The 113448-nt window shown below is 67.8% G+C and carries 111 protein-coding genes, 2 tRNA genes, 1 pseudogene and 1 riboswitch (2 of these 115 running past the window's edge); of the genes and pseudogenes, 88 read left to right on the plus strand and 26 right to left on the minus strand.

Annotation, left to right across the window (positions count from 1 at the left end):
- The 11 genes from BLV49_RS15975 to BLV49_RS16025 all read left to right on the plus strand — a co-directional run.
- Positions 1 to 652, plus strand: partial view of an ABC transporter substrate-binding protein gene (locus tag BLV49_RS15975; RefSeq protein WP_434061474.1) — the 3' portion only. 968 nt of this gene lie to the left of the window's left edge; only the last 652 of its 1620 coding nucleotides appear in the window; its start codon lies off the left edge, out of view; it ends in the stop codon at positions 650 to 652.
- A gap of 82 nt (positions 653 to 734) precedes the next feature.
- Complete coding sequence (locus BLV49_RS15980; protein ID WP_218132675.1) at positions 735 to 1823, plus strand: ABC transporter permease; 1089 nt, start codon at positions 735 to 737, stop codon at positions 1821 to 1823.
- 1 nt (position 1824) lies between these two features.
- Entirely contained in the window at positions 1825 to 2865 is a 1041-nt protein-coding gene (locus tag BLV49_RS15985; RefSeq protein ID WP_091187765.1) for an ABC transporter permease, read from the plus strand.
- The gene (locus BLV49_RS15990; protein WP_091187767.1) at positions 2862 to 4562 is read left to right on the plus strand and encodes a dipeptide ABC transporter ATP-binding protein; all 1701 of its coding nucleotides are present in this window, start codon (positions 2862 to 2864) and stop codon (positions 4560 to 4562) included. Before BLV49_RS15985 ends, BLV49_RS15990 begins: the two co-directional genes overlap by 4 nt.
- A gap of 160 nt (positions 4563 to 4722) precedes the next feature.
- Positions 4723 to 5724: a TerC family protein gene (locus BLV49_RS15995; protein WP_091187769.1), complete on the plus strand. Its 1002-nt coding sequence runs from the start codon at positions 4723 to 4725 to the stop codon at positions 5722 to 5724.
- Positions 5725 to 5846: 122 nt separating this feature from the next.
- Positions 5847 to 7280: a 3-isopropylmalate dehydratase large subunit gene (gene leuC / locus BLV49_RS16000; protein ID WP_091187771.1), complete on the plus strand. Its 1434-nt coding sequence runs from the start codon at positions 5847 to 5849 to the stop codon at positions 7278 to 7280.
- Between the two features lie 5 nt (positions 7281 to 7285).
- Positions 7286 to 7882, plus strand: coding sequence for a 3-isopropylmalate dehydratase small subunit (gene leuD / locus BLV49_RS16005; RefSeq protein ID WP_091187773.1), 597 nt, complete (start codon positions 7286 to 7288; stop codon positions 7880 to 7882).
- A gap of 62 nt (positions 7883 to 7944) precedes the next feature.
- Positions 7945 to 9273, plus strand: coding sequence for a UDP-N-acetylglucosamine 1-carboxyvinyltransferase (murA, locus tag BLV49_RS16010; RefSeq protein ID WP_091187775.1), 1329 nt, complete (start codon positions 7945 to 7947; stop codon positions 9271 to 9273).
- 7 nt (positions 9274 to 9280) lie between these two features.
- Positions 9281 to 10063, plus strand: coding sequence for a lysophospholipid acyltransferase family protein (locus tag BLV49_RS16015; protein WP_245723743.1), 783 nt, complete (start codon positions 9281 to 9283; stop codon positions 10061 to 10063).
- On the plus strand, positions 10053 to 11183 hold the full coding sequence (locus BLV49_RS16020) for an NAD(P)H-dependent glycerol-3-phosphate dehydrogenase (protein ID WP_091187779.1): 1131 nt from the start codon (positions 10053 to 10055) through the stop codon (positions 11181 to 11183). The genes BLV49_RS16015 and BLV49_RS16020 overlap by 11 nt, the downstream gene beginning before the upstream one ends.
- Complete coding sequence (locus tag BLV49_RS16025) at positions 11086 to 12183, plus strand: D-alanine--D-alanine ligase family protein (protein WP_091187781.1); 1098 nt, start codon at positions 11086 to 11088, stop codon at positions 12181 to 12183. Before BLV49_RS16020 ends, BLV49_RS16025 begins: the two co-directional genes overlap by 98 nt.
- A gap of 3 nt (positions 12184 to 12186) precedes the next feature.
- Here the strand turns inward: BLV49_RS16025 and BLV49_RS16030 are convergent, their stop codons facing one another.
- Positions 12187 to 12705: a DUF3515 family protein gene (locus BLV49_RS16030; protein WP_091187783.1), complete on the minus strand. Its 519-nt coding sequence runs from the start codon at positions 12703 to 12705 to the stop codon at positions 12187 to 12189.
- A gap of 24 nt (positions 12706 to 12729) precedes the next feature.
- Between BLV49_RS16030 and thiL the strand changes: the two genes are divergently transcribed.
- On the plus strand, positions 12730 to 13731 hold the full coding sequence (thiL, locus tag BLV49_RS16035) for a thiamine-phosphate kinase (protein ID WP_091187785.1): 1002 nt from the start codon (positions 12730 to 12732) through the stop codon (positions 13729 to 13731).
- A 4-nt stretch (positions 13732 to 13735) separates the two neighbouring features.
- Here thiL and BLV49_RS16040 read toward each other — a convergent pair whose 3' ends face one another.
- Positions 13736 to 14299 carry an RsmD family RNA methyltransferase gene (locus tag BLV49_RS16040; protein WP_091187788.1) on the minus strand — a complete coding sequence of 188 codons (564 nt, stop codon included), beginning with the start codon at positions 14297 to 14299 and terminating at the stop codon, positions 13736 to 13738.
- A 48-nt stretch (positions 14300 to 14347) separates the two neighbouring features.
- On the opposite strand from BLV49_RS16040, the gene BLV49_RS16045 reads away from it, so the two are divergent.
- The 13 genes from BLV49_RS16045 (at position 14348) to BLV49_RS17485 (ending at position 25412) form a co-directional block, all read left to right on the plus strand.
- On the plus strand, positions 14348 to 16528 hold the full coding sequence (locus BLV49_RS16045) for an ATP-dependent DNA helicase RecG (RefSeq protein WP_091187791.1): 2181 nt from the start codon (positions 14348 to 14350) through the stop codon (positions 16526 to 16528).
- A gap of 53 nt (positions 16529 to 16581) precedes the next feature.
- Positions 16582 to 17064, plus strand: coding sequence for a pantetheine-phosphate adenylyltransferase (coaD, locus tag BLV49_RS16050; protein ID WP_091187794.1), 483 nt, complete (start codon positions 16582 to 16584; stop codon positions 17062 to 17064).
- Positions 17061 to 18077 (plus strand): AAA family ATPase, encoded by a 1017-nt coding sequence (locus BLV49_RS16055; RefSeq protein ID WP_091187796.1) that lies wholly within the window; start codon positions 17061 to 17063, stop codon positions 18075 to 18077. Before coaD ends, BLV49_RS16055 begins: the two co-directional genes overlap by 4 nt.
- Before the next feature lie 4 nt (positions 18078 to 18081).
- Positions 18082 to 19287 carry a DUF58 domain-containing protein gene (locus BLV49_RS16060; RefSeq protein ID WP_176980909.1) on the plus strand — a complete coding sequence of 402 codons (1206 nt, stop codon included), beginning with the start codon at positions 18082 to 18084 and terminating at the stop codon, positions 19285 to 19287.
- The gene (locus BLV49_RS16065; protein WP_091187801.1) at positions 19274 to 21529 is read left to right on the plus strand and encodes a transglutaminase TgpA family protein; all 2256 of its coding nucleotides are present in this window, start codon (positions 19274 to 19276) and stop codon (positions 21527 to 21529) included. The genes BLV49_RS16060 and BLV49_RS16065 overlap by 14 nt, the downstream gene beginning before the upstream one ends.
- Positions 21530 to 21606: 77 nt before the next feature.
- On the plus strand, positions 21607 to 22101 hold the full coding sequence (locus tag BLV49_RS16070; RefSeq protein WP_091188064.1) for a YceD family protein: 495 nt from the start codon (positions 21607 to 21609) through the stop codon (positions 22099 to 22101).
- A 3-nt stretch (positions 22102 to 22104) separates the two neighbouring features.
- A complete protein-coding gene (rpmF, locus tag BLV49_RS16075; protein WP_091187803.1) occupies positions 22105 to 22308 on the plus strand; it encodes a 50S ribosomal protein L32 in 204 nt (67 codons plus the stop codon).
- Position 22309: 1 nt separating this feature from the next.
- Positions 22310 to 23035: a ribonuclease III gene (gene rnc, locus BLV49_RS16080; protein ID WP_434061475.1), complete on the plus strand. Its 726-nt coding sequence runs from the start codon at positions 22310 to 22312 to the stop codon at positions 23033 to 23035.
- The gene (mutM, locus tag BLV49_RS16085; protein WP_091187805.1) at positions 23019 to 23915 is read left to right on the plus strand and encodes a bifunctional DNA-formamidopyrimidine glycosylase/DNA-(apurinic or apyrimidinic site) lyase; all 897 of its coding nucleotides are present in this window, start codon (positions 23019 to 23021) and stop codon (positions 23913 to 23915) included. The genes rnc and mutM overlap by 17 nt, the downstream gene beginning before the upstream one ends.
- Positions 23916 to 24051: 136 nt before the next feature.
- Positions 24052 to 24570: a DUF2798 domain-containing protein gene (locus BLV49_RS16090; protein ID WP_091187807.1), complete on the plus strand. Its 519-nt coding sequence runs from the start codon at positions 24052 to 24054 to the stop codon at positions 24568 to 24570.
- Between the two features lie 148 nt (positions 24571 to 24718).
- Positions 24719 to 24952: a type II toxin-antitoxin system ParD family antitoxin gene (locus BLV49_RS16095; RefSeq protein ID WP_091187809.1), complete on the plus strand. Its 234-nt coding sequence runs from the start codon at positions 24719 to 24721 to the stop codon at positions 24950 to 24952.
- Positions 24949 to 25239, plus strand: coding sequence for a type II toxin-antitoxin system RelE/ParE family toxin (locus BLV49_RS16100; protein ID WP_091187811.1), 291 nt, complete (start codon positions 24949 to 24951; stop codon positions 25237 to 25239). The genes BLV49_RS16095 and BLV49_RS16100 overlap by 4 nt, the downstream gene beginning before the upstream one ends.
- 110 nt (positions 25240 to 25349) lie before the next feature.
- Positions 25350 to 25412 (plus strand): hypothetical protein, encoded by a 63-nt coding sequence (locus BLV49_RS17485; RefSeq protein ID WP_434061476.1) that lies wholly within the window; start codon positions 25350 to 25352, stop codon positions 25410 to 25412.
- Positions 25413 to 26103: 691 nt separating this feature from the next.
- Here the strand turns inward: BLV49_RS17485 and BLV49_RS17490 are convergent.
- Positions 26104 to 26475: pseudogene (locus BLV49_RS17490) on the minus strand (GNAT family N-acetyltransferase); the annotation flags it as partial.
- A 123-nt stretch (positions 26476 to 26598) separates the two neighbouring features.
- Here BLV49_RS17490 and smc point away from each other — a divergent pair.
- From smc to ffh, 4 genes are all read left to right on the plus strand, one after another.
- Positions 26599 to 30228 (plus strand): chromosome segregation protein SMC, encoded by a 3630-nt coding sequence (smc, locus tag BLV49_RS16115; protein WP_091187820.1) that lies wholly within the window; start codon positions 26599 to 26601, stop codon positions 30226 to 30228.
- Positions 30229 to 30255: 27 nt separating this feature from the next.
- Positions 30256 to 31134, plus strand: coding sequence for a signal recognition particle-docking protein FtsY (gene ftsY / locus BLV49_RS16120; RefSeq protein ID WP_091187822.1), 879 nt, complete (start codon positions 30256 to 30258; stop codon positions 31132 to 31134).
- The gene (locus BLV49_RS16125; protein ID WP_091187825.1) at positions 31134 to 31634 is read left to right on the plus strand and encodes a DUF2004 domain-containing protein; all 501 of its coding nucleotides are present in this window, start codon (positions 31134 to 31136) and stop codon (positions 31632 to 31634) included. Before ftsY ends, BLV49_RS16125 begins: the two co-directional genes overlap by 1 nt.
- 92 nt (positions 31635 to 31726) lie before the next feature.
- Complete coding sequence (gene ffh, locus BLV49_RS16130) at positions 31727 to 33286, plus strand: signal recognition particle protein (RefSeq protein ID WP_091187829.1); 1560 nt, start codon at positions 31727 to 31729, stop codon at positions 33284 to 33286.
- Here the strand turns inward: ffh and BLV49_RS16135 are convergent.
- Positions 33283 to 33963, minus strand: a complete 681-nt coding sequence (locus tag BLV49_RS16135; RefSeq protein ID WP_091187831.1) for a response regulator — start codon at positions 33961 to 33963, stop codon at positions 33283 to 33285. The two genes, ffh and BLV49_RS16135, sit on opposite strands and share 4 nt — an antisense overlap.
- On the minus strand, positions 33960 to 35135 hold the full coding sequence (locus BLV49_RS16140) for a sensor histidine kinase (protein WP_143034077.1): 1176 nt from the start codon (positions 35133 to 35135) through the stop codon (positions 33960 to 33962). The genes BLV49_RS16135 and BLV49_RS16140 overlap by 4 nt, the downstream gene beginning before the upstream one ends.
- A 205-nt stretch (positions 35136 to 35340) precedes the next feature.
- Here BLV49_RS16140 and BLV49_RS16145 point away from each other — a divergent pair, with 205 nt between their 5' ends.
- On the plus strand, positions 35341 to 36042 hold the full coding sequence (locus BLV49_RS16145) for a hypothetical protein (RefSeq protein WP_091187835.1): 702 nt from the start codon (positions 35341 to 35343) through the stop codon (positions 36040 to 36042).
- On the opposite strand, the gene BLV49_RS16150 is transcribed toward BLV49_RS16145, so the two are convergent.
- Positions 36039 to 37178: a glutamate--cysteine ligase gene (locus BLV49_RS16150; RefSeq protein ID WP_091187837.1), complete on the minus strand. Its 1140-nt coding sequence runs from the start codon at positions 37176 to 37178 to the stop codon at positions 36039 to 36041. The genes BLV49_RS16145 and BLV49_RS16150 overlap by 4 nt on opposite strands.
- 246 nt (positions 37179 to 37424) lie before the next feature.
- On the opposite strand from BLV49_RS16150, the gene rpsP reads away from it, so the two are divergent.
- The 5 genes from rpsP (at position 37425) to BLV49_RS16175 (ending at position 40162) form a co-directional block, all read left to right on the plus strand.
- On the plus strand, positions 37425 to 37835 hold the full coding sequence (rpsP, locus tag BLV49_RS16155) for a 30S ribosomal protein S16 (protein WP_091187840.1): 411 nt from the start codon (positions 37425 to 37427) through the stop codon (positions 37833 to 37835).
- A 2-nt stretch (positions 37836 to 37837) separates the two neighbouring features.
- On the plus strand, positions 37838 to 38074 hold the full coding sequence (locus BLV49_RS16160) for an RNA-binding protein (protein WP_091187842.1): 237 nt from the start codon (positions 37838 to 37840) through the stop codon (positions 38072 to 38074).
- A gap of 1 nt (position 38075) precedes the next feature.
- Positions 38076 to 38669, plus strand: coding sequence for a ribosome maturation factor RimM (gene rimM / locus BLV49_RS16165; protein ID WP_091187845.1), 594 nt, complete (start codon positions 38076 to 38078; stop codon positions 38667 to 38669).
- A 108-nt stretch (positions 38670 to 38777) separates the two neighbouring features.
- Positions 38778 to 39473: a tRNA (guanosine(37)-N1)-methyltransferase TrmD gene (gene trmD, locus BLV49_RS16170; protein ID WP_091187847.1), complete on the plus strand. Its 696-nt coding sequence runs from the start codon at positions 38778 to 38780 to the stop codon at positions 39471 to 39473.
- Positions 39474 to 39523: 50 nt separating this feature from the next.
- Positions 39524 to 40162: a UdgX family uracil-DNA binding protein gene (locus BLV49_RS16175; protein ID WP_091187849.1), complete on the plus strand. Its 639-nt coding sequence runs from the start codon at positions 39524 to 39526 to the stop codon at positions 40160 to 40162.
- Here BLV49_RS16175 and map read toward each other — a convergent pair.
- Positions 40149 to 40913 carry a type I methionyl aminopeptidase gene (map, locus tag BLV49_RS16180; protein ID WP_091187852.1) on the minus strand — a complete coding sequence of 255 codons (765 nt, stop codon included), beginning with the start codon at positions 40911 to 40913 and terminating at the stop codon, positions 40149 to 40151. The genes BLV49_RS16175 and map overlap by 14 nt on opposite strands.
- An 85-nt stretch (positions 40914 to 40998) precedes the next feature.
- Here map and BLV49_RS16185 point away from each other — a divergent pair, with 85 nt between their 5' ends.
- The 9 genes from BLV49_RS16185 (at position 40999) to BLV49_RS16225 (ending at position 47996) form a co-directional block, all read left to right on the plus strand.
- Positions 40999 to 41493, plus strand: coding sequence for a hypothetical protein (locus tag BLV49_RS16185; protein ID WP_091187854.1), 495 nt, complete (start codon positions 40999 to 41001; stop codon positions 41491 to 41493).
- Positions 41494 to 41660: 167 nt separating this feature from the next.
- Positions 41661 to 42008, plus strand: coding sequence for a 50S ribosomal protein L19 (gene rplS / locus BLV49_RS16190; RefSeq protein WP_091187856.1), 348 nt, complete (start codon positions 41661 to 41663; stop codon positions 42006 to 42008).
- 64 nt (positions 42009 to 42072) lie between these two features.
- Positions 42073 to 42801, plus strand: coding sequence for a signal peptidase I (lepB, locus tag BLV49_RS16195; RefSeq protein ID WP_091187860.1), 729 nt, complete (start codon positions 42073 to 42075; stop codon positions 42799 to 42801).
- A 44-nt stretch (positions 42802 to 42845) separates the two neighbouring features.
- A complete protein-coding gene (gene rnhB / locus BLV49_RS16200; protein ID WP_176980910.1) occupies positions 42846 to 43493 on the plus strand; it encodes a ribonuclease HII in 648 nt (215 codons plus the stop codon).
- A 7-nt stretch (positions 43494 to 43500) separates the two neighbouring features.
- Positions 43501 to 43824 carry a DUF2469 family protein gene (locus BLV49_RS16205; protein ID WP_091187867.1) on the plus strand — a complete coding sequence of 108 codons (324 nt, stop codon included), beginning with the start codon at positions 43501 to 43503 and terminating at the stop codon, positions 43822 to 43824.
- Between the two features lie 112 nt (positions 43825 to 43936).
- Positions 43937 to 44302, plus strand: coding sequence for a YraN family protein (locus BLV49_RS16210; RefSeq protein WP_091187870.1), 366 nt, complete (start codon positions 43937 to 43939; stop codon positions 44300 to 44302).
- Positions 44302 to 45834 carry a YifB family Mg chelatase-like AAA ATPase gene (locus tag BLV49_RS16215; RefSeq protein ID WP_091187872.1) on the plus strand — a complete coding sequence of 511 codons (1533 nt, stop codon included), beginning with the start codon at positions 44302 to 44304 and terminating at the stop codon, positions 45832 to 45834. The genes BLV49_RS16210 and BLV49_RS16215 overlap by 1 nt, the downstream gene beginning before the upstream one ends.
- Positions 45828 to 47027, plus strand: a complete 1200-nt coding sequence (gene dprA / locus BLV49_RS16220) for a DNA-processing protein DprA (RefSeq protein ID WP_091187874.1) — start codon at positions 45828 to 45830, stop codon at positions 47025 to 47027. Before BLV49_RS16215 ends, dprA begins: the two co-directional genes overlap by 7 nt.
- A gap of 51 nt (positions 47028 to 47078) precedes the next feature.
- Positions 47079 to 47996, plus strand: a complete 918-nt coding sequence (locus BLV49_RS16225; RefSeq protein WP_091187876.1) for a tyrosine recombinase XerC — start codon at positions 47079 to 47081, stop codon at positions 47994 to 47996.
- A 37-nt stretch (positions 47997 to 48033) separates the two neighbouring features.
- Here BLV49_RS16225 and BLV49_RS16230 read toward each other — a convergent pair whose 3' ends face one another.
- On the minus strand, positions 48034 to 48513 hold the full coding sequence (locus tag BLV49_RS16230) for a murein hydrolase activator EnvC family protein (RefSeq protein ID WP_245723744.1): 480 nt from the start codon (positions 48511 to 48513) through the stop codon (positions 48034 to 48036).
- Positions 48514 to 48868: 355 nt separating this feature from the next.
- Between BLV49_RS16230 and rpsB the strand changes: the two genes are divergently transcribed.
- The 9 genes from rpsB (at position 48869) to BLV49_RS16275 (ending at position 55393) form a co-directional block, all read left to right on the plus strand.
- Positions 48869 to 49744 carry a 30S ribosomal protein S2 gene (rpsB, locus tag BLV49_RS16235; RefSeq protein WP_091187879.1) on the plus strand — a complete coding sequence of 292 codons (876 nt, stop codon included), beginning with the start codon at positions 48869 to 48871 and terminating at the stop codon, positions 49742 to 49744.
- A gap of 26 nt (positions 49745 to 49770) precedes the next feature.
- On the plus strand, positions 49771 to 50598 hold the full coding sequence (tsf, locus tag BLV49_RS16240) for a translation elongation factor Ts (protein WP_091187882.1): 828 nt from the start codon (positions 49771 to 49773) through the stop codon (positions 50596 to 50598).
- A gap of 113 nt (positions 50599 to 50711) precedes the next feature.
- A complete protein-coding gene (gene pyrH / locus BLV49_RS16245) occupies positions 50712 to 51422 on the plus strand; it encodes a UMP kinase (RefSeq protein ID WP_091187885.1) in 711 nt (236 codons plus the stop codon).
- A 35-nt stretch (positions 51423 to 51457) separates the two neighbouring features.
- The gene (frr, locus tag BLV49_RS16250) at positions 51458 to 52012 is read left to right on the plus strand and encodes a ribosome recycling factor (RefSeq protein ID WP_091188073.1); all 555 of its coding nucleotides are present in this window, start codon (positions 51458 to 51460) and stop codon (positions 52010 to 52012) included.
- A 42-nt stretch (positions 52013 to 52054) separates the two neighbouring features.
- Positions 52055 to 53035, plus strand: a complete 981-nt coding sequence (locus tag BLV49_RS16255) for a phosphatidate cytidylyltransferase (RefSeq protein WP_245723745.1) — start codon at positions 52055 to 52057, stop codon at positions 53033 to 53035.
- A gap of 36 nt (positions 53036 to 53071) precedes the next feature.
- A complete protein-coding gene (locus BLV49_RS16260) occupies positions 53072 to 53614 on the plus strand; it encodes a DivIVA domain-containing protein (RefSeq protein ID WP_091187889.1) in 543 nt (180 codons plus the stop codon).
- A gap of 56 nt (positions 53615 to 53670) precedes the next feature.
- Positions 53671 to 54339, plus strand: coding sequence for an aggregation-promoting factor C-terminal-like domain-containing protein (locus BLV49_RS16265; RefSeq protein WP_245723746.1), 669 nt, complete (start codon positions 53671 to 53673; stop codon positions 54337 to 54339).
- Between the two features lie 29 nt (positions 54340 to 54368).
- Positions 54369 to 54665, plus strand: a complete 297-nt coding sequence (locus BLV49_RS16270) for an Rv1322 family protein (RefSeq protein ID WP_091187891.1) — start codon at positions 54369 to 54371, stop codon at positions 54663 to 54665.
- Entirely contained in the window at positions 54662 to 55393 is a 732-nt protein-coding gene (locus tag BLV49_RS16275; protein WP_091187893.1) for an alpha/beta hydrolase, read from the plus strand. The genes BLV49_RS16270 and BLV49_RS16275 overlap by 4 nt, the downstream gene beginning before the upstream one ends.
- Here BLV49_RS16275 and BLV49_RS16280 read toward each other — a convergent pair.
- Positions 55390 to 56442, minus strand: coding sequence for an AI-2E family transporter (locus BLV49_RS16280; RefSeq protein ID WP_091187895.1), 1053 nt, complete (start codon positions 56440 to 56442; stop codon positions 55390 to 55392). The two genes, BLV49_RS16275 and BLV49_RS16280, sit on opposite strands and share 4 nt — an antisense overlap.
- 193 nt (positions 56443 to 56635) lie before the next feature.
- Here BLV49_RS16280 and BLV49_RS16285 point away from each other — a divergent pair, with 193 nt between their 5' ends.
- Entirely contained in the window at positions 56636 to 58471 is a 1836-nt protein-coding gene (locus BLV49_RS16285; RefSeq protein WP_091187897.1) for a DUF8094 domain-containing protein, read from the plus strand.
- Entirely contained in the window at positions 58468 to 59427 is a 960-nt protein-coding gene (locus tag BLV49_RS16290; protein WP_091187899.1) for a tetratricopeptide repeat protein, read from the plus strand. Before BLV49_RS16285 ends, BLV49_RS16290 begins: the two co-directional genes overlap by 4 nt.
- 4 nt (positions 59428 to 59431) lie before the next feature.
- Here the strand turns inward: BLV49_RS16290 and glgB are convergent, their stop codons facing one another.
- The 4 genes from glgB to glgX form a co-directional block, all read right to left on the minus strand.
- Entirely contained in the window at positions 59432 to 61654 is a 2223-nt protein-coding gene (gene glgB, locus BLV49_RS16295) for a 1,4-alpha-glucan branching protein GlgB (RefSeq protein ID WP_091187901.1), read from the minus strand.
- Positions 61644 to 63611 (minus strand): alpha-1,4-glucan--maltose-1-phosphate maltosyltransferase, encoded by a 1968-nt coding sequence (locus BLV49_RS16300; protein WP_245723759.1) that lies wholly within the window; start codon positions 63609 to 63611, stop codon positions 61644 to 61646. The genes glgB and BLV49_RS16300 overlap by 11 nt, the downstream gene beginning before the upstream one ends.
- A gap of 85 nt (positions 63612 to 63696) precedes the next feature.
- Positions 63697 to 64191, minus strand: coding sequence for a Cys-tRNA(Pro) deacylase (ybaK, locus tag BLV49_RS16305; RefSeq protein ID WP_091187905.1), 495 nt, complete (start codon positions 64189 to 64191; stop codon positions 63697 to 63699).
- Complete coding sequence (glgX, locus tag BLV49_RS16310; RefSeq protein ID WP_091187908.1) at positions 64188 to 66236, minus strand: glycogen debranching protein GlgX; 2049 nt, start codon at positions 66234 to 66236, stop codon at positions 64188 to 64190. The genes ybaK and glgX overlap by 4 nt, the downstream gene beginning before the upstream one ends.
- Before the next feature lie 66 nt (positions 66237 to 66302).
- Between glgX and BLV49_RS16315 the strand changes: the two genes are divergently transcribed.
- Together BLV49_RS16315 and mnmA are read left to right on the plus strand one after the other, a co-directional pair.
- Positions 66303 to 67520 (plus strand): cysteine desulfurase family protein, encoded by a 1218-nt coding sequence (locus tag BLV49_RS16315; protein WP_091188078.1) that lies wholly within the window; start codon positions 66303 to 66305, stop codon positions 67518 to 67520.
- A 30-nt stretch (positions 67521 to 67550) separates the two neighbouring features.
- Positions 67551 to 68672 (plus strand): tRNA 2-thiouridine(34) synthase MnmA, encoded by a 1122-nt coding sequence (gene mnmA, locus BLV49_RS16320; protein WP_091187911.1) that lies wholly within the window; start codon positions 67551 to 67553, stop codon positions 68670 to 68672.
- 6 nt (positions 68673 to 68678) lie between these two features.
- Here mnmA and BLV49_RS16325 read toward each other — a convergent pair whose 3' ends face one another.
- The gene (locus BLV49_RS16325) at positions 68679 to 69425 is read right to left on the minus strand and encodes an IclR family transcriptional regulator (RefSeq protein ID WP_143034078.1); all 747 of its coding nucleotides are present in this window, start codon (positions 69423 to 69425) and stop codon (positions 68679 to 68681) included.
- A 103-nt stretch (positions 69426 to 69528) separates the two neighbouring features.
- On the opposite strand from BLV49_RS16325, the gene ligA reads away from it, so the two are divergent.
- Entirely contained in the window at positions 69529 to 71784 is a 2256-nt protein-coding gene (gene ligA, locus BLV49_RS16330) for an NAD-dependent DNA ligase LigA (RefSeq protein ID WP_091187917.1), read from the plus strand.
- A 9-nt stretch (positions 71785 to 71793) separates the two neighbouring features.
- On the opposite strand, the gene BLV49_RS16335 is transcribed toward ligA, so the two are convergent.
- On the minus strand, positions 71794 to 73482 hold the full coding sequence (locus BLV49_RS16335) for a long-chain-fatty-acid--CoA ligase (RefSeq protein ID WP_245723747.1): 1689 nt from the start codon (positions 73480 to 73482) through the stop codon (positions 71794 to 71796).
- A gap of 100 nt (positions 73483 to 73582) precedes the next feature.
- Here BLV49_RS16335 and gatC point away from each other — a divergent pair, with 100 nt between their 5' ends.
- The 10 genes from gatC to BLV49_RS16385 all read left to right on the plus strand — a co-directional run bounded on the left by gatC (position 73583) and on the right by BLV49_RS16385 (position 82867).
- A complete protein-coding gene (gatC, locus tag BLV49_RS16340; protein WP_091187921.1) occupies positions 73583 to 73882 on the plus strand; it encodes an Asp-tRNA(Asn)/Glu-tRNA(Gln) amidotransferase subunit GatC in 300 nt (99 codons plus the stop codon).
- Entirely contained in the window at positions 73883 to 75397 is a 1515-nt protein-coding gene (gatA, locus tag BLV49_RS16345) for an Asp-tRNA(Asn)/Glu-tRNA(Gln) amidotransferase subunit GatA (RefSeq protein ID WP_091187923.1), read from the plus strand.
- Positions 75397 to 76893 carry an Asp-tRNA(Asn)/Glu-tRNA(Gln) amidotransferase subunit GatB gene (gene gatB, locus BLV49_RS16350; protein WP_091187925.1) on the plus strand — a complete coding sequence of 499 codons (1497 nt, stop codon included), beginning with the start codon at positions 75397 to 75399 and terminating at the stop codon, positions 76891 to 76893. Before gatA ends, gatB begins: the two co-directional genes overlap by 1 nt.
- A 76-nt stretch (positions 76894 to 76969) precedes the next feature.
- Positions 76970 to 77563 (plus strand): hypothetical protein, encoded by a 594-nt coding sequence (locus BLV49_RS16355; RefSeq protein ID WP_091187927.1) that lies wholly within the window; start codon positions 76970 to 76972, stop codon positions 77561 to 77563.
- 44 nt (positions 77564 to 77607) lie between these two features.
- A complete protein-coding gene (dinB, locus tag BLV49_RS16360; RefSeq protein ID WP_091187930.1) occupies positions 77608 to 78864 on the plus strand; it encodes a DNA polymerase IV in 1257 nt (418 codons plus the stop codon).
- A 53-nt stretch (positions 78865 to 78917) separates the two neighbouring features.
- Positions 78918 to 79268 (plus strand): spore germination protein GerW family protein, encoded by a 351-nt coding sequence (locus tag BLV49_RS16365; RefSeq protein ID WP_091187933.1) that lies wholly within the window; start codon positions 78918 to 78920, stop codon positions 79266 to 79268.
- 13 nt (positions 79269 to 79281) lie between these two features.
- Positions 79282 to 79391, plus strand: a riboswitch (TPP riboswitch).
- Between the two features lie 35 nt (positions 79392 to 79426).
- Complete coding sequence (locus BLV49_RS16370) at positions 79427 to 80044, plus strand: ECF transporter S component (protein WP_091187936.1); 618 nt, start codon at positions 79427 to 79429, stop codon at positions 80042 to 80044.
- Entirely contained in the window at positions 80045 to 81526 is a 1482-nt protein-coding gene (locus tag BLV49_RS16375; RefSeq protein ID WP_091187938.1) for an ABC transporter ATP-binding protein, read from the plus strand.
- Positions 81523 to 82305, plus strand: coding sequence for an energy-coupling factor transporter transmembrane component T family protein (locus tag BLV49_RS16380; protein ID WP_091187940.1), 783 nt, complete (start codon positions 81523 to 81525; stop codon positions 82303 to 82305). The genes BLV49_RS16375 and BLV49_RS16380 overlap by 4 nt, the downstream gene beginning before the upstream one ends.
- Positions 82298 to 82867, plus strand: coding sequence for a nucleoside/nucleotide kinase family protein (locus tag BLV49_RS16385; RefSeq protein WP_091187942.1), 570 nt, complete (start codon positions 82298 to 82300; stop codon positions 82865 to 82867). The genes BLV49_RS16380 and BLV49_RS16385 overlap by 8 nt, the downstream gene beginning before the upstream one ends.
- A gap of 5 nt (positions 82868 to 82872) precedes the next feature.
- Here the strand turns inward: BLV49_RS16385 and BLV49_RS16390 are convergent, their stop codons facing one another.
- Positions 82873 to 84108, minus strand: a complete 1236-nt coding sequence (locus BLV49_RS16390) for a D-alanyl-D-alanine carboxypeptidase family protein (protein WP_091187944.1) — start codon at positions 84106 to 84108, stop codon at positions 82873 to 82875.
- 55 nt (positions 84109 to 84163) lie between these two features.
- A complete protein-coding gene (locus BLV49_RS16395; protein ID WP_091187946.1) occupies positions 84164 to 84514 on the minus strand; it encodes a metallopeptidase family protein in 351 nt (116 codons plus the stop codon).
- Positions 84515 to 84589: 75 nt separating this feature from the next.
- Between BLV49_RS16395 and orn the strand changes: the two genes are divergently transcribed.
- The 3 genes from orn (at position 84590) to BLV49_RS16410 (ending at position 86467) form a co-directional block, all read left to right on the plus strand.
- Positions 84590 to 85210 carry an oligoribonuclease gene (gene orn / locus BLV49_RS16400; protein ID WP_091187947.1) on the plus strand — a complete coding sequence of 207 codons (621 nt, stop codon included), beginning with the start codon at positions 84590 to 84592 and terminating at the stop codon, positions 85208 to 85210.
- Between the two features lie 51 nt (positions 85211 to 85261).
- Positions 85262 to 85334: transfer RNA gene (locus BLV49_RS16405), tRNA-His, on the plus strand.
- 470 nt (positions 85335 to 85804) lie between these two features.
- A complete protein-coding gene (locus BLV49_RS16410; RefSeq protein WP_091187949.1) occupies positions 85805 to 86467 on the plus strand; it encodes a Type 1 glutamine amidotransferase-like domain-containing protein in 663 nt (220 codons plus the stop codon).
- Between the two features lie 54 nt (positions 86468 to 86521).
- On the opposite strand, the gene BLV49_RS16415 is transcribed toward BLV49_RS16410, so the two are convergent.
- A tRNA-Arg gene (locus tag BLV49_RS16415) sits at positions 86522 to 86594 on the minus strand.
- Between the two features lie 176 nt (positions 86595 to 86770).
- Between BLV49_RS16415 and BLV49_RS16420 the strand changes: the two genes are divergently transcribed.
- Together BLV49_RS16420 and BLV49_RS16425 are read left to right on the plus strand one after the other, a co-directional pair.
- Positions 86771 to 87565 (plus strand): YggS family pyridoxal phosphate-dependent enzyme, encoded by a 795-nt coding sequence (locus BLV49_RS16420; protein ID WP_091187951.1) that lies wholly within the window; start codon positions 86771 to 86773, stop codon positions 87563 to 87565.
- Positions 87562 to 88377, plus strand: a complete 816-nt coding sequence (locus BLV49_RS16425) for a PfkB family carbohydrate kinase (RefSeq protein WP_091187955.1) — start codon at positions 87562 to 87564, stop codon at positions 88375 to 88377. Before BLV49_RS16420 ends, BLV49_RS16425 begins: the two co-directional genes overlap by 4 nt.
- Before the next feature lie 4 nt (positions 88378 to 88381).
- On the opposite strand, the gene BLV49_RS16430 is transcribed toward BLV49_RS16425, so the two are convergent.
- The 3 genes from BLV49_RS16430 to BLV49_RS16440 form a co-directional block, all read right to left on the minus strand.
- Positions 88382 to 89623, minus strand: a complete 1242-nt coding sequence (locus tag BLV49_RS16430; RefSeq protein WP_091187957.1) for an NAD(P)/FAD-dependent oxidoreductase — start codon at positions 89621 to 89623, stop codon at positions 88382 to 88384.
- Between the two features lie 89 nt (positions 89624 to 89712).
- Positions 89713 to 90090 carry an RNA-binding S4 domain-containing protein gene (locus BLV49_RS16435; protein WP_091187958.1) on the minus strand — a complete coding sequence of 126 codons (378 nt, stop codon included), beginning with the start codon at positions 90088 to 90090 and terminating at the stop codon, positions 89713 to 89715.
- Between the two features lie 9 nt (positions 90091 to 90099).
- Complete coding sequence (locus tag BLV49_RS16440) at positions 90100 to 90972, minus strand: SGNH/GDSL hydrolase family protein (RefSeq protein ID WP_091187960.1); 873 nt, start codon at positions 90970 to 90972, stop codon at positions 90100 to 90102.
- Between the two features lie 113 nt (positions 90973 to 91085).
- Between BLV49_RS16440 and BLV49_RS16445 the strand changes: the two genes are divergently transcribed.
- From BLV49_RS16445 to BLV49_RS16460, 4 genes are all read left to right on the plus strand, one after another.
- On the plus strand, positions 91086 to 91703 hold the full coding sequence (locus tag BLV49_RS16445; RefSeq protein WP_245723748.1) for a CDP-alcohol phosphatidyltransferase family protein: 618 nt from the start codon (positions 91086 to 91088) through the stop codon (positions 91701 to 91703).
- Positions 91704 to 91756: 53 nt separating this feature from the next.
- Entirely contained in the window at positions 91757 to 92221 is a 465-nt protein-coding gene (locus BLV49_RS16450; RefSeq protein WP_091188082.1) for an FHA domain-containing protein, read from the plus strand.
- Complete coding sequence (gene ftsR / locus BLV49_RS16455; RefSeq protein WP_091187962.1) at positions 92221 to 92922, plus strand: transcriptional regulator FtsR; 702 nt, start codon at positions 92221 to 92223, stop codon at positions 92920 to 92922. The genes BLV49_RS16450 and ftsR overlap by 1 nt, the downstream gene beginning before the upstream one ends.
- A 144-nt stretch (positions 92923 to 93066) precedes the next feature.
- Positions 93067 to 93612, plus strand: a complete 546-nt coding sequence (locus BLV49_RS16460) for a MerR family transcriptional regulator (protein ID WP_091187965.1) — start codon at positions 93067 to 93069, stop codon at positions 93610 to 93612.
- 66 nt (positions 93613 to 93678) lie between these two features.
- Here BLV49_RS16460 and BLV49_RS16465 read toward each other — a convergent pair whose 3' ends face one another.
- Entirely contained in the window at positions 93679 to 94521 is an 843-nt protein-coding gene (locus BLV49_RS16465) for a ParA family protein (RefSeq protein ID WP_091188085.1), read from the minus strand.
- Between the two features lie 78 nt (positions 94522 to 94599).
- On the opposite strand from BLV49_RS16465, the gene BLV49_RS16470 reads away from it, so the two are divergent.
- The 3 genes from BLV49_RS16470 (at position 94600) to def (ending at position 100047) form a co-directional block, all read left to right on the plus strand.
- Positions 94600 to 98007: a pyruvate carboxylase gene (locus BLV49_RS16470; protein WP_091187966.1), complete on the plus strand. Its 3408-nt coding sequence runs from the start codon at positions 94600 to 94602 to the stop codon at positions 98005 to 98007.
- An 86-nt stretch (positions 98008 to 98093) separates the two neighbouring features.
- Complete coding sequence (locus tag BLV49_RS16475) at positions 98094 to 99542, plus strand: MinD/ParA family ATP-binding protein (RefSeq protein ID WP_245723749.1); 1449 nt, start codon at positions 98094 to 98096, stop codon at positions 99540 to 99542.
- Positions 99543 to 99555: 13 nt separating this feature from the next.
- Positions 99556 to 100047, plus strand: a complete 492-nt coding sequence (gene def / locus BLV49_RS16480) for a peptide deformylase (RefSeq protein ID WP_091187968.1) — start codon at positions 99556 to 99558, stop codon at positions 100045 to 100047.
- A 75-nt stretch (positions 100048 to 100122) separates the two neighbouring features.
- Here the strand turns inward: def and BLV49_RS16485 are convergent, their stop codons facing one another.
- On the minus strand, positions 100123 to 101943 hold the full coding sequence (locus tag BLV49_RS16485) for an AMP-dependent synthetase/ligase (protein WP_091187969.1): 1821 nt from the start codon (positions 101941 to 101943) through the stop codon (positions 100123 to 100125).
- Between the two features lie 178 nt (positions 101944 to 102121).
- Between BLV49_RS16485 and BLV49_RS16490 the strand changes: the two genes are divergently transcribed.
- The 3 genes from BLV49_RS16490 (at position 102122) to BLV49_RS16500 (ending at position 105218) form a co-directional block, all read left to right on the plus strand.
- Positions 102122 to 103072: an ROK family glucokinase gene (locus BLV49_RS16490; RefSeq protein WP_091188087.1), complete on the plus strand. Its 951-nt coding sequence runs from the start codon at positions 102122 to 102124 to the stop codon at positions 103070 to 103072.
- A 28-nt stretch (positions 103073 to 103100) separates the two neighbouring features.
- A complete protein-coding gene (locus BLV49_RS16495) occupies positions 103101 to 103790 on the plus strand; it encodes a lysophospholipid acyltransferase family protein (protein ID WP_091187970.1) in 690 nt (229 codons plus the stop codon).
- A 99-nt stretch (positions 103791 to 103889) separates the two neighbouring features.
- On the plus strand, positions 103890 to 105218 hold the full coding sequence (locus BLV49_RS16500; RefSeq protein ID WP_245723760.1) for a class II 3-deoxy-7-phosphoheptulonate synthase: 1329 nt from the start codon (positions 103890 to 103892) through the stop codon (positions 105216 to 105218).
- 59 nt (positions 105219 to 105277) lie between these two features.
- Here the strand turns inward: BLV49_RS16500 and pknB are convergent, their stop codons facing one another.
- The gene (gene pknB, locus BLV49_RS16505; protein WP_091187973.1) at positions 105278 to 107221 is read right to left on the minus strand and encodes a Stk1 family PASTA domain-containing Ser/Thr kinase; all 1944 of its coding nucleotides are present in this window, start codon (positions 107219 to 107221) and stop codon (positions 105278 to 105280) included.
- Between the two features lie 104 nt (positions 107222 to 107325).
- Positions 107326 to 109038, minus strand: coding sequence for a LysM peptidoglycan-binding domain-containing protein (locus BLV49_RS16510; protein WP_091187974.1), 1713 nt, complete (start codon positions 109036 to 109038; stop codon positions 107326 to 107328).
- Between the two features lie 220 nt (positions 109039 to 109258).
- Here BLV49_RS16510 and BLV49_RS16515 point away from each other — a divergent pair, with 220 nt between their 5' ends.
- Positions 109259 to 109600 carry an Rv2175c family DNA-binding protein gene (locus BLV49_RS16515; protein ID WP_091187977.1) on the plus strand — a complete coding sequence of 114 codons (342 nt, stop codon included), beginning with the start codon at positions 109259 to 109261 and terminating at the stop codon, positions 109598 to 109600.
- 3 nt (positions 109601 to 109603) lie between these two features.
- Here BLV49_RS16515 and BLV49_RS16520 read toward each other — a convergent pair whose 3' ends face one another.
- On the minus strand, positions 109604 to 110692 hold the full coding sequence (locus BLV49_RS16520) for a polyprenyl synthetase family protein (RefSeq protein ID WP_091187979.1): 1089 nt from the start codon (positions 110690 to 110692) through the stop codon (positions 109604 to 109606).
- Between the two features lie 83 nt (positions 110693 to 110775).
- Between BLV49_RS16520 and BLV49_RS16525 the strand changes: the two genes are divergently transcribed.
- From BLV49_RS16525 to ftsL, 4 genes are all read left to right on the plus strand, one after another.
- On the plus strand, positions 110776 to 111159 hold the full coding sequence (locus BLV49_RS16525; protein WP_091187981.1) for an SCO2097 family morphological protein: 384 nt from the start codon (positions 110776 to 110778) through the stop codon (positions 111157 to 111159).
- Positions 111160 to 111549: 390 nt separating this feature from the next.
- Positions 111550 to 111981, plus strand: coding sequence for a division/cell wall cluster transcriptional repressor MraZ (gene mraZ / locus BLV49_RS16530; RefSeq protein WP_091187984.1), 432 nt, complete (start codon positions 111550 to 111552; stop codon positions 111979 to 111981).
- 100 nt (positions 111982 to 112081) lie between these two features.
- The gene (rsmH, locus tag BLV49_RS16535) at positions 112082 to 113038 is read left to right on the plus strand and encodes a 16S rRNA (cytosine(1402)-N(4))-methyltransferase RsmH (RefSeq protein WP_091187987.1); all 957 of its coding nucleotides are present in this window, start codon (positions 112082 to 112084) and stop codon (positions 113036 to 113038) included.
- Positions 113035 to 113448, plus strand: the 5' portion of a protein-coding gene (ftsL, locus tag BLV49_RS16540; protein ID WP_091187989.1) for a cell division protein FtsL. The gene runs 168 nt beyond the window's last position; 414 of the gene's 582 nt are visible here — the first part of the coding sequence; the start codon lies at positions 113035 to 113037; the stop codon falls past the right edge of the window. The genes rsmH and ftsL overlap by 4 nt, the downstream gene beginning before the upstream one ends.

The following is a 113448-nucleotide window of genomic DNA, read 5'->3' on the forward strand; positions in this document are numbered from 1 at the left end:
CGACCAGATCGCCGAGCAGGTGTACAAGGGCACCTACACGCCGCTGTACTCCTACGTTCCCGACGGCCTGACCGGCGCCAACGAGTCCCTCAAGGGTCTCTACGGCGACGGAAACGGCGGACCGGATGCCGACAAGGCGGCGAAGACGCTCAAGGACGCCGGCATCGATACGCCGGTCACCCTCAGCATCCAGTACTCGAACGACCACTACGGCCCGTCGTCGGCCGACGAGTACGCGCTCATTAAGTCGCAGCTCGAGGAGACCGGCCTCTTCAAGGTCGACCTGCAGACCACCGAGTGGGTGCAGTACTCCAAGGACCGCGTCGCCGACGTGTACCCGATGTACCAGCTCGGCTGGTTCCCTGACTACTCGGACGCCGACAACTACCTGTCGCCGTTCTTCGTCAAGGACAACTTCATCGGCAACCACTACGACAACGCCGATGTGCAGAGCCTCATCGAGAAGCAGCGCACGACGACCGACCCCGACGCCCGTGCGGACGTGATCGGCCAGATCCAGGATGCCGTGGCCAAGGACCTGTCGACCCTGCCGTACCTGCAGGGCGCGCAGATCGCGGTCGCCGGCGCCGACGTGAAGGGCGTCACGCTCGACGCGTCGTTCAAGTTCCGGTACGCGCCGCTCTCGAAGTAGCCGCCGCTCGAGGGGGCGGGCGCACGACGCGCCCGCCCCTCACAGCCCGGCCGACTCGTCCCCTCCAAAGGCAGGTAGAACGCTGACTTCCCCCAGCTCACCCCCAGAGCTCGCGGCTCGCCAGGCCGCGACGAAGCGCCAGTCGGGAGGCAACAGCCTCCTGCGCTACGTCATCGTGCGCTTCCTCTTGATCATCCCCACCATCTTCATCCTCGTGACGCTCGTGTTCGTGCTCATGCGATCCACCGGCGACCCGATCACGGCCGCCCTCGGCGGCCGGCTCACGCACGAGCAGCTCGCCGAGCGCATTCACGCCGCCGGCTATGACCGGCCCATCATCGTTCAGTACGTCGAATACCTCGGGAACGTGTTCCGCGGCGACTTCGGCACGACGCTGAGCGATCACCGCCCGGTCACCCAGATCCTGCTCACCTACGGCTCCGCGACCCTCGAGCTCGCCGTCTACGCGATCATCGTCGCGCTCATCATCGGCATCCCGTTCGGCATGTGGGCCGCCTACCGTCGCGACAAGGCCTCCGACGCGGTGCTGCGCGTCCTCGCGATCCTCTTCTACGCGACGCCCGTCTTCTTCGCGGGCATGCTGCTCAAGCTCATCTTCTCCGTGGGACTCGGCTGGTTCCCCGTCTCCGGCCGTGCGAACACGCGCACGGAGCTGGCCATCCAGCTGATGGGCGACCCGAGCGGCATCCACATCATCGACGCCATCCGGCTCGGCGACGCCGACGCGATCGGCGACGTGCTCAGCCACGCGGTGCTGCCCGCGCTCGCGCTCGGCCTGCTGACCGCCGGCGTCTTCCTGCGGCTCGTGCGCACGAACATGATCGGCACGCTCTCGCGCGACTACGTCGACGCGGCCCGGTCACGCGGTGTGAGCGAGTTCCGACTCGTCTCCAAGCACGCCTACCGACCTGCGCTCATCCCGATCATCACCGTCATGGGCATGCAGATCGCACTCCTGCTCGCGGGCGCCGTGCTGACCGAGACGACGTTCGAGTGGAAGGGACTCGGCTTCATGCTCGCCCAGTACCTGCAGGCGCGCGACTTCGTCGCCGTGCAGGGCATCGTCGTGCTGCTTGCCGTGATCGTGGCCGTGACGAACTTCATCGTCGACATCGTCGCAGCCCTCATCGACCCGAGGGTGAGGTACTGACATGACCGTGGAGACAACCCCTCGCAAGCCGCGACTCGTCGACCGGCTGCCCATCATCCGGCAGCTGCGCCAGAGCGTCGGCATTCAGCGCGGCATGCTCGTCGCGGGCCTCGCCATCACCGTCGTCTTCGTGCTCGTCGCGATCTTCGCGCCGCTGCTCGCGCCGTACGGCTACAGCCAGCTGCGCGACGAGAACGGCGGCTTCGGCGCGCAGCAGCCGCCGAGCGCCAAGCACCTGCTCGGCACGACGGTCAGCGGATTCGACGTGCTCTCCCGCGTCATCTGGGGCGCGCAGACGGGTGCGCTCGTCATCATCGTCGCTGTCATCCTCTCGATCTTCGCCGGCGTGATCCTCGGCCTCGTCTCCGGGTACTTCGGCGGCTGGCTCGACCGCGTGCTCGTCGTGATCTGCGACGCGATCTACGCGTTCCCGTCGCTCCTGCTCGCGATCGTGATGTCGATAGCGATCTCGGGCGGCCGCTCCGACATGTGGGCCGGCATCTTCGCGGCATCCATCTCGATCACCGTCGTGTTCATCCCGCAGTACTTCCGGGTGATCCGCGCCGAGACGGTCCGCATCAAGGCGGAGGCGTTCGTCGAGTCGGCGAAGGTCATCGGCGCGGGGAACGTGCGCATCATGTACCGCCATGTGTTCCGCAACGCGACGCGCACGCTGCCGCTGATCTTCACCCTCAACGCGTCCGAGGCGATCCTCACCCTCGCCGGGCTCGGCTTCCTCGGCTTCGGCATCGAGCCGACCGCCGCCAGCGAGTGGGGCTACGACCTCAACAAGGCCCTCAGCGACGTCTCGAGCGGCATCTGGTGGACCTCGATCCCGCCGGGACTCGCGATCGTCCTCACGGTGCTCGGCGTCACCCTCGTCGGCGAGAGCCTCAACGACCTCGCCGATCCGCGACTGCGCGGCCGCCGGGCCGTGTCCGCCGACGCCGGTGAGATCGCCGAGACCTCCGTGGTCCCCGGCGGCAGCCTTGACGACGCCGGCCAGCTCGCCGGAACCGACACGACGGGAGAGCGCCCATGAGCGATGTGCTCCAGATCCGCGACCTCAACGTCGCCTTCTCGTCCGACGCCGGCGCGGTGCGCGCCGTCGACGGGGTCTCCCTCGAGGTGCGTCCGAGAGAAGTGCTCGCCATCGTCGGCGAGTCCGGCAGCGGCAAGACAGTCACCGCGAAGACGATCCTCGGACTGCTGCCCGAGACCGCGACGAGCTCCGGCGCCGTGCTGCTGCGCAGCAAGGACGGCGCGCACGAGAACGACGTCATCTCCGTGCCGAAGCACTCGTTGCGCCGGCTGCGCGGCGAAGACGTCTCGATGGTCTTCCAGGAGCCGTCAACGGCCCTCAACCCCGTGTACACGGTGGGCTGGCAGATCGCGGAGGGCCTGCGCGCGCACGACTCGAAGCTCGGCCGCAAGAAGGCAAGAGAGATGGCGATCGACGTGCTGCGCAAGGTCGGAATCCCCGACCCGGAGTCGCGCGTCGACTACTACCCGCACCAGTTCTCGGGCGGCCAGAAGCAGCGAGTCGTCATCGCCATGGCGCTCGTGCTCGACCCGGGCCTGATCGTCGCGGATGAGCCGACGACCGCTCTCGACGTGACCGTGCAGGCTGAGATCCTCGACCTGCTGCGACGCTGCCGCGACGAGTTCGGCGCGTCGATCGTGCTCATCACCCACAACATGGGCGTGGTCGCCGACCTCGCCGACCGCGTCGTCGTGATGTACCAGGGCAAGATCGTCGAGGAGAACGACGCGCGAACGCTCTTCGCCGCTCCCACGCACGAGTACACGAAGAAGCTGCTCGGCGCGGTGCCGCGCATCGGGCAGGCGATCGCGACGAGCCGCGAGCGTCAGGTGACATCGGATGCCGCTCCCGTCGTGCGCGCGACCGACCTGCGCATCCAGTACCCGGGTCGCTTCGGCCGCCCCGGCTTCCTCGCCGTCGACGGCGTCTCGTTCTCGATCGCGCCGGGGGAGGTCGTGGGTCTCGTCGGCGAGTCCGGCTCGGGCAAGACCACGATCGGCCGCGCCATCGCCGGGCTCACGAAAGTGACCGGCGGCTCCCTCCAGGTGCTCGGCACCGAGATGAACGGCGTGAAGGAGCGACAGTTCCGCAAGCTGCGTCAGCGCATCGGATTCGTCTTCCAGGACCCCGCGTCGAGCTTCAACCCGCTCCTGACGATCGAGGAGTGCGTCGCCGAACCGCTGCGCATCCACCGCCGCGAGATGAGCGACGCCGACGTCACGCGACGCGTCGACGAGCTGCTCGAGGCCGTGCAGCTGCCGCGCTCGTACGGCAGGAGATTCCCGCACGAGCTCTCGGGCGGCCAGCGGCAGCGAGCGAGCCTCGCGCGCGGTCTCGCCCTCGACCCGGAACTGCTCATCGCTGACGAGCCGACGAGCGCGCTCGACGTGTCGGTGCAAGAGCGCGTGCTCGAGCTGTTCGCCGAGCTGCAGGCCGAGCTCGGCTTCGCCTCGCTGTTCATCAGTCACGACCTCGCGGTCGTCGACATCCTCTCCGACCGCATCGCCGTGCTCTACCACGGCCGACTCGTCGAGGAGGGAACAGGAGCGCAAGTGCTCGGAGCGCCGAAGGATCCGTACACGCAGCGACTGCTCGCGTCGCTTCCGGTTCCCGACCCCGTCGAGCAGGCTCAACGGCGGCAGGATCTCGCGCAGATCGTCGCGGCGGAGAAATCCGCCGACGCGCAGCGCGGCTGACGCGGCATCCGTTAGAGTGGTTTGAGCGAAGGGGAGTATCCCACTACGCGGCACCCGTCAGTACGGGCCCCGATGTCGAGGTTCCGGATGCCGCGCCGAACGACTCGGGGGAGAGACTTTCGACGTCCGTCGAACCCTCCCGCCTGAAAGGCACCGCCGCATGCATCCTCAGCTGCCGCTGCTGTTCGAGATCGGCTCATACGTCGTCCTCGTCCTGATCCTGATCTTCGACCTGCTGCTCGTGGTCAAGAGGCCGCACATTCCGTCGATGAAGGAGTCCGCCCTCTGGGTGGCGTTCTACGTGAGCCTCGCGCTCGTGTTCGCGGGGCTCATGTTCCTGTTCGCGGGAGGCGACTTCGCGGGCGAGTTCCTCGCCGGCTGGCTCACCGAGTACAGCCTGTCGGTAGACAACCTCTTCGTGTTCGTGATCATCATGACGCGCTTCGCCGTGCCCAAGCGGTACCAGCAGGAAGTGCTCATGGTTGGCATCATCATCGCGCTCGTCTTCCGCGGCATCTTCATCCTCGCGGGAGCGGCGATCATCGAGCACTTCAGCGCCGTGTTCTACATCTTCGGCGCGTTCCTGCTCTGGACGGCATGGAAGCAGGCCTTCGGCGAGAACGAGGATGCCGAGGACGGCGAGACGCGCTTCACGAGCTTCATGCGCCGCAAGCTCAACGTGTCGCCGGAGTTCCACGGCTCGAAGCTGCGCACCGTCGTCGACGGACGCAAGGTGTGGACGCCGATGGTCGTCGTGTTCCTCGCCATCGGCACAACCGACGTGATGTTCGCGATCGACTCGATCCCGGCGATCTTCGGCATCACGCAGAGCCCGTTCATCGTCTTCACCGCGAACATCTTCGCGCTCATGGGCCTGCGGCAGCTGTACTTCATGCTCGGCGGCCTGCTCGAGAAGCTCGAGTACCTCAAGTACGGCATCGCGTTCATCCTCGCGTTCATCGGCGTGAAGCTCGTGTTCCACGCCCTGCACGTCAACGAGGTTCCGTTCATCAACGGCGGCAAGTCGATCGAGTGGATCCCCGAGATCAGCACGTGGCTCTCGCTCGCGGTCATCGTCGCGTCGATGGCGGTCGCGACGATCGCGAGCCTCGTGAAGGCCCGCCGGGACGACCGAAACGCGCAACAGCTCTCCGGCGAGTGATATTCTGATCTACGTGCTGCACGGTCTGCTTCTTAGCTGCCGCGCCGAGGCCTAGCCCACAGGCCGTCCTCGTCGCGGAGTCTGATGGTGCCTGATCCCATTAATCGCAAGGAAGCACTGTGATGCCGCAGAATACTGAATCCGTCCGCACGCCACGCACCCTGGCCGAGAAGGTCTGGGACGATCACCTCGTCGTCAAGGGCGAGGACGGCAATCCCGATCTGATCTACATCGACCTGCACTTGGTGCACGAGGTCACGAGCCCGCAGGCCTTCGACGGCCTGCGCATGGCGGGGCGCACGCTGCGTCGCCCCGACCTGACGATCGCGACCGAGGACCACAACACGCCGACGCTCGCCATCGACAAGCCGATCGCCGACCGCACGAGTCGCACGCAGATCCACACGCTGCGCAACAACGCCGAGGAGTTCGGCGTGCGCCTGCACTCCCTCGGCGACGTCGAGCAGGGCATTGTTCACGTTGTCGGCCCCCAGCTCGGCCTCACGATGCCCGGCATCACTGTCGTCTGCGGCGACAGCCACACGTCGACCCACGGCGCGTTCGGCGCGATGGCGTTCGGCATCGGCACGAGCGAGGTCGAACACGTCATGGCGACGCAGACCCTGCCGCTCAAGCCGTTCAAGACCATGGCGATCAACGTCGAGGGCACGCTGCGGCCCGGAGTCACGGCGAAGGACATCATCCTCGCCGTCATCGCCAAGATCGGCACGGGCGGCGGACAGGGCTACGTGCTCGAGTACCGCGGCAGCGCCATCCGCTCCCTCTCCATGGAGGGACGCATGACGATCTGCAACATGTCGATCGAGGCCGGCGCCCGCGCCGGCATGGTCGCGCCCGACCAGACGACCTACGACTACCTGAAGGGCCGTCCGCACGCCCCGCAGGGCGGCGACTGGGACGAGGCCGTCGCCTACTGGAACACGCTCGCCACCGACGAGGGCGCCGTCTTCGACGCCGAGGTGTTCCTCGACGCCGACGAACTCGAGCCGTTCGTGACGTGGGGCACCAACCCCGGGCAGGGCGTGTCGTTGAGCGCCAGCATCCCGGAGCCCAGCTCGTTCGACGACGCCTCCGCGCGAGCCGCCGCCGAACGCGCCCTCGAGTACATGGACCTCGCACCAGGGACGAAACTCAAGGACATCGCTGTCGACGCCGTGTTCATGGGCTCGTGCACGAACAGCCGCATCGAAGACCTGCGCTCGTTCGCGAGCATCATCAGGGGGAAGAAGAAGGCTGACGGCGTTCGCGTCATGGTCGTCCCCGGCTCCGCTCGCGTGCGGCTCGAGGCGGAAGCGGAGGGGATCGACAAGATCGTCACCGACTTCGGCGCCGAATGGCGATTCGCCGGCTGCTCGATGTGCCTCGGCATGAATCCCGACCAGCTCGCTCCGGGTGAGCGCTGCGCGTCCACGAGCAACCGGAACTTCGAGGGACGCCAGGGCAAGGGTGGGCGCACCCACCTCGTCTCGCCCGTCGTCGCCGCGGCGACGGCGATCCGCGGAACCCTGTCGAGCCCGTCCGACCTGGAGGCCTGAGACCCATGGACAAGTTCACGACCGTCACCGGCATCGCCGCGCCGCTCAAGCGCTCGAACGTCGACACCGACCAGATCATCCCGGCCGTGTACCTCAAGCGCGTCACGAAGACCGGCTTCGAGGACGCTCTCTTCGCCGGCTGGCGCCAGGATCCCGAGTTCGTCCTCAACCAGCCCGAGTTCGCGGGAGCCTCCGTGCTCGTCGCCGGCCCTGACTTCGGCACGGGATCGAGCCGCGAGCACGCCGTGTGGGCATTGCGCGACTTCGGCTTCAAAGTCGTCATCAGCGCCCGATTCGGCGACATCTTCCGTGGAAACTCAGGCAAGCAGGGGCTGCTCACGGCGCAAGTTCCCGAAGCCGACGTCGAACGGCTCTGGGCCGCTATCGACGCGGACCCGAGCGCCGAGTTCACCGTCGATCTGGAGAGCAAGACGATCACGGTCGGCGACCTTCAGGTGGCTTTCGATATCGATGATTACACTAGGTGGCGCCTGCTCGAGGGACTCGACGACATCGCTCTCACGCTTCGGAACGAAGCCGAGATCACCGCGTTCGAAGCGACTCGTGCCGGGTGGCGGCCAAAGACATTGCCTGCCAGATAGCCAAGCATCGGGGACATCTTTTGACCACTCTTCTTGAGGACGCCAACCGGGCGGGAGCGAGCGTGGGACTGCACTCAGACACGATCACGATCAGAGGCGGGCGCCCGCTCACCGGTCGCATCGAGCTCAAAGGAGCGAAGAACCTCGTCACCAAGGCCATGGTCGCGTCGCTGCTCGGCGAGACCCCGAGCATCCTGAAGGACGTTCCCGACATCAGCGACGTCCGCGTCGTGCGAGGACTTCTCGAGGTTCACGGAGTCAAGATCAGCGACGGCGAGGAAGAGGGCGAACTGCACCTCGATCCCTCCGCCGTCGAGACGGCCCACATGGCCGACATCGACGCGCACGCGGGTTCGAGCCGCATCCCGATCCTGTTCTGCGGTCCGCTGCTGCACCGCCTCGGCGAGGCGTTCATCCCCGATCTCGGCGGATGCCGCATCGGCGACCGCCCGATCGACTTCCACCTCGATGTGCTGCGCACGTTCGGCGCCGTCGTCGAGAAGCTGCCGAGCGGCATCCGCATGTCGGCGCCGGGCGGGCTGAAGGGCGCGAAGATCGAGCTGCCGTACCCGAGCGTCGGCGCTACCGAGCAAGTGCTGCTCACGGCCGTTCGCGCGGCGGGCATCACGGAGCTGCGCGGGTCCGCGATCGAGCCTGAGATCATGGATCTCATCAACATCCTGCAGAAGATGGGCGCCGTCATCTCGGTCGACACAGACCGCGTGATCCGCATCGAGGGTGTTCCCGAGCTCAAGGGCTACGACCACCGCGCGCTCTTCGACCGCAACGAGGCGGCGAGCTGGGCCGCCGCCGCGCTCGCGACGGAGGGCGACATCTTCGTCGGCGGCGCACGCCAGTCCGAGATGCTCACGTTCCTCAACGTCTACCGGAAGGTCGGCGGCGGTTTCGACATCCACGAGGACGGCATCCGGTTCTTCCACCCGGGCAAGCCGCTCAACCCCGTGATCATCGAGACCGACGTGCACCCGGGCTTCATGACCGACTGGCAGCAGCCGCTCGTCGTGGCACTCACGAAGGCCGAGGGCGTGTCGATCGTGCACGAGACGGTGTACGAGAACCGGTTCGGCTTCGTCGACGCGCTCGTGGAGATGGGGGCCACCATCCAGATCCACCGCGAATGCCTCGGCGGGCAGGCGTGCCGATTCGGACAGCGCAACTTCAACCACTCGGCCGTGATCTCCGGTCCGAGCAAGCTGCACGGCGCCGACATCGTCGTTCCCGACCTGCGCGGGGGATTCTCGCACCTGATCGCCGCGCTCAGCGCCGAGGGAACCTCGCGCGTGTCGAACGTCGGAATCATCAGCCGCGGCTACGAGAAGTTCCTTTCCAAGCTCGAGACGCTCGGAGCAGACTTCACGCTCGAAGGATAATGGGGGAGTGCCACACACTCCTGACGACGCATCGCCGGTGCCGCCGACGCGCAACACCGAGAAGAGCCGACCCTCGGTCTACTGGTTCCTCGCCGCGGTGATCCTGCCGCTTGCGCGGCTGCTCATGACGATCAAGATCATCGACGGGCAGAAGCTGCCGAAGACCGGTGCGTTCATCCTCGCCCCCAACCACTACAGCGAGATCGATCCCATCGTGATCGGCATCGCGACGTGGAAGATGGGGAGAATTCCGCGCTTCATGGCGAAGGCGTCGCTCTTCCGCATCCCGTTCGTGGGCTGGCTGCTCACGAAGGCAGGTCAGATCCCCGTCGAGCGCGAGGGCTCCACGCGCGGCAACGGCCCGATCGAAGCCGCCGGAAAGCTCGTCGACACGGGACGCGGCGTCATCGTCTACCCGGAAGGCACGCTCACCCGCGACCCCGACATGTGGCCCATGCGCGGAAAGACCGGCGCCGCACGCATGGCGCTCACCCACGGGCTCCCCGTCATCCCCGTCGCGCACTGGGGAACCCAGAAGGTCATGGCGCGCTACGCCAAGAAGATCAGCCTCTTCCCGCCGAAGAAGGTGACGATCAAGGTCGGCGACCCGATCGACTTGTCCGCCTACCGGGATCGACCCATCGATTCGTCTACGCTCAATGAGGTGACGACCGTCATCATGAACGGCATCACCGCCCAGCTCGAGGACATCCGCGGCGAGAAGGCTCCCGCGGAGCGCTGGGACCCGGCCAAGCACAACCAGAGGGAGACGGGACGTTTTGAGTCGTAAGGCAGCAGCCGGCGCCCGCGTGTCCGTCGTCGGCTCCGGCAGCTGGGGAACGACGTTCGGCAAGATCCTCGCCGACGGCGGCGCTGACGTCACGATGTGGTCGCGGCGCGCGGAGGTCGCTCGGAGCATCACGAAGTCCCACCGCAACCAGGACTACCTGCCCGGTATCACGCTTCCTCCGTCGCTGACCGCGACGCACGATCTCGCCGATGCCGTCGCCGGGGCCTCGCAAGTGTTCGTGGCGGTGCCGAGCCAGACCCTGCGCGACAACCTCGTCGCGCTTCGCCCGATGCTCGCTCCCGGGACGATCGTCATCTCGCTCATGAAGGGCGTCGAACGCACCTCGGGGCTGCGCATGAGCCAAGTGATGCAGCAGACGCTTGACTGGGATCCGACGCTCATCGCAGCGGCATCCGGTCCCAACCTCGCGCTCGAGATCGCGAAGGAGCAGCCGACGGCGGCCGTCGTGTCATCGCAGAGTCTCGAGACGGCGCAGGCCGTCGCTCTTCTCGCGCGGAACCGCTACTTCCGCACCTTCGTGAACACGGACGTGATCGGCACCGAGTTCGGCGGTGTGCTCAAGAACCTCATCGCCGTCGCGATCGGCATCGTCGACGGCGTCGGATACGGCGAGAACACGAAGGCGTCGATCGTGACGCGCGGCCTCGTCGAGATGACGGACTTCGCCGTAGCCCTCGGCGCGCAGCCCGAGACGCTCTCGGGACTCGCCGGCCTCGGCGACCTGATCGCGACGTGTCAGTCGCCGCTGTCGCGCAACAACACGGCGGGGCGGCTGCTCGGGCAAGGCTATAGCTTCGCCGCCGTCGTCAAGCAGATGCAGCAGACGGCGGAGGGGCTCGCCTCCGTCGCGCCCGTGCTCGAGATCGCCGACAGCGTCGGCGTGAGCATGCCGATCGTCCAGCAGGTCAAGCAAGTGCTCGACGGCACGCTCGACCCGAAGGACATCGCGCCGCATCTGACAACAACCGATACGGACGAACCGCAGGGGGAGAGGACGACCGATGACGCAAAGACTGCGGGTGGCGGTGCTGTTTGGGGGGCGCTCAAGCGAGCATTCGATCAGCTGCGCAACGGCGGCGGGAGTGCTGGGAGCGATTGACCGCTCCCGTTTCGAGGTGATCCCGCTCGGGTTCACGCGCGACGGCGCCCTCGTGCTCGAAGACGACGACCCGCAGAAGTTCGCCCTCGGCGGCGCCGAGCTGCCGGAGGTCGTCGACAACGGCACGCGCGTGCACTGGCCCGAGAACGCTCACAGCCGCGAGCTCACGGTCGAGCGTGACGGGCAGCGCTCCTCGCTCGGCGTCATCGACGTCGTGTTCCCGATCCTGCACGGCAGCTACGGCGAGGACGGCACCGTGCAGGGCCTGTTCGAGCTCGCCGGGCTGCCCTACGTCGGCTCGGGCGTGCTCGCCTCGGCGCTCGCGATGGACAAGCACTTCACGAAGACGGTGCTGCAGCACGCGGGCATCGCCGTCGCGCCGTGGCACACGCTGTCCCGTCACGATTGGCAGAGCGATCCGGATGCCGCGACGGCGGCTCTTCGCGACCTCGCCCTTCCCGTGTTCGTCAAGCCCGCACGGGCCGGGTCGAGCGTCGGGGTCAGCAAGGTGAGCGACCCGACGGAAATGGACGCCGCGCTGCGCATCGCCTTCGACGAGGACGACACGGTGCTCATCGAGCAGGGCGTCGTCGGCCGCGAGGTCGAGATCGCTGTGCTCGGGGCGCGCCCCGGCCAGAAGCCGCGCACGTCCGACCACGCAGGTGAGATCGTCGTCTCGGGTCGGGACTTCTACGACTTCGACGCGAAGTACCTCGGAGCGGACGGCATCGAACTCGTCTGCCCCGCGCCGATGGGTTCCGAGCGACTTGCCGAGATGAAGTCGATCGCGCTCACGGCCTTCGACGCGGTCGGCGCTGAGGGGCTCGCCCGCGTCGACTTCTTCCTCACCGACGACGGCTTCGTCCTCAACGAGGTCAACACCCTCCCCGGGTTCACCCCGATCTCGATGTTCCCGACGTGCTGGATCGCCTCCGGGCTCAGCTACGCCGACCTCATCACCGAGCTCATCGACGTCGCCGTGGAGCGCGGAGCGCGCTGAGCCTCAGCCGTTCTCGGACGGCGTCGCCGTGGGCGCCGGCGTCGAGCCGTCGCCCGTGACGTCTTCAGCGTTCAGGCACTTCGAGGTCTGCGGGATCACGCTCACCGCCCCCGAGAGATCGAGAAGCGCGGAGCCTGACGCCTTGTCGTTGTCGATGACGACCTCGACGGCCGGTGTCCGGCCGAACGTCGTGAAGCGGTACAGCGGGGCCTCGCTCGAGTCGCGCACCCAGTCGACCCCGTTCACTTGGAAGCACGGCAGCGTCGTCGGCCCGATCGGGGTGACCCCGCAGTGCAACAGCACGGCCGCCGGGTCGCCCCACGCCCCGGTCGCCTGCGCCGTCGTCTCCCGCTTCTGCAGGCTGTCGACCGCGTCGGGAAGCCGCACGGTCACAGCGGCGCAGTCCGGGTTGTTCGCATCCGGCGCCGGCTTGAGCGACACGGCGCCGGCGCATCCGGCGAGGCTGACGGCGGTGAGTGAGAGGAGGGCGACCGAGACGAGGCGGCGGGCACGAACGGACATCCCCTTCAGGCTACCGTTGAACGCATGGTGTTCTCTGACAAGCAGCCGTCGCCGACCGTAAGGGAGCTTGCGGAAGCGCGCGTGCTCGAGCGCATCTTCCCGCGGCTTCCGCACGCGGAGGCGGCGCTTCTCGGCCCGGGCGACGATTGCGCCGTGCTCGCGACGCCCGACGGGCGCACTGTCGTCACGACGGACATGATGGTGCACGGACCCGACTTCCGGCTGGCCTGGTCGACCGCCCACGACTTGGGCTGGAAGGCGGCGGCGAGCAACCTCTCCGACGTCGCGGCGATAGGGGCGCGGCCGACGGCGCTCCTCATCGCGCTCGCCGTTCCCGACAGCATGCCGGTCGCCTTTCTCGAGGAGTTCTGCGACGGCCTCCGCGACGGCTGCGCGGCTCTCGCTCCCGGGTGCGGCGTCATCGGCGGCGACCTTTCCGTGTCGGCGACGTTCACGATCGCGGTCACGGCGTTCGGCGACCTCGCCGGGCGCCGCCCGGTGCTGCGCTCCGGCGCCTCTCCCGGAGACGTTGTCGCTGTCTCGGGCGATCTCGGCCGCTCCGCCGAGGGGCTTCGGCTGCTGTTCGCGGAAGGCGTGGACGAGAACGGCGAACCCGACCGGCAGCGCGCTGCCGCGCTCCGTTCGGCTCATCCTCATGCGATCGCGGGTCACCTCGCTCCGGCCCCGCCGATCGCCGACGGTGTTCGCGCCGCCGACGCGGGGGCGACCGCCATGATGGACATCTCCGACGGCCTCGCTCTCGACGCGAGCCGGCTGGCCAGGGCAAGCGGCGTCACCATCGATCTGGAACGCGCGGCGCTCGGCGACGACGTCGCAGCCGCCCTGCACGGGGGAGAGGACCACGGGCTGCTCGCGAGCTTCCCCGAGGGGACGGCGCTTCCCGGCGGCTTTCGCCACGTCGGGACCGTCGTTTCGCGCTCCGCCGACGCTGTTCTCGTCGACGGTGAACCCGTGACGCCGGAAGGCTGGGACCCCTACCGCGCGTGGGACGGGCAGTCCGGCTGAGCAGTCAGCCGAGCTCTGCCCACCAGAGCACCGTCTCGCCGTACGCGCGCCGCTTGTCCGAGACGAGGGCGGCGGGCCAGCGCGGCTCCGCAGATCGCGAACTCCGCTCCACGACCACGATCGCCCCCGGGGACAGCAGCGGTGCGAGCGAGTCGAGGTTTCGCGCGAGTTCCTCGTCGGACAGGTCGTATGGCGGGTCGAGGAAGACGAGGTCGAGATCCGGGCCGCCGCCGCGTTCGAGCCACGACTGCACGGACGAGACGACAGTGTCGACAGAGAGGGAGCGCTCCGCCGCTCGCGTGACAGTAGACGCGTTCGCGCGACAGATCGCCGCGGCTCGCGGCGAGCTCTCGACGAGCACGACGGACGCCGCGCCACGGCTGGCGGCCTCGAGCCCGAGCGCGCCCGAGCCCGCATACAGATCGGCGACGCGCGAGCCGCGCACGAGATCGCGCGCATCCAGGGCGGAGAAGAGCGCTTCGCGCACACGGTCGCTCGTCGGCCGGGTGCCCTTCGGGGGAACCTTCAACGGGAGCGAACCGGCGTCTCCGCCGATGATTCTGGTCATCGCCTCCGACGATACCGTCTGTCAGAGCCGCCGCGTACACTCGAACACATGAACGAATCGGCGCTGCAGGGGAAACTGAAGAACCTTCTCGGTGACCGCACGGCCAAAGCGCTCGAGCGCGCATTCGGCTACATCACCGTCGGCGATCTTCTGTCCCACTACCCGCGTCGATACGTCGAGCACGGCGATGTCACGGCGCTCGGGAGCCTCCCGCTCGGTGAACAGGTCACCCTCATCGCCGACGTCGTGGGCGTCTCGCAGCGGAGCATGGCGTCACGGAAAGGCGCGATCCTCGAAGTGCGCATCTCCGACGGCCGCGGCATCCTGAGCCTCACGTTCTTCAACCAGCTGTGGCGCAAGAATGAGCTCGTTCCCGGCGCGCGCGGCGTCTTCGCCGGCAAGATCACGCAGTACAAGGGGAGCATGCAGCTCACACACCCCGACTACAAGCTCTTCGAGCGCGACGATGACGCGGCGATGCGCGACGCGGAGGCCTGGGCCGAGCAGCCGATCCCGCTGTACCCGGCCACCGCGTCGGTTCCCAGCTGGACCATGCAGCGCTCCATAGGACTCGCGCTCGATCACCTCGAGGGTGAGATCGACGACCCGCTGCCGGCGAACGTGCGCGTGGCCGAGGGACTTCTCGACTTCGGCACCGCGCTCGAGCTCATCCACCGCCCGCGCACGGAGGCGGACACCTGGCGCGCCAAGCACACGCTGCGCTTCCACGAGGCGTTTCTCCTCCAAGCCGCGCTTCTGCAGAACCGCGCCATAGCCAAGGAGGCGATGGCGATGCCGCGCGTCGCGGGGAAGGGCGGGCCGCTTGAGAGGTTCGACGCGCGCCTGCCGTTCACACTCACGCAGGATCAGGTGAGCGTGGGCGAGGAGATCGTCGAAGACCTGGCCAAGAACTCGCCGATGAATCGCCTCGTCCAAGGCGAGGTCGGCTCGGGAAAGACGCTCGTCGCCCTCCGCGCGATGCTCACCGTTGCCGAGGACGGCGGACAGACGGCGCTTCTTGCGCCGACCGAGGTGCTCGCTGCCCAGCACCTGCGCTCCATCGTCGCCTCGCTCGGCCCCGATCTCGCTGCCGAGATGATGCCCGTGCTGCTCACGGGCCAGATGCCGGCGGCCGAACGCAAGCGCGCGCTGCTGCGCATCGTGAGCGGCCAGGCAAAGATCGTCGTCGGCACGCACGCGCTGCTCGGGGAGATCGTCGAGTTCTACGACCTCGGGCTCATCGTCATCGACGAACAGCATCGCTTCGGCGTTGACCAGCGCGACGCGCTTCGGCGAAAGAGCGCCGCGCACCCGCACACCCTCGTCCTCACGGCCACGCCCATCCCGCGCACGGTGGCGATGACGGTGTTCGGCGACCTCGACGTCAGCACCATCCGGCAGCTTCCCGCTGGGCGTCAGGGAATCTCATCGTTCGTGGTGCCGCTCGCCGTGAAGCCCGACTGGATGCCGCGGGTCTGGGAGCGCATGCGCGAAGAGGTGGACAAGGGACGCCAGGCCTTTGTCGTCTGCCCCGCCATCGACGCGGGCGCCGACCTCGCCGATGAAGACGGCGCCGACGCGGCGGATCCCGCCGAGACCGAGAACACCCGAGCTCGGGCGGCGACTGTCTTCGAGACGACCGAGCAGTTGCGGCGCGACCCGAGCCTGGCCGGTCTGACGATCGAGTCCCTGCACGGCCGGCTTCCGAGCGACGAGAAGGATGCCGTCATGCAGCGGTTCTCGAACGGCGACATCGACATCCTCGTCACCACGACCGTCATCGAGGTCGGCGTCGACGTGCCCAACGCGTCGACGATGGTCGTGCTCGACGCCGACCGCTTCGGCGTCTCGCAGCTGCATCAGCTGCGCGGTCGGGTCGGCCGCGGGTCCGTCCCGGGGCTGTGTCTTCTCGTGACGACGGCCGAGCCCGGCTCGAGCGCCCTCGAGCGCGTCGAGGCCGTCGCCGCGACGATCGACGGATTCGAGCTGGCGCAGCGCGACCTGGAGCTGCGCCGCGAGGGTGACGTTCTCGGCGAAGCCCAATCGGGCACGCGTTCGTCGTTGCGCATTCTTCGCGTCTCGATCGACGGCAAGGTGATATCGCGGGCGAGGGAGTGGGCAGAGAAGGTCTTCGACGACGATCCTCGACTTGCCTCGCACCCGTACCTGTGGGAGGCGATCGAGGGACGTCTCAAGGAATCAGAACGTCAGGCGCTGACGAAATCCTGAACGAGCGTCGCCTCGCGTCCTCAGCGGCGGCACGCGCCCGGTAGGCTTGACCCATGAGCAGGATCGCCGTCGTTCCCGGGTCATTCGACCCCATCACGCTCGGCCACCTCGACGTGATCGAGCGGGCCGCGCCACTCTATGACGAACTGCACGTCGTCGTCGTGCACAACCCCGACAAGGCGGCTCTCCTGCCGATCGCCCAGCGGGTCTCACTGCTCGAGTCGTCCGTGAGAGACGCGGGCCTCGGCGACAACATCGTCGTCGCATCGTGGAGCGTCGGCCTGCTCGTGGACTACTGCACGGACGTCGGAGCTTCCGTGCTGATCAAGGGCATCCGCTCCCAGATCGACGTCGCCTACGAGACTCCCATGGCGATCGTCAATCGTGATCTCGCCGACGTCGAAACCGTGTTCATGCTCCCGAATCCCGCGCACGCCCACGTCTCAAGCTCGCTTGTGCGGCAGGTCGCGGCGCTCGGCGGCGACGTCGGACCTTACGTCCCGCCCGCCGTCGGACGGTACTTGAGGTCATCATGACCAACATGCGAGCCGTCACCGCCGACGAGGCGCAGCCGTCCGCGACGCGGACGATCCCTCTCGACGAGCTCGGCTCGCGCGCCGCGCAGATCATCGCGAACATCGAGACCGTCATCGACGGCAAGCACGATGCCGTGCGCACGGCGCTCACGGTCCTTCTCGCGGAGGGCCACCTGCTGATCGAAGATGTTCCCGGCGTGGGTAAGACCGTGCTCGCCCGGGCGCTGGCGGCATCCGTCGGAGGAAGCGTCAGCCGCATCCAATTCACTCCCGACCTGCTGCCAAGCGATGTGACGGGAGTCGCTGTCTACGATCAGGGAGAGCGCCGCTTCGAGTTCAAGCCCGGTCCGGTCTTCGCCAATATCGTGATCGGGGACGAGATCAACAGGGCGTCGCCGAAGACCCAGTCGGCTCTGCTCGAGTGCATGGAAGAGCGGCAGGTCACCGCAGACGGCACGACCTACGAGCTCGGCCGGCCGTTCACCGTGTTCGCCACTCAGAATCCCGTGGAGATGGAGGGCACGTATGCGCTCCCCGAGGCGCAGCGCGACCGCTTCACGGCACGGTTGTCTCTCGGCTATCCCGATGCGGATGCCGAGACGGCCATGCTCAACCGGCGTGACCTCGTGAACCCGCTCAGCAGTCTCTCGGCGGTCGTGTCCTTGCGCGAACTCGTCGAGATGATCGACGGAGCGCGTGCGGTGTACGTCTCGCCGGCGGTCAAGGCGTATATCGTGCAGATCGCGCGGGCGACGCGAGAGCACCCGGACATCCGGCTCGGCGCGAGCCCTCGAGCGACGCTGCAGCTCATGGCGGCGTCGAAGGCGGTCGCCGCGATCGACGGACACGAGTTCGTGCTTCCCGACCACGTCGCGGCGCTCGCGGACCCGGTACTCGCGCATCGGCTGGTCCCGACATCGCGCGCGCTCGCTCGTCGACAAGATCATTCCGGGGTGGTCTCGGATGCGATCGACAGCATCATCGAGTCCACCTCGGTGCCGAACGTGCGGTGAGAAGATGCCTCGGCGCGCTCGGGCCCTTCGCCTCACCTCCCGCGGGTGGACGTTGCTGGCGGGCGCCATCGTCATCCTGACGATCGCAACCTTCGCGAACCGGCGCGAAGGGCTCTACGTCGCAGCCTTCCTGACGCTCGTCGTGATTGCCTCAGCAATCGCGGTGCGGCTGCAACGGCCGAGCGTCGAGATCGAACGGCGCTTTCCGACCGAGACGCCCGCGGGCGAGGAGATCGAGGTCACCGACATCATCCGAGCGATCTCCCACACGACGAGCATCGTGGGGTGGCGCGAGCGGGTTCCCGTCGGCTGGGGGGAGCAGCCGCAGGGGCTGCTCCCTGTCACGCTCGCGGCGCCAGGGCGACGCGCCGGAATACGCTACACCGTGCGGCCCCGAAAACGAGGCGTCTACGAACTCGGTCCGCTGCGCCTTCGCGTACGCGACCCGCTCGGGCTGGCAGAAGCGGAGCGCACGGTGGGCGCCCCAGCCGAGGTCACTGTATTGCCGCGGGTCTCGAACCTCCATGACGTCGGTCTGTCCGGCGCGGACGGCGACGGGAAGCTGCGGGAGCGCAACTATCTCGCGGCGCCGCGCGTCGACGAGCTGATCGCTCGCGAATATCGAGCGGGCGACCCGATCCGCCGCGTGCATTGGCGTGCGACGGCGCGTCACGGCGAGCTCATGGTGCGCCAGGAGGAGCCGCAGGGAGACCCGGAGGCCGTGCTCGTGCTCATGCTTGCGCCGGGCTCCGACGCTCTCGTCGTCGAAGCCGTCGTCGAGCTGTGCGCGTCGGTCGCGGCGCACATGACCGAGCGCGGCTACCGTGTAACGCTCGTGGAACCCGGCGAATCACGTCTCACCAGCGTCATGCCGACCGAACTGGCTGCCTTGCTCACCCGGCTCGCTGTCTGCGGCCCCGTCGCCGGCGGCGCGGACGCTGTCGAGTTCACGAGAGCCGCGTTCGACGGGGTCGCGGCTCCGATCCCGCTCGTCGTGTTCTCAACGTCGGCCGAGCATGCGGCGACCTGGTCGCCGCTGGTGACCCTCGGGCGCCCCGCCGCCGCATTCGTCGCGGCGGATGCGTCGGCAGAGCACGCACTCGCAGACGAGGGCTGGCGTGTCGCAGGCGTGTACGGCTCCGACCGTCCCATGGACGTGTGGGAGCGCATCGCGCTCTCGAGCAGCGAGGTGCCCGATGCCGCCACGTGATGCTCGACGCACGAAACGCGATGAGGGCCGGCGGCTCATCGTACTCAGCATCGCCGTTCTCGTGCTCGTCGGATCCTCACTGTCCGCGCTGCTGCCGCTCATCAGCGAAAGCGGCTGGTGGTTCCGCGGCATCGCCGCCGCCGCGTTCGTCCTTCTGGCCGCTGTCGCGGTGCGAGCATTCCGCGGACCGGCGCTGCTCGCGACCTTCGCGGCTCTCGCCGCCGCCGTTGTCGTCGTCACCATCGGATTCGCGTCCGATTCTGCGGTCGCCGGGATCATCCCCACCCCGGCGACCATCGACGCTTTCGTCGGCTTCGCCTCCGACGGCGGGCGCGCGATCTACCTGCAGTCCATTCCCGCGACGCCCGACCAGGGGATGCTCTTCCTGCTGATCGCGGGGTGCTGTCTCGCCGCGGTCGTCCTCGACGCGCTGATCGTCACGGCCCGAATGCCTCTCGTGGGCGGCGTCATCGCTCTGGGCATCGCGCTGCCGTCCTCGCTCATGACCGGTGTCGTCGCCGTGGCCCCGCTCGCCGCGACGGGCGGTGCGTTCCTGCTCGTGCTGTGGGTCGACGGCATGTCCCGGCGCCGCGTGACCATGCGCGATGGCGTACGGGTCGTCGCGGTCGGCGCGGTCGCCGTTACGGGGGCCGGCCTTCTGACGGTCTCCGTTCCCGGGTTCTACGGTGGGAGCCTGCTCACGTCAGCGTCCTCCCGCTCCATCGGGGTCGGAGTGAGTCCGCTTATCGACCTGGGGAAGGACCTGCAGTCGGTCGGGGGAATCGAGCAGTTCCGCTACACCACGACCGCGCAGAAGGGACCCTACTTCCGCCTGATGACTCTCGAGAGCTTCGACGGCACGACGTGGGTGTCCTCCGACGAGGACGCGGAGCCGGAAGAGTTCGGGCCCGGAGCGCCGCTTCGTCCTCTCGGTGCCAGGGAGGAGGGAACGCCGACGGCGCAGTCGACGATCGTCATCGACCAGATGCGCGATCGCGTGCTTCCCATCCCGCGTGACACGGTGCAGATCGACGGACTGCACGGCACCTGGCTGTGGGACCGCACCGACATGACCGTGCGCAGCCGATCCTCGAGCACGGTCGATCAGCACTACACCGTCACGAGCCTCGAGACAGAACCCACTCGCGAACAGCTCCGAGCGGCAACGGGCGCAGCGCCCGAAAGACTCTCCGATGAGCTCGATCTCGGCGACGACGTGCCCGACATCATCACCCGCACTCTCGAGAGAGTCACGGCAAGCGCCGACACAGCCTATGACAAGGCGTACGCGATCCAGAGCTACTTGCGCGGCACCGACTTCAGCTATTCCCTTTCGACGCCGGTGCAGCAGGGCTACGACGGCGACAGCCTCGGCGTCGTCGCGACGTTCCTGGAACGAAAGTCGGGCTATTGCGTGCATTTCGCCTCGACGATGGCGGTTATGTCCCGGCTCGCGGGGATTCCTTCACGCATCGTGCTCGGCTTCCTGCCGGGAGATCGCATGTACACGGCACCCGGACAGGCATCTCAGTACTCGGTCGAGTCGGACGATCTGCACGCGTGGCCCGAACTGTACTTCGACGGTATCGGCTGGGTCGCGTTCGAGCCGACGCCGAGCCGCGGTTCCGCTCCGGACTATGCTCCGGCCCCCGAGGGGCCCGCACCCGCCCCCATCGAATCGGAGCTGCCGCGCGCAAACGTGGACACGAGCCCGACGCCGACCGCGAGCGTTCCCCAGTCGGACACGCGCAACGACGCCCAGAGCGCGGCGAAGACCGAGGCGCCCGTCGGCACGGGCATCATCGTCCTAGGTGTCCTGCTGCTGCTCGCGGCTCCCGCGCTCGGGCGAACCCTCCGTTCCCACCGGCGTCGCGCGCTGTTGCGGGCCGGGCGTGCGGGAGCAGCGCTCGCCTGGAACGAGCTCGAAGACGCCGCCCTCGATCTCGGTCACAGCATCCCCGAGAATGTGACTCCTCGCTCCTTCGGCGATCAGCTCGCAACCGTCGCTAGCTTGGGGAGTGCGCAGCGATCAAGCCTCGCACGGCTCGTGAGGGCTGTCGAACGCGACCTGTTCGGTCCCTCAGCCGGACACGTCGACGGCGGAGCGCTCGTCGATGACCTCGACGTCGTCACCACAGCGCTGCACGATGGCGCATCGCCCCGACGACGACTCGCGGCCTCTCTCGCGCCCCGCTCCGTGCTCCGGCCTCGCACTCAGCTGTCGCCAATCGCCCAGCGGTAAACTCTTCTGCCGTGACCGCATTCAAGAAGACTCCATACACGGTGGGCGTTCGCGACCTCATCGGCCGTCCCGGCGAGATGCGCGAGCACGACTACGACTTCCCGCTGCCGGAAACCCTCGGCGAAGGTCTCATCTCCGTGAAGGAAGGCACGCCCGTTCACGAATACGTGCGCCTCGAGTCGGTGCACGAGGGGATCCTCGCAAGCGGCGAGGTCTCGACGACGGCGACGGGACAGTGCGGACGCTGCCTGACCGACATCGCGCAGAGCGTCCAAGTCGAGTTTCAGGAACTTTTCGCGTATCCTACTCAGGAAGCTTCTGAGCATGAGGTTCACGATGACCACGTGGATCTTGAACCTCTCGTCAGAGATGCAGTGGTTCTATCACTGCCGTTTCAGCCGGTATGCCGACCTGATTGCCCCGGACTCGACCCCGAGACCGGCGAGCGTCTGGCCGATCACCCGGAACGAGAACCTCGCGAGATCACGGATCCCCGGTGGGATGCGCTCGCACAGTTCTCCTCACGCCCAGGCACCGAAGACTCGAGTGCGTCAGACAGAGAAGAGAGATAACCCATGGCTGTTCCCAAGCGGAAAATGTCGCGTGCCAACACCCGCGCTCGCCGTTCGCAGTGGAAGGCCGACGCGCCTGCCCTCGTGAAGACGGTCGAGAACGGCAAGGTGACGTACAGCCTCCCGCACCGCGCGAAGGTCGTCACCGACTCCGCCGGCACCGAGCTGTTCCTTGAGTACAAGGGCCGCAAGGTAGCCGACATCTGAGGTGCCGCGCACCCCGAATTCTCGGCACACGGCCGAGACGTCGATCGACCGAGGACCGCTGCTGGCGGTCCTCGGCGTTTCGCTTGATCCGGAGCTTCTCCAGCTCGCGCTGACGCACCGCTCCTACGCGTACGAGCACGGGGGGCTTCCGCACAACGAGCGCCTTGAATTCCTGGGCGACTCGGTGCTCGGGCTCGCGATCACGACCAAGCTGTACCGCGACAACCCGACGCTTCCTGAAGGGGACCTCGCGCGCATGCGCGCGGCCGTCGTGTCGACCGTCGCCCTCGCCGAGGTCGCCGAACGCATCTCGCTCGGCCCGTACCTGCTGCTCGGCCGCGGCGAAGAGCTGACGGGCGGGCGCCAGAAGGCATCGATCCTCGCCGACACGATGGAGGCGCTGTTCGGCGCCGTCTACCTCGACAACGGGCAGGATGCCGCAACGGCGCTCGTGCTGCGCCTGGTCGGTCCGCTGCTGAACGACAGCGCGCGCTTCGGCGCGGCAATGGACCCGAAGACGAGCCTGCAGGAGGCGGCGGCCGCGCACGGCGGGGAAAGCCCCGTGTACGAGGTCACAAGCTCCGGGCCCGACCACGATCGCCGTTTCAGTGCGACGGTCACGGTCGTGGGCCTCGTGAGCGCGACGGGAACCGGCACGAGCAAGAAGCAGGCCGAGATGGCCGCCGCGCTCAGCGCATGGACCGACCTGAATGCCCGAACTTCCTGAGGTCGAGGTCGTCCGCCACGGCCTCGAACCCGCCGTCACCGGCGCCGTCATCACCTCCGTCGAGGTTCTCGACCAGCGCTCACTCAAACGGCACGACGCCGGCCGCGGCGACTTCGCCGGCCTTCTCACAGGCGCTTGCCTGACCAGCGCGGTTCGGCGCGGCAAATTCCTCTGGTTCCCGCTCGAAAGCGGCGACGCGCTCGTGGCGCACCTCGGCATGAGCGGGCAGCTGCTCCTGCGCGAACCCGGCGTCACCGACCGGCAGACCCGCATCCGGCTCACGCTCGAGCATCCCGAACACGGTGAGCTCGTCATCAACTTCGCAGACCAGCGCATCTTCGGCGCCATGGCCGTCGACAGGATGCTGCCGACGGCAGACGCGGCTCCGGCTGGCTACGCCGGGTCGCTCCTGGCCACACCGGCCATTCCGTCCCAGGTCGCCCACATCGCACGGGACCCGCTGGACCCCCACTTCGACGACGCCGGCTTCACCGATCGACTGCGGCGCCGTCGCACAGGAGTGAAGCGGGCGCTGCTCGACCAGACGCTCGTGAGCGGCATCGGGAACATCTACGCCGACGAGGCTTTGTGGGCGGCGGGCATGCACTACGAGCAGCTCACGTCACGACTGTCGCGCGCACGCGTGACCGAGCTTCTCGAGGAAGTGCGCCTCGTGCTGCGGAAGGCCCTCGCCGAGGGCGGCACGAGCTTCGACGCGCAGTATGTCAACGTCAACGGGCAGGCCGGGTACTTCGCCCACAGCCTCAACGCCTACGGTCGGGGCGGTCAGCCGTGCCCGCGCTGCGGCGAGCCGATCGCGCGGACCGCGTTCATGAACCGCTCGTCGCACTACTGCCCGAAGTGCCAGAAAAAACGCTGATCGCGGTCCCCACGCGTCGTCGCTCGCTCAGCAGCACGCGATATAATGGGGTTCTCACAACGCGTACAACCGTTAGATCCAGCGTCCGTCCCGAATCATCGGGAAGGACGCTTTTTCATTTTCATAGCGAGATTTCATGAGCGACCACCACAAGTTCGGCACCCACCTTCCGCGCTCGGGACGAGAGTCACTGCTCTTCGTGCTCGTCATCTCGCTGATCTCGGTGAACATCATCCCCGTGGTCATCTCGGGGCTGACGATCGGCTTCACTCTCGACATGTGGCTGGGGGTGCTGCGGGTGCTCCCGCTGCTGTGGATCGTCGTCGTCGCGGTCGTGATGCTGACCCGCAAACCCGCGATGTGGCTCACCGGTCTCGTGGTCCGCAAGGGGGACAGCTTCCGTGCGCACATCTTCGCGGACACGCTGTGCAGCGTCCTGCTGATCTCCATCATCCTGACCGTCGTCGGGGCGTGGATCGGGACCTGGAGCTTCGCCACGGACCCCGTGGTGCACTTCTTCGAGAACTGGCCGCGAAACTTCATGATCGCGTTCGTCATCGAGGCGCTCCTCGCGCAGCCCGTCGCCCGGCTGGTGATGCGGGGCCACCACCGCCGCGTCGATCGTCGAGGCGGCGGTACAGTACGCACGGCGTGAGCGCGAGATCGTTCAACACTCGTGCCTCGTGGTGATTCATCTGCGGGTGAATGAGCGTGGACGTGCCCTGCCTCTGCTGCTCTCCCTTGGGGCGCAAAGCGGATAGGCGGCCTCGTCCCGTGATACCAATATTTGGTATTATGGCGGCATGGCGCAGAACACCTCGATCAGCCTCGATGCCCACTTCTCGGACTTCCTCTCTCGAGAGGTCTCATCGGGTCGCTATCGGTCCGCGAGCGAGGTCGTTCGCGCAGGCCTGCGTCTGCTGGAGGATCAGGAGGCGCAGATGGCCGCGCTTCGAGCTGCCCTCGTTGCCGGCGAAGAGAGTGGCACGCCGGAGGCCTTCGACTTCGATGCTTTCATTGCGGCGAAGAAGTCGTGAGCAGGTATCGACTCACACCCGCTGCGCAGCGCGACCTGTCGTCGATCTGGGACTTCACCGAGGAGCGCTGGGACGCTCGTCAGGCTGAGACCTACATCTCGGAAATCAGATTTGCGATCGAGCGCGTTGCGGAGCGCCCGAATCGGGGACGAGGTTGTGATGAGATTCGTGAGGGTTACAGACGTTACTCCATCGGCAGCCATCTGATCTTCTATGTTGAACGCGACAACGGTATCGATGTGATTCGTATCCTGCATCAACGAATGGATCCGACGCGGCACATGTAGGTGAGCAGCGCTGATTCGGACCACTTCGGACCGGTGAACGCTGGTTGCTGAAGCGGCCAGCTTCGCCTACAGCCGGCGGTCAGCCGTGCCCGCGCTGCGGCGAGCCCATCGTGCCGGCCGCGTTCATGAACCGCTCGTCGCACCGCTGTCCGAGCTGCCAGAAGGGGCGCTGAGCGGCTTCTTCCACGCGCCTTCCGTGCCGATCGGCGTGAACCCGATGGCCTCGTTGACCGAGAGCATGGGGCGGTTCTCCTCCGCATTGAAGGTCGCGACGGCCGCGGTGCGAGGACTCAGCTCCTCCAGCTGAAGCAGGTTCGCGATCTTGAGCAGCATCCCGAGTCGGTGCCCGCGATGCTCGACGAGGACGAGCGTGTCCTCTTGCGTCGCCGCGCGGTCGGTGTCGAGCGGGACGGCGAGGTCGCTGTAGCCGACGAGCCTGCCGCTCGCCTCGTGCACGGCCGCCGTGCTCACGAGTCGCTCGCCCGCCCTCTCATACTGCTCGCGGTAGGCGCGCAGCCGCTCAGCGCTCCACTGCTCCTCGCCGACGTCGATTCCGGCGCTCGGCGCGTCCGTCGCCATGCGCTCGTGCAGCGCGGCGGCATCCGCGACCCACTCGTCGGGGACGGCGCCGACCCACTGCACGATGCGATATCCGGTCGCGTGACCGGCGGCATCCGCTCGCATGTCCTCGAGCCCACTTGCGGGAAGGGCGAGCCGGGAGATGCGCTCCACTTGCTCGAGCGTGTACTCGTTCGCGAGAAGGAAGCGCACTTCAGGGCGACTCTCGTCGACGCGGCCGAAGCCTGTCGGCGGAGTGAGCGACCCGGCTGGCGGCCCGTGCATGGCCCAGCACTCGAGCACCCGTCGGCCATCTCGCCGTGCCTCGCCCTCGATGGTCTGCAGCAGAGCGGAGCCGATTCCGCGTGACCGCCAGTCCGGGTGCACCTCGACGCTCAGCTCGGCGATGTGCGCTCCGTCCGCCTCCGCCGGCCACATGTACAGGGCGCGGCCGATGACCTCGCGCCCCACGCGGGCGAGGAACATGCGCTGCGGGTCGAACTGCTGGTTGTTCCACCGCTGCAGCAGCAGCTCGGCGCTCGGTTCGAGCTCGGTCGTGCCCGCGCTCTGGCTCTCGATGAGGTTCCGCAAGCGAACCATGGCGCGGAAGTCGTCTCCGCCGGGACCGTCGAGCGTGGCGGGAATGACCAGCTCGTCGATGGAGTAGCGCGTCAGCATCGTGTCCTCCCGCGAACCGCTCCGCGCGTCGCGGCAGCCGACCAGCCTAGCGCGCTCCCGGGATTTGAGCCAGACTCCGCTACCGTAGACCTGAAAGATCCGGGTCACGGAAGGGCCGACGCGTTGTATTTGAAAAGCCTCACGCTCAAGGGCTTCAAGTCGTTCGCGCAGCCGACAACATTCGCGTTCGAGCCCGGCGTCACGTGCGTGGTCGGACCCAACGGCTCGGGAAAGTCGAACGTCGTCGACGCGCTCGCCTGGGTGATGGGGGAGCAGGGGGTCAAGAACCTCCGCGGCGGGAAGATGGAAGACGTCATCTTCGCGGGCACATCGACGCGCGGGCCCCTCGGCCGCGCCGAGGTCACGCTCACGATCGACAACAGCGACGGCGCGCTGCCGATCGAGTACAGCGAGGTCACGATCAGCCGCACGCTGTTCCGCAACGGCGGCAGCGAGTACGCCATCAACGGCGAGGGATGCCGCCTTCTCGACGTTCAGGAGCTGCTGAGCGACTCGGGGCTCGGTCGCGAGATGCACGTCATCGTCGGCCAGGGGCGCCTCGACTCGGTGCTGCACGCGAGCCCGGAGGAGCGCCGCGGCTTCATCGAGGAGGCCGCCGGCATCCTCAAGCACCGCCGTCGCAAAGAGAAGACGGTGCGCAAGCTCGAGGCCATGCAGACGAACCTGACCCGGCTCAGCGACCTCGCGGGGGAGATCCGCCGGCAGCTCAAGCCGCTCGGTCGCCAGGCCGAGATCGCGCGTGAGGCGCAGACGATCGCCGCTGTCGTGCGCGATGCGCGCGCTCGGCTGCTCGCCGACGACGTCGTCACGCTGCGCACGACGCTCGACGCGTTCGGTCGGACGGAGAGCGAGCGGCACACCGAGCGGATCGTGCTGCAAGAGCAGCTCGAGCAGAAGCAGCTGCGCATCGGGCGCATCGAGCAGGCACAGGTCGGCGACGCCGTCGACGATGCGCGCCGTGTCGCGTTCGGACTCGAGTCCGCGCAGCAGCGCCTGCGCAACCTGCAGGCGCTCACAGGCCAGCGCATCGCCCTGCTCGAGGCGCAGTCGGAACAGACGGAGACGAGCCAGACGGTGACCCCGCAGATGCTCGACGACGCCGCGGCGGAACTCGAGCGGCTGCGCGGGGAGATCACTGCGGCGGAGTCCGCGTTCACCACGGCGAAGGCGGCGACGGTCACCGCGCGCGAGCGCCTCGACGCTGTCGACCGCGAGATCCAGGCGCAGAGCGAGCTCGTCTCGAAGCACGACCTCGAGATCTCGAAGCTCACAGGTCAGACGGAGGCCGCCTCCTCGAAGCTCGCGGCCGTGCGCGGTGAGCGACTGCGTCAGCAGAACGCGCTGGATGCCGCGACGCTGCGCCGCGACGAGGCGAGGCAGCGCCACGCCGAGCTTGAGGACGCCGCGAGCGAGAGCACCGAGAGCGAGAGCGGCCTCGACGAGGCGTACGAGCTCGCGCAGAACCGCGTGTTCGAGGCCGAAGGCGAGATGGAACGGCTGCGCGAGCTGCTGCACGGGCACGAACGCGAGCGGGACGCGCTCGCCGCGAAGACGAGCGCCCTCTCGCGCGCCCTCGACATCCGCGACGGCGCCGCCGACCTCGCGGCCGCCGGCCTGCCCGGGCTGCGCGGAATCGTCGCCGACAACGTGCACGTGCATCCGGGCTTCGAAGCGGCGATCGCCGCCGCTCTCGGCACGCTCGCCGACGCCGTGCTCGCCGATGACGCGGCCGCCGCACACGCCGCGATCGACTACGCGGCCGAGCACGACCTCGGCCGCGTCGAGATCGTGCTCGCCGACGGCTCCCGCGGCGACGCGCCCTCCGCGCCGAGCGTCACGGCAGCGGCATCCGTCGTCGAATCCGCGCCGGGCGTGCTCGGCATCCTCGACCACGTCGGCATCGTCGACGATCTCGACGCGGCCCGCGCCGCCCTGCCCGCGCTCGCGGCTTCACGCCACGGTCTCACGCTCGTCACACGCGATGGGGAGGTGCTCTCGGAGCACGTGCTCCGCGGCGGATCCGGAGGCAAGCAGGGCCGCATCGAGCTCCTCGCCGAGCGCGATGCCGCCGCCGAGCGACTCACCGAGGTCGAGCGCCTCATCGAGACAGCGCGCTTCGAGCTCGCCGAGCACAGGGAAGCGCACAAGGCGGCGAAGGAGCAGTCGCAACTCGCGCTGCAGACGCTGCGCGAATTCGACGCGCAGCTCGCAGCCGCGACGGAGCAGCTCAACCGGGCGAAAGTGCAGCACGAAGCCGCGGCGTCGGAGTGCGAGCGGCTCACCGCCTCGCTTGCGCAGTCGTCCGAGGCCGTCGCCGACGCGGAAGCCGCCGCCGACAAGGCGAAAGCCGCCCTCGAGACGGCGAAGAGCCGGCCCCGGCCCATCCTCGACGTCTCCTCACGCGACGTGCTCGCGGCCGATCGGGAGAAGGCGAGCGAGACCGAGATCGAGGCGCGACTGCGTGTCGAGACGGCGCGTGAACGCGTTCGCGCGGAGGAGGAGCGCATCCGGGCCCTGAAGCAGCGGCGCGAGCAGGAGCGGCAGGCGGCGGAAGCGGCCGCGCGCCGCGCCGTCATCCGGCGACGTCAGCTCGACGCCGCGACGCGCGTCGCCGAAGCGCTGCCGGAGGTGCTCGCGTCCGTCGACCGCTCGGTGAGAGAAGCCGCGCTCGTTCTCGCGAAGGCCGAGGAGCAGCGGGCGAGCCAGAACGAGGAACTCACGAGCCTTCGCCGGGAGGAGTCGACGCTGCGCGAACGACTGCAGACCGTCACCGACAACGTGCACGGGCTCGAGCTGCAGATCTACGAGAAGAAGCTGCAGCTCTCGAGCCTGCTCGAACGTGCGGGAAGCGAACTGGGCCTTGTCGAGGATGTGCTCGTCGCCGAGTACGGGCCCGATGTGCCCGTGCCGGTTGACGTCGCCGACGCTCCCGCGCTGCCGGAGCCTGCCGAGGCGGAGGCCGATGACGACGCCGAAGGCGAGGCCGGGCTCGGCCCGGCGGCCGACGAGAGCACGGGAGCGGCATCCGATCCCGCCGACGATTTCGAGACGGTTCCCTACGACCGCGCCGAGCAGAAGCGCCGCCTCGAGAAGGCCGAGCGCCAGCTGCAGCGCCTCGGCCGCGTCAACCCGCTCGCTCTCGAGGAGTTCGCGGCGCTCGAGCAGCGGCACAAGTTCCTCACCGAGCAGCTGACGGACCTCACGAACACGCGCAAGGATCTGCTCACGATCATCGACGAGCTCGACGAGAAGATGCAGGTCATCTTCCAGGCCGCGTTCGAGGACACCCGGCAGGCGTTCACCGAGGTGTTCCCGATCCTGTTCCCGGGCGGCACCGGCAGCATCCGCCTCACCGACCCCGACGACATGCTCACGACCGGCATCGACGTCGCGGTGCGTCCCGCCGGGAAGAAGATCGAACGGCTCTCGCTGCTGTCCGGCGGCGAACGCTCGCTCGCGGCCGTCGCGCTGCTCATCGCGATCTTCAAGGCCCGTCCCAGCCCGTTCTACATCATGGACGAGGTGGAGGCCGCGCTCGACGACGCGAATCTCGGCCGGCTGCTCACGATCTTCGAGACGCTGCGCGAGAACTCCCAGCTGATCGTCATCACGCACCAGAAGCGCACGATGGAGATCGCCGACGCCCTCTACGGCGTATCGATGCGTCAGGACGGCGTCTCCGCCGTCGTCGGGCAGCGCGTCGCCGCCGAAGACGAGCGCGTGAGCGCGTAGTCCGCCGCGCATCGCTACGCTGGGACCATGGCAGAACGCAGTTCCTGGTCGCTGTCCGGCGCCCTCCGCGGCATGTTCCAGCGTCCGACGATCGACGAGTCGACGTGGGACGACCTCGAATACGCGCTCATCACGGCGGACTTCGGCGCTGACGTCGCCGAAGCGATAATCGAGGAGCTCCACGCGAAGGTCGACCGCTACCACACGACCGACCCGCGGGATCTCAAGCGGATGCTGAGAGAGACGATCGAGGAGCGGCTGAGCAACTTCGACACGACGCTCAAGCTCAGCGAGCGGCCGGCCGTCGTTCTCGTCGTCGGCGTGAACGGGGTCGGCAAGACCACGACGATCGGGAAGTTCGCGAAGTTCATCGGCAACTTCGGACGCACCGTCGTCGTCGGCGCGGCCGACACGTTCCGAGCGGCAGCCGTCGACCAGCTCGCCACGTGGGCCGAGCGCGCCGGGGCCGCGATCGTGCGCCCCCAGCACCCGGGTCAGGACCCGGCATCCGTCGCCTATCAGACCGTCGAGTACGCGCAGAGGACGGGCACCGAGATCGTCATCATCGACACCGCCGGCCGCCTGCACACAAAGGGCGGACTCATGGACGAGCTGTCGAAGATCAAGCGCGTCGTCGAGAAGCAGGCGCCCATCGCCGAAGTCCTCCTCGTGCTCGACGCGACGACGGGGCAGAACGGGGTGCAGCAGGCGAACGCGTTCATCGAGCACGCGGGGGTGACCGGCCTCGTGCTGACGAAGCTCGACGGCTCGGCGAAGGGCGGCTTCGTGCTCGCCGTGCAGGAGCGCACGGGACTGCCGATCAAGCTTGTCGGACAGGGCGAGGGGATCGGCGATCTCACCGGATTCACGCCGCACGTCTTCGCCGAGAAGCTCGTGGGGGCCTGATGGGCATCGAACACGACTATTTCGGCGTGATCGAGTCGGATGCCGCCGGCGGACTGTACTGGTCGGAATCGGTCGAGGCCGGCGACCAGGAGGTCGACGTCTCTCTCTCGGCTCCCGGCGGCGCCCAGGTCACGGATGACGCGCTCGAGGCCGCTCAGGCCTTCATCGGCGCGCTCGAAGACATCGACGTGCGCGCTCGCGAGGCCATGATCGGTGAGATCAGCACGGCCTCCTCCGACGTGGCCGCCTACCTCCTCGAGCTCGATGACGTGCTCGGTTCCGACGTGGAGGAGTACATCTCGCGCGATTCGGGAGATCGGGCGATCGACGTGCTGCGCTCGCTCGAACTGCTCCGCGTCGCGCTTCACCCGCACCAGGCCGGCGAGGGGGAGGCGTTCGCAACGCTCGAGTACGCTCTCGCTCCCGATGAGACCGAGCTCTCGCTGCTCGTGCACTTGAGCCAGCGCGGCGAATCGGTGGGTATCGAACTGCTCAGCTGAGCGTCAATAGCCGCTGCGCCGTCGCTTGCGGGCGCGAAGCTGCGAGCCGCAGTCGGAATCCTCAGCGGGAACCGTCTAAAATCGATGTCCAAATGGCTACTTTCGGAAATCTCTCAGACCGTCTCTCAGAGACCTTCAAGAACCTGCGCAAGAAGGGGACCCTGTCGGCGTCGGATGTCGACGGCACGGTACGGGAGATCCGTCGCGCCCTCATCGACGCCGACGTCGCCTTCGACGTCGTCAAGGAGTTCACGGGCCGCGTGCGCGAGCGCGCTCTCGGCGACGAGGTGAACAAGGCTCTCAACCCCGCTCAGCAGGTCGTCAAGATCGTCAACGACGAGCTCGTCGGCATCCTCGGCGGACAGCAGCGCCGCCTCGAGTTCGCGAAGACGCCGCCGACCGTGATCATGCTCGCCGGCCTGCAGGGCGCAGGAAAGACCACGCTCGCCGGCAAGCTCGCGAAGTGGCTCACGAAAGACGGCCACACCCCGCTCCTCGTCGCCGCCGACCTGCAGCGCCCGAACGCCGTCACCCAGCTCGGCGTCGTCGCCGAGCAGGCCGGCGCCACCCTGTTCGCGCCCGAACCCGGCAACGGCGTCGGCGATCCCGTGCGCGTCGCGAAGGACTCGATAAAGTTCGCGCGCGACAAGCAATACGACACCGTCATCATCGACACCGCCGGTCGCCTCGGCGTGGACGCCGAGCTCATGAAGCAGGCCGCGAACATCCGCAAGGCGGTCGATCCCGACGAAGTCCTCTTCGTCATCGACGCCATGATCGGTCAAGACGCCGTCGCGACCGCGAAGGCGTTCCAGGAGGGTGTGGACTTCACGGGAGTCGTGCTCTCGAAGCTCGACGGCGACGCCCGCGGCGGCGCTGCGCTCTCCGTGGCATCCGTCACGGGCCGCCCGATCATCTTCGCGTCGACCGGTGAGACCCTCGACGAGTTCGAGCCGTTCCACCCGGACCGCATGGCCAGCCGCATCCTCGACCTCGGTGACATCCTCACCCTCATCGAGCAGGCGCAGGAGGCCTTCGACGAGGAGGAAGCGCGTAAGGTCGCCGAGAAGTTCGCGACCGACACGTTCACGCTCGACGACTTCCTCAAGCAGATGCAGCAGCTGCGCAATATGGGCTCCATCAAGAAGATGATGGGGATGCTGCCCGGCATGGGGCAGATGCGCGACCAGCTCGACAACTTCGACGAGCGCGAGATCGTCCGCACGGAGGCGATCATCCAGTCGATGACGAAGGCCGAGCGCACGAACCCGAAGCTGCTCAACGGCTCGCGACGCCTGCGCATCGCGCGCGGCTCCGGCATGACCGTCACCGACGTCAACCAGCTCGTCCAGCGGTTCGAGCAGGCGGCGAAGATGATGAAGACCGTGGCGAAGGGCGGCGTCCCGCAGGTACCCGGCATGGGACCGGTGCCCGGCGGGCACGGCGGCGGAGCGCGCAAGGCCAAGAAGGGCAAGAAGAAGGCCGGCTCTCGCTCCGGCAACCCCGCCAAGCGCGCGGCCGAGAACGCGGGGGTCAGCGCTGCAGCTCCCTCCACGCCTGCAGGAGGAGGGTTCGGCCTCGGCACGGCAGCCGGCAGCGCGCCGCCGAGCGAGGAAGAGCTCGCAGCGCTGCAGAAGTTCCTCGGCCGTTAGGCTTCGTCGCGCGTCTCCGACGCTCGACCCGGGCGGACGAAACCGGATTCGTAGGCGAGCACGATGGCTTGCACGCGATCTCGCGCGCCCAGCTTCGTGAGCAGTCGCGCGACGTGCGTCTTCACTGTCGCGTCGCCGACGAAGAGCCGCGAAGCGATCTCGGCGTTCGAGAGGCCCGTGGACAGCAGCCGCAGCACCTCGCGCTCACGCGCGCTGAGCGATTCCAAGCGGGCGACGAGGTCGGCGTCCGGCGCCGGAGTTCGAACGAAACGTTCGATGAGCCGTCGTGTGACCGAGGGGGCGAGCGGAGCGTTGCCCGAGACCACGGTGCGGATCGCGGCGATGAGCTGCTCGCGCGGGGCGTCCTTCAGCAGGAAGCCGCTCGCGCCGGCGCGAAGCGCCTCATAGACGTACTTGTCGAGATCGAACGTCGTGAGAACGAGAATGCGCGCCGGCGAGTTCGCCGCCTGCAGACGCCGCGTCGCCTCGAGTCCGTCGACGCTCGGCATCCGCACGTCCATGAGCACGACGTCGGGATGCGTCCGCGCCACGAGTTCCACGCACGCGGCGCCGTCCGCCGCCTCGCCGACGACGCTCAGATCGGGCTCGAGGTCGAGGATGAGACGAAAGCCCGTGCGCACGAGCTCCTGATCGTCCGCGATCACCACTGTCGTCATGCGCGCTCCCTTCGGGGGTCGAGCGGGATCTCCACGTTGAGAGCGAAGCCGCCGTCCGCCGTCGGCCCCGCGTTCAGCGAACCGCCGAGGGCGGTGACGCGCTCTCGCATTCCGACGAGCCCGAGCCCCGTCCGCTCCACTCCCGGCGGGTTCGAATGAGTCGTGCGAGGCTCCCGAGGCGGGCCGGACGCCTCGTTCTCGACGCGGATGCTCAACCGAGAAGCCGACTGCTCGACGGTCACCGTGGCCGGGGCGCGAGCCCCGTGCGTGATGATGTTCGTCAGGCCCTCCTGCACCGTGCGATACGCCGTGAGGTCGACAGCGGGGGAGAGTGGAGCGTCAGTGATGCTCGCCGTGTACCGGACGCGAACCCCGGCCGAGCGCGCTGCCTCGACGAGACCGCCGATGGCCGAGATGCCGGGCGAGTCGGTGGCCGGCCGATCATCGTCGTCGGCGCGCAGGAGATCGAGCATCTGGCGGATCTCACCTAGGGCGCCGCGAGCCGTCGCGCCGATGGCGGCGACGGGCTGAGCGGCGAGTCGCGGCTCCCGTTCCAGCGCTGCCTGAGCGGCGTCCGACTGCACGGCGATCACGCTCAGACTGTGGGCGACGATGTCGTGCAGCTCTCGCGCGAGGCGCACTCGCTCCTCGGCGACCGCGAGCCGCGCTGCCGCGCGCTGACGCTGCTCGGCCGCCGTGACACGTCCGCGCCAGTTCTGGCTCGCTCGGCCGAGCAGCCAGATGCCGCCGAACATCAGGAGGATGAACAGGTAGTCGACGCCATTGTCGATGCGCTCCTGAATGAGCAGCACGGCGACGAGGCCCGCGCCTAACGCCGCTGCTCGTCCTTCGCGGTATGTCGCCGCGACCGAGTACATCACAATCGCGTACACGACGAGCGACCAGAGGGAGCCCGGAGAGACGGACAGCGCCGTCTGCGCGAGACCGGCGACTGCCACAAGCGCGGCCGCGAGAGCGCCGTTGCGCGCGCGCCAGGCGACAGCCCCCGTCATCACGAAGGCGACGGGCACCGTCAGCCATGCGGGACCCTCGTTCGGATTGCCGGTTGCGACGCTTACGACGGCGATGATGCAGAGCGCGGCCGCGAGCAGGAGGTCGATGAGCGGAAAACCCCAGACCAGCCTGCGCGTCCACCGCATCGCGCCGCGCATGAGCACACTCTATTGCTGCCGCCTCACGCGCGGAATCCTCCGTACGGGCGACACGGTCGACGCCGCGTGGCGGACAACCGCCTCGGCGGAATCAGCACCGTGCAGCGAAGATTCCGCTCTCACGGCGACGCCGGCGACGTGTGAGCTCGGCAACCCTCGAAAGGAGGCGCACAACGGGTGCGCCCCGACGAACGAAGGACATCCCATGCACGCGACACCTGTAGCGCTCTCTCCAGCACGAAGCCGAGCCGAGAAGATTCTCGCGGTCATCGCCATCGCGGTAGGAACGACGAGCCTCATCATCACGTCAATCCTGCAGTGGATGCTGCAGCCCGCCGGTCCACGGCCGACCGCCGTCGACGCGGCCGAGCAGTTCCCTGCGGCATGGCTTCTCGTGGCCCTCCTCTCGGTCTGCGGCACGCTGTGCTGGATCGGCGGCATCCCCTCTGCCATCCGCCTCGCCCCGAATCGCGGCGGCGTTCTGGCCCTCATCGGCGGGACGATCACCGGCGCGGGCCTCGCCGCGGGAATCGGACACCTCGCCCTGTACTTCGGCTTCTCCAGTGCGGTCGCCGCAAGCGGCGTGAACGATGACGCACGTGAGGCGCTCTCGACAGCCGGAGACGGCGACGCCCTCGGAAATCTCCTGCTTGTGGTCTTCCTCGTGGCGTTCTCGCTCGGCCCCGTGATCCTCACGATCGGCCTACGGATCGCGGGCGCCGTCCCGGTGTGGGTTCCGGTCGCGGCGCTCGTGACGGCGGGCGCCTCGTTCTTCGGCGGCCCGGTCGCGGGCATCGTGCAACTCGTCTCGCTCGTGCTCGTCTGGGCGCCGATGGCGGTCGCCATTCTCAGGCCGCAGCCGGCCGCGCTCGGCGTGAGCAAGGCGGGCGCGGCGGCGATGTCCTAACGCGCGGGGCCCGTGCGCAGCTCACGCGCGAGATGGGAGACCACCGGTGCGAGGTCGCCGCCAGCCGCGGCTGCGACCTCGCGCTGGCGCTGGTAGCTCGCACCCGTTTCGAGGATCTCGAGAACGGACCGGAGCTCCGCCGCGCAGCCGAGTCTTTCCGCGACGGGCGCCAATCGCGCGACCTCGTCGCGGATGTCCTCGACGACGGGCCGCTGCGTTCCCGCGCGATCGACGATGACCGTGGCCTCGAGGCCGTACCGCGCGGCGCGCCACTTGTTCTCGCGCACGAACCATGGCTGGAGCGGGACTATCGTCTCACCGTCGTCGAGCCGTTGCGAGAGGTCATCCACGAGACAGTGAATCAGTGCGGCGACAGCCGCGAGCTCTGCCGGGGAGGATGTGCAGTCGCAGAATCGGACCTCGACGGTTCCCCACGTCGGGGAAGGACGCACATCCCACCGCACTTCCGTGTGATCCTCGACGATGCCGGTCGTGACTTCGTCCGCCACATAGCGCTCGTAGTCCTGCCACGTCCGCAGCTGCTCGTACGGAAGCCCGGCGGTCGGAAGCTGCTGGAACATGAGCGAGCGGTTCGAGGCGTAGCCGGTGTCGACGCCGGCCCAGAACGGGCTCGACGCCGAGAGCGCGAGCAGGTGCGGATAGTAGGCCAGCATTCCACCGACGATGGGCATCGCCTTGTCGACGCTGTCGACGCCGACGTGCACGTGGACGCCCCAGATGAGCATGTTGCGTCCCCACCAGCGGGTGCGCTCGATGAGCTTGTGGTAGCGCTCCTTGTTCGTGACCGGCTGGTCGAACCACTGCGCGAACGGGTGAGAGCCCGCGGCGACAGGCTCGATTCCTCGCGGCTCGGTCACGCGCCGCACCATGTCGACGAGCGCGGTGAGCTCCGCGACCGCGTCGGGAACGCTGCGGTGCACGGAGCTGACAAGCTCGACGGTGTTCTGCAGGAGCTCGCTGACGATCTGCGGGTGCTCCGACTCGCCTTCTGCGGAGAGCTCGTCGAGAATCTCCGTCGCGGCGTTCACGAGATCGCCCGACGCCTGGTCGACGAGCGCCAGTTCCCATTCGATGCCGACGGATGAGCGTTCGGACTTCGCGAATTCGATCGACATCGCCTGCCATTTCTGCTCGAGGACGGGGCACCATCCTCACACGCCACCGGGCCGCTGCGCACCGGGTCGTGCGGCCTGCGCGGCAGATTAGCGCGCCGGCTTCGATTCTGGCAGAATAGACAGCTGAAGCTGTGGCCGCTCGACCCTCTATCCAGCGATCACAGCCATCCACCAGTTTTCGTGCCGGTCTGTGTTACCCCACCTGTCGGCGCTGAGCATCAATCACCAGACAAATTCAGGAGAATTGTGGCTGTCAAGATCCGTTTGAAGCGCCTCGGCAAGATCCGCGCGCCGTACTACCGCATCGTCGTCGCGGACTCGCGCACGAAGCGCGACGGTCGTGTCATCGAAGAGATCGGCAAGTACCACCCGACGGAGGAGCCCTCGTTCATCGAGGTCGACTCCGAGCGCGCACAGTACTGGCTGTCCGTGGGCGCGCAGCCCACCGAGCAGGTTGCCGCCATCCTCAAGCTCACGGGCGACTGGGGCAAGTTCAAGGGCGACAAGGACGCTGTTTCTATCGTCAAGACGGCGGAGCCGAAGGCCGCGTTCGTCGCCGACGAGAAGAAGAAGCCCGTGCTCAAGCCGAAGTCGGAGAAGCCGGCTGAGAAGCCCGCCGACGAGCAGCCCGAGGCCGCGGCTGAGGAGCAGGCCTAGTCTTGCTCGCTCCCGCACTCGAACATCTCGTCAAGGGAATCGTCAACAACCCTGACGACGTGAACGTCGTGGCAAAGGACACCGCTCGCGGAGAGGTCCTCGAGGTTCGTGTGAACCCCGAGGACCTCGGCCGCGTCATCGGTCGCTCCGGCCGCACCGCGAAGGCCCTTCGCACCGTCATCGGCGCGCTCGCCGACGGCAAGCGCGTTCGCGTCGACGTCGTCGACACCGACGCCTGACGTGTCGGACTCGAAGCCCCAGCCCACGCGGCTGCGCGTCGGTCGTCTGACGAAGGCCCACGGCCTCAAGGGCGCCGTCAAAGTCGAGCTGTACACCGATGACCCGGAGCACCGCTTCGTTCCCGGGGCGCAGTTCAGCCTTCAGGTTCCCGATTCATCGCCGTGGCACGGCAAAAGCATCACGCTCAGCGAGCTGCGCTGGTACAACGGAGCGCCTGTGGCGTTCTTCGAATCCGTCGCCGACCGCACAGCCGCGGAGTCTCTCGTCAAGGCGATCCTCTGGGTCGAGCAGAGCGAAGACGCGCAACCCGAGGAGGACGACGCCTGGTACGACCACCAGCTCGTCGGCCTCCGCGTGCTGCGAGACGGCACCCAAGTGGGCACCGTCGCTCGCGTCGATCACCTGCCGGCGCAGGACCTGCTCATCGTCGACACCCCCAACGGGGAGGTCATGGTGCCGTTCGTCGGCGCGATCGTCCCCACGGTCGACATCGCGGCGGGCACGCTGACGGTGACACCGCCTGGCGGGCTGTTCGAGGACCTGCCGGGCGAAGCCGACGCAGAGCCGCCGCCCGCGGCATCCGACACCGAGTAACCGACTCACCGAAGCCCCGTGACCTCCCGCAACTGCGGAAGCTCACGGGGCTTCGTCGTTGTCGGCGACAGGACACGGCGGCATTCTCACCGTGGGAGGATTGCACTCATGCGGCTCGACATCGTCACGATCTTCCCCGAGTTCTTCGACATCCTCGACATCTCCCTGCTCGGGAAGGCGCGGCGCAGCGGCCTCATCGATCTGGCGGTGCACGACCTGCGCGACTACACGCACGATCGCCACCGGACGGTCGACGACACGCCGTACGGCGGAGGAGCCGGCATGGTCATGAAGCCGGAGCCGTGGGGAGAGGCGCTCGACGAGGTGCTCCCGCAGGATCCCGCGGGGCAGCAGCCGCTCGTCATCTTCCCGTCTCCCGCCGGGGACGTCTTCACGCAGGCCATGGCCCGCGAGCTGTCCACCGAAGCGCACCTCGTGTTCGGCTGCGGCCGCTACGAGGGAATCGACCAGCGCGTGTTCGAGCACACCGCGACGCGCGCGCGAGTGCGGCTCGTCAGTCTGGGCGACTACGTGCTCAACGGGGGAGAGGTTGCCGTGATGGCCATGATCGAGGCCATCGGGCGACTCGTACCCGGTGTCGTGGGCAACCCCGAGAGCCTCGTCCAGGAGTCCCACGAGAACGGACTGCTGGAATACCCGAGCTACACGAAGCCCGCGAGCTGGCGTGGTCTCGACGTGCCGCCCATCCTGCTGAGCGGCAACCACGGCGCGATCGCCCAGTGGCGGCACGAGCAGCAAGTCGAGCGCACGCGGCGGGTCCGACCGGATCTGCTCGAGAGCTGAGCCACTGTCAAGGCGTCGACGTCGGATGCCGCCGGGCCTACAGTCGCGGTATGACTGATCCGGAGCGCCCGGGAGCCGAGCAGTGGGTTCCGCATACCGTCGACCTGGGCCGGCTGCGATCGGCCGCGGCCGAGTGCCGAGGGTGCGAGCTGTGGCGGGATGCGACGCAGACGGTGTTCTCGTCCGGATCGCGAAAGTCGCGATTCATGCTCGTCGGCGAGCAGCCGGGCGACAAGGAGGACCTTGCCGGCGAGCCGTTCATCGGGCCAGCGGGCCAGCTGCTTGACCGTGCCCTCGAGGAGGCCGGAATCGCGCGTGAGGAGGCGTACGTCACGAACGCGGTCAAGCACTTCCGGTTCGAGCGGCGCGGCATGCGCCGCATCCACCAGAAGCCCGCTGTCGGCAACATCGTGGCGTGCCGCCCCTGGCTCGACGCCGAGATGCGATCGGTGAAGCCCGACGTCATCGTGTGCCTCGGGGCGACAGCTGGCCGCGCCGTTCTCGGCCGGCCGACGCGCGTGACGGCCGAGCGCGGGCATCCGCTGAGCGCCGAGGGGATCGACCAGGGCATCGTCGTGACGACGCATCCCTCCGCCGTGTTGCGGGTGCGCGACGCCGACGAGCGCGAGGCCGCGTTCGCCGCCTTCGTCGACAACCTCGTGGTCGCGCGGGAGATCAGCGCGCCGTGAGCACGACGGGCTCAGCGTCGGTGATGGCGATGGTGTGCTCGACGTGCGCGCCACGGGAGCCGTCGGCGCTGCGCAGAGTCCAGCCGTCGGGGTCGGTCACGAGCCGGTCGGTCGTCTGCAGGAACCACGGCTCGATCGCGATGACGAGCCCGGGTCGAAGCGGATAGCCGCGCCCGGCGCGACCGTCGTTCGGCACGTGCGGATCGCCGTGCATGGTGCGGCCGACGCCGTGGCCGCCGAAGTCGGTGTTGACGCTGTAGCCGTCGGCGTGCGCGACCGCGCCGATCGCTGCCGAGATGTCACCGATGCGGTTGCCGCTTCTCGCGGCCGCGATTCCCGCGACGAGAGCGCGTTCGCACGTGCCGATGAGTCGCGCGTCCTCGTCGCGCGGCGCGCCGACGATGACGCTCACGGCCGAGTCGGCTACCCAGCCGTCGACGGATGCCGCGAAGTCGAGGCTCACCAGGTCGCCGTCCTTGAGTCGGTAGTCATGCGGGAGACCGTGGAGGACGGCGTCGTTGACAGAGGTGCAGAGCACCTTCCCGAACGGCATCGCTCCGAACGAGGGGTGGTAGTCGATGTAGCACGACTCGGCGCCGCGCTTGCGAATCAGCTCATGGGCGAGCGCGTCGAGATCCTTCAGATTCACGCCGACGTCGGCGGCATCCGCGAGCGCCGTCAGCGTCTCGGCGACGAAGCGGCCCGCCGGGCGCATCTGCTCGATCTCGTTCGGTGTTCTCAATTCGATCATGTCGACCTCCGCCGCCTATTCTTTCAGCAGGCGACGTGCAGTGTGCGTCGGTTGTTCTCTCAGGCTCCCCGCCTAGCATGAGGCCATGTTTCTTCGCCGAGCCGTGTACTACTGGCAGCTGATTGCGGCTCTGCTCCTTCCCCTCTGGCTCTTCGTCGGCTGGGGAATCTGGGGCGGCGGAGCCTGGACCTTCGTCGGCGTCGTCGTCGCTGCCCCCGTGCTGTTCATCGCGATCCTCGTGGTCACCCTCATCATCTACGGTCGCAGCGAAGTGCGCGCGGCGAACGCGGTCTCGTGGCTCGATGTCGCGCTGCTCGCGCTCTGGCACCTCAGCATCATCGGCCTCGGCTGCTTCGGGGCGACCGGCTCGCTCTTCGCAATGCTGACCGTCGTCACGGGCCTCGCGGCATTCTGGGGCACGCTCTGGCAGCTCGTGCGCGGGTTCACGCGCCGCGCACGCCAGACCCTCCGGGAGTTCGAGCAGCTGGCCGGACAGACGCCGCCGCGAGGGCACGTCTCCTCCCCAGAACAGGGCGACGTGTACGTCGTCTACGAGTCGCGGGACCAGCGCAGAGCGTAGACGTTTTGCCACAAGGCGTGCGGTCGTGGCAGAATGAGGGGTCGTGCCATAGCAGGGTTCTGCCATAGGGGAATCTCCGCACACCCGCATCGCGGGGACCGGCACGGACCTCCCACATCCTTATGAATTCGTGCTCGACCTATGGCGGGTACAGAGAGTGAAGCACCATGCACATCCTCGACAGCGTCGATGCAGCATCCCTTAAGTCAGACATCCCCGAGTTCCGCGCCGGCGACACCGTCAAGGTGCACGTGAACATCATCGAGGGAAACCGTTCTCGCGTGCAGGTGTTCCAGGGCGTCGTCATCGGCCGTTCGGGCCACGGCGTGCGCGAGACGTTCACGGTCCGCAAGGTCAGCTTCCAGGTCGGCGTCGAGCGCACGTTCCCCGTGCACTCGCCGGTCATCGAGAAGATCGAGGTCGTCACCCGCGGTGACGTCCGTCGGGCGAAGCTGTACTACCTGCGCGAGCTGCGCGGCAAGAAGGCGAAGATCCGCGAGAAGCGCAGCAACTGAGTCGCGTCGATTCGCAGAGCACCCGAGCTCCCCACCTAGAATGGTGGGGAGCTCGGGCGGTTAAATGACAGAAGAATCAGTGGCGGCAGACCAGCCCGCCGCACAGCGGCGGCGCAGCACCGTATCGTTTCTCCGCGACCTGCTCATCATCATCGTCGTTGCGCTTCTCGTCTCCTTTCTGGTCAAGACGTTCCTGATCCGCTCGTTCTACATCCCCTCGGGCTCCATGGAGAACACGCTGCAGATCGACGACCGCATCATCGTGAATGAGCTCGTTCCCGGCATGGTCGACATCAACCGCGGCGACGTCGTCGTGTTCACCGACCCGGGCGGCTGGCTCGACAACCCGCCGGCGCCGGCTCAACCGTGGCTCGTGCAGGTCTGGGACGGGCTGCTCAACGCGGTCGGCCTGTCCGTGAGCGACAGCAACGACCACCTCATCAAGCGTGTGATCGGCCTTCCCGGCGACCGAGTGGAGTGCTGCAATGCGCTCGGCCAGATGAGCGTGAACGGCGTGCCGCTCAACGAGCCGTACCTTCTGCTCCCGCAGGGCGCGCAAGCGGTGTCCGCGAAGTCGTTCGACATCACGGTGCCGAAGAACTCGCTCTGGGTGATGGGTGACAACCGCTACAACTCCAAGGACTCCCGGTACAACGGGAACACGCCGGGCAAGGGATTCGTGCCCATCGACAACGTCGTGGGAAGGGCCTTCGTCATCAGCTGGCCGATCGACCGCTGGGGCTGGCTGAGCGACTACCCTCAGACATTCGACGGAATTCCCGCCGCAGGGTGAGCGCGCGGACCAGCATGACGTCGACCCCGAGAAAGCAACCCGCAGTGACCGTGATAGACCCGACTCTCGAGTATGAGCAGACCCTGTTCGACGCGGGCGCTCCCGTCGTGATCGGCTGCGATGAGGTCGGGAGGGGAGCCGTGGCCGGCCCCGTCGCCGTCGGCATGGCCGTCATCGACAGCGAATGCCGGGAGATCCCGCTAGGCCTGCGCGACTCGAAGCTGCTGAGCGAGAAGAAGCGCGTCGCCCTCGCCCCCGTCGTATCCGCATGGGTGCTGCACTCGGCGGTGGGTCTCGCCGGCCCCGAGGAAGTCGACGAGATCGGCATCATCAAGGCGCTCGGCCTCGCGGGAAAACGCGCGCTCGCGATTCTGCACGCGCAGGGCGTCGAGGTGGCCTCGAGTGTTCTCGTGCTCGACGGTAACCACGACTACCTGTCGCCCGCCCTGCGGCATCCACTCGACGTGCGCACGCGCGTGAAGGGAGACCGCGACTGCGCGTCGGTCTCTGCGGCATCCGTCATCGCCAAAGTGCACAGGGACACGCTCATGATCACCGCGCACGAGCGATTCCCGCGCTACGGCTGGCAGGGGAACAAGGGCTACGGATCGGTCGAGCACATGAGCGCGATCCGAGAGCTCGGGCCGTGCGCGTTCCACCGGCGTACCTGGCTCACAGAGCACGTAGGATGAAGAGACGATGGATGACGACGATTTCGAGGACTACGACCGCGAGGTCGAGCTGGCGCTGTACCGCGAGTACCGCGACGTGGTGTCCCAGTTCGCCTACGTGATCGAGACTGAGCGGCGCTTCTACCTCGCCAACGAGGTGGAGCTCGTGCGCCGCGACACCGAGCATGACTTCTACTTCGAGATAACGATGAAGGACGTCTGGGTCTGGGACGTGTACCGGTCCGACCGCTTCGTCAAATCGGTGCGGGTGCTGACCTTCAAGGACGTCAACATCGAAGAGCTGCAGAGCCGGGAGTTCGAACTGCCGAAGGACCTCGCGCTCGACGAGTAGCCGCTGAGCCGCGCGGGCCGACTCTCCGTCCCCATGCCGCGCTCCGCAGGACGACTCCACCGACTCGCCGCCCCGCCGTCGATGCCGCCTTCGCGCCGCCCAGTATGGGGGCATGCAGGCTAGCACAAGCACACGCGAATTCGGCGCCCGCGGGGAGCAGCTCGCCGCCGACTATCTGACCGGCTCGGGCTATGAGATCGTCGAGCGCAACTGGCGCTGCCCGCACGGAGAGATCGACATCATCGCCCGGCGCGGCGACACTGTCGTGTTCGTCGAGGTGAAGACCCGCTCCGGGATCGGCTTCGGCCATCCCTTCGAAGCCGTCACCCGTGACAAAGTGCGCCGCCTCCGTCGTCTCGTCGGCGCCTGGTGCGCCCAGACCGCCCCGCGCCCTCGCCGCATGCGCATCGACGTCATCGGCATCCTCTGGCCACCGGACGGCGAACCCGCTCTCGAGCACTTGAAGCAGGTCGGCTGATGGCCGTCGGACGCACGTGGTCGATCGCGCTCATCGGGCTCGAGGGCTCACTCATCGAGGTGGAGGCCGACATCTCCGCCCAGCTGCCCGCGTTCGTGATCATCGGACTCGGCGATCGTTCGCTTCGCGAGGCGGAGGGACGCGTCAAGCAGGCGGCGACGAATTCCGGATGCCGCCTGTCGCCGCATCACATCACCGTCAACCTCTCGCCGGCGAGCCTGCCGAAATACGGCTCGTCGTTCGACCTGTCGATCGCGCTCGCCTGCCTCGCCGCCGACGGGGTCGTAGATCGCGCGAGCGTCGACCGCGTCGTGCACCTGGGCGAGCTCGGCCTCGACGGGCGGCTGCGCCCCACGCCGGGCATTCTCCCCGCCGTGCTCGCCGCGGCCCGAGCGGGTCGCACGGTCGTCATGGTTCCGAGCGGAAACGTCGAAGAGGCTTCTCTCGTTCCCGGTATTCGTGTGATCGGCGTCGCCTCACTGCGGGACGCCGCGATTCACCACGGTGCGAGCCTCGAGGCGCGAGACGTCACCGCGATCGCGTTGCCGCACGAGTCGTCGCCCGACGTGGACACACTCGACGTCGGCGACATCGTCGGCCAAGCCGATGCCGTCAGCGCGCTGCAGGTCGCAGCGGCCGGCGGCCATCACCTGATGATGCTCGGCCCGCCGGGCGCCGGCAAGACGATGCTCGCCGAACGGCTGCCCGGTCTGCTTCCCGATCTGACCATCGAGGAGGCCCTCGAAGCGACAAGCGTCCGTTCCCTCGCCGGGGAGGCGATCGGCGGCGCGCTGCGGATCAGGCCGTCCTTCGAAGCGCCCCACCACACGGCGACCGCCGCTGCGATCATCGGCGGAGGGAGTGGGACGATCCGCCCCGGAGCGGCGGCCCGTTCCGCGCACGGCGTGTTGTTCCTCGACGAGGCGCCGGAGTTTCCGCGCACGGTGCTCGACGCGTTGCGCCAGCCTCTCGAAGACAGGACGATCACGATCCATCGAGCGAACGCCGTCGCGCGCTTCCCGGGCCGCTTCCAGCTGGTACTCGCGGCGAATCCGTGCCCATGCGGGCACTACGGCTCGCTCGATGGCACGTGCACGTGTCCGCCGACAGCGATCCGACGCTACTTCGGCCGGCTGTCGGGCCCCCTTCTCGACCGCGTCGACATCCAGCTGTCCATCCCTCGAGTGTCCACGGCTCAGCTGCGCTCCTCAGCGCGCGACTCCCGTCCGACGAGCACCGAACTGCGAGAGCAGGTCATCAACGCTCGAGACCGGGCGCGAGAGAGGCTGCAGGGAACACCGTGGACCAGAAACGCGGACGTCCCCGGCTCCTGGCTGCGCTCCGCCGGAGCCCCGGCGTCCGGCGCGACGACCGTTATCGACCGTGCTCTTGAACGCGGTGGGCTGACCATGCGCGGCTACGACCGGGTGCTCCGTCTCGCGTGGACCGTCAGTGACCTCGACGGAGCCGCCCGCCCCGACGCCGGCCACGTTGGCCGGGCGCTGTTTCTGAGAAAGGGAATGACATGGTGAACACTCCGCTCTCCACCGATTGGGCCCAACCGAGCGATATCCGCCAGCGCGAGGCCGATCGGGACGCGCGAGCATTCTGGCTCTGCGTCGCCGAGCCAGGCGATTCAGCGGCGTACGGGCTCATCGCTGCGCTCGGCCCGCAGCACGCTCTGGAGCTCATCTGCTCCGGTACCTCGGCTGAGAAGATCGTCGAGGAGGTTCTCGCGACGGTGGACGCCGACGCGATCTACGTTTCCGACCTCACCCGGACGATCGGGGCGGCGCTTGACCGCTGGAGCCCTCGAGCGAACGAGACCGCATACGAGCGAGCAGCGCTCGCCGCGAAGCGCGCGGGAGCGCGCCTCGTGATCCCCGGTGACGACGAATGGCCCGCGGCCGTCGACGATCTCGGCGAACATGCTCCGCTCGGACTGTGGATGCTGGGGGAGAACTCCGCGCTGACCGCACCGGCAGTCGCCGTGGTCGGTTCGCGAGCTGCCACCGGCTACGGGGAACACGTGACGATGGAGATCGCGGGAGGCCTTGCCGGTCGCGGCTTCACGGTCGTCTCCGGCGCGGCGTACGGAATCGACGGCGCGGCGCATCGGGCCGCCTTGGGGGTCGGCGGCTCGACCGTCGCTTTCCTCGCCGGAGGAGTCGATCGTCCTTATCCGCAAGGTCATTCGGAACTTCTCGACGCGATTCGCCGTACGGGAACTGTGGTGAGTGAGATGCCGTGCGGTGGTCAGCCGACAAAATGGCGGTTCCTCCAGCGGAATCGACTGATCGCCGCGGTCGCGAGCGCGACGATCGTCGTCGAGGCCGGCTGGCGGAGCGGCTCGCTCAACACGGCGGCGCATGCTTCGAGCCTCGGACGCGCGCTCGGCGCCGTTCCCGGTCCCGTCACAAGCCCCGCGTCGGTGGGATGCCACCGACTGATCCGCGAATACGATGCGATCTGCGTCACAGACGCAGACGACGTCGCGGAGCTCGCCGGTTTCGCGGCGCACGAGCACAGCAGCGCGGCGCTTCGCGACCCCGACGAGACGCGAGTGCTTGACGCGCTCAGCTCTCGACGCGCACGCGCGACCAGCGACATCGCCCAACGCAGCGGCCTGCCGATCGAACGCGTCAGGGGAGTGCTCGGCATCCTCGACGTGCTCGGGGAGGCGCGCGAATCGCCCGAGGGGTGGATGTCGGTTCCGATCCGCTGATCGTCGGAGCGCCGTGGCGTCCCCGCGCACGGCGCACGGGAAGCTGGGTTCATGGAATTGCGGGCGTCGATCGATGACTTCATCGACATGCTGCGAGTCGAGCGACAGTACTCTCCGGAGACCATTCGCGCCTACGCAGCGGACTTGCGCGCGTTCGAACAGTGGGCGCGGACCCGCGACGTCGACGACACGCGCTCCCTCGATCTTGAGTGCTTTCGCGATTGGCTCTGGCAGCAGTCGAAGGATGGACTCGCGCAAGCCACCCTGGCGCGGCGCTCCGCGACAGCGCGCAGCTGGTCGACCTGGCTGCAGCGCGAGGGCATGACGGAAGCGGACTCTGCGGCCAGGCTGCGCTCGCCGAAGACGAAGCGGCACCTGCCGAAGGTCGTGGCACAGCAGGCAATGACGGAGCTGCTTGACCGCATGCACGAGCACGCCGCGAGCGGCGACCCGATCGCCGTGCGCGACGTCGCCATCGTGGAGCTGCTGTATGCCGCGGGCCTGCGCGTCTCCGAACTGTGCGGGCTCGACCTCGACGACATCGATCTCGACCGGCTCACCGCCCGCGTCACGGGGAAGGGATCGAAGCAGCGCGTCGTGCCATTCGGAGTGCCTGCTCACGCGGCGATCGTGGACTACGTGCGAGATGCACGGCCGGTCCTCCTCGCCCGAAGCGCGGTGCCGAGTGACCATTCCGCGGTATTCTTCGGCGCTCGCGGACGACGCCTCGGCAGCCGATCCGCGTATGCCGTCATCTCGCGCGCCCTATCGACGGTGCCGGCCGCGGGCGGCCAGGGACCCCACACCCTGCGGCATTCCGCCGCGACGCACTTGCTCGATGGCGGCGCGGACCTGCGGGCCGTCCAGGAGATGCTCGGACACGCGAGCCTCGGCACGACGCAGATCTACACGCACGTGTCGACCGAGAGGCTGCGCGAGAGCTATCGTCTCGCCCATCCGCGCGCCTAGCCTGACCCGCCCGTCGTCGCTTCCCGGGAGGGAACAGTCAGCCCATCGGGAGGAGCACAGCCCGCGGGACCCCGCCTAAGAAGAGCAGCGGGTTCACATACGCGCCATCAATGCGGACGCCGACGTGCACGCAGCCGGCTCCGCAATGGGGACCATCGACAACTGTCCCGACAACCTCACCCCGTTCCACAGGGTCGCCCACTGCGACCGTCGCATCGACGGCCTCGTAGCTGCTCAGCACGCCGTTGGCGTGCTCGATCGTGAGGACCGGCCGATTCACGACGATGCCCGCGAAGCGAACGACGCCGTTCGCCGGCGCCTTCAGCTCGTCCCCGGATCGCGCGCGCACGTCGATCCCGCGGTGGCCCGGCCCGTACGGGGACGCGGGCGCCTCAAAATCTCGATCGATCGCACGAGCATGCTCGACGGGCCACGCCCAGGAACCGTACGCGTCATCGCTCGCTGCGCGCGCGGCGGCCGCGGGCGCATCCGCGAGAATGAGGGTGACGGCGAGCACAAGGGCGAATAACGCCGCGCACGCACGCGCGCCTCTCGCCCTCCCGCGGAACCGACTGCTCGCCCTCATGCCGATATCGTCGCCCACCTCCGTCGCGGTCGTCGCCCGTTCGGCCGATCGGTGGAGGGCGCTGAGCGGGCGAGGGGTGTGGGGGAGAAGCCCTGAATCGGAATGCTAAGATATCCGGAGCATCCCGTGTGTCGGGATGACTACGCGTGCCCATTCGGCCTCCACACCCACCGGTCTTCGCTCGCCAGAGCGTCGCAGGCGTGCGCCGGGCACCAGGAGCGTCGATCAGATGATCGACGCTGATAACCGCGGGTGTCTCGCGACACCAGAAAAGGAGAAACGGCTCATGGCCGTCGTTACCATCCGCCAGCTGCTCGACAGCGGCGTGCACTTCGGGCACCAGACCCGCCGTTGGAACCCGAAGATGAAGCGCTTCATCTTCACCGAGCGTTCCGGCATCTACATCATCGACCTGCAGCAGTCGCTCGCGTACATCGACCGCGCGTACGACTTCGTCAAGGAGACGGTCGCCCACGGCGGCACCATCCTCTTCGTCGGCACCAAGAAGCAGGCTCAGGAGTCCATCGCCGAGCAGGCGACGCGTGTCGGCCAGCCGTACGTGAACGAGCGCTGGCTCGGCGGTCTGCTGACCAACTTCCAGACGGTCTCGAAGCGCCTCGCTCGCATGAAGGAGCTCGAGGAGCTGGACTTCGAGGACTCCTCGAAGTCGGGCTTCACCAAGAAGGAGCTCCTGATCAAGAAGCGCGAGCTCGACAAGCTGCACAAGTCGCTCGGCGGCATCCGCAACCTGACGAAGACTCCGTCGGCGCTCTGGGTCGTCGACACCAAGAAGGAGCACCTCGCGATCGACGAGGCCAAGAAGCTCGGCATCCCCGTCGTCGCGATCCTCGACACCAACTGCGACCCCGACGAGGTCACGTACCCGATCCCGGGCAACGACGACGCCATCCGCTCCGTGAGCCTGCTCACGCGCATCGTCGCGGACGCCGCTGCTGAGGGCCTCATCCAGCGTCACCAGAAGCCTGAGGAAGGCGCCGAGCAGGCCGAGCCGCTCGCCGAGTGGGAGCAGGAGCTCCTCGCAGCCGGCGAGAAGGACGACGCTTCGGCTGAGAAGGCACCGGCTCCCGCCGAGGCCGAGACGACGGATGCTGCCGAGACCGAGGCCCCGGCCGAGGCACCCGCAGCAGACGACGCCAAGTAATCTTCGACCCAAGGAGTTCCACAACAATGGCAAACTTCAGCATTGCCGACCTGAAGGCGCTGCGTGAGCAGCTCGGCACGGGCATGGCCGACACCAAGGCCGCCCTCGTCGAGGCTGACGGCGACGTCGAGAAGGCAACAGAGATTCTGCGTCTCAAGGGCGCGAAGGGCAACGCCAAGCGCGCTGACCGCTCCACGAGCGAGGGCCTCGTGGTCTCTCGCGAGGGCGACGGCCGCGCCGTGCTCATCGAGCTCGCGTGCGAGACCGACTTCGTCGCGAAGAACGAGAAGTTCATCGCTCTCGCCGACAAGGTCGCCGACGCGGCGTTCGCTGCGAGCGCCGGCAGCGTCGAGGAGGCCCTCGCGGCATCCGTCGGCGACGAGACGGTCGGCGACGCGATCAGCAACCAGGCTGCGACCATCGGTGAGAAGCTCGAGCTGCGCCGCGTCGCAAAGCTCGAGGGCGAGAACTTCGCCATCTACCTGCACCGCACGTCGAAGGACCTGCCGCCGCAGATCGGCGTCGTCGTCGCCTACACGGGTGACGACGCCGAGACGGCGCGTGCGATCGCCCAGCACATCGCCATGTTCGACCCGTCGTACCTGAACGTCGAGGACGTTCCGGAGGACATCGTGCAGAAGGAGCGTGACATCGTCACCGAGATCTCGCGCAACGAGGGCAAGCCCGAGGCTGCTCTGCCGAAGATCATCGAAGGCCGTGTCGGCGCGTTCCTCAAGCAGGTCGTGCTCGTTGAGCAGTCCTACGCTCGCGACAACAAGGTTCAGGTCAAGAAGGTCCTTGCGGACGCTGGCCTCACCGTCACCGGCTTCGCCCGGATCAAGGTCGGCGCGTAGCCACGTGCATGAGCCCGGGTCGCGGTTTCCGTGACCCGGGCTCTGCTGTGTGCGCGAGATGCGCGCACCCGCTAGTTTGAATGAGGAAGTCGACCGGAAGGATGCCACGAGACATGTCGGAGAAGAAGCGCAGGGTCCTGCTCAAGCTGTCGGGAGAGGCCTTCGGCGGCGGCCAGCTCGGCGTCAACCCTGACGTCGTGAGCAACATCGCCCGCGAGATCGCGGCAGCCGCGGCGGACGTCGAGATCGCGATCGTCGTCGGCGGCGGCAACTTCTTCCGTGGAGCCCAGCTCTCTGAACGCGGAATGGAGCGCGGCCGCGCCGACTACATGGGCATGCTCGGCACGGTCATGAACGCTCTCGCCCTCCAGGACTTCCTCGAGCAGGCCGGCGCGACCACGCGCGTGCAGTCCGCCATCGAGATGACCCAGGTCGCCGAGCCGTACATCCCGCGGCGCGCCGAGCGACACCTCGAGAAGGGACGCGTCGTCATCTTCGGCGCCGGCGCGGGACTGCCGTACTTCTCCACCGACACGGTGTCCGCCCAGCGTGCTCTCGAGATCGAGGCGGATGTCGTCCTCGTCGCGAAGAACGGCGTCGACGGCGTCTACACCGCGGATCCGCGCCTTGACCCCACGGCGACCCGGATCGACCGGATCACCTATCAGGACGCGCTCCAGCGCGGACTGAAAGTCGTCGATTCGACGGCGTTCAGCCTGTGCATGGACAACCACATGCCCATGCAGGTCTTCGGAATGGAGCCGGCGGGAAACGTCACGAAGGCGCTCCGCGGCAGTGAAATCGGAACGTACGTCAGCAACTAGACTGGGTGAAGCCCACCGACCAGAAGGAGCAAGGCGTGATCGCGGAAGTGTTGAGCGAGACTTCGACGAAGATGGACAAGGCCGTTGACGTGGCGAAGGAGGACTTCGCATCCGTGAGGACGGGACGGGCGAACCCGCAGCTGTTCCAGCGCATTCTCGTGGACTACTACGGAACGCCGACTCCGCTCGCGCAGCTTGCCTCTCTCAACAACACCGAGGCGCGTTCGATCGTGATCACGCCCTACGACAAGTCCGCGCTCAAGGACATCGAGCAGGCGATCCGCGATACCCCGAACCTCGGTGCGAACCCCACGAACGACGGGAACCTCATCCGTGTGACGATGCCCGAACTCACTCAGGAACGCCGCAAGGAATACGTCAAGCTCGTTCGAACGAAGGGTGAGGACGCGAAGGTCGCCATCCGGAACATCCGACGCCGTGCGAAGGATGACCTCGACGCGCTCAAGAGCGAAGTGGGCGACGACGAGGTCTCGCGCGCGGAAAAGGAACTCGAGCAAGTGACGAAGGCGCACACCGACGCTGTCGATGACGCGCTGAAGCGCAAAGAGGCAGAACTCCTCGAGGTGTGATCGTCGTGCCTGTGAATGCCGCTGTCGTGTCAGGGGGCGCGCGTGGCACGAGATGACGCTCCGCAACCGAAGCGCAGCGCCGCCCGACGCAAGCGCGAGGAGCTGCACGCGCAGATCCGCTCGACGCGCGAGGACATCGAACGGCAAGTGCGAGACCAGCGCGAGCGCATCGACCAGGTAAACGAGCGCATCACGGCGCGAACAGGACGCAATCTCGTCCTCGCGATCGGGATCGGCGTCTTCCTCGGCGTCGTGCTCGTCGTGAGCCTCATCTTCGTCAAGATCCTGTTCGCGCTGTTCGCGACGATCCTCGTCGGCTTCACCGCGTTCGAGCTCGTGAGCGCGCTCCGGCGCGTCGGCCGCGTCGTCGACGTGATTCCCGCGGTGGTCTCGGCCGTCGCGATCGTCGGCACGTCGTACTTCTTCGACGCCCCGACCCGAGGCGTCGTCCTCATCGCCGGCGTCGTGCTCGTCGTCGTGTGGCGGCTCATCACCGAGATGGCGTCGCACGCGAAACGCGGCCTCCGCGAGGTCATCAGCGATCTCGCGACAGTCGTGTTCATCCAGCTGTATGTCGCCTGGTTCGCGAGCTTCGCCGTCGTTCTCGTCGCGCAGCCGCAGGGGGAGTGGTGGGCCCTCGCCTTCATCATCCTCGTGGCGAGCGCCGACGTGGGCGCGTATGCGCTCGGGCTGAGTTTCGGGAAGCACCCGATGGCACCGCTCATCAGCCCCAACAAGACGTGGGAGGGCTTCATCGGCGCGGCCGCGTGCAGCGTCATCGCCGGCGTGCTCCTCGCCCTCTTCATGATCCACCAGCCGTGGTGGCTCGGAGTCATCATCGGTCTGCTCATCCTCGGCAGCGCGACCGTGGGCGACCTCACCGAGTCGATGATCAAGCGCGATATGGGGATCAAGGACATGAGCTCATGGCTCCCCGGCCACGGAGGCTTCCTCGACCGGCTCGATTCGATCCTGCCGTCGGCCGTCGTCATGTTCGCCGTGTACTCCATCGTCGTCCCCTGAGTCGCGATTCCCCGTCCGCTGGGACACAATAGGACGGTGGCAAGCCAATTCCCCCTCGTGAAGCACGGCAAGGGCTACGACCGCGACGAGGTCGACGCCTTCCTCGACCGCGCACGCGTCGCGTATGACGGCGACGACTCCGCGGGCATCGACGCGCACAGCATCCGCATGACGGCCTTCGGAATGAAGCGCGGCGGCTATTCACCGAGCCATGTGGATGCTGCGCTCGAACGTCTCGAAGACGCATTCTTCGCGCGCGAGCGCAGCAGGACGCTCGCGAAGGGCGAGCGCTCCACCTGGCTCGCCGAGGCCACCGAGACCGCGCAGGTCATCCTCAACCGGCTGGCGAGGCCAAAGGGCGAGCGCTTCCGCCGCGTGCCATTCCTCGCGCAGGGCTACAAGCGCTCCGACGTCGACGCTTTCGCCGACAAGGCGACCCGCTACTTCACCGAGGGCAAGTCGCTGAGCATCGAGCGCGTGCGGACGACGACGTTCGCGAGCGAGCGCGGGGGATACGACGAGGCGCAGGTCGACGTCGTCCTCGACAGCATCGTCGACGTCATGCTCGCCGTCCGGTGACCCGCCCATCGAAGACTGGAACTGTTTGTCGAACGTAAGGTAACATCGTCGTTATCGTGGGAAAGCATGTCGCCAAAATCACGCCCGCAATCCGAGAGGAACGGGGGCCCCGCCAGCGACCCCGAACCCGCCGCACGCTCGTGCTCGGACTCTTCTCCTTCCTCGCCGCATTCGGCTTCATCGCCGTGAACGTCGTCGACCCGTACTCGGGCGCGACGGCGTCGCCGTACTTCCAGATGGCCACGACCGAGCAGGGTGCCGCGCAGAGCATGGTCGTCGCGGGGTCGTACGAGACCGCGGTCGCCCGCGACGGGTACGACGCCTACGTCAAGGAGAAGCCGAAGCCCAAGCCCAAGCCGGTCGAGAAGACGACAACGCGCAGCTCCGGCTCTTCGGCCGCACCGGTGGCGGGAACTCCGGATCCCGGCTCCGCCAAGGCGATCGCTTACGACATGGTCATGGCCCGCGGTTGGGGAACCGACCAGTACAACTGCCTCGTCTCCTTGTGGCAGCGCGAGTCGGGCTGGAACGTGTACGCCCACAACGGGGGCTCCGGCGCCTACGGCATCCCCCAAGCGCTCCCCGGGAGCAAGATGGCGTCGGCGGGCCCGGACTGGCAGTCCAATCCGGCGACCCAGATCAGCTGGGGCCTCGGCTACATCAGCGGCCGCTACGGCTCGCCGTGCGGCGCATGGAGCCACTCGCAGGCCACGGGCTGGTACTGACCCCCGCGTGCAGCGCGGAGTGGACTCGTATGCCGCGAAGCAACAGGCCCAGGGGGCGACGACGTGCGCCCGCAGCCGAGCCCGATGACCTGAGCCGGCTGCTCTCCGGCTGGAAGCGCACCGAGACCCGTCGCGGGATCGCGTGGAACGTCCAGCCCATCTCCGCCGACCGGGCGCTCAAGGACTACGTCTGTCCCGGCTGCGGCGGCGCTGTCAGCATCGGAACCGCCCACCTCGTCACCTGGCGCGCCGACGGCGTCCTCGGCGAAGCCGCGGACCTGGCCGCTCGCCGACACTGGCACACGCACTGCTGGAGCATCTCATGAGCACCCCGATCCGCGGCGGCATCGTCCTGCCCGCTCACCGTGAAGACATCACTCTGCGCACCGAAGACGGCCTGACCCTCGTCGGGGAACTCGCCCTCCCGGCCGAGACCGAACCGGTGGCGACGCTGCTCACGCTTCACCCGCTGCCGCCCGGCGGCGGGTTCATGGACTCGCACATTCTCAAGAAGGCGGCGGCGCGCCTTCCCGCTCTCGCCGATCTCGCCGTGCTGCGGTTCAACACGCGCGGCACGACCTCGCCGCGCGGCACGAGCGAGGGCAGCTTCGGCGATGGAATCGACGAAGAGGCCGACCTCGCCGCCGCCGTTGATTTCGTCTCCTCTCGCGGCCTGCCGAACGTCTGGCTGCTCGGCTGGTCCTTCGGCACCGAGATCGCGCTGAAGTACGGTCGGCAGCATCCGATCGAGGGCGCCATTCTGCTCTCTCCTCCGCTGCACCGCACGTCCGACGACGAGGTGGCCGCGTGGGCCGGCGACCGCCGACGCCTCGTCATCGTCGTTCCTGAACTCGACGACTATCTGAGACCGGACGAGGCCCGTGAGCGATTCTCCGCCGTGCCCGACGCCACGCTCATTCCCGTGGAGAACGGTCGCCACCTCTGGGTGGGGGAGAACCAGACCCGGCGCGTGCTGACCGAGGTGCTGAACGTCGTGAACCCGGACGCGCTGCCGATGCCGACCGAATGGGACGGCCCCGTGGAGAACGGCTAGAGCTCGTTCTGCCGCGGCACGACCACCTGTTTGATGATCAGCAGGATGGACGCGGCCGTCGGGATGGCGATGAGCGCGCCGAGCAGCCCGAGGAGCGCACCGCCCGCGAGCGCGGCGATGACGACGACGGAGCCGGGAACAGAGACCGCTCGCCGCATGATGTTCGGGCTGATCAGGTACGCCTCGATCTGCATGTAGACCAGGTAGTAGATGCCCGCGACAAGAGCGGTGAACGGCGTCCCGAGGCCGGGGATCAGACACACGAGCGTGATGATGATCGAACCGGACAGCGTGCCGACGAGCGGGATCATCGACGCGATGAACGCGATGACGGCGAGCACGGGCGGGAACGGCGCCTGGATTATCGACAGGAAGATGAACGAAAGGATCCCGTTGCACGCGGCGATGCTCGTCTGTCCGATGACGTAGTGGCCGATCGAGTCCGTGATCTGCTCGCTCAGATCCGCGAAGCGCGCCCGCTTCGTGGCCGGAACCAAGAGGTACATGGCTCGACGCATCGACGGCAGCGACGCCGTGAAGTACAGCGTGAGGATCAGGATGATGAGGGCGCCGAACAGGAACGTTCCGATCGAGATCGCCACATTGAGGATGCCGCTGGAGAGGTTCGACACGTTTCCGGCATCCGTCAGCCACGTCGCCGCGCTGTTGATGATGTCGTCGAACGGGATGAAGGGGAACTGCTGCTCGAGGTACTGGAGCAGCGTCAGGTCACCGATCTGCCGCTGAATCTGCGGAATCAGGGCGACGAGCTTGCCGACCTGGTCGACGATTATCGGCACCACCATCCAGATGATCCCCGCAAACAGCGCAAGAACGCACACCATGACGGTGAGAAGCGCGGCCCAGCGCGGAAAGCTCTTCTTCTCAAGCCAGGACACGATGGGATCGAGTCCGAGAGCGATGAACAGGGCGGCGCCGATGTAGACGAGGATCGTCGAGAGGGACACGACGGAAGTGATGATCAGCAGGCCGACTCCGACGCCGAGTGTGCCGATGAGCCCGACTCGGAACGCGTTCTGGATCTTCACCGAACTCCCCTCATAACCGTGTCCCTCATCTTAGACAGTGCGGGCCGCGATTCCCGGCACTGGCTCGCTGCGCCGCTTAGCGCGTTTTCAGGGTCGTCCGCTAACCTGAATCGTCTGTATCCGTCATCGCCACGCCCAGGACCACGAATGATCGGGCGCCTTGCCCGCCGGCTGTGACGCAGGAGGAAATGTAGTGCGATTCGTTCTGGCCATTGCCGCGTTCGTCGTGGCAGCCGCCATGATCGTCCTCGGTATCGCGCAGCGGACGGTGTTCCTGCCTCCGGCCGCGGTCTCGTACGAGGTCACCGTCAAGGGAGACCTGCCGTACACCGTCATCGACGGTTCGACAATGACGGCGCTTCCCGGGAAACAGTCCGTCACGGCGACCGGGAGCGACACCGTGTTCGTCGGATACGGGCGCACGGCCGACGTGAAGGCCTGGCTCGGCGACGACTCCTACGCCACAGTCAGCTTCAACGCCGACAAGAGCCGGCTCGTGAGCAAGGAGCACGCGGCGAAGGCGGACAAGGATGCCGCCGAGCCGACGCCGAGCGAGACGCCCGCCGCGAACGACGAGGACGGCGGCGACACGTCCCAGAAGGCGGCCGCCGAGGCGGCGAATCCCGCCGGTTCCGACCTGTGGCTCATGGAGAACGTCGAAGACGACGCCGTCATCGCTCCCATGAACATTCCCGACGGCGTGAGCGTGCTCATCGCCTCGGACGGCGCGCACCCCGCGCCCGCCACCCTCAAGCTCACCTGGCCGAGCGACAACTCGACGCCGTGGGCGGGGCCGCTCATCGTCGGCGGCATCCTCATGCTGCTCGTGGGGCTGTGGCTGTACCTGCTCGGCATCAACCATCTGCGGCGCTCGCGCGGTCCACGCCGCAAGGGGATCGAGAGCGGCCCGAAGCGGCGCCGGCTCGGTCGGGGTCGCCCGCAGCCCGCTGCGATAACCGGTTCAAAGCGACGATCTCTCGGGCGGCTCCGCGTCGCCGTGATTCCCGCGCTGCTCGTCGGGGCGATGGGGCTGTCCGGATGTTCGCAAGCGTTCTGGCCCGACCTCACCCCCGACGAGTCGGTGAGCGCCACGCCCACTCCGACGGCGACGGCCGCGGGGGAGCCCGCACCGCAGCCTGCTGTGACCGTGCCGCAGCTCGAGCGGATCATGGCGCGCATCTCCTCAGTCACGACAGAGGCGGACAGTGCTCGCGACAGCGATCTCATCAAGACGCGCTTCGCGGGCGCGGCGCTCGAGGAGCGCCTCGCGAACTACAGCATCCGTGACAAGATCTCCGACTACGGGGCGCCCGCGCCCATCCCACCGGGCCCGTTGTCCATCACGCTGCCCAAGGCGACGGACGCGTGGCCCCGCACGGTCATCGCAATGGTGAAGAGCGATGATGCGGCCGTCGCGCCGACCGTGGTCGTGCTCAAGCAGGCGACGCCGCGGGAGAACTACAAGGTCGAGTACACCCAACGCCTCGAGGCCGACGCGGTCGTTCCTGAGCTCGCGCCCGCGAGCGTCGGCGCGGCGTTCATCCAGCCCGATTCCGCATGGCTGACGATCGCGCCGGACAAGGTCGCAGGCGCGTACGCCGACATCGTCGCGCATGGCGCCGACAGCGAGTTCGCACCGCTGTTCGACACGAGCAACGACACGCTGCTCGCCGCGATCACCGCCGACCGGGAGAAGAAGAAGAAGGACCTGCCCGACACGGCATCGATCAGCTTCGAGGCGAAGGCGGGCTCCGCCGAGCCGCTCTCGCTCGCGACGCTCAATTCGGGCGCGCTCGTCGCCGTCGACATGAACGAGGTCGAGACGGTGAAGCCCAGTCAGAACGGCGCCGTCGTGAAGTTCCCCGGCACCGCGATGGCGGCCCTCGTGGGACTCGACGAGACAGCGAAGGGCGTGCAGACCAGCTATTCTGATCAATTGTTGTTCTACGTCCCGCCGGCGGGATCTGACGAGAAGGCCACTCTTCTCGGGTTCAGCCAGGGACTTGTGAGTGCATCGGAGTTGAAGTGAGCGACATCACACCGGGCGCCGGAATGCGCGGCGCCGTCGACCTGTCCAGCCTGACGACGCCCGCGGCGCAGAACCCCCAGCCTGGTGCAGCCCAGCCCGGCGGCGTTCAGCCCGATGCGCAGGCGCTGACGGTGCCGGCTCTCGTTCTCGACGGCACCGACCAGTCGATCGAGCAGTTCGTCGAACTCTCGATGCAGGTTCCCGTGCTCGTCGACTTGTGGGCCGAGTGGTGCGGTCCGTGCAAGCAGCTCACGCCGATTCTCGAAAAGGTCGTCGGCGAGTTCGGCGGCCGCATCGTTCTCATGAAGGTCGACGTCGACACGAACCCGCAACTGGCCCGCGTGTTCCAGGCCCAGTCGATCCCGACCGTCGGCATGCTTCTCGCCGGCCGACCCATGCAGGTGTTCCAGGGGGCGGTGCCCGAGGCGCAAGTGCGTCAGGTGCTCGAGCAGGTGCTTGAGATCGCCAAGCAGAATGGTGTGACCGGCACGGTGCAGGTCGAAGGCGCCCCGGAAGCCGCGACGGAGGCTCCCGCCGAGCCGCCGCTTCCGCCGCTGCATCAGGAGGCGCTCGAAGCGATCGAGCGTGGTGACTACGACGCCGCCGTGCACGCCTACGACACGGCCATCGCTCAAAACCCGAAAGACGACGAGGCGCGCGCCGGACGCGCGCAGGTGCGACTGCTCGTACGCCTCGGCGGTCAGACCCTCGACGAGATCCGCTCCCGTGCGGCGGCGGAGCCCGGCGACGTTGACGCGCAGCTCGCCGTCGCCGACCTTGACGTGTCCGGCGGTCACATTGACGACGGCTTCGACCGGCTGCTCACGCTGTACCCCTCGCTCGACGACGACGCGCAGAACCGCGTGCGGGAACGGCTCCTCGAACTGTTCCAGGTGGTGGGGGAGGATCCGCGTGTGACGAAGGCACGGGGACGCCTCGCGAATCTGCTCTTCTAGAGCGTCACGATCGGCGACGCAGCCACAGCGCGCCGAGGGGCGGCAGAGTCAGCTCCGCCGACGCCGGGCGGCCCGCCCACGGGCGGTCTTCGGCGCGCACGACGCCAAGATTGCCCACGCCAGAGCCGCCGAAGTCGGCGGCATCCGTATTGAGGATCTCGTCCCACTCGCCCGCGTGAGGGAGCCCGACGCGATACGGCCCGACCGGTATTCCCGAGAAGTTGACGAGAATGGCGATCTCGCCGCCTGCGCTGTCGCGCCGGAGGAACGCGACGACGCTGTGCTCGGAGTCGCCGCCGTCGATCCACTCGAAGCCGGCCGGGTCGTTGTCGAGTTCCCAGAGCGCCGGATTGCCGCGGTACACGCGGTTCAATTGCACGACGATGTCGAAGAGCCCCTTGTGCGCCGGCTGGTCGAGGATCCACCAGTCGAGCCCGCGAGCCTCTGACCACTCCGATGGCTGCCCGAACTCCTGTCCCATGAACAGCAGCTGCTTGCCCGGATGCGACCACATGAACGCCAGGTACGCGCGCATGTTCGCGAGCTTCTGCCAATGGTCTCCGGGCATCTTCTGCAGCAGTGAGCCCTTGCCGTGAACCACTTCGTCATGGCTGATGGGCAGGAGATAGTTCTCGCTGAACGCGTAGAGGAACGAGAACGTGATCTCGTTGTGGTGATACGAGCGGTACATGGGGTCCTCGTGCATGTACTGCAGCGAGTCGTGCATCCAGCCCATGTTCCACTTGAGCCCGAACCCGAGGCCGCCTGCCGAGGTCGGGGCGGTGACGCCGCTCCAGTTCGTCGACTCCTCGGCGATCATGACGATGCCCGGGTTGCGGCGGTACGCCGTCGCGTTTGCCTCCTGCAGGAAGCTGATCGCCTCGAGGTTCTCGTTTCCGCCGTGCTGATTCGGCAGCCACTGCCCGGGTTCGCGGGAGTAGTCGAGATACAGCATCGACGCGACGGCGTCCACGCGCAGCCCGTCGACGTGGAACTCCTCGAGCCAGTACAGCGCGTTGGCGACGAGGAAGTTCCGCACTTCGGGGCGGCCGAAGTCGAAGATGTACGTTCCCCAGTCCTTGTGCTCGCCGCGCCGCGGATCGGGATGCTCGTACAGCGGCTCGCCGTCGAAGCGAGCGAGCGCCCACTCGTCGGTCGCGAAATGCCCGGGCACCCAGTCCATGATCACGCCGATGCCGGCGCGGTGCAGCCGGTCGATGAGATAGCGCAGGTCGTCGGGCGCGCCGAAGCGGCTCGTCGGCGCATAGTATCCCGTCACCTGGTAGCCCCACGAGCCGCCGAAGGGGTGTTCGGCAAGGGGAAGGAACTCGACGTGCGTGAAGCCGAGCTCGCCGACGTACTCGATGAGATGGTCGGCGAGCTCCCGATAGCCGAACCCCGGCCGCCAGGAGCCGAGGTGCACTTCGTACACGCTCAACGGCCCCGTGTGCGGGTCTGCTGAGGCGCGACGCTGCAGCCACGCGCCGTCGCCCCACTCATGACCGCTCGTCGTCACTATCGACGCGGTGCTGCCCTCGGTCTCTGCGAACCGCGCCATCGGGTCGGCCCGGCGGACCCAGCCGCCGACGCCGAGAATCTCGAACTTGTACAGGGCACCGTCGCCCACACCGGGCACGAACAGCTCCCACACCCCTGAAGAGCCGAGCCGGCGCATGGGGTACGCCGCGCCGTCCCATGAATTGAACGTGCCGACAACGCGCACTCCGCGCGCATTCGGCGCCCACACCGTGAAGGCGGTACCGGCGACGTCGCGTTCGAAACCCACGACGGTGCGCGTGTGGGCGCCGAGCGCGCGCCACAGCTCCTCGTGCCGCCCTTCGCCGATCAGGTGCAGGTCGAGCTCCCCGATCGTCGGCAGGAACCGGTACGGGTCATCGGCGATCCAGCGGCCGCCGTCCTCGTAGGCGGCCTCGATGCGGTAGTCGCAGAGGCCAGCGACGTGGAAGCCCTCCCAGATGCCGCCGTAGACGTGGTGCAGTTCCACGCGCGCCGTGTTGTCGAGCACCGCGACGACGCGCTTCGCGAGCGGGCGGAACGCGCGCACGACCGTGAGCGGATCGCCGACTTCGCTGCCGCCGACCGGATGCTGGCCGAGCACGGCGTGCGGATCGGTGTGCGTGCCCGCGACGACGGCCGCGAGCGCCGCTTCGTCGGCCCGCGGCAGATCGATGCGGTCGCCGACCGAGTGCGGAGCATCAGACGTCATCGGGGGCCTCCACGATCTCGAGAATGTGCACCGGTGTTGTGAACGCGTCGAGCTTCACGTACTGGTGCTCGGTCCAGGTCCATTCGGCGCCGGTGATGAGCTCGCGCACGTGGAACGCGGCCCCGGGAGCGAGGCCGAGCGCGGCGGCATCCAAGTGAATCGTCGTCTCCCTCACGGAGTGCGGATCCACATTCGCGACGACGATGACGGTGTCGGGCCGTCCTGTGGTCGTGAACTCGCCCGCGAGGTGCTTCGAGTAGACGAGGATCGCGTCGTCCTCGCTGTGGTGCAGCACGAGGTTGCGCAGCTGGCCGAGAGCGGGGTGCGAGCGACGGATGCCGTTGAGGATGCCGAGCAACAGCGCGAGCGAGCGATCTTCCGCTTCGGCGGCCGCGAAATCGCGCGGCTTGTACTCGTACTTCTCGTTGTCGATGTTCTCTTCCGAGCCGGGCCGTGCGACGTTCTCGAACAGCTCGAAGCCGGAGTACACGCCCCACAGCGGTGCCGCGGTCGCGGCGATAGCGGCGCGGATCGTGTACGCGGCCGGGCCGCCGAACTGCAGGTACTCGGTCAGGATATCGGGAGTGTTCACAAACAGGTTCGGGCGCAGGTAGTCGGCCGTCTCCGCGCTGATCGAGGTGAGGAACTCCTCGAGCTCCTGCTTGGTGTTGCGCCACGTGAAGTAGCTGTAGCTCTGCTGGAACCCGACTTTCGCGAGCGTGCGCATCATCGCGGGCCTCGTGAACGCTTCGGCGAGGAACACGACGTCGGGGTCCGTCGCCGTCACCTCCGCGATGAGCCACTCCCAGAACGCCACGGGCTTCGTGTGCGGATTGTCGACGCGGAAGATGCGCACTCCGAACGAGATCCAGTGCCGCACGATGCGCAGCACCTCCGCGCGAATGCCGTCGGGGTCGTTGTCGAAGTTGACGGGGTAGATGTCCTGGTACTTCTTCGGCGGGTTCTCGGCGTACGCGATCGTGCCGTCGGGAAGCGTCGTGAACCACTCCGGGTGCTCCGTCACCCACGGGTGATCGGGCGAGGCCTGCAGGGCGAGGTCGAGGGCGATCTCGAGCCCGAGCGACCTCGCCCTGGCCAGGAACGCGGCGAAGTCCTTCTTGGTGCCGAGATCGGGGTGGATGCTGTCGTGCCCGCCCTCCGCGGAGCCGATCGCCCACGGCGAGCCCGGGTCGTTCGGCCCCGCGTCGAGCGTGTTGTTCGGGCCCTTGCGGAACGCGCGCCCGATCGGGTGGATCGGCGGAAGGTACACGACGTCGAAGCCCATCGCGGCCACGGCCGGCAGCCGCTTCGCCGCCGTGCGGAAGGTTCCGGAACTCCACGAGCCGTCGCGACGCTTCTTCGCTCCCTCGCTGCGCGGGAAGAACTCGTACCAGGAGCCGACGCCCGCGCGGGAGCGCTCAACTCGCAGCGGCATCGTCTCGGTCTCGGCGTGCAGCGTGAACATCGGGCGCTCCGCCGCGATCTGCGCGAGCCGGGCGTCATCGACGAGCGCGCGCCGGTCGGCGTCGGGCCTCGCGAGCTCGGTCGCGCACGCGGTGAGATAGCGACGCTCGGCCGCCGGCCGCGAACGATCGGATGCCGCTGCCGTGAGCAGCTCACGGCCCATCGCGTACATGAGCTCAACGTCGACGCCCGCGTCGATCTTCGTCGCGGCATTGTGCGCCCACGTCGCGAACTCGTCGCCGTATCCCTCGAAGCGGAACGACCACGAGCCCGCGCGATCGGGCTGGGCGAGGACGCGCCAGCGGTCGGTTCCGGGCGCCGCCTCCGCGAGAGGCAGAACACGGCTCTCCCCGTCAGGGTCCGTCAGCACGAGCCGCACGCCGATCGCGTCGTGACCCTCCCGGAACGCCGTCACCTCGAACGGGACGACCTCCCCGGCGAACGCCTTCGCGGGCCACCTCCCGCAGTCGACGACGGGAGAAGCTCCGAGCAGAGGAATGCGTCCGATCTGTTCCACATCTTGACCGTACCGGCTCGAGCCGCCATCGACCAGAGCGGCGACGCGGGCGGCGTGCTTCTCAGCCGGCGATGGGCGCGACGCGCGCTCGCGTCAGCGCGACGAGCTGCTGCGGGTCGAGCTCGATGTCCAATCCGCGGCGTCCCCCGGAGACGAGGATCGTCTCGTGCTCGATCGCCGAGGCGTCGAGCACCGTCGGAAGCGCGGTCTTCTGCCCGATGGGGCTGATCCCGCCGACGACATATCCGGTCTTGCGCTCGGCCTCCCGCGGGTCGGCCAACACCGCGCGCTTGCCTCCGACGGCCGCCGCGAGGGCTTTGAGCGAGAGCTTGCCCGCGACCGGCACGATGCCGACGACGAGGCGCGCGTCCACGTCGCACAGCAGCGTCTTGAAGACGCGCTCGGCCTCGATTCCGAGCTTGTCCGCCGCTTCGAGCCCGAACGAGCCCGCCGACGGGTCGTGTTCGTAGCCGCGCAGCGTGAACGGGATGCCCGCCTTCGTCAGCGCGGCAGTCGCCGGTGTTCCGGTCGACGCTCGCGCTCGCTTCGGGCTCACGACTCGACGGCGCCGGCGGAGCGGTGCACGCGGAACAGCGACATCGACGCGGGAGCGATTCCGATGACATCGCCCGGCGTGCGCGTCTCCGGGTCGGCTCTCGGCCGGTCGTCGGCGCTGCTCCAGAGGTGCTCGTACCGGTTGATGCGGTCAAGGCGCGGCAGCGTGACGACGCCGGGGATCTCGTTGCCGTGCACGACGAGCAGCACGCTGTTGACCTTCTCCTCGCCGTACGGCGTCGACGTCGCGAGGTACTGCAGGGTGCGCTGCCGGCCGTCCTGCCAGTCCTCTTCGCTCATCGTGTTGCCGAGACTGTCGAACCACGTCATGGTGCTCGAGCCGGGGACCTTCTCGTCCGCACGCGCGAACTTCTGCGGCCGCAGCGCGAGGTTCTCGTGCCGAAGGGTGATGAGGCGGCGCGCGTGCGCAAGCAGGTCGTCCTGCCACTGATCGCGCTGGTACGGCAGCCAGGTGAGCGGGGAATCGTGGCAGTACGGGTTATTGTTTCCCTCTTGTGAGCGGCCGAACTCGTCGCCCGCCGTGATCATCGGCACTCCGGACGACAGCAGCAGTGTCGCGAGCAGGTTGCGCATCGCCTTACGACGCACCCACTGGATCTCGCGATCGCCCGTCGGGCCTTCGACGCCGTGGTTGAACGAGAGGTTGTTGTCGGTGCCGTCCGCGCCGTCTTCCTTGTTGGCCTCGTTGTGCTTGACGTCATACGAGACGAGATCGGCGAGGGTGAAGCCGTCGTGGGCGCTGATGAAGTTGACGGATGCCAGCGGGCCGCGCTCCGCCGAGAACGTGTTCGACGAGCCGGCCAACCGCGTCGCGAAGCCGCCGATGCCGACGGGCGCGCGGCCCGTCTGCCGGGCGTAGGCGATATCGGTGAGCCAGAACGACCGCGCCCGGTTGCGGAACTTGTCGTTCCACTCCGACCAGCCGTCGGGGAAGTTTCCGGTCTGCCAGCCACCGACGCCGACATCCCACGGTTCGGCGATGAGCTTCGAGGCGCTGAGCACCGGGTCCGCGCTGATCGCGGCGAGCAGCGGGTGCTCCCGAGAGTACTCGTGATGCTCACCGCGCCCGAGCGCCGTCGCGAGATCGAAGCGGAAGCCGTCGACCTGCAGCTCCGTCGCCCAGTAGCGCAGCGAGTCCAGCACGAGTTGCGCCGCAGCAGGGGTCGACGTGTTGAGCGTGTTGCCGACACCCGTCGTGTCGATGTACTCGCAGTCCTCGCCCTGGCGGTAGTAGGAGGCGTCGTCGATGCCCCGCAGGCTCAGCGTGGGCCCCTTGGGCCCTTCCTCCGCCGTGTGGTTGTAGACGACGTCGAGAATGACCTCGAGCTCTGCCTCATGCAGCCGCCGCACCATCTGCTTGAACTCGCGCAGCACCGCCGAGGGGCCTTCGGCGCGCGCGGACTCGCTCGCATACGCCGGGTGGGGGGCGAAGAACGCGAGAGTGTTGTACCCCCAGTAGTTCGCCAGCTCGTTCTCGAGCAGGCGTTGCTCCGAGCGGAACGCCTGAACGGGCAGCAGCTCGATGCTCGTCACGCCAAGGTTCTTCAGTCTCGCTATGGACTCGTCGTGGGCGAGGCCAGCGTAGGTTCCCCGCAGCTCCTCCGGAATGGCGCGGTTCTGCTTCGAGTACCCCTTGACGTGCGTCTCGTAGATGATGGTGTCCTGGAGTGCGATGCGCGGTTTCGGGATCTCGCCCCAGTCGAAGGACTCGTCGACGGCGACGGAGCGGTACCCGCCGTCGCCGTCCGAGACGACGCCTTTCGCGTACGGGTCAAGCAGGACGACGCTGGGGTCGAAACGCCCGTTCTCGCCGGCGACGCGGAAGCCGTAGCCGGTCCCGGGGCGCAGCGCGCTCGAGTGCGCCATCCACACGTCGCCGTCGCCGCGCTCCATCGGCACCCGTTGCTCGTCGTCGCCGAAGACCACGAGCTCGATGCTCGTCGCGTTGTGCGACCACACGCTCACGGCGCCGCCGTCGTCCGTCAGCTGAAGCCCGAGGGGGAGAAGGGTTTCGGCTGTCATCATGGGCTCTAGAGTAGTGGGAGAAGGTTGAGGAGACGGCGCGTGCGCCGTGCAGCGGGAGGAACGATCGTGAGCGTGTATCTCGACCACGCTGCGACGACGCCGATGCGCGCTGAAGCGCTGACAGCATACACCGACGCGCTCCGGCTCGTCGGGAATCCCGCCTCCATCCACTCGAGCGGACAGCGCGCCAAGCAGCTGCTCGAGGAATCCCGCGAGGTCATCGCCGCCTCCCTCGGCTGCGACTCCATCGAGGCGATCCTCACGTCGGGCGGGACGGAGTCGATAAATCTGGCGCTCAAGGGACTGTACTGGAAGCGGAACGCCGCCGGCGACCGTCCCGTCGTGCTCGCGCCGGGCGGAGAGCATCACGCGACGATCGACACTCTCGAGTGGCTCGCCGCGCACGACGGCGCCGACATGCGCTGGATGCCGCTCGACGCCGACGGCGCGCTGCGTCCCGAGGTCTTCGAGGCCGCGCTCGCCGAGGCCGGCGACCGCGCGGCGCTTGCGACGGTCATTCTCGCGAACAACGAGGTGGGCACGATCCAACCCGTCGCGGCGCTCAGCCGCGTCGCGGCCGCTCACGGGGTTCCCCTCCACGTCGACGCCGTCGCCGCCTACGGGCACGTGCCGATCGACGTCGCTCGGCTGCGGGCCGAGAGCAGATCGGCGGGCGAGGCCGGTCTCGTCGCCCTGAGCGTCTCGGCGCACAAGATCGGAGGACCGGTCGGCGTCGGCGCGCTCTACCTCGCGCGCACGGCGGTCATCGAGCCGCTCCTGCACGGCGGAGGGCAGCAGCGGCAAGTGCGCTCGGGCACGCAAGACGTCGCGGGCGGCATCGCCTTCGCCGCGGCGGCGCGCGTCGCGACAGCGGAACTCGACGCAGAGTCGCGGCGGCTCCGCGCGCTGCGGAACAGGCTCGTCGAGGGCGTGCGGCAGCGGGTCCCGGATGCCGTCCTCAACGGCCCCGCCGACGATGCGCGGCTGCCGGGCAACGCGCACTTCAGCTTCCCCGGCTGCGAGGGGGACTCGCTCCTGTTCCTGCTCGACATGGCCGGAGTCGCCGTATCGACCGGGTCGGCGTGCCAGGCCGGCATCCCCGAGCCCTCGCACGTGCTGCGCGCCATGGGCAGAAGCGAGACCGAGGCGAGGGGAGCGCTCCGCATCACGATGGGGCACACGACAACGGACGCCGACGTCGACGCTTTCCTCGATGCGCTTCCCGGCGCGTACCGGCAGGCGGCGAAGGCCGGCTTCGCCGACCGGGACGTCCCGCGCCGCTGACGTCCAGCCTCGCCGACCTACACTGGAACGATGAAGGTTCTCGCTGCCATGTCCGGAGGAGTCGACTCCGCCGTCGCCGCTGCCCGCGCCGTGGAGGCCGGCCACGAGGTCGTCGGCGTGCACCTTGCGCTCAGCCGCATGCCCGGCACGCTGCGCACGGGAAGCCGCGGCTGCTGCACGATCGAGGACTCGATGGACGCCCAGCGCGCGGCGAACATGATCGGCATCCCGTACTACGTCTGGGACTTCTCGGAGCGGTTCAAGCTCGACGTCGTCGACGATTTCATCGCCGAGTACGCGGCGGGGCGCACCCCGAACCCGTGCATGCGGTGCAACGAGAAGATCAAGTTCGCCGCCCTGCTCGAGAAAGCGCTCGACCTCGGCTTCGACGCCGTGTGCACGGGCCACTACGCCGACATCCGCGTCGACGACGACGGAAATCGCGAACTGCACCGCGCGAGCGCGTGGGCGAAGGACCAGTCATACGTGCTCGGCGTGCTCACCGCCGAGCAGCTCGAGCACGCGATGTTCCCGCTCGGCGACACGCCATCGAAGGCCCTCGTGCGCGAGGAGGCCGCGCGCCGCGGCTTCACTGTCGCGAGCAAGCCCGACAGCCACGACATCTGCTTCATCCCCGACGGCGATACGAAGGGCTGGCTCGCCGAGCACGTGGGCAGCAAGGACGGCGAAATCCTCGACCGGGAGGGCAACGTCGTCGGCAGCCACGAGGGCGCCCACGCCTACACGGTTGGGCAGCGCCGCGGCCTCAACCTCGGCGTCCCCGCGCCGGACGGGCGGCCGCGCTTCGTTCTCGAGGTCAAGCCGCGCACGAACGAGGTCGTCGTCGGCCCGAAGGAGGCGCTCGCGATCGCGGAGATCGCCGGGCACCGCTTCAGCTGGGCGGGCCTCGCGCCGCGGCATCCGGAATCCGAGTTCGCGTGCGAGGTGCAGATCCGTGCGCACGCCGATCCCGTCGCCGCGATCGGGGTCGTGCGGGATGATGAGCACGGGCAGCCCGAGTTCACCGTGCGACCGGAGACGCCGCTCGACGGCGTCGCGCCGGGACAGACCGCTGTTGTCTATGTGGGAACCCGCGTGCTCGGCCAGTTCACGATCGATCGCACGGTCAGCGCCGTTCCGGTCGGCGCGTAGCAGCGCTCAGCGGGCGTTGCGCGCCATGGCGGCGGCCTCGAGAAGCGCCTCCGCGATCGACGCCTCGCGCGCCGGCTCGTAGCGCTCCTGCGGCACCGCCACGGTCATCGCGAGAGAGGGCTCACGCGCGATGCACGCGCCGAGCGCGACGACGCCCGGTTCGCTCTCGCCCACGTTCACCGCGTAGCCCGTCTCGCGGACCCGCCGGAGTTCGGTGCGCAGCCTGTCGAGGGACTTCGGCTTCTCGCCCCGCCACGGCGGCAGTCCCGTCGGATAAAGCGCCGCGATGGACGCATCGCCCAGATCCGCGAGAATCGCCTTGCCGCCCGAGGTCGTGAACGCGGGAGCGCGAGAGCCGATGCGCAGCCCGATCCGCAAGAACTGGTGCCCTTCGATGCCATCGAGGAAGCGCACGTCGGGGCCCGTGAGGATCTGCAGGTGCACCGTCTCGGCGACCTTCTCGGCAAGACGCTCGAGGCTCGGCCGGAACTGCTTCACGATCGAACGCAGCTGATTTCCGTCGGTGCGCTGCCCGTTGAGCTTCGGACCCGGGTGGTACAGCCGCTTCTCGCCCTGTTCCACGAACCCGCGGTGCGTCATGGTGGTCAGCAGCCGGTGCGCCGTCGACGGCGCGACGGACAGCTCATGTGCCGCATCCGTGACGCTCAGCGTGCCACGCTCGGTGAGCAGATCGAGGAGCGCCATCGCCCTGTCGACCGCCTCGACCCGATACGGATCAGAATTCTGCGCCACAGAATCACTGTAACGCACGAGGACCCGGCGGCGGCAGACCTGATAAGGGGCGGCGGAGCCGCAAGCCCCTGCCGGCGTCGGCGGCTGCTTCTAAGCTTGGAGCGTGACAGAAGCCAGCGAACTGACTCGAGAGCAGGCCTCGGCGGAGGTCGAGCAGCTCACCTCGCGCATCCTCGAGCTGCGCGACGCCTACTACGAGCGCGACACGTCGCTCGTCTCCGACGCCGAGTACGACGCCATGATGCGCCGGCTCGAGCAGATCGAGCGCATGTTCCCCGAGCTGCAGGGCCAGGACAGTCCCACGCAGACCGTCGGCGGGCGCGCCGAGACGACGCTGTTCGCGCCCGTGACGCACGTGGAGCGGATGCTGAGCCTCGACAACGTCTTCAGCGACGACGAACTGCGGGCGTGGGCGGAGCGCACCGAGCGGGCCGCCGGTCGCGGCATCCACTATCTCTCCGAGCTCAAGATCGACGGACTGGCCGTGAACCTGCTGTACGAGAACGGCCGGCTCGTGACCGCCGCGACCCGCGGTGACGGCGTCGTGGGCGAGGACGTCACCGAGAACGTGCGCCACATCCACTCCATCCCGAGACGGCTTTCCGGTGAGGGCCACCCCGAACGCGTCGAGGCGCGCGGGGAGATCTTCTTCCCCGTGGAGGCGTTCCGCGAACTCAACGAGAAGCAGCTCGCCGCGGGGGAGAAGGTGTTCGCGAACCCGCGCAACGCGGCGAGCGGCAGCCTGCGGCAGAAGGCGGAAGGGAAGTCGCCCGCTCAACTCGAGCTCATGCGCGACCGACTGTCTCGGCTGCGGATGCTCGTGCACGGCATCGGCGCCTGGCCGAACCCGCCCGTGTCGAGCCAGTCGGAGATCTACGACCTGCTCGCCGGCTGGGGGCTGCCCACCTCGAGCCACTACCGGGTCTTCGACAGCATCGACGGAGTCATCGGCTACGTGCACCACTACGGCGAGAACCGCGCGAGTGTCGAGCACGAGATCGACGGCATTGTCGTCAAGGTCGACGAGCTCGCTCTGCACGACGAGCTCGGCGCCACAAGCCGGGCGCCGCGCTGGGCGACCGCCTTCAAATATCCGCCGGAGCAGGTCAACACACCGCTGCTCGACATCGTCGTGAGCGTCGGGCGCACGGGGCGGGCGACGCCGTACGCGGTCGTGGAGCCCGTGCGCGTCGCCGGGTCCACGGTGAGCCAGGCGACGCTGCACAACCAGGACGTCGTGAAGGCGAAGGGCGTGCTGATCGGAGACACGGTCGTGCTGCGCAAGGCGGGGGATGTGATCCCCGAGATCCTCGGCCCGGTCGTCGAGCTGCGCGACGGAACCGAGCGGCCCTTCGTGATGCCGACCGAATGCCCCGAGTGTGGTTCGACGCTGCGCCCCGCCAAGGAGGGCGACATCGACTTGCGCTGCCCCAACGCACGTTCGTGTCCCGCGCAAGTGCGCGGGCGCGTCGAGCACATCGGCAGCAGGGGAGCCCTGGACATCGAAGGGCTCGGCGAAGTGAGCGCCTCCGCTCTCACGCAGCCGCTCGAGCCCGCGGAGCCGCCGCTCGTGACCGAGGCTGCCCTTTTCGATCTGACGGTTGCCGACATCTTCCCCATCCGCACCGTCGTGCACGATTCGGAGACGGGCCTCGAGCGCACGGACGAGCAGGGGTCGGTGAAGGTCGTCCGTCCGTTCGCGAGACGCCGGATGAAGGCCGACGGCCCGTACGACCCGGACGCGGCGGAATTCTCCGGCGACGCGGACTCCGTGCCCTCGAAGAGCGCGACCGAGCTCATCGCGAACATCGAGCAGGCGAAGACCAGGCCGCTGTCGCGGCTGCTCGTCGCCCTCAATATTCGCCACGTCGGTCCGGTGGCCGGCCGGGCTCTCGCGGACTGGTTCGGCTCGCTCGACGCGATCCGTTCGGCGACCCGCGAGGAACTCGCCGATGTCGAGGGCGTCGGCGGCATCATCGCCGACGCCGTGCTCGACTGGTTCGAGGTCGACTGGCACCGTGACATCGTCGACGCGTGGACCGCGGCGGGCGTGCAGTTCGCCACGCCGGGCCACCCGGGACCGGGAGCGGCGGCGAAGGCCGGCGGGGTTCTCGCGGGACTCACTGTCGTCGCGACCGGCTCGCTCGAGGGCTTCAGCAGGGACGGTGCGAAGGAGGCGATCATGAACGCGGGAGGCAAGGCCGCGTCGAGCGTCTCGAAGAAGACCGACTTCGTCGCCGCAGGACCGGGCGCCGGCTCGAAGCTCGCGAAGGCGGAGGAGCTCGGCCTGCGGATCATCGACGCCGCGCAGTTCGCGCGGCTCGTCGTCGAGGGCCCCGGCTTCCTCGACGAGGAATGACGCCGCGCGTCACTCCGCGTCGAGCAGCTGGTCGCGGACCTTCTTGCGCAGCACCTTCCCGATGAGCGAGAGCGGAAGCTCGTCGAGCACGACGATGCGGCGCGGAACCTTGTACGGGGTGAGGACGTCGCGCGCGAACGACCGCAGCTCCTCGGGGTCGATGCTCTCGCCGGGCGCCGCGACGACCGCTGCGACGACGTCCTCGCCGGAGTGCGCGCTCGGCAGACCCACCACGGCGGCGTCCGCGACGCTCGGGTGGCTGCGCAGCGCGTTCTCCACCTCCGACGGCGACACGTTGAAGCCGCCCGTGATGATGAGCTCCTTCAGCCGGTCGACGATCGTGATGAAGCCGTCGTCGTCCATCGTGACCATGTCGCCCGTGCGGAACCAGTCGCCGTCGACGAAGACCTCGGCGGTGGCATCCGGGTTGTTGAAATAGCCCCGGAACACCTGCGGCCCGCGGACGATGAGCTCGCCCTCCTCACCGCGCGGCACGTCGACGGTCGGATTCTCCGGGTCCACGACGCGCACGTGCGTGCTCGGCAGCGGAAGGCCGACGGTGCCGGGCTTCCGGTTGTCGGCGACCGGATTCGCCATGAGCACGGGGGAGCACTCGCTGAGCCCGTAGCCCTCGACGAGGTAGCCGTTCGAGGCCTTCTCCCACGGCTCGACCAGATCCTGCGAGAGCGGCATGGCACCCGAGATGCCGATCTCGATGCCGTCGAGCGAGACGCCCTGCGTGCGCGCCGCGTCGAGCAGTCGCGCGGCGATCGGCGGGACGGCCGGGAAGAACGTCGGCGGGTGCTTGCGCACGACCTTGAGCACGAGGTCGGGGTCGAACTTGGGGAACAGCACGAGGCGGGCGCCCATGCTCATCGCGAAGGTCAGGCACAACGTGAGCCCGTATGCGTGGAACATGGGGAGCACCGCGTACACGACGCAATCGCCGCGCGTGATCGTCGGCACCCACGCGCGCGCCTGGGCCGCGTTCGACAGCAGATTGGCGTGGCTGAGCACTGCACCCTTCGGGAAGCCTGTCGTGCCGCTCGTGTACTGGATGACGGCGACGTCGTCCGGTCGTGGGAAGGGGTGATCGGCGGCGATGCGCTCCGTCGAGGTGAGCTGCTCCCAGGCGATCGTTCCGGACACGGCCGTGGTCAGCGCCGCGCGCGACTCACGCGCCTTCTTGACCGGCAACCGCAGCATCGCGCGCATCGAGAACGGCATCGATCGCGTGATGTCGACGGAGATGAGAGTCGTGACGGCGATGTCGTCGGGCATCGCCTGCATGGTCGCGACAACGTTGTTCCACACGATCGCGGTCTTCGCGCCGTGGTCTTCGAACTGGTGACGCAGCTCACGCGGGGTGTACAGCGGATTGTGCTCGACGACGATCGCACCCAGCCGCAGCACGGCATAGAACGCGACGATGTGCTGCGGACAGTTCGGCAGCACGATCGCCACACGGTCACCCGCGGCGACGCCGCGACGCCGCAGAGCCTCCGCGACCCGCGCGACGGCGTCCTCGAGCTGCGCGTACGTCGTCTCGGCGCCGAAGAACTCCAGCGCGACCGCGTCGGGAAAGTCCTTCGCCGACTGCTCGACGATGCCGACGAGTGAGCCGCTCGGCTCGTCGATCGTGGCCGGAACGCCGGCGGAGTAGCTGCTGATCCACGGGGCGTCGTTGTCTTGCGTCACCCCTCCACTGTAACGGCAGGCCGGCTTCCCGGCCGCGGGATCCGGGGCCGCGCGAGCACTTAGAATGGGAGCACACCCACCATCCCCGTGACGGAGGCCCATGTCTGAAATATCCGAGGAGCAGGTGGCGCACTTGGCGAGCCTCGCCCGCATTGCGCTCACCGCTGAGGAGATCACGAGTCTCACCTCAGAGCTCGACCAGATCGTCAACAGCATCGCGAAGGTGCAGGAGGTGGCGACAGAGGATGTTCCCGCGACGAGCCACCCGATCCCGCTGCAGAACGTGTTCCGCCCCGACGAGATCGGTCAGACCCTGACGCAGAAGCAGGCGCTGCAGAACGCTCCCGCCGACGACGGCGAGCGGTTCATCGTGTCGGCGATCCTTGGGGAGGAACAGTAGATGAGCGACATCACCCGCCTCGGCGCCGCCGAGCTCTCGGCCAAGCTCGCCGCGAAGGAACTGAGCTCCGTCGAAGCGACGCAGGCCCACCTCGACCGCATCGGCGTCGTCGACGGCGCCGTTCACGCCTTCCTGCACGTCTCCGACCACGCGCTCGATGTCGCCGCCGACATCGACAAGCGCCGGTCCGCAGGGGAGCAGCTCGGCGAGCTCGCCGGTGTGCCGCTCGCGATCAAGGACGTCCTCGTCACGACGGACATGCCTTCGACGTCGGGCAGCCGCATGCTCGAGGGCTACATGTCGCCCTTCGATGCCACCGTCGTCGCGCGCTCGCGCGCCGCGGGTCTCGTGCCGCTCGGCAAGACGAACATGGACGAGTTCGCGATGGGATCCTCCACCGAGCACTCGGCGTTCGGTCCCACCCGCAACCCGTGGGACCTCGAGCGGATCCCCGGCGGCTCTGGCGGCGGTTCCGCGGCGGCCGTCGCCGCGTTCGAGGCTCCGCTCGCGCTCGGCAGCGACACGGGCGGCTCGATCCGCCAGCCCGCGCACGTCACGGGCACCGTCGGCGTCAAGCCGACGTACGGCGCCGTGAGCCGCTACGGCTCGATCGCCCTCGCGTCCTCCCTCGACCAGGTCGGCCCCGTCACACGCACGGTTCTCGACGCGGGCCTGCTGCAGGACGTGATCCAGGGCCACGACCCCTACGACTCCACCTCTCTCACCGATTCCTGGCCGTCGATGGCGGATGCCGCTCGCGCGGGCCTGCGCGGCGAGGGACTCGCCGGACTGAAGGTCGGCGTGATCTCGGACCTGCTCGGCAGCGGCATCCAGTCGGGTGTCCTCTCGAGATTCCGCGAGGCGCTTGCGCTGCTTGAGAAGAACGGCGCGGAGATCGTCGAGGTCTCGGCGCCGCACTTCGAGTACGCCGTCGCCGCGTACTACCTCATCCTCCCGGCGGAGGCGTCGTCGAACCTCGCGCGCTTCGACTCCGTGCGATTCGGGCTGCGGGTCGAACCCGATGGCGGCGGAACCGTCGAGCAGGTCATGGCGGCCTCGCGCGAGGCCGGCTTCGGCCCCGAGGTGAAGCGCCGCATCATCCTCGGCACGTATGCGCTGAGCGCCGGCTACTACGACGCGTACTACGGCAGCGCGCAGAAAGTGCGCACGCTCATCCAGCGCGACTTCGCGAACGCGTTCGCGAACGTCGACGTGCTCGCGAGCCCGAGCGCCCCGACGACGGCGTTCAAGCTCGCCGAGAAGCTCGACGACCCCATGGCGATGTACCTCAACGACGTCACGACGATCCCCGCGAACCTCGCCGGTGTTCCCGGCATCAGCGTTCCGGTCGGCCTCGCGCCCGAAGACGGTCTGCCCGTCGGCATCCAATTCATGGCACCCGCCCGCGAAGACGCCCGCCTCTACCAGGTCGGCGCCTCACTCGAGTCGCTGCTCGAGGAGCAGTGGGGGCGCACACTTCTATCGCAGGCTCCTGAGCTCGGAGGGACGAACTGATGGCAACCGCCGAACTGATGGACTTCGACGAGGCCCTCGAACGCTTCGAGCCCGTGCTCGGCTTCGAAGTGCACGTGGAGCTCGGCACGAAGACGAAGATGTTCTCGGCGGCGCCGAACGACTTCGGCTCCGAGCCGAACACGAACGTCACGCCCGTGTGCCTCGGGCTTCCCGGCGCGCTGCCGGTCGTGAACGAGCAGGCCGTGCGCTACTCGATCAGCCTCGGCCTCGCGCTCGGCTGCCAGATCGCCCCGTCGTCGAAATTCGCGCGCAAGAACTACTTCTATCCCGACCTCGCGAAGAACTACCAGATCTCGCAGTACGACGAGCCGATCGCGTTCGAGGGCCAGGTGGAGGTCGAGCTGTCCGACGGCAGCATCCGCACCATCCCGATCGAGCGCGCGCACATGGAGGAGGACGCGGGAAAGCTCACCCACGTCGGCACGAGCGGTCGCATCCAGGGCGCCGACCACTCTCTCGTCGACTACAACCGCGCCGGCGTGCCGCTCGTGGAGATCGTCACCCACCCGATCTTCGGGGCGGGCACGGACGCGCCCGAGCTCGCGAAGGCGTACGTCGCGACGATTCGTGACATCGTCATCGGGCTCGGCATCTCCGAGGCGCGCATGGAGCGCGGCAACCTGCGCTGCGACGCGAACGTCTCCCTGCGCCCGTGGGGTCAGGAGAAGCTCGGCACCCGCACGGAGACGAAGAACGTCAACTCGCTGCGCTCCGTCGAGCGCGCCGTGCGCTACGAGATCCGGCGTCAGGCTGCGATCCTCGCGGCCGGAGGAACGATCACGCAAGAGACACGGCACTGGCACGAGGACACCGGCACGACCTCCGCCGGGCGGCCGAAGAGCGACGCCGACGACTACCGGTACTTCCCCGAGCCCGACCTCCTGCCCGTCGTGCCGAGCGCCGAGCTGATCGAGGAGCTGCGCGCCGCCCTTCCCGAGCCGCCCGCGGCTCGCCGCCGGCGGCTGAAGGCGGAGTGGGGCTTCACCGACCTGGAGTTCCAGGACGTCCAGAACGCCGGCCTCGTGAACGAGGTCGCCGCCACGATCGCGGCGGGCGCGACGCCGGCCGCGGCCCGCAAGTGGTGGACGGGCGAGATCAGCCGCGTCGCGAACACGCGCGGCGAGGAGCCGTCCGCGCTCGTGTCGCCCGAGAACGTCGCCGCTCTAGCCACGCTCGTCGACGCGGGCACCTTGACCGACAAGCTCGCTCGTCAGGTCCTCGAAGGAGTGATCGCGGGGGAGGGCACGCCGCAAGAGGTCGTCGACGCTCGCGGTCTCGCCGTCGTCTCCGACGACTCGGCGCTCGTCGCCGCCATCGATGACGCTCTGGCCGCGCAGCCCGACGTGATGCAGAAGATCAAAGACGGCAAGGTCCAGGCCGCCGGCGCGATCATCGGAGCGGTCATGAAGGCGATGCGAGGACAAGCGGATGCCGCTCGCGTGCGCGAGCTGATTCTCGAGCGCGCAGCGCAGTAGAGCCTCATCTCGAGGGCCTGAGCGGAGAGGAAGAGACTCTCTGGTCAGGCCCTCGATTGCGTTCTACTATGAAGCCATGCTCATCGAGGGCACGCTTCGATGGGAGGTCACGGAAGACTGCCCGTGGGACCTCCTGCTCGCGCTCGGCCTCCGCGATCTCGCCGGGCTCGATGCGGTGTGCGAAGAGGACGTGCCCCGCGGAATCCCTGACATCGGACGCATCAGCACCTCGGGCATCGACATGGCGCAATTGGAAGCGCAATGGCGCGGCTGGTGGGCGGGCCTCATCCGCCGTGAGACGCGACCGTTCATCAGCCAAGTGCGGCCGCCCCACTTCGCCGTGTTCGATCGCGCTCTCGAACTGCAGGAGCTCGTGTACCGCGGGTACGACCGGGCGATGGGCTGGGCGAAGCTGCGCCGCTTCGAGTACTTGCGCGCCGTCGAACGACGCCACCATCCGCTCGAAGACGTGTACCGCATGGTGCAGCAGCGCCAGTTCGAGCTGCGGCGCCAGTCGAGCTCCTTCCGGCTCGACCTGACCGTGCTCCCCGTGGCGCGCACGGGCGCATGGGTCGTCGCTCCCGACACCGTCGTCGTGAGCGAGAGCCTGCGGGACGACGCGAGCGCATTCCGGGACTGGCTGCACCCCGTCGTGATCGCCCTCGTCTGATCGCGCATTCCGTCGGTGTCGGCGACTCCTGCGAGAATGGAGGTATGTCTCGTCAGGACGGTCGACTGCGCCGCATCTCGGCGGACTCGGTCGACGATGCAGGGGCGACGATCCTGCACGTGGACATGGACGCATTCTTCGCGTCCGTCGAGCTCCTCGATCATCCCGAGCTCCTCGGAAAGCCGGTGATCGTCGGCCACAGGGAAGGCCGCTCTGTCGTCACGACCGCGACCTACGAGGCCCGCGCCTACGGCGTCGGCTCGGCCATGCCGATGGCGCGGGCGCTCCAGCTGTGCCCGAACGCGATAGTGCTCACGCCGCGCCACGAACTGTACCGCGACTACTCGGCTCGCGTGATGGCTGTTTTCGAGCAGGTGACGCCCGTCGTCGAGAAGCTCAGCATCGACGAGGCGTTCCTCGACGTCGCCGGCGCACGTCGGCTCCTCGGGTCGCCCGCGCACATCGCTCGGATGCTGCGCGAGCGCGTGCGCGCGGAGACGGGGCTCACGTGCTCCATCGGCGTCGCGGCGACGAAGTTCCTCGCGAAGCTCGCGTCGGGAATGGCGAAGCCCGACGGTCTTCTCGTCATCCCTCCCGCCGAATCCCTCGAGTTCCTGCGCCCACTGCCCATTCGCGCGTTGTGGGGCGTCGGAGGGAAGACCGAAGAGTCCCTCAGCCGGCTCGGTCTGCGCACCGTCGCCGATATTGCCGACGTTCCCCTGTCGGCGCTGCGCAGGGCGGTCGGGGACGCCACAGCGGTGCGCCTGCACGAACTCGCGAACGGCCGCGACCCGCGCGCGGTCGAGACGCAGCGCATCGAGAAGAGCGTCGGGCACGAGGTCACCTTCCACGAGGACATCAGCGATTCTGGACGCCTGGAACGCGAACTCCTGCGGCTCGCTTCCCAGGTCGGCGAGCGCTTGCGCCGAACGGACACGCTGGCCGGAAGCGTCGCGCTCAAACTCCGCTACAGCGACTTCACGACGGTCTCGCGCACGCGTCGGCTGCCCGAGCCAAGCAATGTCGGGCGCCGCATCTACGACGCGAGCCTCGCACTGTTCCGAGAACTCGGTGTCGGTGCTCGCCCGGTCCGGCTCATCGGCGTGCGCGCCGAGAACCTCGACGCGGGCCAGTTGAGCGCGGGACTGTGGGATCCGGATGCCGACTGGCGCGACGCGGAGACGGCGATCGACGGTCTGCGCGAGAAATTCGGCAAGGCCGTCGTCACACCGGCGTCTCTTCTCGGCGCCCGGCCAGGGACAGCCGGCGGGACACGCCAGCCGGGCACTCCCGGGAGCTGAGAGTCCCCGAGCTATGCCTGTGCAGACCAGACTGGGCGGGGTAGCGTTGGCACATGGATAACGTAGCGCTGGAACTGGCAGACAAATTCAAATCGGTCGGGGTCTCGACGGTGTACGGCGAGATCGTTGACGTCGACGGCGTCAAGATCGTCCCTGTCGCGCTTGCGAGCTTCGGCTTCGGCGCGGGCGAGGGAGACGCGTCGAGCGATATCAAGGCCGACAACAAGGCCGCGGGCGGCGGTGGCGGAGGCGGCGGGATGAGCGTGCCGATCGGCGCGTACATCCGCACGAGTGACGGTGTTCGCTTCGAACCGAACCTCGTGTCCCTGCTCACTGTCGCGATCCCGTTCGTGTGGGTTCTCGGCAAGGCACTCAAGGTCATCATCAAGGCGCTCAAGAAGTAGCGAGCGGCTACACTTGAGCTAACACGGGAGTCCGGTGAGCCGGGCTGAGAGGAAGGTTCTCAACCTTCGACCGTCGAACCTGATCTGGATAATGCCAGCGCAGGGAGGCAAATTCTCAATACCCGTGCCCTATTCACCGCATAGGAAGGGCACGACACGTGCAGACCGCAACACACACCACCACTCCGAAGCGCCGGCTGAAGTGGCGCGTCGTCGACATCGTCACCGCGAGCATCATCGGCGTCGCGTCCGGCGTCGTCTTCCTGTTCTGGAACATCGCCTATGGACCGTTGAGCGTTCCGCTCGCGTTCACTCCCGGGCTCTCGGCGCTGCTCGGCGGCGGCTGGCTGTTCGCCGGCGTGCTCAGCGGCCTCATCATCCGGAAGCCGGGAGCGGCACTGTACTCCGAGCTCGTCGCGGCCACCGTGTCGGCGCTCGTCGGCAACCAATGGGGGTTCTCCACCGTCATCTGGGGAGTCGTGCAGGGACTCGGCGCCGAGATCGTCTTCGCGATCTTCCTCTACGCCCACTATCGGTTGTACGTCGCTCTTCTCGCCGGATTCGGCGCGGGACTCGCCATGGCATTTCTCGACACCACGTTCACCGACTACGCGGCGCTCGACAGCGGCTTCAAGCTCGTCTACTACGTGAGCGCAGCCGTGTCCGGCGTCATCATCGCGGGGGGTCTGTCCTGGCTCGCCGCCCGCGGACTCGCGGCCGCCGGAGCGCTCGATCGGTTCGCCGCCGGCCGTGAGGCGCGTCGGAAAGCGGCGTAGATGCCTGCCGCTCGGGGCGCCGCCGTTCGCGCGCGTGGCTGGGGCTGGACGCACGCAGGGCGGAACCGCCCTGCCGTCGCCGGGCTCGACATCGACATCGAGCCGGGGGAGCGCATACTCCTGCTCGGCGCTTCCGGAGCCGGCAAGTCGACTCTGCTGCACGCGATGGCGGGGGTGCTCGGCGGCGAGGACGAGGGCGAGCAGGTCGGCAGCCTGCTCGTCGACGGCCGTCGGCCCGCCGATGTTCGCGGCGTCGCCGGGCTGGTGCTGCAGGATCCCGACAGCCAGGTCGTCCTCGCGCGCGTGGGCGACGACGTCGCCTTCGCATGCGAGAACCTCCAGATTCCGCGCGACGAGATCTGGCACCGTGTGCGCTGGGCCGTGGATGCCGTCGGGCTCGACGTTCCGCTCGACCACCCCACCTCGCAGCTGTCCGGCGGACAGATGCAGCGACTCGTCCTCGCCGGCATCCTCGCGATGCGACCACGGCTGCTGCTGCTCGACGAGCCGACCGCCAACCTCGACCCGGACGGCGTCGCCGAGATCCGAGACGTCGTCGCGCACGTCGCCGCGCAGACCGGACTGACGCTCGTCGTCGTCGAACACCGGGTCTCGGTGTGGCAGGACATCGTCGACCGCGTCGTCGTGCTGCAGCCCGGCGGCGGTGTCGAGACGCAGGGCGCGCCGGATCGCATTCTCGGCGACCGCGGCGCCGAGCTCGCCGCCGCCGGGATCTGGGTGCCGCAGCATCCGCCCGCCCTGCCGCCGAAGAGCACCGGTGCGCCGGGTGACGACCTGCTGACGGCGGACCGGCTCGCGGTCGGCCGCACAGCATTCGGCCGTCGCAGCGCCCGGGTCGCGGCGAGCGGGATCGACGTGGCCGTCTCACACGGCTGCGCGACGGCGATCAGCGGGCCGAACGGCGCCGGCAAGAGCACCCTCGCTCTGACCCTCGCGGGCCTTCTCGACCCGGTCGCCGGAACCCTGCGCGCCCACCAAGCCCTGGCGGACGGACTCGGCCCCGAGCCGCACCGCTGGCGGTCCCGCGACCTGCTCACGCGCATCGGCACCGTCTTCCAGCAGCCCGAACACCAGTTCCTCGCCACGAGCGTGCGGCGAGAACTACGCATCGGGCCGCACGCGCTGCGCTGCGACGAGGCCGAGATCGAGCGCCGCGTCGACGAGCTTCTGAGTCGGCTCCGACTGGCGCACCTCGCCGACGCGAACCCGTTCACGCTGTCCGGAGGCGAGAAGCGGCGCTTGTCGGTTGCGACGATCCTCGCGACACGGCCGCACGTGCTCGTGCTCGACGAACCGACCTTCGGCCAGGACGCCGTCACATGGCGAGAGCTCGTGCTCCTGCTGCGCGAGCTCCGAACGGAAGGACGCGGGATCGTCGCCGTCACCCACGATCGGCCGTTCGTGGACGCGATCGCCGACCGTGAAGTGCGGCTCGAGCGGACGGAGCCGGTGCTGCGATGACGACACTCACTCCCGAGATCACCCCCTCGCTCGTCGCCCGCATCAACCCGGTCGCGAAACTGCTCGCCGCGCTCGTGATCAGCGTGACGCTCATGCTGTCGGTCGATCTCGTCTCCGCCTCTGTCGCCCTCGCGCTCACGCTTGTGCTCGTGTCGTGGAGCGGGCTCAGCGCGCGCCAGTTCTGGCTGCGCACCGCACCGGTGTGGATCGCGGCCCCGTTCGCCGCGATCACGACGGTGCTGTACGGCGAAGACAGCGGCGCGGTCTTGTGGGACGGCGGCATCGTGACGATAACGGAAGGCTCCGCGACGCTCGGGCTCGCGATCATGCTCCGGGTTCTCGCGATCGGTCTGCCCGGCGTCGTCCTCATGGCGACGACCGACCCGACAGACCTGGCCGACGGCCTGGCGCAAGTGCTTCGGCTGCCCGCGCGCTTTGTCCTCGGCGGGCTCGCCGGAATGCGCATGATCGGCCTCTTCGTTGACGACTGGCGCGCGCTCGCACAGGCGCGGCGCGCACGCGGGGTCGCCGACAAGGCGCTGCTGCGTCGCTTCGGCTCGCAAGCGTTTGCACTGCTCGTTCTCGCGGTGCGACGCGGAAGCAAGCTCGCGACCGCGATGGAGGCGAAAGGCTTCGGCGCCTCGCGACGGCGCAGCTGGGCGCGCGAATCCCGGTTCGGGATGCCGGAGACGGTGCTCGTGCTCATCGGAGTGCTCATCGCCGCGGCCGCCGTTACCGCCGCGGTTCTCGCGGGAACGTGGAGTCTCGTCCTTGCCTGAGCAGCAGCGCGCCGAGAGCATGGCGGAGCACGCGGAGCGGATCCTCGCCGCCGTGCGAGCGCTGCCTCAGCGGCATCCGATCGTGCTCATCGATGGCCCCTCCGGCGCGGGCAAGAGCACGACCGCCGACCTCCTCGTGCGCTCATGGTCCGGGCCGGCACCCGTTCTCGTGCGCATGGACGACGTGTATCCGGGCTGGCACGGTCTTGCCCGGGCTGGCGAGCACATCGGAAAAGAGCTCCTCGATCGGCTCGCAGCAGGCAGACCGGGGCGGTGGCAGCGGCACGACTGGGAGAACGGCTCGGGCGCCGAGCGGCACATCGTGGCGCCGGGACGATCCGTCGTCATCGAAGGCTGCGGTGTGCTGACCCGCCACAACGCACCGCTCGCGGACCTGCGGGTGTGGATCGACGGCGACCCCGCTCTGCGCCGCACGCGCGCGCTCGAACGCGACAAGGGCGGCTTCGACAACTACTGGGAGATCTGGGAACACCAGATGGACGCGTTCATCGCCGAGCATGACCCGGCCGGGGCCGCCGATCTGCGATTGCGCAGCCGCTGAGCGCGCTACGACGCCCCGGTCAGCATGTCGACGAAGCGGGGAATCAGCTCGACCGGGTGCGCGAGGCGCCAGAACACGTCGGGCGCGAGGATCGAGCTATCGAGCTTCACGGGAAGCTTCACGGCCTGTCCGCCGTCGGATGCCGTCAGGGTGCCGACCACGTCGCCCTGAGTCGCCGTCGAGAAGCTCTCGGCCGTGAGGGTCGTCGACGGTGTCGCGCTCACCCAGCGCACGCGCTCCTCGGAACTTCCGGCGACGGCGTCGGAGCTCTCGCCCCACGCCGTGCTCACGTGGCCGACCGTCGTTCCGGGTGCGACGAGCGGCCCCGCCGCGACCCCGCCGTCTGCGCTGTCGAGAAGCGCGGTCATGGCGGCGTCGAGGCTGTCCCAGTCCGGCATCCGCACCATCGAGCCGTAGAACGTGTAGCTGTCCTCTCCGACGGGAATCGTCGCCGCGAACAGCAGGCACAGCCCCGCCTTGCTCGTGAAGCTCAGCGAGATTCCGGTCACGCCGCGATCGGTCATGTACGCCGTCGTGTTCACGACGCCGCGATCGGCGGCGATGCCCCGAACCGGCTGCTCGAGCACCGAGGGGATGACCGGGTTCGCCATGGCGAGCGCCGCAAGTCGGGACAGATCGGATGCCGTCGAGACGGAGTCCTCCGAGAGCCCCGTCGCGTCGGCCACGTGCGTGTCGCCGAGTCCGTGACCCTTCAGCCACGCGTTCGCTGCCGTCGCGTAGTCGTCGACGGAGCCGAACGCCCATGCGGCGAGCGTGTCGGAATGATTGTTGCTCGAGCCGAGCAGCATCGCCTGCAGCACGGCGCGCTCCGACCACGTGTCAGCCGTGTACACCGTGACGACGCGGGCGCCGCTGTCGCGGTAGTCGTTGAACATCAGGAAGTCCGCTGACGTGATCGGCACCGTCGCCCCGTCGCCCTCGGGCTCCATGGGCTTCTCATCGAGCACGACGAGCGCGGTGACGACCTTCGCAATGCCGGCCATCGGCAGCGCCTCGTCGTCGCCCGCGACGGCGAACGGCTCGTGCTTCGCGCTCTCGGTGATCGCCGAGGCGCCGGTCTCCGGCAGCGCGGGCGGGGAAGCCGATGCTGCCGGCGCGAGTTTCGTCGGAGTGACTGTCGCCTCCGGGAGAGGCGCGAGCAGCGTCGCAGGACCGTAGAGCCCGGCGCCCAGAATGACCGCCGTTCCCGCGACGATGCCGATCACGCGTCCGACGCCCATGACTGCCTCCCGTGTTGCCCTGCAGTGAGGTTAACCCGGATGCCGGCGGCCGGGCTCACGCCCAGCCGAGGCGGTGCAACTCCGCGTCATCGATTCCGTAGAAGTGCGCGATCTCGTGCACGAGCGTGATGTGGATCTGCTCCCGCAGCTCCTCCTCGTCGTCGACGATCGCCAGCAGCGGCAGGCGGTAGATGCTGATGGTGTCGGGCAGCTCGCCGAACCCGTACTGGCCGCGTTCGGTCAGCGCGACGCCGTGGTACAGGCCCAGCAGGTCCATCGAGCCGTCCTCGGGCGTGTCCTCGACGAAGATCGCCACGTTGTCGAGCCCCGCGAGCATGTCGTCGGGCAGGCTGTCGAACTCGTCGCTGACCAGATCGTCGAACGCGTCGGCATCCATCTCGAACATGCGGCCTCCCGCCTCAAGCCTAGGCGAGGCGCACGCGTGGATCGGCACGTCGCACGCCGCGGATACGATGGGACCATGAGCAACGTAAGCGACCGTCTGGTCTGGATCGACTGTGAGATGACCGGGCTCGACCTCTCGGTCGACGAACTCGTGGAGGTCGCTGTCGTCATCACCGACTTCGATCTCAACCTCGTCGACGACGGCTTCAGCATCGTTATCAAGCCCAGCGACGCCGCCATGCAGAACATGGGCGAGTTCGTCACGAACATGCACAAGAGCTCCGGGCTGCTCGACGAGATCCCGAACGGCGTGAGCCTCGCCGACGCCGAGAAGCACGTGCTCGACTACGTTCTCTCGCACGTGCCCGAACAGAAGAAGGCGCCGCTCGCCGGCAACACGATCGGCACCGACCGTGCGTTCCTCGCGCGATACATGCCGAACCTCGACGGGCACCTGCACTACCGCAACGTCGACGTGTCCTCGATCAAAGAGCTCTCCCGCCGCTGGTACCCGCGCGTCTACTTCAACGCGCCCGCGAAAGACGGGGGCCACCGGGCGCTCGCCGACATCCTCGAGTCGATCCGCGAGCTGCAGTACTACCGTCAGGCGGTTTTCGTTCCGCAGCCCGGGCCGACGTCCGACGAGGCGAAGGCGATCGCGACCTCGCTCGTGTCACAAAGCACCTCTGACGTGTAATACAATCGAAAAGTTGCTGTTGTTCGCCACCGTGCGAATGACCGCCGCATGGTGGGTATAGCTCAGTTGGTAGAGCGCCTGGTTGTGGTCCAGGAGGTCGCGGGTTCAAGCCCCGTTACTCACCCCGGGTCCGGCCCCAGCATTTCAACGCTGGGCCGGTTTGCTTTCGCGTTTGCTCTGGTCGGAGGCCGTTTCGGGGTGCGATGGGGATGGTGATTCCGACGCTGCGTTCTGACGTGCCAGTGATCGGCTCACTGTCCTATGCGCGACGCCGAGCTTGTGGGCAATCTCTCTGACAGTTGCTCCGTCGCCATAGCGGCGCCAGCTGCCCCGCAAGTCCTCGTCGACTAAAACACGAAGTCGGGCGCGAGTGTCTACGCGAGCGGCGATGAGTCGCGTCAGACGATCTGGACGTGGAGCCCCTGCTTCTTGGCGATCTGTACGTGAGTCAGACCGTCTGCGTAGTCGTCACAACCGTTTGGGAACGTAGCCGGTGTGTCACTACCGGGTGAGGGAGCGGACGCTTGCCCTCCACGCGGTCTAGAGTCGAGCGGTGAGGGACGTCGTCGTCCCGTCCGCGAAGTAGGAGGCACTGTGCGACTTCTCCTGACGTCCGGCGGCATTACGAATCCGAGTATCCAGGCCGCGCTGGTCGGCTTGCTTGGCAAGCCGATAGCCGAGTCATCGGCCCTTTGCATTCCGACAGCCCAGTGGGGTCACCCGGCCTGCGGACCCGTGTCGGTACGCGGTTTCGTAAGCGGATTGCCTCCTTGGGGAGGAATGGCCTCACTGGGGTGGGCGTCGGTGGGAATGCTCGAGTTGTCGGCGCTGCCGACGATCGGCACCGAGCGTTGGGCGCCCTGGGTTCGCGATGCCGACGTTCTGCTGGTGGACGGCGGAGACGCGACGTACCTCTGCCACTGGATGCGGCAGTCGGGACTGGCCGACATGCTGCCTTCGCTGACTGACACCGTCTGGGTCGGCGTGAGTGCCGGCAGTATGGTGATGACTCCGCGAATCGGCGCCGATTTCGTAGAATGGCCGTCGGCGCCAGATGACCGGACTCTCGGTCTGGTGGACTTCTCGATCTTCCCGCACCTCGACGTCTTCCCGAGCAACACGCTCGCCTCGGCGCGGCGCTGGGGCGAGAAGATCGACGGGCCAGCGTACGCCATCGACGATCAGACGGCGATCTGCGTGAGAGAGGGCGAGGTGGAGGTCGTATCGGAGGGGCAATGGGTTCAGCTGCGGCCCTAGAGAACCGACCGTCACGTGCCCAGAGCGGCTTCCGGCGCGATGATCGAACGAAAGTGCCCCCGGCAGGACTCGAACCTGCAACCTACGGATTAGAAGGCCGTTGCTCTATCCATTGAGCTACGAGGGCAACTCGTCCAGAGTACTATGCCGGCGCCGGTGGCCCGCGAACGCCAGTAGCGATAGCGGTAAAGTCGAGACCAGAGCACTCCGGAGGCGGCACGGCACTCGATCCGCCGTCGAAGCCGCATCCGCCGGAGCCCGAGCGAACACGCCGTCTTGCGCGGTGGGAAGTGAGAGCATTCCGTGAATCCTGAGCCGGATGCGGCACGAGCGGCATACCCGACGGCCACATCCACCGAAGAGTTCGCCGCCAATATCGCGGCGGTGCGTGCCCGCATCGGCGCGGCCGCCACCCGATCCGGCCGAGATGCGGGAGAGGTGCGGCTGCTGCCCGTCAGCAAGACGGTTCCGGAGGAGCGATTGCGGCTCGCTGTCGCGGCCGGCGCCACGTTCCTCGGAGAGAACAAGGTGCAGGAGGCCCAGCGCAAGGCCGAGAGCCTCGCCGACATTCCGGATCTGAAGTGGGCGGTCATCGGGCACCTGCAGACGAACAAGGCGAAGTACGTCGCCCGCTTCGCCGCGGAGTTCCAGGCTCTGGACAGCATCCGCGTCGCTGAGGCGCTCCAGCGTCGTCTCGAGATCGAAGACCGCACGCTCGACGTCTACGTGCAGGTGAACACGTCCGAAGAAGACAGCAAATTCGGTCTTCCGCCCGAGCAGACGGCTTCGTTCATCGCGCAGCTGCCCGCCTTCGACCGCGTCCGGGTGAAGGGGCTCATGACCCTCGCTGTCTTCAGCGATGATCTCGACCGGGTGCGGCACTGCTTTGTGCTGCTGCGCACGCTCAGGGACCAATTGCGGCAGGCTGCGCCCGACTCGGTCGATCTCACGGGGCTGTCGATGGGCATGTCGGGGGATTTCGAGACAGCCGTGGAGGAGGGCGCGACGACAGTTCGCGTCGGGCAGGCCATCTTCGGATCACGCGCACTTCCAGACAGCTACTACTGGCCGGGCGGCACAGGGTCGGCGGCCGAGTGAACAACGAGGTCAGCGTTCGCACGAGCGGCTGGGAGATGGACAGTCGGCCCGTCGACATCGTCGTGATCAGTTCCCAGCTCGCCTACGGCGCCGTGGGAAACACAGCGTCGGCACGCGTCCTCACGGAAGCCGGCTACCGCTGTGTGCAGGTTCCGACCGTCATTCTCAGTGCGCTTCCGCATTACCCGGGGGTGCACGGCGGCCCGCTTCCCGACGACTGGTTCGCGGGGATTCTCGATGACCTGATCGGTCTCGGAGCTCTCGCTGAAGTCCGCTACGTCCTCGTCGGATTCCTCGCCCATTCCGGGCAGGCGGCCGTGATCGCCGAATGGTTCGCGGCACTGCGTACGAAGGTCCCCGGAGTGCGGCTCGTCGTCGACCCGGCGATGGGGGATGACGACGTCGGGCTCTACACCGACCCGGCGGTCGCGGCATCCTATGCCCGTCATCTGGTGCCGCTCGCTACGGGACTCACACCGAATCGCTTCGAACTCGCGATGCTGAGCGGCCGTGAACTCGTCGCCGCAGACGACGTCGCGGCGGCGGCGGCAGCTCTGCGTCCGGACGGCGGTTGGCTCATCGTCACGAGCGCCGACCCGACCGGCACCGCGGTGATCAGCAATCTCGTCGCAACCGAGGAGGGCACCCGAACGGTGCGCAACGAGCGACTGCGCACCGGCGCGAAGGGCGCCGGTGACATCTACGCCGCGACCGTGGTCGCGCGACTCCTCGCGGGAGCTGACATCTCAGTCGCCGCGGACGATGCCGGTCGCGCCGTCGCCGACACGATCCGCGAAGCGCCTCGCGTGTGACGAGTCAGTTCTGCGGATCGAGCACCACGTGTGAACGGTTATTCGTGAGGTAGTTCTGCGTCCACGACACGACCGCGCCGACCTTCTGACGAGTGCCGGAGAGCAGCGCGACGTGAACGAGAAGCCACGCCATGTACGCGAAGAATCCCTTCATGCGGATGCGCCGGCGGCCGATCTCGGCGACGGCCGCGCCGCGACCGATCATCGCCATGTAGCCCTTGTCCACATAGCCGAACGGTGTGCGCGGCAGCCCCTGGAGGTCCGCGATGATGTTCTTCGCAGCCCATTTTCCGGACTGCTGCGCCACCGACCCGAGTTGCGGCAGATGATCGCCGCGCGCATCCACGATGTTTGCCGAATCGCCGAGCACGTAGACGCCGTCGATATCCGGTGCGGTGAGCTCCGGGGTGACGTCCACGCGCCCGCCGCGGCCCGTGGTGAGACCCGAGTCCGTGATGACCTGCCCCGCCTTGAGGCCGCCCGCCCACACGACGATCTGGCCGGGGATCTGCGAGTCGTCCGCGAGCGTGACACCGTCATCGCGGACTTCCGAGACTCCCGTGCCGAGGTGCAGCCGCACGCCAATGGCCTTCAGCCGCTCGGCCGTGTAGGCCTGCGACTGCTCGGAGAACGGAGCGAGCACCTTGGGAATCATGTCGACGAGATGAACCGTGCAGCGTCGGGCGAACTCGGGGGAGTAGTAGCCGGGATACACGTAGCGGATGTTCTCCGCGATCGCTCCGGCGGTCTCGACGCCCGTCGGCCCGCCACCGATGACGAGGACGTCGACCGCTGAATCCGGCTCGGGGGCCGCGGCGTTCATCTCTTCGTCGATCTTCGTGCCGAGCCGGATCGCGTCGGCCACCGAGTACAGCGGGAACGCCTGCTCTTCGGCACCTGTCGTGTTGAAGAAGTTGGGAACTGCTCCGGCGGCGATCACGAGGATCCTCGCGGAGAGGGATCGGCCCGAATCGGTGACCACGCTGCGCGCTTTCGCGTCGATCGAGGTCACAGTCTCGTGCAGCACCTTGACGCTCTTGTACCGGCGGAAGATCGACCGGATCGGGCGAGCGACCTCGGAGACGCCGATCTGCGAACTGGCCACCTGGTACAGCAGCGGCTGGAACTGATGGTAGGTGTTCTTGTCGATGAGGAGGACGTCGATGCCTTTGCGTCCCAGCTCTCGAGCGGTGCTGATTCCAGCGAAACCGCCTCCGACGATGATGACTTGATAGCTGTCCTTCATCTAGGGCACGATACTCCGGAGCCGTCCCGAAAGGGAGGGCTTGCATCCGGCACTCAGGGGCAGGCATCGTCGCGTGCCCGCGCGTTCGACTACGAGCGCCCTCGCAGCTGATCGATCTGCCGCCGCTCACGCTTGGTCGGTCGACCGGCGCCGCGGTCCCGCATTATCGCTGCCGGTGCGGCGATGCGCTCGGGTCGCGGCGGTGTCCTGTCGATCAGGCAGTCGGCGGCAACAGTCGCCGATACGCGCTTCGAGATGAGCTTCGTCACCGTCACCACGCGGTCGAACCCGGTGATGCGAATCCGCACTTCGTCGCCGACGTGCACCTTCAGCGCCGGCTTCGCGCGTTCCCCGTTCACTCGAACGTGCCCGCCGCGGCATGCCGTGGTCGCGGCAGAGCGGGTTTTCGCGAGACGCACCGCCCACAGCCAGCTGTCAACGCGCACGGCGCCCGTTTCGGCATCCATGCTTCGAGCCTACGTGCCCGCGCGTGTGAGCGCGTCGAGCACCGTTCCCGCGGTGAGCGCCGAGCCCGACGGATTCGGATGCAGCCGGTCGCCGACCAGGAACGACGCGGGTCCTGCTTCCGCAGCCAGGTACGCGGCATTCACGTCGATGAGCAGCACGTTCGTCCGTGGTGCGGCCCATGCGCGAACATCCTCGAGCACGCGCTTGTGCGCTTCGTGCCACTTGTCGAAGCGCGGGTTCTCGAGGATGACGGCGTAGCCGACGCTCGCCGGCCAGCGCTGCTCGACGGCGGCGAGGAGATTGCTGAACTCAGGACCGACCGCTCGCGGCTTGCGCACGTTGTTGAGCCCGTGGTTGATGATCAGGATGTCGGGCCGCTTCGGCAGGAGCGTGTCGATGTGCTCGAGAGAATATGCGGCGGTCTTGCCTGAGGCCGAACCGTTCCACACGATAAGCGGTGCGTTCGCGGCGTCGCTGTTCGCCGTGATCTCAGGATCGTACGCGTTCGACTCGAGGTTCCACGGGTGCTCCACGAGCGGCCGGTCGGTTTCCACAGCGAGGCGGCGGAAGGCGAGGTCGACCCACTCGCCCGGCTCGTTCCCGGTCGAATCGCCCGCGACCGCGATGACGAAGGGGTGATCCCGCTGATCGATGCGCTTCCACGCGTCGTCGAACGGAACGGACGCGACGACCGCCGTCGTCCCATGGTGCGGCGCCTGCTGTGCGACAGCCACGGGAGGAGCCTCGGTGGGCCGGAAGGCCGACACGACCACAGCGCCGACGGATGCTGCGGCGGCCAGGCTCAGCGCGAGCGCGGCAACGCGGATGCCGCGACGTCGACGTCGGGGCATCGATGCATCGCCGGTGGTGCTCGGGGCCATGCGTAAAACAGTAAACAGTGCAGGCTGCGACTCCTAATCGGCGCGCTACCCGTCTTCGGGGTACGACCGCCTGACCGGCGATGCGGGCCGGTCGCCCTTTGTAGACTGAAGGCGTGAGCCAAAAGCCGTCCTGGGAGGTCAGCGACCGAATCCTCACGATTCCGAACGTCCTCAGCTTCGTGAGGCTCGCGCTCGTGCCGGTATTCCTCGTGCTGCTCGTCGAGGGGCAGGATGTGCTCGCCCTCGTTGTGCTCGCCGTCTCGGGAATAACCGATTTCCTTGACGGGTTCCTCGCGCGCCGGCTCGACCAGGTCACGCGTCTCGGTCAGCTTCTCGACCCGGCGGCCGACCGGCTGTACATCTTCGCCGCTCTCCTCGGCCTCGGCTGGCGAGAGCTCATCCCGTTCTGGCTCGTCGTCGTCATCATCGCGCGCGACGTGATGCTTCTCGCGCTCGCCGTGCTCCTCGCCCGACACGGCGGAACGGCGCTCCCCGTCGTGAAGACGGGCAAGGCCGCGACGGCGGCGCTCTTCATCGGACTGCCGGTGCTCATGCTCGGCAGCGCCGTGCCGAGTGCGGGCTTCCTCGCGCTGCCGATCGGGCTCGGATTCTCCCTTCTCGGAGCCCTGCTGTACTGGGTCGCCGGAATCATCTACATTGTGCAGACCCGCCGGCTGATCACGAGGCGCCCTGTGCCCGGGGATGCATCTTCGGATACGCTGGAGAAGTGAGGAGAAACACGGTGCCATACCCCGATGACGAATACCCTGCCACCGGCGTCGTGATGCGCGGTTCCGCGCCAGATCAAGGCTCCGGCGGAGACTTCAACGACACGACGGTCGGTTACGGCGAAGACTTCAGCAAGGCGCTTGCCGGTCTCGCCGGTTCGACGACGCGTGAGGAGCAGGACGCCATCGCGGCTCTGCCTTCCGGATCGGCTCTCCTCATCGTTCGCCGTGGCCCCAATTCGGGGGCGCGGTTCCTTCTCGATTCCGACGTCACGACCGTCGGACGCCACCCGGACGCCGACATCTTCCTCGACGACGTGACCGTCTCCCGTCGCCATGCGGAGTTCCGGCGCAACGGCAGCACATTCGAGATCCACGATCTCCATTCGCTGAACGGCACGTACTTCGACGGCGCTCGCATCGACACCGCCCTCCTCTCCGACGGCGCTGAAGTGCAGGTCGGGAAGTATCGCCTCACCTTCTACGCCTCCCGCCGCGACCTCCGCGCGACGGGGCAGTAGTGGCGGCGAACGCAGCGAGGTCTTCTTCCGCCGCGCCTCAGCTCCTGAACATCGGGCAGGTCCTCGCGCGGCTGAGGGCGGATTTCCCCGACCTGTCGAGTTCGAAACTGCGGTTCCTCGAAGAGCAGGGACTCGTGTCGCCGGCCCGCACCCAGAGCGGTTATCGGAAGTTCTCGATGCGCGACGTCGAGCGGCTCCGTCTCACGCTGTCGATGCAGCGGGACCATTACCTGCCGCTCAAGGTGATACGCGCCTACCTCGCCGATCTCGACGCCGGCAAGTCGCCGGCCTTTCCCGGTCTCGCTGAAGGGGCGCCGACCCCGACGATCATTCCCGGCGGCAAGAGATACAAGCGCGCGGAGCTTCTGCGTGAGGCCAACGCCAGCCCCGGGCTGCTCGCCGACGCCATCTCGGCGTCGCTCATTCCGCCGGGCGACTCGTTCGCCGAAGACGCCCTCACGATGTTGAAGTCGCTCGTCTCTCTGCAGCGCTGCGGTATCGAGCCGCGACACTTGCGCGGCTTCCGCACTGCGGCGGATCGTGAAGTCGACCTGATCGAGAGCGCTCTGCTGCCGATGGCCCGGCGGAAGGATGCCGCGAGCCGCGCACGCGCCGCGGAACTCGCCGGTGACATCGCCGGCCACCTCGAGGCCGTGCGCAACAACCTCATTCGCGCAGCACTAGGCCGAATCTCACCCTAGGCTTAGACTGGTCGCAATGCCCTCGTGAAGCCCCGACTCCCGACACGCCGAAATGGTGAGCTCGATATCGGACACGAAGCGCAGTGCAGTCGATAGCGTAGGACACGCACACGGAATCGTGAGCAGAAGAGGAGAGGGACACCGATGAGCGAACTCAGCCGCGATGACAGCGCTCGGTACGACCTCGGACTCCTGTTCACGGACGGACTGCCCACTCTCGACAACGACTCCGGCTACCGTGGAGCCGTCGCGGCGCGCGCCGCAGGCATCACATACCGGCAGCTCGACTATTGGGCGCGCACGGGGCTCGTCGAGCCCACCGTGCGCGGCGCCTCCGGCTCGGGCACGCAGCGTCTGTATGGATTCCGCGACATCCTCGTGCTCAAGCTCGTGAAGAGGCTTCTCGACACGGGGATCTCGCTCCAGCAGATCCGCACGGCCGTGAACCAGCTCCGCGAAGCCGGAGTGCACGACCTCGCCCAGACGACGCTCATGAGCGACGGCGCGAGCGTCTACCTGTGCACCTCGAACGACGAGGTCATCGACCTCGTGAGCCGCGGCCAAGGCGTCTTCGGCATCGCTGTCGGCAAGGTGCTGCGGGAAGTGGAATCCACGCTCGTCGAGTTCGACCCGCAGGCGCCGGACCCCATGGACGAGCTCGCTGCTCGTCGCGCCGCCCGCAGCGCCTGACCAGCTACCGCTGAAAACTCACGCGGACGATTGCGTCTGCGCACGGCATTGCCGAGCGCGAGCCGATTACGGCTGAGCGGGCTCGATCGGAGCGTTCGGCCGGGCACCGTAGTCGGCGTACTCGCCCACCCGGCCGGTCCGCAGGACGCGTTCGAGGAGCTGGTCGAAGTAGTGAGCCATCTCCTGGGCGCTGTCGCCCGGCCAGATGTGCAGCGGTTTCGCCGCTCCCTGTGCCTGCTGGAGCGAGGTGCGCTCGGGAAGCTGCGGACTGAGCACGAGCGGACCGAACATGTCCCGAAGCTCCTTGATGCGGAATTGGTGCTCGAGTGACTGGTTGCGCACACGGTTGACGATGATCCCGAGCGGCTGCAAGCGAGGAGAGAGCCCGCGCCGGATCTCCTCGATCGCCCGCAGAGCGCGGTCCGCCGCGGCGACCGAGAACAGCCCCGGCTCGGTCACGACGCTGACGCGGTCGCTGGCCGCCCATGCGGTTCTCGTCAGAGCGTTGAGGGACGGAGCGCAGTCGATGAGCACGAGATCGTATTCGTTCTCGACGTGCGCGAGGGCCTCCTCGAGCTTCCAGATGTCACGAATCGACGGGTGCGGACCATCGAAGTTGATGGCGGAGGGGCTGCCGATCATGACATCGACCTTGCCCGGGTGCGTCGACGTCCAGCCGGAGGGTGCGATGGCCTGTCGGACCGTCTTCTCCTTCGGAGCCGCGAGCACGTCGGCGACATTGAGGTGGCCGGCGAGCGAGATGTCCATGCCCGTCGACACGTCCGACTGCGGGTCGAGATCGACGACGAGGGTGCGCACGCCCCTGGCGAAGGCCGCGGAAGCAAGTCCGAGACTCACGGTCGTCTTGCCGACGCCGCCCTTGAGGCTACTGACGCTTAATACGTGCACAGTCACATACGTTACCTTTAGGAGGGTTAGAGAACCTAAATGTTGGCTGAGCGGGCCTCGGCCGGAGAGAGGCTGCGGATGTTCCAGAAGATTCTCGTTGCCAACCGTGGCGAAATCGCGATTCGCGCGTTCAGAGCCGCATTTGAGCTTGGGGCACGAACCGTCGCTGTGTTCCCGTACGAGGATCGGAACTCACTGCACCGGCTGAAGGCCGACGAGGCCTACGAGATCGGCGAGCCTGGCCACCCCGTTCGCGCCTACCTTGACGTCGACGAGATCGTGAGAGTCGCCAAGGAGTCCGGAGCGGACGCGATCTACCCGGGTTACGGCTTCCTCTCCGAGAACCCGGAACTCGCCGAGAAGGCGGCCGCCGCGGGAATCACCTTCATCGGTCCGGGAAAGTCCGTGCTCGAGATGGCGGGGAACAAGGTGACCGCGAAGGAGCATGCGATCGCCGCTGGCGTTCCCGTTCTGCGCTCCACTCCGGCGTCGCGCGACATCGACGCTCTGCTCGAGGGCGCCGAAGAGGTCGGCTTCCCGCTGTTCGCGAAGGCGGTCGCCGGCGGTGGCGGACGTGGCATGCGGCGCGTGGAGAAGAAGGAAGAGCTCGCTCCCGCCCTCGCGGAGGCGATGCGCGAGGCCGACAGCGCGTTCGGCGACCCCACCATGTTCCTTGAGCAGGCGGTGCTTCGCCCTCGGCACATCGAAGTGCAGATTCTCGCGGATGCCGAAGGCAACACGATGCATCTCTTCGAACGTGACTGCTCCGTGCAGCGTCGCAACCAGAAGGTCATCGAGATTGCGCCGGCTCCGAACATCAGCGACGAACTGCGACAAGCGTTGTACCGCGACGCCGTCGCATTCGCGAAGTCGATCGGCTACGTCAACGCGGGAACGGTCGAGTTCCTGGTCGACACGGCAGGAGAGCGCGCCGGCGAGCACGTGTTCATCGAGATGAACCCCCGCATCCAGGTCGAGCACACGGTGACGGAGGAAGTCACGGATGTCGACCTCGTGCAGTCGCAAATGCGTATCGCGGCGGGGGAGACCCTTGCTCAGCTCGGCCTCTCGCAGGACACCGTGAGTCTTCGCGGCGCTGCTCTGCAGTGCCGCATCACGACGGAAGACCCCACACAGGGCTTCCGTCCCGACACGGGAAAGATCACAACGTACCGCTCGCCCGGCGGAAGCGGCATCCGTCTCGACGGCGGAACGATCAACCCCGGAGCGCAGATCAGCCCGCACTTCGATTCGATGCTGGCGAAGATGACGTGCCGCGGCCGCGACTTCCCGGCAGCGGTGGCGCGCGCCCGCCGCGGGCTCGCCGAGTTCCGCATCCGCGGCGTCGCCACGAACATCCCGTTCATCCAGGGCGTCCTCGACGACCCTGCGTTCCTCGCCGGCGACCTCAGCACCTCGTTCATCGCAGAACGGCCGGAGCTGCTGCAGGGTCGCGTGTCGAAGGACCGCGGCACGAAGATCATGAACTGGCTCGCGGACGTCACCGTCAACCAGCCGAACGGCGCCCGCCCCGCCGGCGTGCACCCCACTGAGAAGCTCCGCGTACTCGACGTGTCGCAGCCGGCCCCGGACGGATCCCGTCAGCGGCTGCTCGAGCTGGGCCCGAGGGGATTCGCCGCCGCGCTGCGCGAGCAGACGGCTCTGGCCGTCACCGACACGACGTTCCGGGACGCCCACCAGTCCCTGCTCGCGACACGAGTGCGCACGCGTGAACTGCTCCAGGTCGCGCCGTACGTGGCCCGCCTCACCCCGGAGCTGCTCTCGGTCGAGGCCTGGGGAGGCGCCACGTACGATGCGGCGCTCCGCTTCCTGGGGGAAGACCCGTGGGAACGGCTCGAACGACTCCGCGAAGCCCTCCCGAACGTTGCGATCCAGATGCTTCTGCGCGGACGCAACACCGTCGGCTACACCCCCTACCCGACACGTGTCACCGACGCGTTCGTGCAGGAGGCCACACGCACGGGCGTCGACATCTTCCGAATCTTCGACGCCCTCAACGACGTCGAGCAGATGAGACCCGCCATCGAGTCGGTGCTCGCGACCGGCACTGCTGTCGCGGAAGTCGCCGTGTGCTACACGGGCGACCTGCTCGATCCAGCCGAAAACCTCTACACTCTCGACTACTACCTGAACCTCGCCGAGCAGATCGTGGACGCGGGGGCTCACATCCTCGCGATCAAGGACATGGCCGGCCTGCTGCGGCCAGCGGCAGCGGCGCGACTCGTGTCGGCGCTGCGCGAGCGGTTCGATCTGCCCGTGCACGTGCACACGCACGACACGGCGGGCGGGCAGCTCGCGACGCTGCTCGCCGCCGCGCAAGCCGGAGCGGACGCTGTCGACGTCGCATCGGCGCCCATGTCGGGCACAACGAGCCAGCCCTCGGCATCCGCTCTCGTCGCCGCTCTCGCGCACACGGAGCGTGACACGGGGCTCTCGCTCAAAAACGTCACCGACCTCGAGCCGTACTGGGAAGCAGTTCGCCACCTGTACCGTCCGTTCGAGTCCGGACTGCCGGGCCCGACTGGCCGCGTCTACAAGCACGAGATCCCCGGCGGACAGCTCTCGAACCTGCGTCAGCAGGCGATAGCGCTCGGACTCGAGAACGACTTCGAGCTCATCGAGGACATGTACGAGGCGGCCAACCGCATCCTCGGCCGCGTGCCGAAGGTGACGCCGTCGTCGAAGGTCGTCGGCGACCTCGCGCTGCATCTCGCCGCGGTCCGGGCCGACCCCGACGACTTCGCCGAGAACCCCGACAAGTACGACATCCCCGACTCGGTTATCGGATTCATGGCGGGCGAGCTCGGTGACCTGCCCGGAGGATGGCCTGAGCCGTTCCGGAGCAAGGTGCTCGACGGCAAGCACGTGGACATCTCGCTCAAACCGCTCACGGATGCCGATGAGGCCGCGCTTGCCGGATCAAGCGCGGAGCGCCGCGCGGCGCTCAACCGCCTGCTCTTCCCCGCGCCAACCCACCAGTTCGAGCAGATGCGGGAGCTGTTCGGCGACCTCTCCGTCGTCGACACCGCCGACTACCTGTACGGACTCGAGCAGGGCCGTGAAACGTACGTGGAGATCGACAAGGGCGTACGGCTCTACGTCGGGCTCGAAGCCATCGGCGAGCCCGACGACAAGGGAATGCGCACCGTCATGGCGGTTCTCAACGGGCAGCTCCGCCCCGTGTTCGTACGTGACCGCTCGGTGAGCGTCGAGACGAAGGCCGCCGAGAAGGCAGACACGAGCAAGCCGGGCCAGGTCGCCGCCCCGTTCTCGGGCGTCGTGACCCTCAAGGTCAACGAAGGCGACTCGATCGAGGCGGGACAGGCCGTCGCTTCCATCGAGGCGATGAAGATGGAAGCGGCGATCACAAGCCCCGTGGCCGGCACGATCGAGCGCCTCGCCATCAACTCGCCGCAGCAAGTGGAAGCGGGAGACCTGCTCGTCGTCGTGACGGCGGCCAGCTGACGCCGGCGCGCCCGCCCGGCGCTTGTTGACTAAACTGGGCGTTGACGCCGCGTGACCGCGTGCCCGTTCCAAAGGAGCCCCCACTCGTGCCCAAGAAGCAAGACGGCACCGTGCCGGCAGCCGATTCAGACGAACTCGAGCCCACGCCGACACCGCAGCCGACAATCCCGACGACCACGATCAGCGTGACCATTCCCACGGTCAACGAGGACGAGGAGCTCGATGATGACGACGTCATCCTCGATGACGTCGCGGTAGACCCGGCCGCGGCGACGATTCCGGCGGCCGGGACTCGCGCCGATGATGCGGAGAGCCCCGCGACGGAGCCGGCCCCTGCCGAATCGGCGCCCGATGAAATCGAAGACGCCGACGCAGACCCGACGGGGGAGGCCGTCGAGCCCGCCGAGCAGACCGACGTCGACGATCGCGGCCCAGAGCCGGCATCCGCTCCCGACACCAGCACGGCGCCGTCGAGCGCCGGCGCTCCCACGCAGATCGCCGCCGTGGTCGCCACGGTGGCTGAGGAGCGAGAGGATGCCGCTGCGCCGCAGAGCGTGAGCGCCCGACGCTTCCAGACCGGCGGCCCGGAGCCGGCCGCGACGCTCACCGCCGACCGACTGCTCGCCCAGCGTGCCGCGAAACGCACGGTGCCGGACGGCACCCTGCAGCGAGCGGTGTACTTCGGCACCGGTCGACTCGTCAACCTCGGCGACGCCCGGAAATCGCGGGCGCACAAGGAACTGACCCGCCGAATCGCGAAGCCGTTCGCCGGAAGCGCGCGGTTCGTGCCCGTGCTTTCGCGCAAGGGCGGTGTGGGAAAGACGACCGTCTCCGTGCTGCTCGGCATGGCACTCGCCGATGCGCGCGATGACCGCATCATCGCCATCGACGCGAACCCGGATCGCGGCACGCTCGCCGACCGCATCGGCGGAGAGCACGAGCACACGGTTCGCGATGCCATCCGTCGGCACGACGAGATCACCGGATACACGGAGTTCTCCACGCTCGTCGCGCGGGATGAAACGCGACTCGACGTTCTCGCCTCAGACGCGGACCCGCACGTGTCAGCGGCGTTCGACGACAAGGACTATGAGCAGGTCGCCGAACTTGCGGCCCGCTATTACTCCATGGTCCTCACCGACTGCGGAACCGGAATCGTGCACGAGGTGATGGCTGCGACGCTTGATCGCGCGGACAGCATCGTCATCGTCTCCGGTGCGAGCATCGACGAGGCGCGACTGGCCTCCGAGACCATCTCGTGGCTCGAGGCCAACGGACACGACGCGCTCGCGAAGAACGCGGTCGTGGCTCTGAACATCCCGACGCAAGCTCGGCACCTCGTGAAACTCGACGAAGTGGAGGCGCACTTCCGATCGCGCGTTCGCGGCGTCGTGCGGATCCCGTTCGATCCCGCCCTCGCGGCCGGTTCGACAGTCGAGTTCGCCCACTTGAAGCCGGCAACCCGGGCGGCGGCGCGGGAGCTCGCGGCATCCGTCGTCGAAGGACTGCCCACACAGCGGCCGGTGACGGCATAACAGCGGAGAAACGATGACAGAACGCCCGATCCGTCTCTTCGGAGACCCCATCCTCAAGACCAGCTGCGACGCGGTCGCTCACATTGACGACCACGTGCGCGCCCTCGTCACGGATCTCGTGGACTCCGTTCAAGTTCCCGGGCGCGCGGGAGTGGCCGCGAACCAGATCGGCGTCGGTCTCCGCGTGTTCAGCTACAACGTCGACGACACCGTCGGATACGTCATCAACCCCGTGCTCGCGGAAGTGCGCGGTGAGAAGGAGCTCGTGGACGAGGGATGCCTGTCGGTGCCGGAGCAGTGGCACCCCACCCCTCGCTACCCGTACGCACGCGTCACGGGCATCGACCTCGACGGCAACCCGGTCGTCGTCGAAGGCACCGGAGTGCTGGCGCAGGCGCTCCAGCATGAGACGGATCATCTCGACGGGCTCGTGTACCTCGACCGGCTCGAGAAGGAAGAGCGGCGCACCGCGATGAAACAGGTGCGCGAGTCGTCCTGGTTCTGAGCGGCCTGACCTCTCACTGATGCGACAGAAGCGGGCGGCTCCAACGAGCCGCCCGCTTCACTGTCGCGGCGAAGCCTACGCCAGCGAGAGTCCCTGCGTCGGCTGAGACGTCGAGTACATGCGCGTGATCGTGTCGGCGAAGTCGTCGAGGATGACGCTCCGCTTGATGCTGAGCTTCGGCGTGAGGTGCCCCGAAGCCTCCGTGAACTCCACGTCGAGGATCTCGAACTTCCGAATCGACTCGGCGCGCGATACTCGCGAGTTCGCCTGGTCGACGGCCCGCTGCACCTCGGCGATGACGGCGGGGTTCTTCGCCGCCTCCGCGAGAGAGAGCCCCCGGTCCTGCCCGTTGTTCTCCAGCCAGACAGGCAGCATCTCGGGATCGAGCGTGACGAGCGCCGAGATGAACGGCTTCTGATCGCCGACGACGACGATCTGCCCGACGATGGTGTTGGCGCGAACCGGGTCTTCCAGGACCGCGGGAGCGACGTTCTTGCCGCCGGCCGTGACGATGATCTCCTTCTTGCGGCCCGTGATCGTGAGGAAGCCGTCCTCGTCGAGCGACCCGATGTCTCCCGTGCAGAACCACTCGCCGTCGAATGCGGCCGCGGTGGCCTCGGGGTTGTTCCAATACTCCTTGAACACGTCGATGCCTTTGACCTGGATCTCCCCGTCCTCCGCGATGCGCACGCTCACACCGGGCAGTACCGGGCCGACCGTGCCGATCTTGGAGGTGCTGGGCAGGTTCACGGTCGCCGGGGCGGTTGTCTCCGTGAGACCGTAGCCCTCGAGGATCACAATGCCGAGGCTGTGGAAGAAGTGACCGAGGTGCTCGCCGAGCGGGGCGGATCCGGAGACCGCGTACTTTACGTTCCCGCCCATGGCGGCCCGCAGCTTGCCGTAGACGAGCATGTCGAACAGCCGATACTTGACCTTCATGCCGAACGGAATCGACCCGGCCGCTTGCGCCTTGCTGTAGGCGACGGCCGTTTCCGCGGCGGCTCGGAAGATCTTGCCCTTGCCGCCCGCTTCGGCCTTCTGCTCCGCCGAGTTGTAGACCTTCTCGAACACTCGCGGGACCGCGAGAAGGAAGGTCGGCTTGAACGAGCCGAGCGACTCGAGAAGCTTGCTCGTGTCGGGCTGGTGGCCGACCTTGACGCCCGCGTGCACGGCCAAGACGGAGATGAACCGCGCGAACACGTGTGCAAGGGTGATGAACAGCAGCGTGGAGGCGCCTGGCTGCACGACTTCCTTGAGCGCAACAGCGGAGTTGCGGGAGAGCTCGACGAAGTTGGAGTGCGTCAGAACACAGCCCTTCGGCGTTCCCATGGATCCCGACGTGTAGATGAGCGTCGCCATGTCCTCGCCGGTCGCGAGGCTTCGCCGCCGTTCGATCTCCTCGTCGGGAACCTTCCCGCCCGACGACGAGAGCTTGTCGATGTCGCCGAGGTTGATCTGCCACACCTTGTCGATCGCGGGAAGATCGGCGTGCACTTCGTCGAAGCGGGAGAAGTTGTCCGCGGTCTCCACGATCATTGCAACGGCCCCTGAGTCGCTCAGGTTCCATTGGATCTGCGACGGGGCGCTCGTCTCGTAGACGGGCACGAGGATTGCGCCGGCAAACCAGACGGCGAAATCGATCAAGGTCCACTCGTAGCGGGTCTTGCACATGAAGCCGATCTTGTCGCCGGGCTGGATTCCCGCGGCCACGAGGCCCTTGGCGAGAGCGACCACTTGCGCGTGGAACTCGGCCGCCGTGACGTCAACCCATTCCCCTGAGCGCGGCACGGAGAACAGCGCATCGTTCGGAGTCGCTCGCACACGCTCGACCAGCAGGTCGGTCGCGTTGGCGGTGGGGTCCGCGGGGACGACGGCGGGGACGGATTGGAAATCCACGATAGCTCCTTCGATACGTGGTCGGGTTCGGCTTCCTCTACTCTAAAGTGAGGACCTCGATCGGACCTCTCCGATGCCGGAGCGGTCGAGGGTTTCACTACACTCAAGAGGGGTCTGCCGCCGGTTCTTTGTGGGAATCGTCAGTTCGACCGAGATCATCATCTGCGGAGGTTTCAACGTGCACGCCATCGGAATCGACATCGGCGGAACCAAGATCGCCGGAGCGGTCGTCGACGACGAAGGTGAAATCCTCGCCGAGGATCGTGTGCCGTCGCCGGCAGGTGACAGCAAGGCCATCGAAGACGCCGTCGTCGACATGGTCGTCCGGCTGCGTAAGCAGCATGACATCTGCGGCGTCGGCGTGGCCGCCGCGGGGTTCATCGACGCCGCCCAGTCGACCGTCTACTACGCTCCGAATCTGAGCTGGCGCAACGAGCCGTTCCAGGCGGAGCTCGCCGCTCGGCTCACCATGCCGATCGTTATCGAGAACGATGCGAACGCCGCGGGCTGGGCCGAGTTCCGCTACGGCGCGGGTCGGCTCGCCAGCGACATGGTCATGCTCACGATCGGCACGGGCGTCGGCGGCGCCATCGTCGCCAACGACGCTCTGTATCGCGGCGGCTTCGGAACGGCCGCCGAACTGGGACACATTCGACTGATCCCGGGAGGACTGCCGTGCGGGTGCGGGGCGAACGGATGCCTCGAGCAGTACGGATCCGGTCGCGCGCTGCAGCGGCTCGCGAACGAACTCGCGGATGCCGGCGGCATCGGCCGCGAACTCGCTGAGCGGCGCGCCTGGACCGGCGAGCTCAGCGGCACCGACCTGTCGGAGCTGATCCAGTCCGGCGACGGTGGAGCCCTCACAGCGCTGCGCCGGCTCGGCGGATACATCGGCCAAGGCTGTGCGACGCTCAGCGCGGTGCTCGACCCGCAGCTGTTCGTCATCGGGGGAGGAGTGGCCCAGGCCGGCGACCTGCTGCTCGATCCGATTCGTGCCGCGTACCTCGAGAACCTGCCTGCCAGGGGCTTCCATCCCGAACCCGAGTTCGCCATCGCTGAGCTCGTGAACGACGCGGGCGTCGTGGGCGCGGCTGACCTGGCCCGGATCGCGGCGGACCGTTCGGCCTAGCCGACGAGGGTGGATACTGTTTTCTACGATGTTCTACTGGATTATGAAGCACATCATCGCGGGCCCGCTGCTCACGACGGTGTTCCGGCCTTGGGTCGTCGGCGCTGAGAACGTACCGAAGCACGGTGCGGCGATCATCGCGAGCAATCACCTGTCGGTGATCGACTCCGTCTTCCTGCCGCTGTACCTCGACCGCCGCATCTCGTTCCTGGCCAAGAGCGACTACTTCACGGGCAAGGGGCTGAAGGGCTGGGTCACGCGCGCGTTCATGACGGCGACGGGCCAGATCCCGATCGATCGTTCCGGCGGAAAGGCGTCTGAGGCCTCCCTCAACACCGGGCTCGCAGTCCTCGGCCGCGGGGAACTTCTCGGAATCTATCCGGAGGGCACGCGCAGCCCCGATGCGCGCATGTACCGTGGCCGCACGGGCGTCGCTCGCATGGTGCTCGAGGCCGGTGTTCCCATCGTCCCCGTCGCGATGGTGCACACGGAGAAGATCCTGCCGATCGGCAGGACGTTCCCGCGAATCCTGCGCCCCGGGATCGTCTTCGGCAAGCCGCTCGACTTCAGCCGCTTCGCCGGGCTCGAAGGAGATCGTTTCATTCTTCGCTCCGTCACCGATGAACTGATGTACGAACTGCAGAAGCTCAGCGAGCAGCAGTACGTCGACGTCTACGCCACCACCGTCAAGGACAAGCTCGCATCGGTTTCGCGATAGGCTGAGGGACACGCGAAACGCGTGATTCCCCGCTGAACGACAGAAACAGGAATGCCCGTGGCAACGTCAACTGAACCGGTAGTGAAGGCAGATGAGTCTGTGATCGCCGGTTTGGACTATTGGCGGGAGCTGCCGATCAAGCAGCAGCCGGAATGGCAGGACCCGGATGCCGTCGCCGACGTCTCGCGCGAGATCTCGACGCTTCCCCCGCTCGTCTTCGCCGGTGAGGTCGACATGCTGCGGGAGCGCCTCGCGCGCGCTGCTCGCGGAGAGGCCTTCCTCCTGCAGGGCGGCGACTGCGCCGAGACGTTCGCCGGAGCAACGGCCGACCAGATCCGCGACCGCGTCAAGACGATCCTGCAGATGGCCGTCGTGCTGACCTACGGCGCGTCCATGCCTGTGATCAAGATGGGCCGTATGGCGGGCCAGTTCGCCAAGCCGCGCTCGAAAGACACGGAGACCCGCGGAGATGTGACCCTCCCGGCCTACCGCGGCGACATCGTCAACGGATACGACTTCACGCCCGAGTCGCGGCGTGCCGACCCGAACCGCCTGTTGCGCGGCTACCACATGGCGGCATCCACCCTCAACCTCATTCGCGGGTTCACGCAGGGCGGCTTCGCCGACCTCCGCGAGGTGCACTCCTGGAATTCGGGATTCGCTCGCAATCCCGCGAACCAGCGCTACGAGCACCTCGCAAAGGAGATCGACCGGGCCATCAAGTTCATGGAGGCGGCCGGCGCCGACTTCGACGAGCTCAAGCGCGTCGAGTTCTACACGGCGCACGAGGGCCTGCTCATGGACTACGAGCGTCCGATGACGCGCATCGACTCTCGCACGGGCACCCCGTACAACACCTCAGCGCACTTCATCTGGATCGGAGAGCGCACGCGCGACCTCGACGGCGCGCACGTCGACTTCCTGTCCCGCGTGCGCAACCCGATCGGCGTGAAGCTCGGGCCCACGACCCAGGTCGAGGACATGCTGCGGCTCATCGACAAGCTCGACCCCGAGCGCGAGCCGGGTCGCCTGACGTTCATCACGCGCATGGGCGCCGGCAAGATCCGCGAGGCGCTGCCTCCGCTGCTCGAGGCGATCAAGAGTGCCGACGCGAATCCGCTGTGGGTGACCGACCCGATGCACGGAAACGGCATCACGACCCCGACGGGCTACAAGACCCGACGCTTCGACGACGTCGTCGACGAAGTCCAGGGCTTCTTCGACGCACACCGCGCCGTCGGAACGCACCCGGGCGGCATCCACGTCGAACTGACCGGTGACGACGTCACCGAGTGCCTCGGCGGTTCCGAGCACATCGACGAGGCGACCCTCGCGACCCGGTACGAGTCCCTGTGCGACCCGCGCCTCAACCACATGCAGTCGCTCGAGCTCGCGTTCCTCGTCGCGGAGCAGCTGAGCAACAGCTAGACGCGGACCGGCCGGCGGCGGGCGCTTCCCGAGGGGAAGCCGCCCGTCGCGCCGACCCGCTACAGGTTGGCCGTGATCGTGACCGTCGAGCCGCGCTTCAGCATCTTCCCCGCGGCCGGGTCGGTGGCATCGACGGCGAACAGGTCGTCGATGACGTCGTCCCAGAACTTCTCGGGGATGTTGGAGTCGACGGCAACCTTGAAGTCGTACTTCTGCAGCATCTGCTTGGCGGCATTCACCGTCATGCCCACGACGTTCGGCACCTGCACGAGGTCCTGTCCCTTGGAGACGACGAGGGCGACGCTGTCGCCGGGACGAAGCGGCGTGTCATAGTGCGCCTCGATCACGTTGCCGCGTGGCACGGTGTCGCTGAACTTCTGGGAGACGTCGCCGACCGCGAGGTCGGCATCCGTGAGCGTCTTCTCGGCGGCATCCTGGGCCAGGCCGGCGAGAGCGGGAACCGAGCCGACCGAGACAAGGAACGTCACGGTCTCGCCCTGGAAGGTGTCACCGCCCTTCGTCACGTCCTGATCGCCGATCGAGGCGGCGATGACGCCGTCGCGAGCGATATCTCCGCTGAACTGGTAGGACACGTCACCGGTCTTGAGGCCCAGCCCTTCGACGGTTGACTTTGCCTCGTCGATGGGAGTCCCGGCCAGGGACGGCAGGGTCTCCGGCTTCGGGCCGAGGGAGAGGTTTATCGTGACCGTCGAATTCTTGTGCACGGCCTCGCCGGCGCCCGGGTCGCTGCTCGAGACGGTGCCCTTGGGGATCTCGAGACTGTACTCTTCGCCGGTCGCGACGATGAGCCCGAGATCCTCGAGAGCCGCGGTCGCTTCCTTCGGCGACGAGCCGACTATCGAATCCGGGATCTGAATGAGGGAGCCCGGTCCGGTGCCGAAATACCAGCCCGTCCCGCCGACGAGGGCGCACAAGAGCACGATCGCCGTGAAGAGCCACAGGCCCTTTCGGCGACGCCGTTCGACCGTCTGCGTGAGCTTCTTCGTCGCACCGGTCGACTGGATGATCTCGCCGAGCGGATCCGTCGTGCGGGTTCGCGTCGGAGACGTGGTGAGCGCCGTCCGCTCGAACGCCGTCGTCTCCGTGGTGGGGGAGAGCACGGCTGTGTGCTGCATCGGAACCGCGGTCAGGCTGTAGCCCAGTTCCGCTTCGACCTCGTGCAGGCGGTCGAGCATCTCCTGGGCATCCGCCGGTCGCTCGTCCGGGTCGCGCTCGGTCGACCACAGCACGAGGTCGTCCAGCTCGTCCGGGATGTTCGGTACCCGAGCGCTTGGCCGCGGCACTGAGTCGTTCGCGTGCTGGTAGGCGATCTGCATGGGCTGTTCGCCCTTGTACGGCTGGTCGCCCGTGAGCATCTCGTACATCATGATGCCGAGCGCGTAGATGTCGCTGCGGGTGTCCGCGATCCCGCGCGTGACGAGCTCGGGGGAGAGGTAGGCGATCGTGCCGAGCAGAGCCTGGCCCGTTGCCGTGTTGGCCGACGCCGCGCGGGCGAGCCCGAAGTCGCTGATCTTGATGCGTCCGTCGTCGGCGAGAAGCACGTTCTCGGGCTTCACATCGCGATGGACGATGCCGGCTCGGTGCGCGGCGGCGAGACCGGTGAGCACCGCGTCCATGATGTCCACGACCTGCTGCGGCGTGAGGGGACCATGGTCGCGCAGCAGTTCCCGCAGCGTGATGCCGGGAAGATACTCCATGACCAGGTAGGCCATGTCGCCGTCCTGGCCCTGATCGAAGACGCTCACGACGTGCGGATTGGCGAGCCGTGCGGCCGAGCGCGCCTCCTGCACGAACCGGTTCGTGAACGACTGGTCGTCCGACAGATGACCGTGCATGATCTTTATCGCGACGCGGCGCTGAAGTCGCCTGTCCGTCGCCACGTAGACCGTCGCCATGCCGCCGCGCGCGATGCGAGAGCGCACCTCGTACCGGCCGTCGATGAGACGGCCGATCAAGGGATCGGTCTGCTGGCTGGTCGTCACCCTCAAATTCTACGGAGCGCCGTCCGAGAGAACGCCCGGACACACGGTAGTGGGGCCGAAACTCGCCGCTTCGTTACCGGATTGTCAAGAAGGACGGATGCTGCTCAGCCGAGCTGCGACAGCCACGCCCGAGCCGAGGTCTCCCATTTCGCGTAGGCGTTCGGGAACGCGGACACCTGCACAGCCTGGGCCGCCTGGGTGACGGTCATGTTCTGCCAGCCCTTGATGTCGAGCAGGCCGCGCGTCTTGCCCTTGACGCCCGCGAAGAAGGCCGTCGTCGCGTACGTGGGATCCATGACCTGCTCCTCGCTGCCCCAGCCCTGGCTGGGACGCTGCTGGAAGAGGCCGAGGGAGTCACGGTCGCCGTAGTCGACGTTGCGCAGACTCGATTCCTGCATGGCCGCGGCAAGAGCGATGACGAGACCGTAGTCGCTCACGCCGAGCGAGCGGCCGACGTTGATGATCGTCTGAGCGTTCTTCGCCATCGTCGCCGTCAGGGGAGTCACCTTGTCTGTGGTCGACTCGGGCTGAGCGGGCGTCGAGGGCTTCGTGGTCGCGCCACCCGATGAGCCGGAGCTCGAACCGGTGAGCGCGAGCTTCTGTCCCGGGTAGATGATGCTCGACCAGGTCAGGCCGTTCGCGTCGAGGATGGCCTGCACGCTGACGCCGTACTTCGCCGCGATGCGGCTCACGGTGTCGCCAGAGACGACCGTGTGGCTCGTCGCTGACGAGGAGCCGCCCGTCGATCCCGTGTCCTTCGAGGCGCCGCTGTTCGATGAGCCGCTGTTCGACGTGCCCTTTGACGGCGTCGACGGGGTGCTCGACGAGCTCCCGGAGGAGCTTCCGGGAATCATCAGCCTCTGTCCCGGGTAGATGATGCTCGACAGCTTGAGCTTGTTGGCCGTGAGCACGGACTGCGTGCTGACGCCGTGCCTCGCGGCGATGCCGCTGACCGTGTCCCCGGACTTCACGGTGTAGCTCCCGCTCGCGCTCGAGCCGCCCTTCGACGCGTTGCTGTTCGAGGAAGACGTGCCCTTCGACGGAGCCGACGGCTTGGCCGGAGCGCTCGTCGAAGCCGTCGAGCTGCCGGGGATCGTGAGCTTCTGTCCGGGGTAGATGATGCTCGACCAGCCGAGCTTGTTGGCGGTGAGAACGGATTGCGTGCTCACGCCGTGCTTGGCGGCGATGCGACTCACGGTGTCCCCGGATTTGACCGTGTAGCTGCCGCCCGACGACGGTTTCGCGGCAGGCTTGGAGGTCGGCTTTGCGGCGGCCGGAGCGGGCGAGCTGCTCGACGCCCCCGGAATCGAGAGCTTCTGTCCCGGGAAGATGAGAGAGTTCCAACCGAGCTTGTTGGCCGTGAGCACCGACTGTGTCGCGACGCCGTACTTCGCGGCGATGCGGCTCACCGTGTCGCCCGATCTGACGGTGTACGTCGCAGACGCCGATTTCGCGGTCGCGAACGGAGTCGCGGCGACGGCGGCCGGAGCTCCGGTGACGATCAGGGCGAGGTTCTGTCCCTCGTGCACGGCACCGGAGACGGAGAGCCCGTTGAGGGCTGCGACAGCACGGGCGTCGAGGCCGAAGCGCTCGGCGATCGACGAGATCGTGTCGTCCGCGGCGACCGTGTAGTTCGCCGGAGCGGCCGCGGTCGTCTTCGTCGCAGCCGTCGTCCCGAACGCGTCGGTGGAGAAGTCGTCGCCCCGCTCGAGAGGGCTGTGCTCTTGCGCGGTCATCGGGACCAGGTGAAGACCCGCGGTGATCGCACTCAGCAGAGCGACCGGAATCATGCGCTTGGTGACGGCTGCCGTTGGCATATAGAACCCCTCGTCGAATGGAACAACGTCCCCACCGTGGCACAGCCTTGTTAGGCGTGTCAATAAAAGGGAAAGGCGATAACTGTGTTATCCGCGGGAATTCTGTTACAGCTGTTTTTGGAGTGATCAATGTGGCGAACGTTATCTTAAATTCGAATGTTTTCGATAGGGTTCCCGTCGGCGTGTTTGCCCGCGCTCCACATCATGGCAAACTCGATCCGTGTCTGATTCGAACGAACCGCTCACCTGGCTGAACCTTCCCGACGTCGCCGAGCAGATCGGCGTGACAGTGAGCCGCGTGCGTCGACTCCTCGAGGACCGCGAGCTGCTCGCGGTACGCCGAGACGGCGTTCTCCAGGTGCCCTCTCTGTTCTTGCGCGACGGGGCGCCGCTCAAGGATCTCCGCGGAACAGTGATCGTGCTCGCCGATGCCGGTTTCAGCGACGAGGACGCCATGGTCTGGCTTCTCGAGGAGCAGGACGAGATCGGGGATGCGCCGGTCAACGCGCTGCGCAGCGGACGCAAGTCGGAGGTTCGACGCGTCGCGCAAGCGCTCGCGTGAGACTCAGTAATCGCGTCGGCTGACGGCATCCGCCAGTTCGGAGAGTCCGATCACGGCCGAGCTGTCGAGAGGAGCGTCGAGAAGCGCGCTCTTCGCATCAGCGACAGCGGCGGCGATGCGCTCCTCCAGGCGGTCGACGGCGCCGGTGTCGCGAATCGTCGATTGGAGCAGCGCGATCTGAGCGCCGGTGAGCTCGGGATCGCCGAGCAGCTCGTCGACGAGGCGCCGCCCCGAGACCGGCAGCGCGAGGCGCGCCATGCCGATGAGGACCGTGCGCTTGCCCTCGCGCAGGTCGTCGCCGCTCGGCTTTCCCGTCACACGCTCGTCGCCGAAGACCCCGAGGAGGTCATCGCGCATCTGGTACGCGACGCCGAGCGGGAGCCCATACGCGCGAAGCGCCGCGAGCTGTTCCTCGCCTCCGCCCGCGATGAGAGCGCCAAGCGCGAGGGGCGCTTCGACGCTGTACTTGGCTGACTTGTACACGGCTATCGTCTCTGCCCGCTGCAGCTGTGCCGCATCGTCGTGCATCCCCCAGGCCTGCTCCTCGAGGATGTCGAGGTACTGACCGGCCGTGACCTCCGTCCGCATGCGCACGAACTCCGCCCGTGCGCGCTGCGCGGCCGCGCGGTCGTCCAGCGCGTTCAACGCCTCGTCGAGCAATTCGTCGCTCCAGCCGAGAAGCAGGTCGCCGAGCAGAATCGCGGAGGACCGCCCGTACGCGGCGGCGTCTCCCGACCACTCGGCCTCGCGATGCTGGGCTTCGAACCGGCGGTGCGCCGAGGGCCCGCCGCGGCGCGTGTCTGAGTTGTCGATGATGTCGTCGTGAACGAGTGCCGCAGCGTGGAAGACTTCGAGCGCCGCCGCGGCCGAAACGATGGGGTCGGATGCCGTGGCGGACGCACCCGTGACGCTGCGCCAGCCCTGATAGCAGAACCGGGCGCGAAACCTTTTGCCACCGCTGAGAAACTCCCTTGAGAACAAGGAGAAGGCGCGGGTCTCATCTGATACTCGGGCGAGAATGGAACTACGACTGGACAGGAAATCGCTGAGTCGATTCTGGACAAGCAGAGGAAGCGTCTGAGGATCCGGCACGTGCCTAGCCTAGCTACACGCATACGGGATAGAATTGACGCACACCTTGAGTCGCATTCGAACTCGCGAGAAGGGGGAAGACGATGCCGCTATCAGAACAGGAGCAGCGGCTCCTTGACGAGATGGAGCGTCACCTCTACCGAAACGATGCTGACTTCGTGTCAACGACGGGCGATCGACGCGGCCGCCCCTCCTATCGCAGCATCGCGATCGGCTGCCTCATCGCGCTCGTCGGGGTCGCCGCGCTCGTCACGGGAGTGATCATTCAGCAGCCCATCGTCGGCGTCATCGGGTTCGTCGTGATGCTCGGGGGAGTGCTCGTGGCCATTTCGCCGTCGAAGCGCTCGGCCAAGCCGGCCGACCTTGGCGCTATGGGCGGGAAGCCTGCCAAGGGGCGCAAGTCCGGCGGCAGCTTCATGGACCGAATGAACACCCGCTGGGAGCGTCGCCAGGATGGAGAACACTGAGCTCATCGAGCTGACGGAATGAGGACCGACCCTTGGGTCGGTCCTTTTTTTCGTTAACGCGTCCACCAGCCCTCTGCTCCTCCACTCCGCTCCATCGCTGACATCCACTTCGCTCCACCGTGCCCGGAATCGGCGTTTTCGTGCGCTCCACGGCCCTCCCTCTCGGGCCTCGGCGGAACCGGCTCTCGGCCAATGCCCGCTTTTCGGGCCGCTCGCGCTCGAATTCTCGCCAATGCGCTCCAATTCCCTCCACTCGAGAATTACGCGGGTTTGCGGGGATCCGCGTAGCCATTTTGTCCCCATTTCGAGCCTTGTCCTCGATTTGTGGTCGGTTGTGGAGTAAAGTGGAGCACATCTCCAACGTTGGCCGGCGAAGAGGGGGAGTGGCTGATGTTCCTCGGCACCTATTCCCCGAAGCTCGACGAGAAGGGCCGCATCATCCTCCCGGCAAAATTTCGCGACGAACTCGCCGGCGGCGTGGTCATGACGCGTGGCCAGGAGAACTGCATCTACGTGTTCAGCACGCGCGAGTTCGAGTCGATGCATGAGCGCATTCGCCAGGCGCCCGTCACCTCGAAGCAGGCTCGGGACTACCTGCGCGTCTTCCTCTCGGGAGCGGCATCCGAGTCGCCCGACAAGCAGAACCGCATCACCATTCCCCAGAACCTGCGCGCCTATGCCGGCCTCGATCGAGAGCTCACCGTCATCGGCGCGGGAAGCCGCGCCGAGATCTGGGATGCGCAGGCTTGGGAGACCTACCTCGCCGAACAGGAGTCCGTCTTCTCTGAGACCGCGGAGGAGGTGATCCCGGGCTTGTTCTGATCCCTCCACGCCGACTCCCAGCCGTTGGCCGCCCTGGCGCACTTCCCCGGTGCCAGGTCGGTACGGATGGGGATCAGTGTGGAGGGCCAGCCCGAAGACCATGGCGCTAGACGACATTCACACCCCCGTCATGCTCGAACGCTGCATCGAGCTGCTCGAGCCCGCGATCTCCGCTCCCGGCAGCATCGTCATCGATGCGACCCTCGGCATGGGCGGTCACAGTGAGGCGATGCTCGAACGCTTCCCGCGGCTTCACCTCGTGGGCCTCGACCGCGACCAGGACGCGCTCGGCATCGCGGAGGAGCGGCTCAAGCGCTTCGCGGACCGGCTCACTCTCGTCCACACCGTGTACGACGACATCGAAGGAGCCCTCGAGCAGGCGGGCGTCGATCGCATCGACGGGATCCTTTTCGACCTCGGCGTGTCGTCACTGCAGCTCGATCGAGCCGAACGCGGATTCGCGTACGCGAAGGACGCGCCCCTCGACATGCGCATGGACGCGACACGCGAACTCACGGCGGAACGCGTTCTCGCCGAGTACAGCGAGGGCGACCTGCGCCGCGTCTTCCAGAAGTACGGCGAGGAGAAGCTCGCGGCCCGCTACGCGCGCGCGATCGTCGAGGCGCGACACGGTGGGCCGCTCACGCGATCAAGCCAGCTCGTCGAGGTGCTCTCCGACGCGACGCCGGCAGCGGTGAAGCGCGCCGGGCACCCCGCGAAGCGCGTGTTCCAGGCGCTGCGCATCGAAGTCAATCAGGAGCTCGTCGCCCTCGAGCGGGCAATTCCCGCCGCGCTCGACGCGCTCCGCGTGGGCGGCCGGATCGTCGTGCTCGCGTACCAGTCGCTGGAGGACCGCATCGTCAAGCGCGCCCTCGCTGCCCGCACCGTCTCGACCGCACCGGCCGGCCTGCCGGTCGAACTGCCGGAGCACAGGCCGACCTACCGACTTCTCGTCAAGGGGGCCGAACTCGCCGACGACGACGAGAAGGCCGCAAACCCTCGCGCGACGCCCGTCCGGCTCCGCGCAGCTGAACGCGTCAGGGAGAACAACGCATGAGCACAGCACTGGCGACAAACGCCCGCCCACTGCGGTCCCCGCAGCTCCCGGCGCCTTCCCGTCGGCCGCTGAGGGCCGTCAGCCCGCGAACCGCGACGCGGACGCGTCCCCGACTCGCCTACGCCATCACGACCGTCGCGGCCGTATCGGCGATCGTGGTGGCGCAGCTGCTGCTGAGCGTCTCGCTCGGGCAGGGCGCCTACGAGCTGTCCTCCCTCAAATCGGAGCAGCGCAGCCTCGGTCTTCAGCAGCAGTCTCTCAATCAGCAGCTGCAAGTGCTCAACTCGCCGCAGTACGTGACAACGAACGCGCAGGACCTCGGCATGGTGATCAACCAGAGCCCGGCGTACTTGACGCTCTCGACCGGCGCTGTTCTCGGCACGCCGGGACCGGGCGGCGCGGCGACCGAG

The organism is Paramicrobacterium humi (assembly GCF_900105715.1).
Taxonomy (GTDB): domain Bacteria; phylum Actinomycetota; class Actinomycetes; order Actinomycetales; family Microbacteriaceae; genus Paramicrobacterium; species Paramicrobacterium humi.

What these genes read in the sequence shown, in the direction of transcription:
- BLV49_RS15985 (WP_091187765.1), top strand. Translation starts at nt 1,825, where the DNA reads ATGACCGTGGAGACAACCCCTCGCAAGCCGCGACTCGTCGACCGGCTG.
- BLV49_RS15990 (WP_091187767.1), top strand. Translation starts at nt 2,862, where the DNA reads ATGAGCGATGTGCTCCAGATCCGCGACCTCAACGTCGCCTTCTCGTCC.
- BLV49_RS15995 (WP_091187769.1), top strand. Translation starts at nt 4,723, where the DNA reads ATGCATCCTCAGCTGCCGCTGCTGTTCGAGATCGGCTCATACGTCGTC.
- leuC (WP_091187771.1), top strand. Translation starts at nt 5,847, where the DNA reads ATGCCGCAGAATACTGAATCCGTCCGCACGCCACGCACCCTGGCCGAG.
- leuD (WP_091187773.1), top strand. Translation starts at nt 7,286, where the DNA reads ATGGACAAGTTCACGACCGTCACCGGCATCGCCGCGCCGCTCAAGCGC.
- BLV49_RS16025 (WP_091187781.1), top strand. Translation starts at nt 11,086, where the DNA reads ATGACGCAAAGACTGCGGGTGGCGGTGCTGTTTGGGGGGCGCTCAAGC.
- BLV49_RS16030 (WP_091187783.1), bottom strand. Translation starts at nt 12,705, where the DNA reads ATGTCCGTTCGTGCCCGCCGCCTCGTCTCGGTCGCCCTCCTCTCACTC.
- thiL (WP_091187785.1), top strand. Translation starts at nt 12,730, where the DNA reads ATGGTGTTCTCTGACAAGCAGCCGTCGCCGACCGTAAGGGAGCTTGCG.
- BLV49_RS16040 (WP_091187788.1), bottom strand. Translation starts at nt 14,299, where the DNA reads ATGACCAGAATCATCGGCGGAGACGCCGGTTCGCTCCCGTTGAAGGTT.
- BLV49_RS16045 (WP_091187791.1), top strand. Translation starts at nt 14,348, where the DNA reads ATGAACGAATCGGCGCTGCAGGGGAAACTGAAGAACCTTCTCGGTGAC.
- coaD (WP_091187794.1), top strand. Translation starts at nt 16,582, where the DNA reads ATGAGCAGGATCGCCGTCGTTCCCGGGTCATTCGACCCCATCACGCTC.
- BLV49_RS16055 (WP_091187796.1), top strand. Translation starts at nt 17,061, where the DNA reads ATGACCAACATGCGAGCCGTCACCGCCGACGAGGCGCAGCCGTCCGCG.
- BLV49_RS16060 (WP_176980909.1), top strand. Translation starts at nt 18,082, where the DNA reads ATGCCTCGGCGCGCTCGGGCCCTTCGCCTCACCTCCCGCGGGTGGACG.
- BLV49_RS16065 (WP_091187801.1), top strand. Translation starts at nt 19,274, where the DNA reads ATGCCGCCACGTGATGCTCGACGCACGAAACGCGATGAGGGCCGGCGG.
- BLV49_RS16070 (WP_091188064.1), top strand. Translation starts at nt 21,607, where the DNA reads ATGCGCGAGCACGACTACGACTTCCCGCTGCCGGAAACCCTCGGCGAA.
- rpmF (WP_091187803.1), top strand. Translation starts at nt 22,105, where the DNA reads ATGGCTGTTCCCAAGCGGAAAATGTCGCGTGCCAACACCCGCGCTCGC.
- mutM (WP_091187805.1), top strand. Translation starts at nt 23,019, where the DNA reads ATGCCCGAACTTCCTGAGGTCGAGGTCGTCCGCCACGGCCTCGAACCC.
- BLV49_RS16090 (WP_091187807.1), top strand. Translation starts at nt 24,052, where the DNA reads ATGAGCGACCACCACAAGTTCGGCACCCACCTTCCGCGCTCGGGACGA.
- BLV49_RS16095 (WP_091187809.1), top strand. Translation starts at nt 24,719, where the DNA reads ATGGCGCAGAACACCTCGATCAGCCTCGATGCCCACTTCTCGGACTTC.
- ftsY (WP_091187822.1), top strand. Translation starts at nt 30,256, where the DNA reads ATGGCAGAACGCAGTTCCTGGTCGCTGTCCGGCGCCCTCCGCGGCATG.
- BLV49_RS16125 (WP_091187825.1), top strand. Translation starts at nt 31,134, where the DNA reads ATGGGCATCGAACACGACTATTTCGGCGTGATCGAGTCGGATGCCGCC.
- ffh (WP_091187829.1), top strand. Translation starts at nt 31,727, where the DNA reads ATGGCTACTTTCGGAAATCTCTCAGACCGTCTCTCAGAGACCTTCAAG.
- BLV49_RS16135 (WP_091187831.1), bottom strand. Translation starts at nt 33,963, where the DNA reads ATGACGACAGTGGTGATCGCGGACGATCAGGAGCTCGTGCGCACGGGC.
- BLV49_RS16140 (WP_143034077.1), bottom strand. Translation starts at nt 35,135, where the DNA reads ATGCGCGGCGCGATGCGGTGGACGCGCAGGCTGGTCTGGGGTTTTCCG.
- BLV49_RS16145 (WP_091187835.1), top strand. Translation starts at nt 35,341, where the DNA reads ATGCACGCGACACCTGTAGCGCTCTCTCCAGCACGAAGCCGAGCCGAG.
- BLV49_RS16150 (WP_091187837.1), bottom strand. Translation starts at nt 37,178, where the DNA reads ATGTCGATCGAATTCGCGAAGTCCGAACGCTCATCCGTCGGCATCGAA.
- trmD (WP_091187847.1), top strand. Translation starts at nt 38,778, where the DNA reads ATGCGGCTCGACATCGTCACGATCTTCCCCGAGTTCTTCGACATCCTC.
- BLV49_RS16175 (WP_091187849.1), top strand. Translation starts at nt 39,524, where the DNA reads ATGACTGATCCGGAGCGCCCGGGAGCCGAGCAGTGGGTTCCGCATACC.
- map (WP_091187852.1), bottom strand. Translation starts at nt 40,913, where the DNA reads ATGATCGAATTGAGAACACCGAACGAGATCGAGCAGATGCGCCCGGCG.
- BLV49_RS16185 (WP_091187854.1), top strand. Translation starts at nt 40,999, where the DNA reads ATGTTTCTTCGCCGAGCCGTGTACTACTGGCAGCTGATTGCGGCTCTG.
- rplS (WP_091187856.1), top strand. Translation starts at nt 41,661, where the DNA reads ATGCACATCCTCGACAGCGTCGATGCAGCATCCCTTAAGTCAGACATC.
- lepB (WP_091187860.1), top strand. Translation starts at nt 42,073, where the DNA reads ATGACAGAAGAATCAGTGGCGGCAGACCAGCCCGCCGCACAGCGGCGG.
- BLV49_RS16205 (WP_091187867.1), top strand. Translation starts at nt 43,501, where the DNA reads ATGGATGACGACGATTTCGAGGACTACGACCGCGAGGTCGAGCTGGCG.
- BLV49_RS16210 (WP_091187870.1), top strand. Translation starts at nt 43,937, where the DNA reads ATGCAGGCTAGCACAAGCACACGCGAATTCGGCGCCCGCGGGGAGCAG.
- BLV49_RS16215 (WP_091187872.1), top strand. Translation starts at nt 44,302, where the DNA reads ATGGCCGTCGGACGCACGTGGTCGATCGCGCTCATCGGGCTCGAGGGC.
- dprA (WP_091187874.1), top strand. Translation starts at nt 45,828, where the DNA reads ATGGTGAACACTCCGCTCTCCACCGATTGGGCCCAACCGAGCGATATC.
- BLV49_RS16225 (WP_091187876.1), top strand. Translation starts at nt 47,079, where the DNA reads ATGGAATTGCGGGCGTCGATCGATGACTTCATCGACATGCTGCGAGTC.
- rpsB (WP_091187879.1), top strand. Translation starts at nt 48,869, where the DNA reads ATGGCCGTCGTTACCATCCGCCAGCTGCTCGACAGCGGCGTGCACTTC.
- tsf (WP_091187882.1), top strand. Translation starts at nt 49,771, where the DNA reads ATGGCAAACTTCAGCATTGCCGACCTGAAGGCGCTGCGTGAGCAGCTC.
- pyrH (WP_091187885.1), top strand. Translation starts at nt 50,712, where the DNA reads ATGTCGGAGAAGAAGCGCAGGGTCCTGCTCAAGCTGTCGGGAGAGGCC.
- BLV49_RS16270 (WP_091187891.1), top strand. Translation starts at nt 54,369, where the DNA reads ATGCCGCGAAGCAACAGGCCCAGGGGGCGACGACGTGCGCCCGCAGCC.
- BLV49_RS16275 (WP_091187893.1), top strand. Translation starts at nt 54,662, where the DNA reads ATGAGCACCCCGATCCGCGGCGGCATCGTCCTGCCCGCTCACCGTGAA.
- glgB (WP_091187901.1), bottom strand. Translation starts at nt 61,654, where the DNA reads ATGACGTCTGATGCTCCGCACTCGGTCGGCGACCGCATCGATCTGCCG.
- glgX (WP_091187908.1), bottom strand. Translation starts at nt 66,236, where the DNA reads ATGATGACAGCCGAAACCCTTCTCCCCCTCGGGCTTCAGCTGACGGAC.
- mnmA (WP_091187911.1), top strand. Translation starts at nt 67,551, where the DNA reads ATGAAGGTTCTCGCTGCCATGTCCGGAGGAGTCGACTCCGCCGTCGCC.
- gatC (WP_091187921.1), top strand. Translation starts at nt 73,583, where the DNA reads ATGTCTGAAATATCCGAGGAGCAGGTGGCGCACTTGGCGAGCCTCGCC.
- gatA (WP_091187923.1), top strand. Translation starts at nt 73,883, where the DNA reads ATGAGCGACATCACCCGCCTCGGCGCCGCCGAGCTCTCGGCCAAGCTC.
- gatB (WP_091187925.1), top strand. Translation starts at nt 75,397, where the DNA reads ATGGCAACCGCCGAACTGATGGACTTCGACGAGGCCCTCGAACGCTTC.
- BLV49_RS16355 (WP_091187927.1), top strand. Translation starts at nt 76,970, where the DNA reads ATGCTCATCGAGGGCACGCTTCGATGGGAGGTCACGGAAGACTGCCCG.
- dinB (WP_091187930.1), top strand. Translation starts at nt 77,608, where the DNA reads ATGTCTCGTCAGGACGGTCGACTGCGCCGCATCTCGGCGGACTCGGTC.
- BLV49_RS16365 (WP_091187933.1), top strand. Translation starts at nt 78,918, where the DNA reads ATGGATAACGTAGCGCTGGAACTGGCAGACAAATTCAAATCGGTCGGG.
- BLV49_RS16375 (WP_091187938.1), top strand. Translation starts at nt 80,045, where the DNA reads ATGCCTGCCGCTCGGGGCGCCGCCGTTCGCGCGCGTGGCTGGGGCTGG.
- BLV49_RS16380 (WP_091187940.1), top strand. Translation starts at nt 81,523, where the DNA reads ATGACGACACTCACTCCCGAGATCACCCCCTCGCTCGTCGCCCGCATC.
- BLV49_RS16390 (WP_091187944.1), bottom strand. Translation starts at nt 84,108, where the DNA reads ATGGGCGTCGGACGCGTGATCGGCATCGTCGCGGGAACGGCGGTCATT.
- BLV49_RS16395 (WP_091187946.1), bottom strand. Translation starts at nt 84,514, where the DNA reads ATGTTCGAGATGGATGCCGACGCGTTCGACGATCTGGTCAGCGACGAG.
- orn (WP_091187947.1), top strand. Translation starts at nt 84,590, where the DNA reads ATGAGCAACGTAAGCGACCGTCTGGTCTGGATCGACTGTGAGATGACC.
- BLV49_RS16430 (WP_091187957.1), bottom strand. Translation starts at nt 89,623, where the DNA reads ATGAAGGACAGCTATCAAGTCATCATCGTCGGAGGCGGTTTCGCTGGA.
- BLV49_RS16435 (WP_091187958.1), bottom strand. Translation starts at nt 90,090, where the DNA reads ATGGATGCCGAAACGGGCGCCGTGCGCGTTGACAGCTGGCTGTGGGCG.
- BLV49_RS16440 (WP_091187960.1), bottom strand. Translation starts at nt 90,972, where the DNA reads ATGGCCCCGAGCACCACCGGCGATGCATCGATGCCCCGACGTCGACGT.
- BLV49_RS16450 (WP_091188082.1), top strand. Translation starts at nt 91,757, where the DNA reads ATGCGCGGTTCCGCGCCAGATCAAGGCTCCGGCGGAGACTTCAACGAC.
- BLV49_RS16460 (WP_091187965.1), top strand. Translation starts at nt 93,067, where the DNA reads ATGAGCGAACTCAGCCGCGATGACAGCGCTCGGTACGACCTCGGACTC.
- BLV49_RS16470 (WP_091187966.1), top strand. Translation starts at nt 94,600, where the DNA reads ATGTTCCAGAAGATTCTCGTTGCCAACCGTGGCGAAATCGCGATTCGC.
- def (WP_091187968.1), top strand. Translation starts at nt 99,556, where the DNA reads ATGACAGAACGCCCGATCCGTCTCTTCGGAGACCCCATCCTCAAGACC.
- BLV49_RS16495 (WP_091187970.1), top strand. Translation starts at nt 103,101, where the DNA reads ATGTTCTACTGGATTATGAAGCACATCATCGCGGGCCCGCTGCTCACG.
- BLV49_RS16510 (WP_091187974.1), bottom strand. Translation starts at nt 109,038, where the DNA reads ATGCCAACGGCAGCCGTCACCAAGCGCATGATTCCGGTCGCTCTGCTG.
- BLV49_RS16525 (WP_091187981.1), top strand. Translation starts at nt 110,776, where the DNA reads ATGCCGCTATCAGAACAGGAGCAGCGGCTCCTTGACGAGATGGAGCGT.
- mraZ (WP_091187984.1), top strand. Translation starts at nt 111,550, where the DNA reads ATGTTCCTCGGCACCTATTCCCCGAAGCTCGACGAGAAGGGCCGCATC.
- rsmH (WP_091187987.1), top strand. Translation starts at nt 112,082, where the DNA reads ATGGCGCTAGACGACATTCACACCCCCGTCATGCTCGAACGCTGCATC.